This is a genomic window from Desulfobotulus sp., assembly GCF_034006065.1.
Classification (GTDB): Bacteria; Desulfobacterota; Desulfobacteria; order Desulfobacterales; family ASO4-4; genus Desulfobotulus.
In genome coordinates this window covers 1-109639 of record NZ_JAVETM010000006.1, presented here as the reverse complement: position 1 = coordinate 109639, position 109639 = coordinate 1, and the positions used below count along the sequence as shown (strand labels likewise).

Sequence of the window (109639 nt, the reverse complement as noted above, 5' to 3'; positions counted from 1 at the left end):
CATGGATGTGCAGATGCCCCATGTGGATGGTCTGGAAGCCACCCGGAGAATCCGAAACGGAGAGGTGGCGGGTGTGAACCCCAACATCCCCGTGATTGCCATGACAGCCAATGCCATGCGCGATGATCAGAAGCTCTGTTTTCGTGCGGGCATGAACGCCTATCTGAGTAAGCCCCTTTCAGGCCAGGACCTTGCGGAAACCCTGGCAGCCTGGTTGCCCATGGCGGATTTTCAGGCGGGCGCGGCGGCGGACTCCCCATGACCCGCATAACGCAGGCAAAGCATGGTGATATCATCGGAAGGTTCGGCTCCGGCCACATGCAGGGCCACGTCCCCTTCAATGGCCCTGAGCAGGGCTTTGGGGGAATGCTCCGTAAGGGTTGAGAGGGTGCGAAGGAGTCTTTCGTCGGAATAGAGGGTCTGATTGGCATCCATGGCTTCAGTGACCCCATCCGTATAGAGAAACAAGGTGTCTCCGGGGTCAAGCTGGGTCTGAAGGGCCACATAGGGCATATCTTCCATGGCACCCACCAGGGGGCCGCTGCGGCCGGTCATGAAAAGGGGAGGTTTTCCCGCAGCAAGAAGAACGGGGGGGTTATGGCCGCCATTGGCATAGACAAGAGCGCCGGTCGCAAGATCGAGAACCCCGATGAAGAGGGTGACAAACATGGAGTTGGGGTTGCTGGAAGCCAGATCGTTGTTCATGGAAGCCATGATGCTGGCCGGGTTTTTTTCCCGTACCGCCGCTGCCCGGAAGAGGGTTCGGGTGATGGCCATGAACAAGGAGGCGGGAACACCCTTACCCGACACATCGCCCACGGCAAAACAGAAGCGGTTTTCATCCATAAAAAAGAAATCGTACAGATCACCGCCCACCTCCCTTGCGGGCTCCAGGCTGGCATAGAGGTCAAACTCCCCATGATGGGGAAAGGGCGGAAAGGTTTTGGGCAGAAGCCCAAGCTGAATTTCCCTTGCCACATTGAGCTCGCCCTCCATGCGCTCATTGATGGCCGTGGTTTCAATCAGAGAGCGGATGTTTTCCCGCAAAGAGCCTTCCATGAAGATGAGAGCCCTGGCCAGTCGGCCCACCTCGTCTTTGTGCTTGAGGGGCAGGTGGCGGATGCTGTGGCTGGCTTCGGTACTGGATGTGAAATCAGCTTCCGGAAGGGCCTGGGCATAGGAAGCGAGGGTATTGAGGGGGCGGGTCATTCGGACGGAAAGCCAGAGACCCAGAGCAAGGCTGATGAGAAAAAGGGTGGCGATGATGAGGCTTAGGCGCTGCACGAGGTCTCTGGCCGGCGCATGGATTTCGTCCACATAGGCGATGGCGGCCACATACCACCCCAGGGTTTTGAAGTAGGTGGAGAAAATTTCCGATTCCCGCAGCTCTCCCCTGGGGTCTGAGAGGACCAGGCGCATGGGTTCCCGTGTTTTGGATGCAGCAAGGATCTGAAGTTCCCCAAGGAGGGGGTTTCCGGAGTCAGGGTGGGGTGCTGAGAGCCTGAAACCGCCATGATCCGGTCCAATGAGCAGGGTGCCCTGGGTATCAAAAATCACCATGTATCCGGACCGGGCAATGCGGATGCTGTCGAAATTGGCTTTGAGATTTTTGAGCAGTTCTTGTTTTTTGCGCTCGCTTTCCTGCTCCAGGGCCTCAATGTTGGCCGTGGCTCCGATGATCCAGTCCATGGCCGGATAATGCACAAACCAGCCGAACTTTTTGGTGGGATGCCCATCCGGGCTGAGGGTCCAGAAAAAGGTGGTGCTGGCTCTGCCCAGGCGCGTGGCCTCTTCCCGCACCGCATCGGCAAGGGGGATGCCCTTGATATCCTGAAGGATGTTGAGGTTTTTTCCCCGGATCCCGGAGTCCGGATGGGCCAGAAGGGTGCCTTTGGAATCAAGGATGAGAAATTCTGAGCCGTCCATGGAGGCCAAGCCGTTAATCCATCGAAGGGCTTCTTCTTTTTTCGGGTGGGGGAGATTCCCAGGGACAGAAGAGGTGGAGAAAATTTCGTCGAGGCCTTTGGTGGCGATGTGAACCATGCCTTCCAGCATGCGGCGATGGGCCATCACGGCGTCCACGCGGCTGTAAAGCAGGTTGGCATACCCGCTTCGGATGTTCAGTTCCGCAAGCTCCAGCACGTTACGCACACTGCGCTGTTCTGCACCTGACATGGCCATGACCACGTCCCTGTGGGTGAAATACAGCACAAAGGCCGCAACAAGGGCCAGCATGAGGCTGATGAGAAGACAGATTCTGCTTTTTAAGGAAGTAAGCACAAAGATACTCCATCAGCTGATGCGAAAGCCCATGTGCAGCACATTTTTGTTTTCTTCCCTGCGGTAATGGACCGCATCGGTGAATGTGCGGATAAAGTGGACGCCAAGACCCCCGATTTCCCTTTCCTCAATGCCAAGGGTGGTATCCGGATCAGGAAGGGAGAGGACGTTAAAAGCCTCCCCTGTATCGGAGAGTTCAAGAATGAAAAAATCCTGCTCCAGGCCGCAGGCAACTTCGGCAAAACCCGATTCCGAAGGGTAGGCATAGGAGCAGATATTGACAAAGGCTTCTTCCAGAGCCAGGGTGAGTTTTGCACATTTTCCCGGGTCAAGGCCAGCGGCCTCGGCCTCTGTTTCTGCGAAGTTGAGGAGGTCGGCCAGATGATCAAGGGTGGCGTTGACCCGGAGTCTGTTCATAATGGGTATCCTCACGCAAGACCCGAAAGGGCCTCATCCACGGAGTCATACATGCTGAATATGGCCCCAAAGCCAGAAATATCGAAAACTTCCCGCACCGTACCGACCACATGGGCCATGACCATTCTTCCGGACTTGGCTTTCAGACTTTTGGCCGTCGCGAGAATGACCCGGAGTCCTGCGCTGCTGATGTATTCAAGATTCTGAAAATCAAGGATAAAAACCGATTCTTTTTCAAGAAGGCCTTTCATGGCATTTTCATAGGCAGGCGCTGTGACAGCATCAATTCTTCCTTTGACAGATACAACGATCGCGGCGTTTTCTTTGCGGGTTGTGATTTCCATGGGGGAGATCCTCTGTTTTTATGAAGTTCTGAAGGATTTTTATGCGCAAGGATTATGGCATGGCCTCTGAAGGCTTGCCAGCTTTTTTTATGACCGGGGGTGGATTCTGGGCGCTTGAAGCCCCTCAGCAGCCTTTTTCCGCCCCCTTTGAGAACTTATTCCTGGGTTACGGTGATGGCCGTATCCGCCGTTGCTGCATAAAAGACGATGATATGGGCGGGTGTGTCTCCGATGCTTTCGCCCCAGTGCCAGGTGTTGACCACTTCCACAATGGCTTCTCCTGCGGAAAGATCCAGCACCTTGCCTTCTTTTGTGTGTACCCGGAGCTGGCCTGAGAGCAAAACCCCCGCATTGATGACGGGATGGTGATGAACGGGGAGCTTCTGACCTGCGGGGATGGTGATACTGAGGATGCGGATTTCAGGGGGCCCCACAGGATAGGCGGGAAGGGTTTCGCCGTCCCAGCTTTTTCCGGTTCTGGCCAGTTCCTTCACCACAAGCCCCGTTTCTCCGGCGCTTGTGCTGCTGCTGAGGGTAAAGAGGAGAAGACCTGTGAGAATAAGGGAAAAGAAACGGATTTTCATGGATGCTGTGTCCTTTGTGAAAAAATAAAAAACGCCGCGAAACGCTTTCCATCCATCAGGAGGCGGACGGCGTATGGAAAACGCAGATGCTAAGGAGGCTCATGAAAGAGCGGATACTTGAATCAAGGGAAGTCCAGGCCTTTTACACAGAAGAACGCTGCTGGATTGAGGAACTTTCCAACAGCAGTGAAGATCCGGGTCTTTCCATTGCCAGGGTAAGGGTAAAAACAGGTGTCACCACCCAGTGGCACAGGCTGAAAAATACAACAGAACGCTACCTCATCCTCTTCGGAAGGGGCCGGATGGAGGTGGGAAGCTTACCGCCCCAGGAGGTTTTACCAGGGGATGTGGTATGGATCCCGGCGGATTGTCCCCAGCGCATCACCTGTCTGGGCGGGGAGGATCTGGTTTTTCTTGTGTTCTGCACGCCTCGTTTTCTTCCTGAAGCCTATGAAAATCTGGAAGAATGATTTTTCTTCCATGCCTACTTCACGACAAAATCAAAATAGGTGTCCGGAAAGGGTTCGTTTTTCAGGGTGAAATGCCACCATTCCTTGTCATAATAGCGGAATCCGTGTTTTTCCATGAGGGTTTTCAGAAGCAGGCGATAGGCTCTCTGCTGTTCTGAAAGGGCAGGATTTTCGGGATGGGAAAGTTCATGGAAGCAGTCAAAGCCCGTTCCCATGTCAAGGCCGTTGTCCCTGAACCTCTCTTCTATCGGAAGAAAGCAGGCTTTCTGCTCCGTTTTTCCCAGAATAAAGGAAGGTTGAGGTTTGGGGGGCAGGGCCACAAGGGTGAGATCCACGGTGCTGCCCCGGCTGTGCCCTGAACGGCTGGCGATGTAGCCATCCCGGAAAAGGTGGCGTTTGTCCACGGTGGGGTAGAATTCCGTTCGGGTTTTGGTGTCGTTGAGGTCTTCGGCCCAGCGCACAAAATGATTCACTGCCCGTTGGGGGCGGTAGCAGTCATAGATTTTAAGCCCGAATCCAAAGGGCCTGAGATCGGCTTCAACGCCGGAAAGGGCCTCGGCCGCTTTGCGGGTGAGGTAGCATTTGGCCGCTTCATAGCCCTCCACCTTTGCGCCCACAAAATTGTGTTCCGTGACATAGCGGATGTCCATGAGTACATCGGGGATCACTTCCCGGATCTCCACAAAGGACTCCGGAATGTCCGAGGCAAGGGCTGTGGCGGCAGAGAGCAGCAGGAGAAAGGGGACAAGGCGCTTCATGGGAGATCTCCTTAGCGTTAGGGGGAGGGGGTTTTCAGTTTTCCCTGGAAAAGTCCAGCCGCACATAGGTCACGCCATTGGATGACCAGCGCCTGCCTTCCGTCACCGTGATTTTGGTGTTGTTGGTGGTGAAAACGTAGTTGGCGGTTCCGGAGACGGCCACGCCGTATTCTTTGGTATCCACGGCATCAAGCCGCGTGTTTGCAAGAAAATTGTAGGGAAAGCACCGGGACTCTCCCGCGTTCACCCATTCCTGGATGCGCTCGATCATTATAAAACTGATATCCACCTTGACCCTGGCATTGGAGCGGTTCTCGATACAGCGGGCCTGGGCCGAGGTCAGCATGAAAGGAAGAACGAGAAGAAAAAGAAGCATTTTTTTCATGATTTCCTCCTGAAAGGATAGGGATGAAACATCATTCATGGGTCTTTTTTTGAAGGAACTTCCCCGCAAGGTTATAGAACCTCTCGCAGTCTTCCGGAACCAGATCTTCAAGATTTAAAAAGGCATGGATCATTTCCCCGAATTCTTCGTGCATGGCAGAAATCCCCGCCTGTTTCAGCCTTTCTGCATAGGCCTTTCCCTCATCCTTTAAAGGGCAGAATCCTGCGGTGACCACAAGGGTTTCCGGAAAAGGGTGCGTCACTTCCATAAAAAGGGGAGAAGCGGTTTTCCGGTTTTCACGACCTTGAAAATAGTGGTCAAAATACCAGAGGATTTTTTCCTTTTCCAGAAGATAGCCCTTTGCGAGGCTCTCCACCGAGGGCTGGGAGAGGGTGTAATCCAGGCTGGGGTAGATGAGCACCTGTTTTTCGATGGAAAACCCCGCACCATGATCTGCTCTGTGGCTGAGGCTGGCCGCAAGGGCTCCGCCGCCGCTATCTCCTGCGATGGCAAGTCTTTTTTCATGCAGCATCCCAAGTTTTTCCAGAAGATTCAAAGCGCCCTCCGCCGCCTGGGTCACATCGGCAAGTCCTGAGGGATAAGGGCATTCCGGAGCCCTGCGGTATTCCACGGAAAGGGTGATGCGGGAAGAGGCCTTTGCCAGCCTGCGGGCAATGCCGTCATAAACGGCAATGCTTCCTGCCATATGTCCCCCGCCGTGGATAAAAAGAAGAACGGGAAGGGATTGTTCCGGATCGGGGTGATAGATGCGTACGGGCACATCCCACTGGGGGCCCGGAATGAGGGCATCCATCACCCTGGCCATGGGAAGGGGTTGGGTGACAAAGCTTCGGGTGAGGGTGGCAAGGCCTTCCCTTGCATTGGCAAAGGTGGGCTGGCTGCCGTTTTGCCGGAAGGCTTCTCCGGCCTTGCGGATCTGTTCCAGAAAGGGTGTGAGTGCGGGGGATGGACTTTGCATGGTGATTGTTCCTGTTGCATGGGGAAGTTCAGGTCGTGGCTGCATGGATAAGGCTCCGGCCTGAAGGACTGACAGGAGAAAGAAGCCTCCCATTGTGCTCCACAGCACAAGGCGCATGGCTTTCATGGTTTCTTCTGCCTCCTATACGATTCCGGAAATGGATGCGGACATGGATTCCGTAAGGATCATGGAGACCTTGGTAATGGCCTGATTCACCTCCCTGCCGATAAGTTCCAGTCTGGCGAGATCCCGGATGCGCGGGGCAAAGCGACGCAGCTCTTCTTCGGTGAAAAGATCTTCAAAAAGGTTGCAGGCATGCACAAGCCCCACAAGCACGGCGTCCCTTGGGTCGGGAATGGCGTCGCTTTCAATGAGATCCCGCAGGCGCGAGCGGACTTCCCGCACTTCTCTGCCATCCATCATGGGATAACGACGTATGGTGAAAACCCACAGAATTTTATGGTTTTCCACCTTGAGAATATTTTTTTCCACAAGGGTTTCAAGAACCCTTTGTTCCATCTGCGGTATGTCCCAGGCGATTTCTTTGAGCCAGTAGGCCGTCGGATGAAGGGTTGGAGATGGGTGAAGGCGATCCAGAATTTCATCCATGAGAGGGTTGGCCGTGGGGTTTGTGTGGATGACCCTGAGGGTTGCAGGATCCGTGTCAATGTGGCCGGAAAGCGCCAGTTCCAGAAGAAAGGCGCCAGCGAGGGCGAGCTTCAGGGTCTGGGGAGGCAGAGGCTTGAAGGCCCCTTTCTGGTCATCCAGGGCTAAAAGGAGAATTTCTTCGGCAAAGGTCAGCATGCTTTATTCCTTCCATCAGAGGTATTGGGTGCGTTCAGTAAAATATGCCGACCACAGCACCTGTCATCAGTGTGGTCAGCACCCCGGCAAGGATGGAGCGGGGGGCAAGGGTGACGATTTCATCCACTCTTTCCGGCGCAATGCTGGAAAGTCCGCCGATGAGAATGCCAAGGCTTCCGATATTGGCAAAGCCGCAGAGGGCATAGGTCATGATGAGGCGACTCCGGAGAGAAAGGCTTTCTTCGGAAAGGGCTGCCATGTCGAGGTAGGCGAGTAGTTCATTGAGGATGACCTTCACCCCCATGAGGCTGCCCGCCACATGGGATTCCTGCCAGGGGATGCCCGCAAGCCAGACCAGAGGTCGCATGATTTGCCCGAGAAGTCCCTGGAGGGTGAGCGCTTCGCCCGCCATGGGGGGGAAAAGTCCCAGGGCCTGATTCACCATACTGACCAGAGCAACCAGCACCACCAGAAGGGCTACGATCTGGATATACATCTGAAGGCCGAAGGTGGTGCCCTTGACCACGGCATCCATGGAACTTCTGCTTTCAACGGGAGGGGTGATTTTCCCGAGGGTGGGCGGCGCGGATTCCGGGATCATGATGCCTGCAATGAGGATGGAAGCAGGGGCACTGATGAGGGAGGCCGCCAGAATATGGCCCAGAGCGCCGGGAACCACCTGGCCGAGGATGCCTGCGTACAGTACCAGTACGGTGCCTGCGATGGTGGCCATGCCGCAGGTCATGAGGGTGAAGAGTTCACTGCGGGTCATGGCCTTCACATAGGGCCTGACAAAAAGAGGGGATTCCACCATGCCGGCAAAAATGTTGGCAGCACAGCCAACTCCCAAGGCACCGCCAATGCCCATGGTCCGCTGGAGCACTGCGGAGAACCCCCGGACCAGCACGGGAATGATTTTCCAGTGATAGAAAAGGGTGCTGAGGGCTCCGGTGACGACGATCACGGGAAGCGCCCGGAAGGCAAAGATGTAGGCAGCGCCAGACCCGGCTTCTTCAAAGGGAAGTGTGCCGCCGCCGAGATACCCGAACACAAAGGTGGTGCCTGCCCTTGTCCCTGCTTCCAGAGCTTCCACGGCTTTGTTCAGAAAAAGGAAGAAGTCTGCAAAGGCCGGTATCCTGAAAAGAATAAGGGCCAGAAGAATCTGGAGTCCAAGCCCGGAAAGGATCAGGCGGGGGCGTACGGCCCTCCGGTTTTCGGAAAGAAGCCAGGCGATGAGCATGAAGGCCAGAAGGCCCATGAGACTTTGCAGGGTAAGAAGCATGTATCCCCCATGGAGAAAAAGGACGGCTCCCGGTTTTTCAGGTGCCGTTATGGTTCATGCAGCCTTTAAAGCAAAAACGAGGCCGCCATTCCGGCGGACTGGAAAAGGGGGACTGCGGACGCGTTTTTTTGTCCCAGCGCCTGGGCTTTTCAGATGGCATGATTCACATGAAAAGGATGTAGCTGAAATCAGGCCTCTCTGCCAGTTTTCTTTTATTTAAAGGGGAAAAATTTCTTTTTGCCTTGTCTCAGAGGTATTCCCGCACGACCATGCCAAGCCTGGATAAAAGTGTTTTTTGGGGGGAGATCAGAAAACCTGCATGAAATCCTGGATCCGTCCAGGCAATCCCATGGGAATGCGGTACACGCGGAAAGCCATGGAATCCGGTTTGCCCGCAGCCTTTCGGGAAACGGTAATCAGGCGCGCCTTGTGCGTGAGGGGCAGTGATGGGGTGGGGAAAAGGCAAGGGAGGCGTTCTCATGTCTTTTCCCCATGTTTTTTAAGAAACTTCCTATTTTTTGTCTCCGGATGTGTAGAGAAAGGAAGAGACCGCGATGTGGACAGAGCTTTCCGGAACGGGGCGGATGCACTCCACAGGCAGGGCACCCACAGGCTGGTTATCGGCAAGAACCTGTACACAGAATTTTTCCTCTTTCGGGCAGACAACGGCCATGCGGAAGGTGTTTTTGGGCGCACCGCCTGCCCGGAAAAGCTCGTAGCGTTGCAGACTGCATCCGGATTGCGGGAGCATTCCGCCTGCCTTCATCCAGTAGGTGGGAGGCATGGAATGGTTCACCCATACCTTTTCAGGAAATTCCCAGGCGAGAACGGAAGAAGTAGAGAAAAGCATCAGAAGAAAAATGGTTTTTGAAAAACGAAGCGGCATGGACATGGGGACCTCTTTCTTGGATCTGGTTGATAGATAGGGCTCTACCGCCATCTCTGGGGCAAAAAGCCCTGGAAAAGGATTTAGCCACTCAGGGTTTTCGTATTTCTGGCGGTGATTTTTCTGACACCGTTTGAGTGGAAAACATTGAGGGGCGCATAAGCGATGACACCAAGCATCAGGGCCAGCACCCCAAGCCAGGAGTTACCCATGATCTGGTAAGGGGTCCGCATGTCAGGAATATGCAGGCGAACCTGACGGTACGTGGCCTCATCCATGGGAGTCCGGGTGCCGTCTTCAATTTTGCCTGTGGCAGAAATGTGGGCACCCATGCCCGTATTGGTGGCACGGATCATGGGCCTTCGCTGTTCCACAGCCCGGAACAGGGCCAGCCCCAGATGAAGTTCCGCAGCTTTTTCATGGATAAACCAGCCGTCATTGGCGACAGTGACAAAGGCATCCGCGCCCAGAGCAGCGCCCGAACGGGTTATGTCCGGAAAGCCGCTTTCAAAGCAGATGAGGGGTTGGATGCGTAAGCCCTGATCCAGATAGAGGAGATCGGGCCCTGGACCACGGTGGTATTCGTAGGGCCTTCCCAGATATTTTTTTAAAAAAAGCCAGCGTTCGCCCAAGGGGGTGGCTTCCCCAAAGGGAACCAGCCGTGTCTTGCGGTAGATTTTTTTTATCTGCCCGTTTTCCAGCAGGGCCATGCTGTTGTACATGGCGCTGACTTCCCGAAGGGGGATTCCTGCACCGGCCATCGTCCCGTCCGGGAGGATGAGGGGATCTTGTTTTTTGAAGCGATACTGATATTCCGTGCAGGCAAAGAGAAGGGGAGCTTCCGTAAGGGCCTCTGTCCGGGCCAGCGCCTCTGTGTCCAGGTTGTCGCAGGCCGGGGTGCCGGGGGCTTCCGGCCAGAGAATGAGATCCGGCCGGGGTGCATGATGGACGGATTCTTCCGTAAGCTGTCTTAGAACAGCATGATTGCTTTGCAGCGGATTTTTGTTCAAAGGATCTGTTTTGGAAGGGATATTGGGCTGGATGGTTCGGACGCTGATGTGGGATTCCTCAGAAATGGCCTCCAGGTTTTTCATTTCCTTCAGGCAGAGACTGCCGTAGCCCAGCCCAAGGAAGAGAAGGAGAATGAAAAGGCCGGAATGCCGGATTTTTTCCTGAATAGGGCAGGGGGATAAAATTTCTGCCAGAAGGGCATTGGAAAGAAGCATGAAAAGGAGTACGAAATGCATTCCACCGATGTCTGCAATCTGTATGGCCTGGGTCCAGGAATAAAGGCTGATGGCAGGACTGCCGGGGCAGAGGCCTGGCCAGAGGGCAATGAAGAGGGTGAAAATACCTGCGGTGAAAAAAGGGCCTCTCGTTTTTCCATATCTGTGGGTAATGCCGCAGACAAGACCCGCAAGCCCGTAGGGAAGGCCCTGATACAGAACAAAGAGCAGGGTGGCCATGAGGGAGGCGGGCACGGACCAGCCTATCAGCTCCCGACAGCCGTTCATTATCCAGAAGGTGGACATGAGCCAGAAGAGGCTTCCTCCTGCCCATGCCAGGGTAAAGGCCGCAGCAGGCTGGCATCCCCGAAGGGCCAGAAAAAAAGGGACAAGGGCAGCCAGGGGCAGCCAGAAGAAAGGTCCGGACGGCAGGCATAGACCCAGAAGGCCCGTTGCCAGCAGCAGGCCCGCAAGGCGGATCGCCGAAGAAAGGATAGAATAAAAAGATACGGTTTTGCCTTCAGGGTGTATGTTCATGCTTCCTGCGTTCTGTGAGAATGGGAGCGTAAGGGGGCATCCTGTTTGACCCAAGGGGCTGTGGGCATTTTTTTATTGATTGCATACCTTGTGCCACGATGTCTTTAGCCTGTAAAGCTCCGGTTTCGGGTATGATCGACCACAGAATACCCGTTTTGTTTTTTCTGACGATTGTCGTTGATGGTGAGCTGCGGTGAGGTTCGGATGATGCGGTATTTTACCATGGTAAGGAGATATTCAGGATGAAGCCCCTTTGTGGAAGCGGGGAAGATGGCAGGACGGCAATGGGAGAGCCCGGATGGTCGCTCTCCTTTTTTCTTGGACTGATCCATGTATCTCTTATTTTTGATGGCATTATTTTTCTGCCCAACATGATCGGCAAGGCCACCGGCACACCTGCGGATCAGGTGGCCTTTGTCACCTTCGCCACGCTGCTGGTGGCGGCCTTTGGTACCTTTCTTCAGGCATTTCGGCCGGGTAGGTTGGGGTGCGGTCATGTCCTCTTCATGGGTTCCTATTCCGCCTTTCTCGCCTGCACCCTCATGGCGGTGGACATGGGAGGCCTGCCGCTTCTTGCCACCATGACCCTTCTGTCTGCGCCTGTGGTGTTTCTGTATTCCTATTTTCTGCGTTTTCTGCGCCATATCGTCACACCGGCCGTAGGTGGGGTGCTGATCATTCTCGTGGCCTTAAGCCTCATGCCCATTGCCATTGAACTCTGGCAGGGGGGCGATTCTTCCCAGGCCCATTTCGGTTCATTCGGGAACTACCTTGTGGGGCTGGTGACCATGGGGGTTCTTGTGATTTTTATGCTTTTCGGCAGTCACAGGCTTCGTCTCTGGACACCGCTTCTGGGTATTGCCGCAGGCTGTCTTGCGGCCTCCTTTCTGGGGATTTTCACCTTAGAGCATGTTCGCCATGCGCCCTGGTTCGGACTGCCTGAGGCCCGGTGGCCGGGTCTGGCACTGGATTTTCAGATGGCCTGGCTGCCCCTCTTAGGCGCATTTTTCATTGCCGCCCTGGTCAGTGCCATGGAAGGAACGGGCAATATCATGCTCTTGCAGCAGATTTCCGTAAAAGGCTTCAGAAAAGTGGATTATACCCGTATTCAGAACGGACTTTATGCGGACGGGCTGGCCAAGGGGCTCTCCGGCCTTGCCGGAGGGACACCTGTGGCGACCTTCTGCGACAATATTCCACTTCTTAAAATGACCCGTGTCACTTCGGAACGGGTGGGCCTCATGGGGGCTTTGATTCTCCTGGTGCTGGCCTTCATGCCCAAGGTCTCCGGCTTTCTTCTCGATGCCCCCTCCGCCGTGATCGGTGGCATGCTTGTGCCCATCTGCGCCATGCTGTTTTATGCAGGCTTCGGGCTCGTGATGCGCTCGGGCCTTTCCTTTCAGATGGGTCTCATTCTGGGGATTTCCCTCTGTGCAGGACTGATGGCGGAGACACGGAATTTCTTTCCCTCCATCATGCCCGTGGATTTTTCGCCCATTCTGCAGAACGGGGTGGCCATGGGTGGGTTCGTTGCCATTTTTTTCAGTACCCTGCTCTATCTTTTTCCGAGACCGGGCATGGCCCTGCACCTTAACCCCACATCCGATGCCATGCAGACACTTTTAGAAAGGCTTGAGAAGCTGAAAGCCGGTTTCCGGATGGGGGATGAGGCCTTTTTGCGTCTGCGGCTCTGCTGTGAAGAAACCTTTTCCCACCTCATCGAATATGCCGAATCATCGGACAAGAAATGCCTTTTTTCTGTCCGGCTCTGGGAGGAAGGGGTTTTTGTGGAGGTGATTATCGGCGAAACCGTGGATGAGATTGATCAGGGGATGCGGCCCTTTACGGGCATTAATGCCACGGAAGCGGAGCTGGATCGGGTGGGTCTTCTGATTCTTTCCAGAATGGCAAAGGACGTGCAGCATATCCATATCTCCGGATATACCTATATTTCCTTTGTGATTGAGCTTTCCTGAAAGGTTTTTGCAGAATTTTTTACACAGACTTCATGTTTTTTGATTGTGCCTGCCCGTTTTTTTCCATTGTGAATCTATTTGTGCAGCAATGGATAATTTTATGGGCAGAGGCCAATTTTGTTGGCGGTTGGCAGGACTGTTTTTGATGTTTTTTCCGGTCAAGAGGGGTTTTGCTCTGGCATTGCTGTTGCATTACCCCTGCCAGTGTTGTTGGACGAGGGAGCACAGGTCATTAGGGGGTGCACCTTTGGTATGATCAATGATTCTTTTCAGTTAAAGGCGATACCTGTGAATATTCTCGTGCTTCTTCTGGCTGGACTGGTATTTCTGGGCGCAGGCTACCTGTTTTACGGCAGGATGATTGCCCGTATTTTTGATGAGAATGATGCAAATCCTACTCCGGCAGTTACCCTGGAGGATGGACGGGATTATGTTCCGACCCGGACCGGAATTGCCTTCTCCCACCATTTTGCTTCCATTGCCGGTGCCGGGCCCATTGTCGGCCCAACGGTGGCCATGCTGTTTGGCATCATTCCGGTCTGGCTCTGGCTTCTTCTGGGAACGGTCTTTTTTGGTGCTGTCCATGATTACACCTGCCTTTTCACGAGCCTCCGTGAAAAGGGCCGTTCCATGGCGGAAGTTTCCCGCTCGACTTTGGGAAAGGCCGGGTTTTTTCTTTTCATTGCCTTTACAACGGTGATGATCCTTCTTGTGACCTCCGCGTTTCTGGGTCTCAGTGCAACGGCACTGACCTCTCTCGTTCCTGTGGCTGAGATGAAGATCAGCGGCTCCGGTTTTCTTCAGACCCTCGTGGGTGCCGATGGCATCGAAAGGGCTAAAATCGGCGGCATTGCATCCACATCCGTGATTATTCTCACTCTGTCTGCCCCTCTCATCGGCTGGATGCTTTATCGCAGAAACATGCGTTCTGCCATTGTCACCCCTGTTGCGGTTACCATCGTGACCCTGTCGGTCATCTTCGGCATCTTTTTTCCCGTATCCGTTGGCATGCATACCTGGATGATCATTCTCACGGTGTATGTGGTGATCGCCTGCGGTGCCCCGGTCTGGACCCTTCTGCAGCCCCGCGATTTTATGAACTCCTTTATTCTCTATGCCGGTATTGTGCTGCTGCTGGGGGCGATTGTGGTGGCCGGTCTTAAAGGGGCAACTACCCAGGCACCGGCCTTTAATGTGGCCCAGGGCAACCTGAAGCTCGGGATGATCTGGCCCTTTCTTTTTATTACCGTTGCCTGTGGCGCCATCTCAGGCTTTCATTCCCTGGTGGCCGGTGGCACCGTTTCCAAGCAGATCCGTTTTGAATCGGATGCCCGGAAGATCGGGTACGGAGGCATGGTGGTGGAGGGCGTGTTTGCGCTGGTTGTTCTTTTAACCCTTGCCGCAGGGCTTTCCTTTGATTCCTACCTGCAGATTGTCTGGCCGGAGTCGGGAGCCTCCAACCCCATCCTTGCCTTTGCCCTGAGCATGGGAGCCCTTCTTCATAAGGCCTTTGGACTGCCCGTGGCTTTTGGAGCCATTTTCGGAATTCTCATGGTCGAAGGTTTTGTGGTGACCACGCTGGATACGGCCGTCCGGCTCAACCGCTATCTTTTTGAAGAGCTGTGGTCGGTTCTGTTCAAAAAGGTTCCTGCCATTCTTAAGTCTTATATTTTCAATGCCGCATTATCCGCAGGCCTGATGCTCTGGCTGAGCTGGACCAATGCCTTCACATTCATCTGGCCTGTATTCGGAGCCGCAAACCAGCTCCTTGCCGCCCTCGGGCTGATTGCGGTCTCCGTATGGCTGGTCAGACGGAATAAACCCGCGCTCTTCACCCTCATCCCAGCCATCCTGATGCTGGCGACCACGCTCTGGGCCCTTTGGGTGATGCTCTTTGACAAGTATATTCCAGCGGGAAAAATGCCCCTCATTGTCACGGATATCCTGCTGATGGTACTTGCCCTGGCTGTGGTTGCCGTTGCGCTGAAGGAGATGCGCAGGATGTTCCGTTCTTCCCATCCGTAAAATTTTTGATTTTCTGGAAAAACAACAAGGGGGAGTGTATCCATGAAAAGAGTGTCACAGGCAGTATCCTTTCTTATCACCGTAGCGGTTCTGGCGACGGGCTGTGTGGGAAACAGGGAAGCCGCCGGTACAAAGGCATTGCAGGATACGGCAAAGGCAGGCCGGGGAGAAATTCTCAGCAGCAAGGCCGGTGTACCGCACAAAGCCGTCATTGCCCACAGGGGAGCTTCGTACTACGCCCCGGAATCTACGGAGCAGGCTTATATTCTTGCCCGGCAGATGGGGGCCGAATATCTGGAGATTGATCTCCAGAGAACCAAAGACGGCGTTCTGATTGCTTCCCATTGCAATGATCTTTCCCAGAAATCCAATATTCTGGATGTCTTTCCCGACAGAGCCAAAAACCGGATGAGCGACTTTACCCTTGAAGAAGTGAAGCGTCTTGACGCAGGTTCCTGGTTCAATGGGAAGTTTCCTGACAGAGCCAGAAGCGCCTTTGTGAACGCAAGAATCTCCACTCTGGAGGAGGTCCTTAACATCGCAGAGGGAAAGCTTGCCAATGGCCAGCCGGACCCCAATGACAATGGGAACAGGCCCGGACTTTACATCGAAACAAAGGTCGCCACCTTTTTTCCCGGCATCGAAAAGGATCTTTACGAACTTCTCAAAAAAAGAGGCTGGCTGGCCACCTCTGTGAAAAAGGCCCCCGCCGGATTTGATCCTGCTAAAAATGTTGGCATCCAGTTCACCAGGGGCAGAACCATTCTTCAGACCTTTGAGCCGGAAAGCCTGCCGCTTCTCAATAAATACATGCCGGAAACCCCCAAGTGCTTTCTGCTCTGGCTGTACACAGAACAGGAAGCCCTGGACTGGGGCAGCGAAAAGGTGGATCAGTCTGTTCCTGGCGCAGATCTTTCCAAAACCTATGGCCCCTTGCGAAAAGATGAGCCCCTGGCCCAGGCGGAAGGGGAAAGCTATGCGCAGTTCAGTGCAAAATGGGAAATGCTTTCCGAAGAAAATTACAGGATGTGGCTGCAATGGGCAAAGGATAACGGTGCTTTGGCCGTTGGGCCCGGAACCCGGCTTAGCGGATACAATGATCCGGAAAAGGGGGATCAGAGTTACATGGACCTCATCGATCCCTGGTTCAACAACCTCGCCCATGAGATGGGCCTGCTGGTTCATGCCTATACCCTTGATGAAACCGTGGATATGGACAGAGCAAATGCAAACGGGGTGGATGGTATTTTTACCAACAGGCCTGATGTACTCATTCAGTTTTATGGGAAAACCCTCCATGCAGGGCTGGAAGAGATTTTCAGTACCTATGGCTGGTAACGAGGGAGAAAACTGTCTGGCAGCGTGAACCAGCGGTGCAGAGGGTCTATGCCTGAATCTGCATCGGTCAAAACGATTCTTTTTGAAAAGGGAGCGGCTTTGGTCGCAGGAGACCCATATGGTACCTATCCGTAAAGCTGTTATCTGGGCCGCTCTGATCCTCTTATCCGCTGTTCTGGCGGTGGTCTTGCAGTGGGTTTCGCTTCCGGCGGCCACCCTGCTCGGGCCCATGCTGGTCGGTATGATTTTTGCCCTGCGCGGTGTGAATCTGACGGTTCCCCGCTGGGCCTTTACCGGGGGGCAATCTGTGGTGGGCTGCATGGTGGCCCTTACCATGACACCGTCCATTCTGGCTGCACTGATCCGCAACTGGCCCGCCATTTTTTTTGCCATTGCCCTGGTCATTCTCTTTGGAGCCCTGGTGGGGCACGGGCTGATGCGTTTTGGCTCCCTGCCGGGAAACACGGCGGCCTGGGGAACCTCACCGGGCGGAGCCGTTGCCATGATGGCTATGGCCGAATCCTTTGGTGCGGACATCCGCATGGTGGCCTTCATGCAGTATCTGCGGGTCTTTGTGGTGGTTCTTACCGCATCGGCCCTGTCCCACCTGCTGCTGGGAGGGCATGCTGGAGATCTTCCGGCTCCCACCTGGTCACCGGGCCTGGATGTGCCCCTCATTCCTCTGGTCCAGACCCTTGGCCTGGTGGCAGCAGGCATTGTGATTGGTCGCATGGGCCGCATTCCCGCAGGCGCTCTTCTTCTGCCCATGGTGGTGGGGGCTGTACTCAATTCCCTTGGATGGATGCACATTGCCCTGCCGCCCTGGCTGCTCTGGGCGGCGTACGCAAGCCTTGGCTGGTACATCGGCCTGCGGTTCACCCCCGAAACCCTTCGCTACACCGTGCGCGTTCTGCCTCAGCTCCTTCTGTCTGTCCTCGTCCTTATGGCGCTTTGTGGTCTTGCGGCCTGGATGCTCACCGTCTGGGCAGATGTTGACCCCCTCACGGCCTATCTTGCCACCAGCCCCGGAGGTCTCGATTCTATTGCCATCATCGCCGCAGACTCCGGCTGTGATCTTGCCTTTGTGCTTTCTCTCCAGACCCTTCGCCTCTTTTCCGTTGTTCTGACGGGACCGCTGGTGGCCCGGCTGATCTGCCGCATCAACGGACGCAGCGCCTGCGGCATGGCTTCCGGGATGTAGGGTCGGATGAAATCCGGCCGGTTCGTAGTCGCTATACCCAGACCTTCTTATGGTTGCAATGCCATGATGAGGGCCTGCTGACTGCTCCGGACGGACAGCCCGGCGCTGATCTCCCAACGGTGAAGGAAGTGAGATCAGGGCTGGCGGAACTGAAGCAGGCCTTCGCCCGCAGTCGTAAAGAAGTTTTGTCACCCGCATGCTGCCCGGTACTCCGCGTCGTCCAGCCGCCGCCCCCTTTTCAGGTATAAGGCTTTCCCTGCTCCCTCATCCCCATTGCCCGTTCCATCTCCGTGCCCACATAGGCCGCCAGTTCCTGGGCGAAGTCCGAATGCAGACGTAAAAGCCCCATATCCAGCGGAGTGGCAAGGCGGCTCAGCCTCAGCATGTCCCCGTCTTCCGCTCCATGGGGCCATATTCCTGCAAAGAAGAACCCGGAAGCCTCGGCCTGTTCACAGAGAAAGGCCGTGGCGGTCTGGGCCAAGGGCAGATCCATGTGAACCACTTCCGCTCCGGCGATATCCATGAGATCCCGTGTGGCCCGGAGAATTTCCGGCCATTGTCGCTCATCGGCACGCGATATCCGCACAACACCCTTTTGAAGCCCTCGGTCAAAGGACACCGAATAGGCCCCTTCCTGCGGGGGGGCATGCAGGCTCCCTTCACGCCCATCCGGGCTGGAAATCAGAGTCCGTCCCAGATTCCGGCAGATGCGTTCTGTCATCTCCTGATGGCGCTTTGGCACATGAATACACGCCGGAGGAGGGGGCTTAAGATAGAAAAAACAGTGCAGATAGGATTCGCGGTGTTGGGGGCCATCTTCCAGTCCCATGGCCTTGAAGTGGCGGGGCGGACAGGCGGCAAGCTCCAGACCGCAGGGCGCTGCGCCCATGGCAATGACATCCCGCTGACTGTGGGAATGGCTGGTCACGGGATTGAGGGAGAGCCCGAAAAGGCCCAGCTCCCCGGCATCCTTTCTGAGACGGGTGATAAAGGGTTTCATGAGTCCCCGGCCCCGGTAGGCCGGATCAATGACCAGCATGGCCATCTCCGCCATGGGCACGGGCTCCGGCCTGAAAAGTCCTGCATGACCGGCGATCTTTCCGTCTTCGGTGGCGGCCACATAGCTGAAAAGAAGGCCCCGTCCCACCAGATCCAGAAGTCCTTCGGGTTTGTAAAAGGCTTCGTTCTTGTAGGAATATCCATAGGTCAGCCAGAACAGACGGGCCACCTGCATGGCATCTTCAGGCTGAAGCGGACGGATTTCGAAGGTTTCGTCCGCAGGCAGGGGATGGGCAGTCGGTTCTTGCGCAGGATCTTTCGCATTCTGATGAAGGCCGGGAAGGGAGCCGGACTCTACTTCTTTTTCCTTGTCGTCCTGGGGAAGCCCTTTGACGAGGCACATGGCCTTGCCTTTTCTGCCCCGGTTGATCCACAGGACTTCGTCCACCGCATGGTGGATGAGCCTGAGGCCGAGGCCGGGGATTTCCCGTTGCCGTTCCAGGGTCTGGAGGGAGGCGGGGTCAAAGGGAAGGCCTTGGTCGCTGAACTCCAGCCGAAGCTCCCCTTCCAGCAGCTCAGCGCTGATAAGCATGTCCCCCGGTGTGCCATCGGGATAGGCATGAATGCAGATGTTCAGAAAGGCCTCTTCCGCGGCCAGCTCCAGCATCCGGACATCCTTTTCCGGGAAGCCCGCAATGCGGGCCATCTCGCGCACATGGCCCTGAACAAGGGAAAGAAAGCTTTTTGTCGCAGGAACCCGCAGTTGTGTGTGACTGATCTTATGCATAAGGACTCCCAAGATGTTTTTGAAGGTCGGCGGACTGTTCCGGATGGACAGCCCGGCGCTGGTCTCCCAGGGGATTTTGGTGACGAGGTTATTCTGGTGCGTTCTGCACATGGCCCATGCCCGTGATCCGTTCCAGTATCACCCCATCGGGCCGGGCGAGGTGGGGCAGCTCTTCCCCCGGCTTCAGGGAGGTAATGACGGTTTTCCCGATGACCCATCTTCCCGTCTTGCCGGAAACACGGGTACGCAGTCCCCAGAGGCTGTGGAGAGCCACAGGCTTCCCGGATACAGGATCCTGCCCCAGATAGAGCATCACATGACCGGGCATGAAGAGCAGCGTTCCGAGGGGCCGGGCTTCTTCGATGATGCGTGTTTCCTTTTCTTTGGCGGAAAGATCGTCAAGGGCAATCCACTGACTTGCCTTGGCCTGTTGGCTGGAGTTTCTGGGAAGGGGCAGACCGAAGGCTGCATAGATATCCTGGGTCAGGGCCGAGCAGTCCCGGTTTTCATAGAGACCACCCCATCCGTAGTTCTTTCCGATAAGTCCCTCTGCGATGCGTTGAAAATTTTCATGTGTGGCGGGGATGGGCCAGGAATGGGCGAGGGTTTTGAGAACCCGTCCTTTCCCAAGAACGGCCCGGCCATCGGCTCCCCTCAGAGGAAGACCGACCAAAAAGTATTCCTTCCCGTCGTCTTCTTTGGCTGGATGGCGGGGCAGTATCATCCCCACGCGCCCCTGCAGGGCAAAGGCTCCGTCTTCGGTGAAAACGGGAACGTCATCCTCCATAAAGGTGATTTTTTCAGGAGAGCGGAAGGCCTCCATGAAGTTTTCATCCACCCAGGCGATTTCCTGAGACCGCACCCACCCGGAAAGCCAGGGGGCTTTGACAAAATACCAGTCTTGATCCACGGAGGCGTGACGAACAAGAAGAGGGGTCCCTGGGGGGATCAGGGAATCCTGCTGATAATCAAAGGGAAAACCTTCTCCGGGATCTGCGGGATTGTAAAAGAGGGGGCTTACCGTGGGCAGCATTCTGAGGGATGTTGCGGTCACGCTGATGGCGGGTTTTTCCATGGAAGGCCATTTTTCCGGAGCCATACGGCCTTTCATGGCCTCAAACCATCCGTCTGGCCGGGGAAGCAGGTTTTCACCGTAAAGCTCTTTGCCTTCAAAACGCTGGATTTTAGCAAAAGGATTTTCTTTTTCCGGGAGGAGGGGGTTCTCCCAGGGAGAAAAATAACGGGCTTCATAGGTGGCAGCAAGACCGGGCTGGGCATCTTTGGGAAGAAAGAAATCTTCCGGGGAAAGGTGGGCAATATAGGGGGCCACATGCTGGGGAAGGGTGTCAAGGTCTGCGATCCCTCCGGGAGCCGGGAGCTTTTGGCTACAGGCGGTGAGAAACAGAAAGGAAAATAGCAGCAAAGAAGAAGATCTGGATATGGGCATGGGGTTTTCAGGCTTTCTGACAGCGTCAAAGGTTTAAAAGGAGGGATAACTTACCTTGATCCGGTGATGCATCAGTGCTGGATGACGGGAGGTGTCGTAGGGAAAATGCTGTCCACAGGCCTCTTTCCAGTAGGTTTCATCCGTTGTTGCATGGGGCGAGGCGCATGCCCAGGGTCTGCATCCCAGCTCTTTCAGTGAAAAACATGTGGCTACGGAGAGAGTGCCCAGGCGTATTTCGGTTTGTTCAGGCTGATTCTGGTTGAAGAGGTTGTGCGTAAGAATGAGGTCGCAGTGGATCAGATCCGGGCATCCCCTGAGAAAGGGGGGCCAGAAAGCCTGACTTCCGGATGGCAGGGCGATGGCGGTGAGACCAAGAATGCTCAGGATGCAGAGGCTTTTTTTCATGGAGAGGCTTCTTTCCTGTAAGTTTTCTGGCAAGGCTTTTCAAATGAAAGAAGCCTGCATGTCAGTGAGGCCGGATGGGGCCGGATTCTTTCAGGCTGAACTGGGCCATCTCATAGATCTTTGCGCAGACTTTGTATTCTGCGTCAGAGGTTCCCGGTACCAGGTTGAACTGGATGCGCTCCCTTTCGGCTTTAAAGCCTCCCTCACTAAAATTTTGCAGGCAGACCATTTCATCCAGCCAGGGATTTCCTGAACAGGAGAACCGGGCCCTTGCCATCCCGCTTTCAAAGCTGACATTAAAGCTTTTCCAGATACCGAGAAAATTTTTCTGGATGTCACTGACCCTGCAGGTGATAACGCGGCCCCTGATATCTCCGGACCAGTCTCTGGAAAAGGCGGTTGTGGTGAAAACCAGACCTGAGACGAGAAGGCAGGCAAGGGCCGGAATGCAGGTTGTTTGTTTTTTCATGGCAGCACCTTTTGTATTTAATCCGTTGATTTTTTGTCTGATCCCCCCTGATCCAGCCTGCCAGGCGGAGACAGGGAAGAAATCAGATCCTTAAATGTCCTTCTGATGAGATTTTAGCAATATGTGGGCCATATCTGCCTGCTGTTTTCAGAAGGGCATTGCAAAGCCTGGGAAGATTGTACGCGTATATCCTTTCAGGGGATCTGATCGCCATAAAGGGTGCTGCTTTTTTTCTCAGAGCTGCCAGATTGGGTGGCACCTGGCCGTTCTGTTGCCAGTATGGAGGGTCCGTGAGGGATGCCCTTCTCACACATACTGCTCCGCCACCACCTCCGCCACGGAAGCATCGAAAAGCTCCCTTCGCCTCACCCGGTCAAAGGCCGCCATGAGATCCGGGATGCGTACCCGGCCCTTTCTTTCCCCTGCGTAATCCTCCACAATTTTTCCCTTGTGCATCATGACAATGCGGTCGGGAAGTTCCACGGACTGCTGCATGGAGTGGGTGACCATGAGGGCCGTGAGCTTTTCGCTGCGGATGATCCGCCGGGTGAGGTCTGCCACCTGGGCCGCACTTTTTGGGTCAAGGGCCGCCGTGTGTTCGTCGAGAAGCAGAAGCTTCGGCCTGAGCCAGGTGGCCATGAGCAGGGTCAGGGCCTGGCGCTGACCGCCGGACAGGGTGCCGATGGGATTATCCAAGCGGTTTTCAAGGCCCATTTTCAAAGAGGCCACCCGTTCGGCCATTTCTTCTCTCACCTGCCGGGAAAGGGCGGTGGAAAGGGGGCGCTTCAGCCCCCTTCGCATGGCAATGACAAGGTTTTCCGCAAGGGTCATTTCCGCAGCTGTTCCTGCAAAGGGATTCTGGAAGACCCGGCCCATGAGGGCAGCCCGTTTGTGCTCGGGCCAGCGGGTGATGTCCTGCCCGTCCAGGAGAATTTTTCCCTGATCGGCCAGAAAAGTGCCCGCCACCGCATTGAGAAGGGTGCTTTTTCCGGAACCGTTGGTGCCGATGATGGCGGTGAAGCTTTCTTCTTCAATGTGCAGGGATACCCCCTGAAGGGCCTGAACTGCGTTGGGGGTGCCGGGAAAAAAGGTCTGGGAGAGATTCTGGATGTCAAGCACGCTTTTTTCCTCCCCGGAAGAAGGTGAGTATTTTTTCTGCGCCATGGGGGGCGATGAGGGCCAGAAAAACAAAAAGGGCGGTGACAAGTTTGAGATCATTGGGATTCATGCCCCAGCGCAGGGCAATGGCGATGAGGAGCCGGAAGAGGATGGTTCCCAGAATGACGCCGGTGATGGCCACGCCAAGGCCGCCCCGCCGCACAAGGGCCTCGCCGATGATGATGCTGGCAAGGCCCCAGACCATCATGCCGATGCCCATCTGCACATCGCCAAAGCCCTGATACTGGGCCAGCAGGCTGCCGGAGAGGGCCACAAGGGCGTTGGAAAGGGCGAGGCTTAAGATGACCATGGTATGGGGATTCACGCCCTGGGCTTTCACCATCTGGGGGTTATGGCCTGCGGCCCGGAGGGCTGTTCCGAAATGGGTGAGCAGAAAGCGCCAGAGCAGAAAGCCCACCCCCGCACAAAGGCCAAGGCTTGTGAGAAAAACAGCGATATCCTTTAAAGGAATCTGCCAGCCCCACAGAAGAATCCGGGAAGCATCCGTGAGGGCGAAAAGCCCCTTTTCCACGGGATCGGAAAGGGTGCTGACATCAAGAAGGGGAATGTTGCTGCGGCCCATGACCCGGAGATTGACGGAATAGAGGGCCGTCATCACAAGGATGCCGGAAAGGATCTGGGGAATTTTAAAGCGGGTGTGCAGCAGCCCCGTCACGGTTCCGGCCAGTGCTCCGCCCGCAAGGGAGGCAAGGAGGGCCGTGAGGGGCGCATGGCCCTGCATGAGCATGACAGCGGAAATGGCGGCGCCCAGGGTGATGGAGCCATCCACCGTGATGTCCGTGAAGCGGATCATGCGGAAGCTGATCAGGGTGCCGAGGGAAAGGAGGGCCAGAATCAGCCCCATGGTGAACGCGCCGATGACAAGATTCATAGGAAGTCCTCAGAATTTTCAAGTGCATGGAACCAGCAGGCACCCCGGATAAAGGTGCTTTCTCCAAGACCGGTGAGGGGACGGGCATCTTCCATGAGGTGCAGCACCGCCATGGGGGGCGGGCCGTGGAAAAAGCGGCCTGCGGATTCATGGAGTCCGATCACGCCATTTTGCAGGGGCTGATGGGGAAAGACAAGGGCATGGGCGTGGAGCGCCATGTCCGGGTGCGAGGGCAGGGGAAGGAGAAGGGCCTTTGAAGAAAAAGGAGAGGCGCTTTTTGCCACCACCCCGGTGACAAGGGCCTGATGGCCCGTATGGCAGCGTTCTCCACAGAAAGAAAGCCAGTTCCGGATTTCCGGAAAGGCCATGGACTCGGGAAGATCTCCACGCCCCGGGGAGCGGATGAGGCTGCACCCCACAAGCCCTTCGATTTCGGCCAGCAGCACAAAGCCTGCGGGTTTTCCGGAGGTTTTTTCCAGAAGGAGGCGGAGAATCCGGGAGAGGGGAAAAAGGGCGTTTTCCCTTTCCGGCGCAAAGCGCAGAAGATGGCCCATTTCCCCCCGGCAGATCAGGGCCTGAAGCACATGGAGCTCCGGGATATAGTTCCCTTTCCGGATGAGAAAATCCGGCGGACTTTCCCCGTCCGGCGGCTGACAGGCCACGAGTCCCCCAAGTGCCGCAAATTCTCCGGAACCTTCCAGAGCCTCTTCGGCGGAGGTGGCAGGGCTTCCGATGCCAAAGGCCATGACCTCCTCATCCAGGGTGATTTTTCTGAGGTCTTCCTTTACGGCCTTTTTCCAGGGTTTCCAGTCTGCGGGGATGGCAAGGTGCAGGGAGGCCCTTTCCTTCAGCACAAAATGGGTGATCCCCGAAGGCGCTTCTGCTGCCTTTCTGTCTGGGGCTACGGGGGGCTCCTGGGCTGTGTCCAGAGGAAAATCCTCGGGCAGACTGTCTTGCATCCAGTCCGTAAATCCCGATGTTTCAAGGATCTGCCGCACAAAGGTATTGGGGGCCACAATCTGCCAGAATCCCCGGACAGCGTGCAGGGCCTTTGCCACCTGAAGCAGGGCGCGGATGCCTGCGGAACTGAGAAAGGCCAGCCCGGAAGCATCGAGAAGTATGCGGTGCTCCCCTTTGCGGATTTCCTCCAGAAGGGTGGTGCTGAAATACTCCGACCAGGCGGCATCCAGCCTGCCTGCCGCCCGGACGAGGAGATAGGGCGCTTTTTTTTCAAAGGTCAGCTTCATGGCGGATCCTTATCTGTTCTGTCGCATGCGCGGAAACCGGAAAAAGGGTTCCTGTTTTTCCTGCGCCGGGAATCTCCCGGTATTCTGGAATGCGGCACGAGGCGTTCTCTGGCCCTGATGCCGGGTATTGAAGATCAGAGGATAGACGGTTATACCATACAAACGGGATTTCCAAGGGATAAAAGCAGGGCTGGCACGGACTGGGCAGGACTTCCGACCCATGGCATGCTTTCTGGGTCATGTCTTTCTGAAGATGTCGGGGGAAGGAAAACTGCCAGAAATGTGGGCGGCAGGAAAGTAGGCTTTTTGCCATGGGGATATGGGTGCGGGGGACAGGGTTCGTCGCCGTCCGGTTTTTGTGCCCCTTTTAACGCGCATGGGTTTATGGGCATGGATTGTGCATTCGTTCAAGGTGTGGTGATAAAAATAAGGTGCAGGAATTTTAACAAAAACGACGGGAGGGTATGATGAAAGGCAAAAAGTATTTTCGCGGTATTCTTGTTTTTATGGTCGGGTTTGTCTCTGCTTTTATTTTTCAGTTCATCTATCCGCCTCCAAAGGATGCTTTGGCGGATCAGTCCTGCATCCGCCAGGGCCTGAAAGCCTGGGGATATAATGGGAATATCCCTCAAGCGGTATTTTCCATCGCCTATGATGTTCCTTCCTGCTATGCGGCCAATGGCTACAGCGTCGAAAAGGTATTCATGCACGGCAACCGGGTTGCGGTGACGTACAAGAGTTCCCGTCCTGCTCCCATCGGGTCCGGGGCATTTTCGGGCAGCGGGCCTTCGTCTATGGGCGACACATTCCGGCCCATTCCCTGAAAGGCGTATGGGGCAGGAGCCTGCTTTTGGCTTTAAGGCGGATGGCGGTCGTGTGGGGCGGTACTGTTTTGTGCCGGGCCAGGGAACCCGGACGCAGCCAGGCACCGCCTGGATCTTCTTGAAGAAAGGAAAGGGCCGTGGTGCAAAAATGGATTGGGAAAATAAGGAACTTCAGGAAAAATCTCACTCTTTTTACGGGCGTTGTGGTTTTGTGCTGTGCAGCAGGAAGTGTACAGGCAGAATCCCGCTTTCAGCCTGTGGCGGGGAGCAATGGGGCGATTCTGCGGGATAACAGCACGGGCCTTGAGTGGCAGCGCTGCCCCCATGGTCAGACCTGGACGGACTCCGTATGCAGCGGTGCGGCATGGCGCGGTTCCTGGTACGATGCCAGCACCCTGACAGCACCGGGCGGTTTTCGGGTTCCGACCATAGAGGAGCTGAGAAGCCTTGCGCCCTATGATCTTAAGGTCTTTCCCAGTGAGGGTTGGTTTTGGTCCGCCTCTTCCATTTCCAGCGACAGCGGTTTTGCCTGGAACTTTTTTTTCATCAACGGCCTTGCCGGTCAGGGCAGCAAGAAGCGCATCGGCCACGCCCGGCTTGTGCGTGTCGGGCAGTGAGCTGGCTTTGACCCAGGATGCCTCGGTGGAAAGACCGGGCGGAAATTTCCGATGGGATGCTGGCGAAATGCTTACTTTCGGAGGTCCCTTGCCAGGTCCGGGGTGTCATGGCTTGGGGGCTGGAGCCAGCCCTGTTCTTTCAGCGATTTTTTCCGCAAGAATTCTGAAGTCCCTCCGTGCGTCACTCACCGCATGGGCATGGCTGCCAATGGCCCCATCGGCGGAGGTGAGGTTGAAAATGGGCTTGCGGCGTTCCTGGGCCATGGGCACCAGGCTGCGGTAATGCCGGATGGTGGCAAGACAGAAAGGATCGTCTTCCTGCCGCAGATTCTGAACCGGGGCTTCATTCAGAACGGCTTCCCGATAAACGGCGGGAATGCGCTGCACCCACTTGTCATAGGCCTTCACCGGGCGTTCCAGAAGAAGCCCATGCTGCTGACAGAGATAGCCGATGGGCTGCATCTTGCCGGAAGGCAGCCTGAAATCCGGGTAGTGCTTTTTTTCGGGGCTCTCCTCCCAGTTGCCGAGACGTTTTTGCCACAGGTTTTTCCAGCTTCTTAAGGTGGGGCCGAGGTTGCTTAACCCCTGGAGGGAAAAAAGGTCGGCCCCCAGGGGAATGGCAACGTAGTCCGTTGCCAGGAGGACAGAACGGTTGATGGCACCAAGGTTGGGGCCGATGTCAGCAAGAAGGATCTCCGCCTGCACCTGATGCCTGGCCATCTGCATGACTTGCCAGAAGGCGCTGAGGATACGCAGGGGCCGGTAGAGGTTTTTGTCCCCCATGCTGTCCGGCCACTCTTTGGAGAGCGCCTCCTCAAAGCCGGAAAGCCGGATATCTCCCGGCAGGAGATGGAGATTTTCCGCCATGGGCTGAAGCAGGGGAGGAGCAATATCCGCCACACCGGCAAGGGGGCTGACGCACTGGTAGATGGTGCTGCCTGCATCCTCCGTATTCCAGAGCGCCTCAATGCGGTCTTCATCAAGAAAGGCTGCGGTCAGGTTGGCCTGGGGGTCCAGATCCAGAACCACCACCCGTCTGCCGAGACGGGCAAACATCCAGGCCAGATGGTAAATGAGGGAGGTTTTTCCAACCCCTCCCTTGTTGTTGAAAAAGGTCAGTACGGGTGCCGTCATGCTTTTCTCCTCAATGTGCACATCACCGCACTCGGGCTGGTTTCAAATTCCAGGGGCGGATTTCCGTTTTTTTCCATCTCCCTCCGTGCAATGGCAATTCCCCTTCCAAAGGCCTGAATGAAACCGAAGGTCTTCAGCACATCCCCGATATTGGGGTTGCGGTAATCCGTGATTCCGGGCCTGCTTCTCCGATCTCCCCCTCACTCCAGCTCTGCATGGGGATATAGGGTCGTTTTTTTTCGTATGGCTTCACTGATGGAAAGCCCGTAGCGCTCAGCCAGATCCGGGTTGAGGATCAGTGCTTCCATGCGGGCGTTTCTGAAGGGAATGGCGGCGGGATTCCCGCCGTTCAGAATCCGAACGGCCATTGACAGTTACCCTCCGAATTCAATTTTCCAAATGCCAGCAGCAATATTTGTCAACTGTTTTTGTCTGGCTTCTATTTTGGTCTCATCCCAGGTTTCATAGTGTTCTGAAACTGCCCTGGTAATCTGAAAGGTACTTTGCTGAAAAACCTGTCGCTTCGTGGAATAGTCTGCATTGCCCAGATCCCGGTTTCGGCTGGTTTCAAGGGGAGTCATGTTTCCAATTCTGTAGATCAGGCGATCCTGTTTGGATTCCTCGATGTATGACCAGTCTTCGGAAGGGTGCTCAGGAAGGATATGCTCCAGGTTGTATGTGGCACTTTCAAAATCGAAATCCTGCCCAGAGCGCTGCTTTTCTATTTCGAAGAGGATATAACGTACCACTTTTTTGTTTCGACTGTTTGTTGTGCGCAGTTCCTTCTCAGCAAAAGCGGCCTTGAACCGGGTGTCATCGGGATACACGTCCCGGAGTGCGGAAATCACTTCAGATGGCCGGGTGTAGCTACCCGAAGAGACCCTCCAGGCAATGTCGTTGTACAATCGCTCCTGCTCATGGGTCTGAAGGTTGCATATCACATTATAACGAAAGGAAACGATCGCCACAGCCTTCATAATGCGGGTGAAGTCTGCTCTGTCCGTCTCATGAAAACGGGTATGACATGACAACAGCATGGCCAGCGGCTGGCGTACGTTGAACAGAATCAACTGCGCAAGTGCCACTTTTTCGTCGCTCTTCCAGGAAGGATCCTGGGGGTCACGAAGTGCGGCATAGACGGCTGCTGAATGATCCAGATCCCGCAATAGTTCAAAAGCCGAATCCCGCGTAGCGATCCGTGTTCGAATTGTTTTGAATAAATCGGATTTGCGCACAAGCCTGTTGCGGCTGTTCCAGAATATCCGCAGGAACTCTGGAAAACTCTCGCTCCCCAAAAGGCCAACGATGCGTTCCCATCGTTCCTCCAGGGCCTTCAGCTCTGTTTCATGGGTATCCTGGGAACTGATAACGGAAAAAAGATAATTTTTTAACAAATCGGTTGCTGAAAGTCTTACCCCCCTGGCATTGAGGGTCTCAAATACCTTGAACGCATTTAACTCGTCAGTGACCGTGATGACGGTAAAGAATAGCCTGTCAACAAGGGATTCAATGAAAGCCGCAAGTTCTTTACCACTATTTACTGTCATACCTGCGCGTGATCTGACCTTGTCTTTAAACCAGTTGAAGGCCTTGCGTAACTGATGTTCAGAGGCATTAAGGCCCCGCTGGGGGATCTTTTCAAGAGGAACCAGATAGGTTTGATAGAAACGGTTATTGTGACGGTTCAACTCCAGTTTGGAGCGGGGCACCAGGCTGACGGGATCAAGGTAGCCGATGTAGCTGTTTTGCAGCTGCTCCTTGCGCCTGGCATTGTTTTCTGCATCCAGGTTGCTGCGGATAAGATCTTGCATATGTCCCAGGCAGGTAAGAATCATGACGCTGAGTGTGGTCAGTCGCTGTTGACCGTCAATAATGTCAAACCGCTTATTATCGGAGGATTGAAGAACAAGGTAGCCCATATAGTGAGCGGGTTCTCCATCGCTCTCAAAAAGCCCGAGGATGTCCTGCCAGAGGTCGTCCCACTCATCCTCGGCCCAGGAGTAATCCCTCTGAAAGGGTGGAACGCGGTAACTCAGGCCATTTCCAAGCAACTGGCGGAAAGTAGCGTTTGTGGTATTGAAATTCATTGTTGCCATTTTCAATCCTCCGTCGATTCCAGGCCGATGATTTTCTTCAAAACCGCGTCGGGTTTTGGGGAGTTACCGACACCATACAACCCGTGTCACCGATTCCCGGTGAAAGAGGCCGCTGTGCTGCGGATGGATACAGAGCCGCTCTTTTCCGTATGGCTTCACTGATGGAAAGCCCGTAGCGCTCAGCCAGATCCGGGTTGAGGATCAGGGCTTCCATGCTGGCGTTTCTGAAGGGAATGGCGGCGGGCTTCTCGCCGTTCAGAATCCGCACGGCCATTTCCGAAGCTTCAAGGGCCGCATCATGGTAGTCCCGCGCCAGGGCAAGGGTGCCGCCTTCCTTCATCTGGGCGCTGTCAAAGACATAGACGGGAAGGTTTTTCTCATCGGCCCTGCGGGCGATGAGGGCAAAGCCGGGCCGGGTGAAGTTATCCACAATCTGGGCCACGGCTCCGATGTTCTGGCGGGTCATCTCCTCCGCTGCCTGGGGGATGTCGGAGGGGCTTGTGACAGGCAGGGAGACAAGTTCAATCCCCTCATCCCCGAGGGCTTCCGCAAACCAGGATCTGTAGAGTTCGCTGTTGATTTCCGCAGGGGTGAAGAGGGTGCCCACACGCCTTGCTCCGGGCAGGGTTTCTTTGATGAGGGCCGCCATGCCCCGGAAGGGGGATCGGGTGGTGATGCCCGTCACATGGGGGTGATGATCCGTTTCGCTTTTCCCCGCTCCGGCCCTGACCGCATCCCCAACGCCGGTGAAGACCACGGGGCTGGTGTCGGCCACCTGCCTCAGGGCTGCCTGAAGGGTGGGGGTGGAAACCACCATCACCAGATCCGGCTGATCCGCCTGAATGGAGAGCATGATGCTGGAAAGGGTGGCCATGTCGCCCTGGGCGTTGAAGATCCGCATCTCGTAGTCCCGGCCCGGTTCCAGCCCCGCCTTGCGAAGGCCTTCCAGATAGCCCTCTCTGGAGCGTTCGGCAAATTCCGTTTCACTGTAGAGTACCATGCGGATGCGGAAAGGTTCTTTTCGTCTCACGGCTTTCTGCTCCGGGACTTTCTCCTGTTTCTGAAGGATCTTCTGAAGTCTTTCTGTCATCCGCCACTTTGGGTAAAGGCTTAGAACCTCTTGGTTGATATCGAGAAGCTGGGGCACCACGTTCTCTATGCGGAAGGAAGCGAGAGATTCACCTTCCAGCACGGCAATGGCCATGTCTGCCGTAAGGTTTCCCACGGTCCCGTAATCGGCCCCCAGCCCGAAGAGGGCTCCCTTGGCCGCATCCAGAGGATCGTTGGTGAACACGGGAATACCCGCCTGGGTGGCCAGTTTCACCATCAGGCCGATGGAGGCCGTGGCCACCACGTCTCCTCCGATCCACAGAGCTTCCGCTCCTTTTGAGATGAGAGACTGGGTAGCTTCATAGACTTCCGAGGTGTTGGCGGCAATGGCTTCCATGAGCTGGATGTCCAGATCCTTCACGGTCTTTCTTGCTTCGATGAGGCAGGATTCGGAAGATTGTTCCGCCGGGTTCCAGACCACTCCGATGCGTCTGAGGCCGGGATGCATCTCACGGGCGATGGTGATGGCTTCCCGCACCGGCTGAAAGGTGCCGATGCCCGCAAGGTAGGGCGGATGCTGATCCGGCTCTGGCCCGGTAATGCCCACCCCTGTGGTGTAGGGGTTGGTGACCGCACCGAAAATGTGGGGTTTTCGGGTGGCGGCATTGGCACTGGCAAAGGTCTGGAGGGCCAGGGTGCTGGAGGTGATGACCACGTCAAAGGGGCTGCTCGCGATGTCCCTTGCAATGGCATTGGCCGTGGGCATATCCCCCTGGGGGTTGTAGATTTTAAGGTTTTTCCGGTCCGGGGCCAGCATTCCCTTTTCTTCCAGCCGATCCACAATGCCTTTCACATGGGCATCAATGAGAAAGGTGGAGGTGATCTGGAAGATGGCGATGTCGGGATAGGGCTTTTTCGTGTCCTGGGTGGCGGGTCTGCGCTGGCCGATGTCTGAAGCCAGAAGAAGGAGAGAGGTGAGGAAGAGGAGCAGGGTGATGAGCCATAGGGGTTTGAGGGTCTCTTTCATCGGTATCCTGTCAGGCGGCTTAGTGGGGCCGGTCTTTTAAAAGAAGGTTTCAGGAGCGTCCGGTTTCGGATTTTTATCCGCTGGCCTGCATCCGTGAAAGGCATTCGAAAAACCCACCTTGGTCTGGTTTGCATGGCCTTCTCTACTCCAGCCTGGTTTCAGGTCGGGCCTTTGCGGGGCAGTCTGTCGTGAGCTGCATGGTGCCCCTTACCATGAATCCGGTCATCTTGACCACATGGATCCGCAGCAGGTCAGGGCTTTTGCTTGACATTGTTACGCACGAGGAATAGTTTGGAGATATTGATTTGCGTGCGTACTATTTTCTTCTTTCCCGCAACCCCAACCTAAAGGAGTGGACCATGACTATGACAAGCAAAGACAAGGGGGTGCCTTTTCCACTCTCCGCTCTCGACGGATATCCCCTGGCTGCAACCCGTTTTGAGGCGGAAGGTCCCGTAAAGGGTCATATGGTGGTGGCCGGAGCCACGGGCGTTCCCCAGGATTTTTACCGTCGTTTTGCCTGCCATGCCAGCAGGCAGGGATTCACCGTTCTCACCCTGGATTATCGGGGCATTGGGAAGTCGAGACCCGCAAACCTGAAAGGTTTTGAGGCCGGATGCCTGGACTGGGGTCGTCTGGACCTTGCCGCAGCGGTGGGTGCCATGGCCGCAGCGGATCAGCCTCTTTTTCTGGTGGGGCACTCTTACGGAGGCCATGCTCTGGGGCTTCTGCCCAACCATGAGTTGCTGACCGCCTGCTGCACCCTGGGCGCGGGTGCGGGATGGCATGGCTGGATGCCCTTTGCAGAAAGCCTGCGTGTCCGATTTCTGTGGAACGTGGTGCTGCCCCCTCTGACCCGCTGGAAGGGGTATTGCCCCTTTGCCATGCTGGGCATGGGGGAGGATCTGCCCCTTGGGGTGTATGAGCAGTGGCGGCATTGGTGCCGTTTTCCCCACTATTTTTTCGATGACCCGGAGATGCCCCACATGAAAGCCCTTTACGCAGAGGTGCGCACACCCCTTCTGGGCATCTCCGCTCTGGATGATCTGTGGGCGCTGCCTGTTTCGCGGGATGCCTTCATGCAGGGCTACAGCGGAGCCCGTCTGACCCGAATGGATCTCGACCCCAAGGTGGAAGCATGGGGTTCCATAGGACATATGGGCTACTTCCGGGACAGGGCCTGGCCACTCTGGGATCGTATCCTTGCCTGGTTTGGGAATGAAGGACAGATGGCAGAAAAAACCAGAATCCATAACCAAAACCCGGCCCTCCCCCTTGGTTGACAGAGAACGAAGAGGTGCGGGAGACGCCAGATCTCAGGAGAATTTCTGGAGTTTTTTTCTCAAGCCTTCCCGGCTGATGCCCAGCATCTGGGCGGCGAGGCTCTTGTTGCCGCCAGCAGCGCTGAGGGCCTTTTCCACAAGTTTTTTTTCGTTGGCTTCCAGGCTGAATTTCGACTCTGATTCAGGCAGAAATGTCGTTTCCCTGACCTCCTGGGTTTTGTTTGCCACCGCATCCCCTTCCAGCATCTGGTCTCGGCGGGGCTTCTGGATATGGGGGGAAAGGTCTTCCACCCGGATTTGCTGGGCGTAGGACAGGGCCACCACCCGCTCCACCTCGTTTTCAAGCTCCCGCACATTGCCGGGCCAGGGATAGGCCATAAGGCAGTCCATGGCTTCCCGGCTGACCCTGAGAAGGGGGCGGTTCATCTGACGGCAGTGAAGATCGAGAAAACGCTGAAGCAGCAGGGGGATGTCTTCGGACCGCTCCCGCAGGGGGGGAAGGGCAAGGGAGATGACGTTAAGGCGGAAGAAAAGATCCTCCCGGAAACGTCCGGCCTTTGTTTCAGCCTTCAGGTCCCGGTGCGTGGCGGCCACCACCCGCAGATCCACCGGAATGACGGCAGAGCCGCCCACCCGTGTGACCTCCCGTTCTTCCAGCACCCGCAGGATTTTGGCCTGGATGTTCAAGGGCATGTCCCCGATCTCATCGAGAAAGAGGGTGCCCCCGCCTGCCTGCTCCACAAGGCCCTTTCGCATGGCAACCCCTGTGGCGATGCCCTTTTCAATGCCGAAAAGCTCACTTTCAAAAAGGCTTTCCGGAATGGCTGAGCAGTTGATGGCGATAAAGGGGCCTGCCTTGCGGATGGAGTTGTAGTGCAGGGCTTTGGCGATGAGCTCCTTTCCCGTTCCCGTTTCGCCTGTGATGAGTACGTTCACGGACGTGTCTGCGATGCGTTCCGTCTGATCCAGAAGATGGCGCATGCACTGACTCTGACCCACAATGCGTTTAGGCGAAAAGCGCTCCATGAGTCCTTTTTTCAGGCCTTCGTTTTCCTTGAGAAGCTGCCTGCGGGAGATTTCCAGGGCTTTGCTGGTTTCTTTGAGGTTTTTCAGCATCTCTTCCATCTGAAATTCCCGCGTCTCGATTTTGACCAGCATCATACCAAAGGATTCCGCAAGCCCTGCGATGGGCTCAGGATAGATTGTACTGCGGGTGAGTTCAAACAGGGCTTCTGCCCGGTCATAACGGTTCCAGGCCAGATCATGGCAGATCTGTTCCATGAGTTTCAGAAGTTTTTCCACTTCAGGGGAAAAGGGGGCTGGCTTGCTCATAGGTGCCGTTTCCATGGGAAAGGGTAAGGGAAAAACAGCTGTTTTCAGTCCGTACGCAGGGCCTGGATGGGGTTCAGGGCCGCAGCCTGACGTGCGGGATAGTAGCCGAAAAAGATGCCAATGGCTACGGAGACCCCGACGCCGAGAATCAGGGCGCCATGGATCAGCTCAAACTGCCATCCTGAAAACCGGGCAATGCCCCAGGAGGTGGCCACACCGATGAGGCTTCCCACAAGTCCACCCACGAGGGAAAGGAGAACGGATTCGATGAGAAACTGCCACTGAATGTCCTTTTTTCTGGCCCCTAAAGCCCTGCGGATACCGATTTCGCGCTTTCTTTCCGTCACCGAGACCAGCATGACATTCATGACGCCCACACCGCCCACAATGAGGGAGATGCTGCCGATGGCTCCGAGAAGCAGGGTGAACATGCGGAACTGACGCTCCATGTGGGCGATAATTTCTTCAGGACTCATGATGCGCAGCTCTGTTTTTCCCGGAAGACCGGAAAAATAGCTGCGGATTTCTGCCGTACCCTGGGCTGTGCTGAAACCCGGAGTCAGGCGGGCCATGAAGGTGTGAATGCCACTCTGGGAAGGCATGCGCAGCAGGGCAGGAAGGGGCAGGAGGAGGCCTTCCTGGATCTCATAGGGCCGCATGCCACCCATGGGCGCGGATGCAAGGGTGCCCACCACAGTGACTCTGCGGTTTTCATAATAGAGCTCACTTCCGGGCTGGGTGGCGATTCCCTGGGCCTTGAGTTTCTGGGCGAGGTTGCTGCTGAGGCAGGCATGGGGAGTGAGGCCGTCGAGGTCGGAGATGAAGCGGCCCTCGATCATGGCAAGCTTGTTCATGTCCAGAAAGGAGGCGGTGACCCCGAGAAGGGGCACAGCCATGCGTTTGCCGTCCTTTCTCAGCTCTCCATAGGAAGAGGCATAGGGGGCCACGGTATCGATGGAAGGGAGGCTTTCCGGTATGGCGAGGATATCCTGAAGCTGAAAGCCCGATGATTCCCTGTCGCCCCGCCCCTGCTCCCTCTGGATGGAGAGGATGTCCGTTCCCATTTCCATGAACTGGCGCATGCTTTCCCGCTGGGCCAGGGAACCGATGGAAACGAGGGCGATGACCGAGGCAATGCCGATGACTATTCCAAGAAGGGCCAGGATGGAACGTTGGCGGGAGGCGGCAAGGGATCGTGCGGCTTCCCGGAGATTGGCTTTGAGGATCATGGGGCTTTCTCCGTTCCGGCAACGGCACCATCCTGCATGCGGATTGTGCCGGGGCACTGGCCTGCGATGCGGGGATCGTGGGTGATGATAAGGGTGGTGATCTGCCTTGTGCTGTTCAGTTCCAGGAAAAGATCCATGATTTCCTGGCCCACGCGGGTGTCGAGGGCGCCTGTGGGTTCATCGGCAAGGAGAATGGAGGGAGCGCCCACCAGGGCGCGGGCAATGGCCACCCGCTGCTGCTGTCCGCCGGAAAGCTCCATGGGTCTGTGCCCGGCCCTGTCGCCCATGCCCACCTTTTCCAGCATTTCCATGGCCATGGGCCTTTGCTCTTTTTCCGGAATGCCCCGGTACACCAGGGGAAGGCAGACATTTTCAAGGGCCGTGAGTTTTCCCAGGAGATTGAACTGCTGAAAGACAAAGCCGATTTTCTGGTTGCGTATGGTGGAAAGCTCTTTGTCCGAAAGCCTGGCCGTTTCCCGTCCTTCCAGAAGATAGCGGCCCGAATCCGGCTGATCGAGAAAGCCGATGATGTTCATGAGGGTGGATTTTCCGCTGCCCGAAGTGCCCATGATGGCAAGCATCTCCCCGGCCCTGACCTCAAAGCTCACCCCCTTGAGCACATGCACCTGCACAGGTCCCAGATGAAAGGATTTTCTGATGTTTTCCAGCTTGAGAAGGCTCATGGCGTCCATTCCCCGAGGCGTTCTCCGGGTTCAAGGCCTGAGAGGATTTCAACGGAGCCAAAGGTGGTGATGCCCGTTGTCACTTCTCTTTCCTCTGTCTGCCCTTCTGCCGTGACAACCCGCACCCAGGTACGATTCCCCATGGGCCGCACCAGATGAAGGGGAACCAGCAGGGCTTTGGGATTGTCGTACACAAGGATTTCAAGGTCTGCGCTCATGCCCACCCGGATGGCGGAACCGGCCCTGGGCTCAAGTTCGGGAATGGTGACCTGCACGTCAAAGCCCGGTGCATCCCGGCCGCTGCCTGCGGTGGCCTGGGCTGAAATGTGGGTCAGGAGGCCTTCCAGCACAATGCCGGGAAAGGCATCGCCCCTGGCCCTTACCTTCTGGTTCAGGGAGAGTCTTCCGATATCCACCTCATCCACACGGGAGAGTACCCGGAGGCCTTTGAGATCCCCGAGGGCAAGGAGGGAGGCCCCTGCCTGCACCCTGGCCCCCTGATCGAGGGAGGCTTTTTTGCTGTCTTCCGTGACAGGCTGGATCACCACACCGGATACGGGTGCGCGGACTTCGGCTTTCTGGATCAGGCGCTCCACTTCGAGAAGCCGGGTCCTGGCGTTGTCCAGCTCCATTCGGGCAATGCTGAGGTTTTCAGTATTGGCTTTTTTGAGGGTGGAGGCCATTTCTTCCCGGCTGGAAATGAGATCCATGCGGCTGGTTTCCACCTGCTGCCTTGCCCGGTCCAGCTCCTGGGCGGGGATGATTCCCCTTTCAAAGAGGAGGGAGGCTTCCTCCAGCTGGCGGACATGGGTCTCAAGGTTGTTTTCCGCCCGCTGCAGACTGCGTCTGGCTCTGGCCATTTCCACGCTGTCTTCCCAGGATGCCAGTTCCTGATAACTTTGCTGGGCCTTGATGTGGCTGCTCCTTGCTTCCCGGAGCTTCACCTCCATCTCCGCTGTGTCCAGAAGAAGGAGCAGCTCACCTTCCCTGACCACCTGACCGAAGAAAAAATGGCGCTCCAGGATTTTGGCGTCAAAGGGCGCTGTGAGCATGATCTCCTCGAGGGGCTGGAGACGGCCGGAAAGGGAGATGTTCGAGGAAACGGGGCTGCCTGTTACGGTATGAAAGCGCCTTTCCCCTTCTGCGGAGCCTGGGGTGGAATGGGGTATGGAAGGGGTGCGCAGGCCCCTGAAACCCTGAAAATGAAAATACCCAAGCCCCACAAAAAAGAGGATGATGCCCAGGGTGGCAAAGCCCCTGACCACCTGAACTTTTTTCAGAAGCTCTGTCAGACGGAGATTGGTGGTTTCAAGCTCCTCGTAGGCCCTGGCCAGTCTGCGGGTGTTTTCCTTTTCCTGCTCCTGGAGTGCCCTCAGCTCCGTGATATCGGAAAAGACCACCACCACACCCTGGGCTTCCCGGTCGTTTTCCCGCTGCAACCAGGAAGAGGAAAGGCTTAAGGTCATTTCACGGCCATCGGGACGGATAAAGGAAACGGTTTCCCTTTGCCCCACCTTTTTACGGGTCACCGCATCCAGCACCATCTGGTTGAAGGCGTCGTTGTCCGTTTCTGCGGCAAGGAAGACTTCTGCAAAGGTGTTTTCCCGCACCAAAGCCCCGTCCAGGCCGAGGATGGCCGAAGCCGCAGGGTTGAAGAGGGTGATCCGGCCTTCAAAACTGAGGGCCATGACCCCGTCACGCATGTTGTGGAGAACGCTTTCGTGGAAATCCTTTTGAAGATCATGCTCGGAAGTCATGGGAATCCTTAAGGGGTCAGCGGTTCAGCATCCAGGTGTTGTTGCCGAGATATTCAGTCTCAAGATCGGCCCGCTCGGTGATAAAGGCGATGTTCCAGGTATCCAGGGTGGTGGCGAGCATGGCATCCAGACGGGTGAGGGTATTCTGGTAGGTCATGATGGCCCGGATTTCGGCCAGCCTGTCATCCCGGAGCTTGTCTTGTTCGCGGATGAAGTCCGCGTTGGAAATTCTTCCCAGCTTGAACTGGAGTTCACTCACGAGGAAGTTTTCTTCGGAAAACTGGCGCGTCTTGGTTGCAAGCTCCACCCGTTTGAGGCTGGAAGCCACCTGACGCACCGCATTGCGGATGTTGTTTTCCAGAGACTCCCGTGCTGTGAGAAGCTGCATCTGTGCCTTGCGAAGCTGAATACGCGCGGAAAGAAGGGGCATCTCACGGTTGTACTTGGCATCTCCGTAGAGGGGCAGGGGGATTTTTAAACTCAGTCCCACCCACCAGTCTTCCTGGCGGTAGGAGGGGGCGGGGCGCAGGTGATGCCACCCGTCTTTGTATGCGCCCTCCAGATCCAGGTTCCAGAGCCTCTGATTTTCGGCGTCTGAAACGCTGATTTTGGATAATTCCAGGGAAGTGAGGGCGCTGAGGTAGGCGTTGTCCCGATCCAGAGCCAGGGCCAGGCATTCCTCAAAAACGGGCTGTATGGGTTTGTAGGTGATTTTTTCCGTGGGAATGAGGGTGGTGTCGCCGCTGATCTCTAAACGTTGCAGAAGGGCCAGGTGGGCATCGTCCATCTGGGCCCTTGCCTCTTCAAAGGCCAGTTCCTGGCGGGCGAGATTGGCTTCGGACTGTAGTATTTCGTTGGCCGCACGCCTTCCCGTTTCAATCATGATGCGGGTGACTTCCAGCTGTTCCCTTGCCTTGGCCAGGGCGTCTTCCTGAACCTCCATATCCTGGTAAAGGGATAAAAGCGTCCGGTAATCCTGGATGACGCCGGATACGGTGGAAATCAGGGTGTCCCTTAAGGAGCGGATATTGTTTTCCTCCTGCATGGCCGCCCGTCGGATGGGGGCAAGATTGTAGGCAAGGCCCCCGTCTTTTAAAAGGGGCTGGCGAAAGCCGATGGACCACTGGGAAAGTCCGCTCTGCTGCTCTCCGGAAGCGCCGGTCTCATGGAGGTAGCGGCTTTCAAAGCCGTTTTCCCAGGCAAAAATAATCTCACCGCCTGTGGGAATTTTCTGGGTGAGGCTGCTGAGAAGGGAGAATCCGGCCATGTCGGTCTGGGGCCTGAGGGTTTCGGGGCCATCGGATGCATAATCGGTGGTTGATCCCTGGGTTCTGGCCGTGGCTGTGGGGCTGATGTCAATGTGAGGGGAAAAACGGCCGAGGTTCTGGGCCAGTTGAAATTTTTCAAGGATTCTTGAAAGATAGGCACTTTCAATGGTTCTGTTCTGCCTTAAGGCCAGGTGAATGGCTTCGGTGAGGCTGAGCTCCAGGGTGGGAGGAAATTCGGGCTCTGGCGCAAAGGAGGCATCCTGGGACAGAAGGGGGAGCGGCAGGCTTGCGATGCAAAGGGCGAGGAGACCCGCCATCCAGGGAAGGTGTTGCTTCATGTCTTTTCCTGTTTCAGTCGCAGCCACCTGGGGCGACACGCCGTGGGTAAGTCTTTATACTTATAAAAAGTATGAACGTGGTGGCAATATGCCTGAAGTGTTTTTTGCCGTAAAGGTGAAAATGCAGGAAGCGTTGTGGCTTCAGAAAGAAGAATTTCAATAATGAGGAAGACAATCGGAGACTTTTTGGATATATACGGCAAGCAATCCTCGGCATACGGACGCCATGGCTCCATCTCTATATCTTTGGTGTGGAAATTTTAAAGATTTTCTGAGGGAGAAATTTCTGAATGCGCCTTCCCTTTATTAAAATGCATGTCTGCGGCAATCATTTTATCTTTGTGGATGAGCTGGGCCGGGATCCCATGCCGGACGTCCTGATGGCGGATCTGGCAAGAAAACTTACGGATCCTTACCAAGGCGTGGGCGGAGACGGGCTGATACGCCTGGGAGGAAAGCATCCAACGGATTCTTCCGGCATTTCCTTTCGTCTTCTGGAGCCCGACGGATCGGAGTCCTTAAGCTGTGGCAATGGTCTGCTCTGCGCCGGACGTTACCTTGCGGATCGCTATGGGGTGAAGGCCACGGCCTTCAGAACCCAGATTCCCACGGGAAAACCCGTGATGGTGGTTTCCGGTGAAACGGGGGGAAGACGCTGGATCCGCGTACCCGCACCGGAACCCATGCCGGAATTTCTTTTCCGGCCGGATCTCTATCCGGAATTTTCCAGTCCCATGGGACCTTTGTCCCTGCACCTGGATGCGCGTCGGAAAAAGGGGTTTACCGCGCAGGCGGAGGAGACCTTTTCCCTGAGGGCCTACCCCGTGTTCACAGGAGAACCCCATCTTGTGGTGCGCACATCGGACATAGAGCCCAGGGAAGGGGCCCTTTCTCTATTCCCGGAAATGGAGGGAGGGGAGGAATCCCGGCAGGATGGGGGCGAAGGCCTGCTCCGTCGCCTGGGCGGGCAGATTCCCTCTCAGTATCCGGGGCTTTTTCCTGAGGGCATCAACCTTATGGTGGCCAGAGCCAGTCAGAACGGTGAAGTGATCTTTTTCAGATCCTTTGAGCGGGGCAATCTGCGCGAAACCCTTTCCTGCGGTACGGGCGCTTTGGCCTGTGCGGCTGTGCTGGGAAAGGGGGATGCCATCCGTGTTGTGCCGGAAATGGCCCGGAGACGCATGAATGCATCGGGCTACACGGTGATCCCCGGAAAACGGGAATGGTACCTCTATGGCGATCCGGAAATCCTCTGGGAGGGGGTCTGGACGGGCTTTCGTCTGGAAGAAGGAGCGGGCATTGATTCTTTCAGCGCATAACCCGTTTGCCAACGGAAAAATACGGATTTTTACGGCCTGTGCCCTCATTCTTCTGATCAGCCTTGGCTTTACAACGGCCCTGATTCTGCTCACCCTGGAAAATCGCTACACGGAATCCCTTCTGGGCCGTTATGCGGTGCAGGCCGGGGAGCTGGAGCGGCGCATTGAACAATCTTTGCGTTTTGGGAAATCCCTTCCCCACTTTTACGGCATGGCGGATCTTCTGACCGAGGCCATGGTTGCCATGCCGGAAAAAGAGAGAAACCGCATGGATATACTGCTGGCGGACGGAGAAATTCGCTACAGCACCCAAAGGGATCTGGTGGGAACCTTTCCTGAAAAGCGGGTGCTGGCTTTTATCCAGAAGGATGCGTCCAAAACCCTGCGTCACGGGGACAGCCATGTGATTTTCCGCACCCTTGAGGACGTTGACGGCCTGGGTGTGGGTTTTGTGCTTTTCACCATTGATCATGGGCCGGTTCGGGAAGCCTGGAAACGCATGCTGGTGAAAAGCCTTCTCTCCGGAAGTCTTTTTTTTAGCGCAGGCCTGGGATTGCTCCTCCTTGGTCTGCCGGCCAGGCGTTTTTCCCTGCACCGCCTGCTTCTTGTGGTGATCTGCCTCTGTCAGGCAGGTTTTATTGCGGAACGGGTGCGGGCCTACGAGGCGGATCTTTCCCACCTTTACGGAGAACGGGTTTTTGTACTCAACGGGCTTTTGCAGAAGGAGGTGGAGCACCTGCTGCGCCTTGGTCTCTCCCTGGAGCGCCTTTATAAGGTGGATGTGCTGCTGGCCCGCAGCCTGGCCCGGCTTCCTGAGGTGGCTGAGATCCGTATCACAGATGCCTCCTCTCGCGTGCTGCACAGCTCTTCGGGCGTTTTTTCCCGTGAAAATGCGCCGCGACCCTGGCCGAAGGAAGACAGGGACGTGTTTTCCATCCCCCTTTCTGTGGAAGGCGAGATCAGGGGGTATATCCGCTCCCAGCTTTCCCGGGCCCACATCCGCAGGCAGGCCCATGCCCTGTACTGGGATGCGGGCACGGTGGCGCTGGTTTCCCTTTTTCTGGGCTCCGAGCTTCTGGCCTTTCTCTCGCGAAGCCGGAAGAGAGGTGACGCAGAAATTCCGGCGACCACCTGGAATCCCGGCGTTTCGCGGATGCGGGTGATGGCCTTTTTCTTTTTTTTCGGAACGGACATCGCCATTTCCTTTCTGCCCCTGCACATGGCGGTTCTTTATCAGCCCATTGCCGGACTTCCCAAAGAAACCGTACTGGGTCTGCCCATTACCATTCAGATGATGTGTACGGCCCTGGCCTTTCTGGGGGCTGGCAAGTGGAGTGATCGGGCGGGTTGGCAGTGGCCTTTTCTCACAGGTCTTGGTCTTGCGGCCTGTGGTTTCTTTATGGCCGCCTGGGCCCAGGCTCCCCTTTTCTACCTTCTGGGCATGGGAGTTGTGGGCTATGGCTATGGCCTTGCCTACATGGCGGGCCAGAACTTTGTGGTGGCGGTGAGCTCCAGGGAGAACAGGGGAATCGGACTTTCGGAATTTTATGCAGGCTGCATTGCCGGAAGCATCTGCGGCAGCGCAGTGGGCGCTCTGCTGGCGGACCGGACAGGCTATCCTCCGGTGTTTTTTCTGGGAGGTCTTGCCCTGATTCTGAGTCTTTCGGCATCCTTTTTTTACCTGAAAGGCTTTTTTGGTTTAGCTTCCCGGAATGATCAGGCCCCTGCGGAGAAAAGTCTGATCTTTTTTTTCAAGGATCGCCGTATTCTCGCGGTGATTTTTTGCAGCAGCCTGCCCGCAGCCATCGCCCTTGTGGGCTTTATGAATTATTTCAGCCCCATTTACCTGAATGCCATGGGAGTCAGTCAGTCAACCATCGGTCGTTTTTTCATGCTGTATGGGGTGTGCATGATTTACCTGGCACCCTGGATCACCCGACGCCTGGGTAGCCGTCTGCCGAGACTGCCCATTGCCCTTGCCGGTCTTCTGGGCAGTGCTGCCTTTGGCATTTTTTACCTGTGGGAGGGCCTGATGGCCGTGGGGCTGGGAATTCTGCTTCTGGGATTTGCCGCCTGCTTCAATGCCGCCCGGAATGCATACGCCATCAACCTGCCGGTGAGCCGGGAGGTGGGGGAAGGGCGGGCCATGGGGCTTATCTTTTTTGTGGCGCGTTTGGGCCAGGTGGCGGGGCCTCTCATTTTCAGCATTCTTCTGGCCGCAGGCGAGGTGAAAGAAGCGATTCTGATTGTGGGTCTCAGCTACCTTTTCCTCACCCTGCTTTTTGGTGCGCTGAGCATTCCCGCTCGTCCCATGCGTGGAGAAAGAGCATGAAAAATATCTGCTTGCAGGAATTTGAAAACTTGGATTTACGGGCCAAGGCCTTTTCCACGCAGGAGATTCTCCGTTGGTCTGACCTTGCCAGGGAAACCCTGCAGGAAGAGCTGACCGCTTTTTTTCCAAAGATTTTTCTTTCAGAAAAGGATTGGCGTTATGTGGTGCGCCATTATTTTTTTGATCCTCTGCCCCGGACCCGGTATGCACTTTTTGTCCGCAGCCGGGATGGCGAACTTGTGGGTACTTCTTCCTTTGACATCGGGCCTGCGGTTTATGCGGGGGTGGAAAAAAAAGCCGCCTATGTACACATCCGGGCCCTGCTTCCGGAAGTGCAGATCCGGGGATTGGGACAGGCCATGGCACGCTGGATCCTGTCCTTTGAGCCGGATATTCTTTTCACCACCTGTATGCAGCCTGCATCTCTTTATTCCTGGGTGAGACTTGTGACAGGCGGATACTCCGCATACTATGATATCTGGCCTCGCCTGGCAGAGGATGAGGAAGTGATTCTGCTGCCGCCTGAGGTGCTGGGAGAGGCCTTTTCCCTTTTCACCCAGATTTACGCAGACCATGTGAAAGGGGACGCGCACAGGGTGGAAGCGGTGGTACGGAATCTCACCGTGCGTTTTGTCCGCAGGGCTGTGGGTATGGAGTACGGGGAGGATCCCTGGTCCTTTCCACGGCGGGACCCCATGGCCCAGGGGCTGGATCTTAAGGAATCCGACGGGGTTCTGGTGGTGGTGCGGCGGAAACAGGGCGAAGCATTCAGGATCTCGAGGATGTAAAAGGAGGAAAAAGATGCGTACCGGGTGGTGGCGAATGGGCAGAATGCGGTTGGGGCTGCTGGTACTGGGGATGCTCATGGGGCTTTCCCCGGCCATTGCGGTTGAGGCCCTGGCGGCTTCGGGGGGAAGGGAGGAGGGCGGGCCCTGGCGGCTGGCCTATGTGGAAGGCGGACCCTATGGGGAATACAGTGATTCCATGCGGGCGCTTTTCCATGCCCTGTTTCAGATGGGCTGGCTTCCGGAAAGTCCGGCCGCAGAGCTGAAAACAAGCCGGGAGCTCTGGACCTGGGCCGCTGCCCTGGAAGCACCGCGCCTGTCCTTTCCTGAAGAGAACTATTATACCTGCGACTGGGAGAATGCCCGGCGTCCCCTTGTGCAGGCCCGTCTCTACCAGGATCTTAAGGCAAAAAAAGCGGATCTTGTGCTGGCCATGGGAACCTGGGCTGGTCAGGATCTCAGCAAGGAGGATCCGGGGGTTCCTGTTCTTGTGATGGCGGTGAGTGACGCCGTGGGTGCAGGACTCTTTCGGGATGGACGTCCCGGTGATCCTTCATGGCTCCATGCCCGCATGGATCCCCGGCGCTATGAAAGACAGGTGCGGATTTTCCATGATACGGTGGGATTTGAGCGCTTGGGCCTGGTTTTCAAGGATACGGTGGCGGGCAGAAGCTATGCGGCTCTGGATACGGTGCGGGCCGTGGGGGAGGAGCGCGGTTTTCAGGTGCTTACCTGCGCCATTCCCGACGGCAGGGAGCAGACCGACGAAGAGGCGCTGCTTCTGGATTGCTACGCAAGGCTTGGCCGGGAGGTGGATGCCTTGTACGTGACCGCCCAGAAGTCCCTGAACGCAAAAACCCTTCCCCTTCTTGTGGAAGCAGCCCTGAAGGATCAGATTCCCACCTTTTCCCAGTCCGGCAGTGATGAGGTGCGCATGGGGCTTTTGATGAGCATCTCCCAGGTGGGTTTTTTTTATGTGGGGGATTTCAGCGCAAAAATTCTTGTGCGCATTCTTTCCGGAGAAAGGCCTGGAACCCTACCCATGATTTTTGAGGATCCTCCGAAGATTGCCATCAATCTCAGCACAGCCATGGAGATCGGCTATGATGCGCCCGTGGACATCCTGGTGGCTGCGGATGAGATCTTTCAGCATATTCCGCGATAGGGAGAATCCCTCATTCCCCTTCCCGCAGGCAGCCTGAAATCAGGAGGCGATGCAATTCCAGGGCTGTACTGGGATCCTGAATTTCCAGCTTTCTGAAGGCGGAAGGCGTGAGAAAGGCCAGCTCTGCGGGGCTTTCTGCCACATAGGCCTGGGAGGCGAGCCAGGGACCATAGGCTGCGGGTTCGGCAAAAAAGGTTCCAGGGCCTAAGGTGCGGAGGGCGATGTGCTTGCCGCCTTCTCCTGCCCGGTATTCCCGTACGAAACCTTCCTGCACAAAGACTGCGGCTTCAACCTTCTGGCCGGAGCGCAGGATCATTGCCCTGGCTTCAATGCTTTTGATTTCAAGGAAAGGATGGAGTTTCTTGAGCAGGGATTCCACCTTTTCCTGATGCGCAAGATTTTTTAAGAGACCATCGGACACCGCATCAAAAAGGGCGTCCTTGCTCATGCGTTCCTGGAGCAGGGTCTGGCTCGCCTCCTTTTGTGCTTCCTTCAGCACCCTTTCCTCACTCCATTCCAGCGCTGTGTTCGCATCTTCAAAGGTGAAAATTGCTGCGTTCAGTGTCTCGCTTCCGGCCTGGCGGAGAAGGGTTTCAAAGCGGGGCGGCGCTGCGGCGAGGACAAGGGTGAGGTTGCGGCCGGAAAGTTTCTGGGCCAGGCGGAGAAAGTTGTTGACCGCAGACACATCAAAGCCTGCAACCTTGCTGAAATCCATGACAATGCAACGGGGCTGCTGACCTTCGATTTTTTCAAGGAGGGTGGAGGCGAGCGTGCTGATGGATCCGAAAAAAAGATAGCCGGTAAGTTCAAAAACCTGAATTTTATGGCCGTTTTCGAGAAGCATGCGCTGATGGGGCAAAGGACGCTGACGGGCGCTGCGGATGGATGCGGCTGTGGCGGCCCTGGCCAGGGTGGGGATGCGGCTGAAGCGTAAGACAAAAAGGACGATGGTGGAAAAAAGCCCGAAAAGCACGCCCTGGAGGTAGCCAAAAAGGCCGATGATGCCGAAAACCGCCAGTACAATGGCATAATCAGGGCCTGGCATGCGGCTGCGGGTGTCGAGGATGAAATCCGAGAGAAAGGAGAGGCCAAGCAGGAGCAGAAAACCGCCGAGAAGGGCTTTGGGGAAAAAGGAGAGAATCTGCCCTCCGAAAAAGAGGGTGCAGCCCAGCAGAAGCGCAGCGCTGAGGCCCACAAGGCGGGTCTGGGCGCCGGTCTTGAATCCCAGCAGGGAAAGGCTGATGGAGGTGTAGCCCGCAGGCGCGCCTGTGAAGGCGGCGAGGATATTACCCCCGCCATTGACCATGAGTTCCCGGTTGAGATTCAGATCCTGCTGAGAGGCCAGTTCAATGCCGCTGGTGTTGAGCAGAAGGCCGATGAGGGCGATGAAGGGAATGAGGATCAGGGTGGGGGTCTGTTCAAGGATTACCGTCCACTCGACCCTGAAAAAATCCGAAAGGCTGAAGACCGGCCAGATCCGGGCTGAGGAGAAAGGGGTAAAGAAAAATCCCATGTTTCTCGCTTCTTCCATGGAGATACCCAGGAGAGCCAGGGCGGCGTGGCAGAGGAGGAAGGCCGCCATCAGCGAACCGGGGAGTATGAGAAAATGGGACCAGCGGCGCAGGCAGAAAAAAAGAACAAGGGCGTAGATGAGGCCGGGAACCCAGAGCATGAGCATGGATTTGTGGAAAAGAAGGCCAGGGTTTTCCGTGGAAAGGGAAAGCCCGGTCATCACTTCCAGGCTGCCTGCGGTGAGCAGCCAGCCTGTACCCGCAAGAAAACCAGCCACCACGGGATAGGGCATGAAGCGCAGAAGTTCTGCAAAACGCAGACGTGCGGCCAGAATGAAAAACAGGCCCGTCACCAGTGTGGAAAGCATGAGAGCTGCCACCAGGGTGATGAAAACCGTATCCGGATCTGCGGTTACCAGGGCTGCGGCCATGCCTGCGGCTGCTCCTGCAAAGATGGCGGTGGAGGCATCCTGGGGAAAGCTGATGCTGGATCGGAAGCCTCCGAACAGGGCTGTGAGGAAAAGCAGCACCACGGCACCCGCGAGTGTCAGCCCCATGGCCCGTTGGGCGTGTATCTGCAGGGGGCCTGCAAAGATCATGGCAGCAAAGGAGACCTGAACCACCAGGGTGATGAGGCCTGTGATCACGCCCATGCTGAGGCCGGAAAGGCCCTGGCCGGAGGGCAGGTCCGAAAGGATTTCCCGAAGAAGGGAGAAGGAAGGGCGCATAGGGCGATCCATGGTTCGGGTTGCAGGAATTTTTCAGTGAGGTGTGGAGAATTCTTACACAACAACCGAGGATTTTGTCAATTGCCTTCCCGGAAGAGGCTGGACGGGTCTTTACAAAATCCATGGCAAAAACGCTGGATTCTGCTATCTTGCACCCTGTGCTGAAAGATCGGGCATTAGAGCGGAAGGTGATAAAAAACAGGGTTTTTTCCGGGGCATTTTCGAAAAAAGGTTCTGAAGAAAGCAGCGAAGGCGTGCGCGCATGGGCATCCGAAAGCGGATTTTACTTCTTGTGTTGTTTCTCCTGATCCCCGCCGGGGCCGTGGGCTTTCTGGTCTGGACGGGTATGACCCACAGGATCAGCCAAGGCTTGGGCCGGGACCTTGCTGTGCGTCATATCCTCTGGCAGAAGGAGCGGATCAGCGGCGCCATCGGCCGGGAGCTGGCCCTTTGCCGGAAGCTTGCGGATTCGGCCTTTCTCAGGCGCTGGGCTCTGGCGCAGAGGGACGAAGGACTCCGGGAAGAAGCCTTTGGGGAGTTGCGGAGTTTTGCCAGGCTTTTTGAGTGGGGAAGTTGGTTTGTGGCCTTTGATGACAGTCTGGACTACTACTACGACACCCACGAGGGGGAACGGAGGGGCCGGGAGTGGGTGAAAACCCTGGATCCCGGAAAACCGGAGGATATCTGGTTTTTCACAGCCATGAACCTGCCCCAGCCCTACAGTTTTAATGTGGATGTCAACCATGCTTTGGGGGTGAAGAAGCTGTGGATCAATACCCTGATCCTGGATGGGGACAAAAGGATGGGAATCACGGGAACGGGTCTCGACATTTCCGCCTTTATCTCGGAATTTGTGGATTCCAGGGAACACGGGGTGAGTGCGGTTGTCATGGATCGCCGGGGTGTTGTCATTGCCCATGAAAATCCTGCTTTGATCAATATGAATATCCACTCCCAGCAGGAGGAGAACCTCATCACGGTCTTTTCCCTGCTGGAAGGGGAGGAGGATGAAAAAAAGCTCCGGGAAGCCATATCCGTCATTCTGGGACGGGGGAGCGTTTCCTCCCTTGTGCTGGAGTTTTCCATGAAAGACGGCCCAAGGATAGCGGCCATCGGTTACCTGCCGGAGCTGGACTGGATTATCCTTTCCATGGTGGATCTCGCCAGCCTTTCGGGTATGGAGAGGTTGGCCCGGATGCTTGTGGCTCCAGCTCTTCTCTTTCTGCTGTTTACCATTCTGCTTCTCATGATGATCGACCGTTCTGTGGTGACGCCCATACGGAAACTGGCCGCAGCCGCCTCCCGTATGGCCGAGGGCGACTACCACGTGCGGCTTGCGATCCGGAGAAAAGATGAGATCGGGCATCTGACCGGGGCCTTCAATGGCATGGCCCGGACCGTGGAGGAACACACCCGGACCCTGGAGGCGCGGGTCCTGGAGCGCACCCGCAGCCTGGAAGAGGCCAATGAAAAGATTTTACAGGGCCTGGCCTATGGTCAGACCCTGCAGCGGGCTTTTCTGCCGGATGAGGATTCCCTGCGGGCCGAATTGGCGGAGAGTTTTCTGATCCTGCGGCCCAGGGATGGGGTGGGAGGCGATTTTGCCTTTGTCCGCCGTTATGGTGGCAGGCTTGTCCTGGGCCTTGGCGACTGCACGGGCCATGGGGTGGCGGGGGCGCTGATGAGCATGAGCGCCCATGCCATCCTGGATGGCCTGGTGAATGAGATGGGACCGGAGCATCCCGGCCTGCTTCTTGGGGAATTTAATCGCCGCATGCAAAGGGCCCTGCATGGTCAGCAGAATCAGGGACGCATGGACAATGGGCTGGAAATGGCCCTCTGCTGCCTGGATCCGGAAGAAAAAGGCATGCGTTTTGCCGGAGCCCGTCTGTCCTTGTATGGGGTGAAAGAAGGGGTCTGCACCCAGATCCGGGGATCCCGGCAGAGCCTGGGATATCGCCGCAGCGACCCCTTTTTCTCCTTTGAAGAGCACAGCCTGAGGCTGGATGGAACGATGACTTTTTATATGAGTAGTGACGGATTTCTGGATCAGGTGGGGGGCGAAAAAGGCTTAAGTTTCGGGAACCGTCGTTTTGTGGCCACCCTGGGAGCCTTAAGTTCCCTTCCCATGGAAATGCAGAAAAAAGGGCTTGAGCAGGCCCTTGAAGCCTATCAGGGGGCGGGGGATCAGCGGGATGATATCACGGTTATGGGGTTCAGGCCGGTGGTCTCTGGGGGAAATCAGAAAGGGATCGTCCTGGATCCTGGCATTGAAAATTTTCCAAGTTCCGTGAAGGAGTAGGCCATGTCGCATGCGCAGATTGATCTTTATGAGCTTCAGCAGACTCTGTCCCGTGAGGAGATCATGCTGTGTTTCAATGGCTCCCTGAGCCAGACCATCATTGAAGAGCTGGGGCTTGCCATTCGCAAACACCTGGAAAATGAACGTGTGGAGAAAAGCCGGGTTTTTGATGTGTTTTCCATCTACATTGAACAGGTGCAGAACATCCGCCATTATGCGGCCCGCAGAGCGGGAAGTGAGACGGAAAGCCAGCGTCTGGCCAATGCCATTGTGGTGGTGCGCCAGAGCGGGGATCGCTACATCATCAGCTCGGGCAATGCGGTGGCCCATGGGGATACGGGCAGCCTCCTTGCTCACATTGATCATCTCCGGACTCTGGATGCCTCAGCCCTGCGCAGGCTGTACAAGGAAACCCTCAGGAAGCCAAGGGACAAGGACCCTCAGGCAGGCGCGGGACTTGGGTTGATCAGTATGGCGCGTCTGGCGAAGGAGCCTTTATCCTATGCCCTGCGTCCTGTGGACAGCGTGTATGCCTTTTTTACCCTCTCCGCTACGATCTGAAGACCCTGGGAGTATATTATGGAAGCCATCCGTATTGACGCCACTGTCTCCACACCGGCGGTGCTCTTTGAGCCTGAACAGAATCTTCTGCGGATTACGGGAGAATCCTATCCGGAAAATGTGCTGCTTTTCTATGAGCCCATCCTTGCGGCCATCAGTGCCCATCTCAGTGAGCCGGATGCGGGGCTTGTCATCGAATTTCATGTCCGTTACCTCAACACCAGCAGTGTCAAGGCGGTGATGGATATTCTGGACCTTGCCGAAGAAGCCTATCAGAGCGGGAGGAAAACTGCGGTGATCTGGCGCTATGACCCGGAGGATGACCGATCCCTGGACATTGCCGAGGAGTTCAGCGAGGATCTCTCCCTTCCCTTTACCACCGAAGCTGTGGATGGCGGAGGATATCCATGATGGGACATCAGAAGCGCCTGCAGGAAATCGGGGATAAACTTGCCGAGCATCCTTCACCCGGAAGTGATCTTCTGGCCGGAAGTGATCTTCTGGAAGATCTGCGTTTTCTCTACCAGAAGTATGAAAAACTGACCCGACAGTTCCGGAAAGTGGCGCACATCAGCGACATGCTCCATGCCAGGCTGGAAGCAACCAACACGGAGCTGCGGGAAAGTGAATCCCGTTTCCGTTCTCTGGCCCACAACGCCGCAGCCGGAATTTATGTTTTGCAGGGAAGACGTTTTGTGCTGGTGAATCCTGCCATGAGCCATATCCTCGGGTATTCGGAAGAAGAGCTTCTTCGTGAGGACTTCATCCATTTCATCCACCCGGATTACCGCAAGATGGCCCTGGAAAATGCCCTGGCCCGTCAGAGCGGAGAGCCCGCCCCTCCCCGGTATGAGCTGATGATACGGACCAAGGCCGGTGAAGCCCGGTGGGTGGAGTTGACCGCAGGGCAGGCGGTGTACGGAGGCAGGCCTTCCAGCACAGGAACCCTTTTTGACATTACGGAGCGCAAGCTTCTGGAAGAGCGCATGACCCACATGGCCCTGCATGATACCCTCACAGGCCTTCCCAACCGCATTCTCTTTGAAGACCGTGTGGAGATGGCCATGGCCGCCGCCAGCCGACGCCGCGGTCGGCTTTGCCTTATGTTCCTGGATCTGGATCACTTCAAACCCATTAACGACACCCTGGGCCATGGGGTGGGCGACCGTCTTCTCCAGGAAGTGGCGGCTCGTCTGTGGACCCTGCTCCGGGATTCGGATACGGCAGCGCGCATCGGCGGGGATGAGTTTGTCATCCTTCTTCCGGAAATTGAGAAGCCCGAAGATGCCTCCAGGGTGGGGGAAAAAATCCGGGAAGGGCTGCGCCTTCCCTTTGAGATTGAGGGGCACAGACTATTGATCACAGCCAGCATCGGCATTGCCATCTACCCGGATCATGGTACCAACCTTACGGAATTATCCAAGAAGGCGGATAAAACCATGTACCATGCCAAGGAAAGCGGCAGGGATTGCGTACGGGTCTGCGGGCAGGGTTTTGTATGCTGAAGGATGAGAAAAATGATCACGGCCCCCAGGCCCTGCGGGCCCGGAGAATCTGCCTTTCTCCGGAGAGGGTGGTGGAAGATGGCCTGCTGCTGGTGCGGGAAGGTCGGATCCTGGATGTGGGGTCTTACAGGCTTTTACGCAGAAGCTACGACGGTGAGGTACAGGACCTGGGGGAGGTGACCCTGACCCCTGGGGTGTGCAATGCCCATACCCATATGGAACTCTGTCACTGCAAGGGAAAAACCCGGCTGAAAGAAGGTTTTGTGCCCTGGCTGCGGAGCCTCCTTGAAAACAATCTCCAGGATTGCGATCCGGAAATCCTGGAAAGTGCGGCAAAGGGGCTTCGGGCTTCGGGCACAGGCCATGTGGTGGACATTGGCAGCCGGAACCCATGGCCTGTATCCCAGGCTTTGGAGAAAGCAGGTCTTCATTACACCCTCTGCGGTGAGGCCTTTGGCTTCACCCTGCCCGGAGACCCTCATCCGCCCCTGCCAAAGCCTTTTTTGTCCCTCGATCCCAGGCAATGGCGTCATGTGGCGGCTGCGGGTCATGCCCTGTATTCCACATCTCCGGAACATCTGCGCAAGGCCCGGTCCTGGTCCCTTGGAAAGGGCCATTTTTTTTCCATGCACCTTGCGGAATTTCCCGAAGAAGAAGAAATGCTGCGTACGGGTGCAGGCCCTCTTTATGATCTGATGCGCGGACCTGTCCTTCCCCAGAAGTGGCGGGCTCCAGGGGTGGGGCCTGTGTCCATGGCCTGGCAGGAGGGACTTCTGGGGCCTGGAACCCTGGCTGTACACTGTGTGCATGTGGATGCTAAGGATCTGCGCCTTTTAAAGGAAAGTGGAAGTCTTGTCTGTCTCTGCCCCCGCAGCAATGCGGGGATCGGGGTGGGATGCCCGGATATCACCGCTTTTCTCGATGCGGGGATTGCCTGCTGCCTGGGTACGGACAGCCTGGCATCCAATGAGGATCTGGATGTCTGGGAAGAGGTGCGTTTTATTCTGAAAAAAAAGCCCCTGGGGCTCAGGCAGGCCCTGGCGCTCACTTCGGGCAATGTGGCATCCTTGCCCGGTATGGGCCATCTGGGAAGTCTGATGCCGGGCAAGGCGGCTTTCTGGAGCGTTTTACCCGCAGACCTTGAAGCCCTGCTCGGATAAGGCCCCCATCCCCTGGAGTCGGGAAAGAGCCTGGGGAAAGGTTTAAAAAAAGGCTGGGCATGGAAAGATGGTAAATAAGGAGTATTTATGACCTGCAATCAGACGGAAAATCGAAAAACCTGCGCCTGCACCTATCCCGGTTGCCCCAGGCAGGGAAACTGCTGCGCCTGTATCCGTTATCACAGGGCCAAACGCCAGTTGCCGGCCTGTGCTTTTCCTGCGGATGCGGAAAAAACCTATGATCGCTCCTTTGAACATTTTGCAAGGCTGGTGGCCGAGAGTAGGGCCTGATGGCTGTTGCGGAGGAAAAACCCGGCCATCCGATGTCATTTTCCTGATCTTGCGGCCTTTTCTGGGGAATGCCAGGGTTTTCTGGAGGAGGGAGGGGTTTGTGACTGCAACCATGACCGCTGGGGGAGGGCCTGCCTTCCCAGCGGTTTTTTTACGGAATCTGGCGGCTCAGGACCAGGTGGGGGAGGAGGGCTTTGGAAGGGTCTTTTCTTTGAGGGCCAGGATCCGTTGGGCGGAGCGGATGAAGTGGGGGCGTTTTTCCGGATTCTGGGCCATGTCCGTGAGGGCTTTGAAGGCCTCTTCAATGGCAGGGCCTTCGTGGCAGATGAGACCGAGGTCCACTTGCGCTTCCACAAGACGGGCCATGGCAAGGTCCATGGGAAGGCGGATGGCCTTCATATCCAGGTCATCGGTCATGACAAGCCCCTCATACCCCATTTCCTTTCTGAGCAGATCCCGGCATATGCGCGTGGAGAGACTGGCGGGCCATGCGGGGTCCAGTTTTTCATAGAGAATATGGGAAACCATGACTCCCGCCACTTGGGCCTGGATGGCGGCCTGAAAGGGAAGGAAGTCCGTCTGGGCAAGCAGGGATTTTTCCGCATCCAGGTAGGGAAGCACGTGGTGGGAATCCAGCACGGTGCGGCCAATGCCGGGAAAATGTTTGGCCACCGCAGCAATGCCGTTTTCCTGATAGGCCCGGATCACGGCAAGGCCCATGGCGCTGACCCTGGCGGCGTCTCCCTGAAAGGCCCGATGTCGGATGATGCTGGCGGGATGATGGGACGCGACATCGAGAACAGGGGCGAGGTTCATGGTGATGCCAAGGGATTTCAGTTCTTCGGCCATGGCCTGGGCGTGCAGGGCAGCTTCCCTGGGGCCCGTGAAGTCGGCAATACCGGGAAATTCCCTGAAAGCAGGCATCCGCAGCCGGGCCACGGGGCCGCCTTCCTGATCTATGGCGATGATGAGGGGGGGCAGGCCTTCGGCCTGGGCTGCGGCCTTAAGATCTCCGATGAGTTGGGTGAGCTGCTCTTTTGTGCGGACATTGGTGGTGAAAAGAACCATGCCCGCAGGTCGGATGCGGGCCAGGGTGCTGCGGACTGCGGCGTGACATTCGGGGCCTTCAAACCCCAGCATGAGGCGTTGGCCCGCAAGGGCCTCGGCATTCCAGGTTTCCGGAGAAAAGGGCTGCATGGGATTTTTTTTCCTTGGGAGAGAAGGAGGCGGTTTCGGGATCAGGCTGTCACCGGTGCAATGGGAGCCCAGGTGAGGCCATCCCAACGTTTTCCGAATCGGCTTATCATGACAAAGGCCAGCCAGAGTTGTTCCAGGGTGGTCAGGGAGCGCAGGTCCGGGTTTTTTTCCCGGTCCAGGGGTTTTCCGGCAAAGGCGTGAAAGCGAAAGGTCATATCCTGGAACCGCACCCCCGGAACCTGGGCAAGGTCCATGAGCTGATTTTGTCGCGGTAGCCAGATGCGTGGTTCAATGCGGATGATTCCGTTTTCCCGGAGAATGGCAAAGCCTTTGCGGAAAGCCTGGGGCCCTGTGGCGTCCATCCAGAACTGGGGCCGGTCTTCTCCTCTGGCGAGAAGGTAGACATCCCCCCGCGCCGGAACCCACTGATTCTGGATTTCCCGGGCTTTGCGGCACATATGGCGGTAGGCTGGAGACTGGTCCATCACCCTACTTTCCCACAGCCCTGTTGCTGCGCTGATATTGCTGTACGGCCCGGTTATGCTCCGAAAGCTCTGTGGAAAAATGATGGGTACCGTCATTTCTGGAAACAAAAAAGAGAAAGGATGAGCTGGCAGGCCAGAGGGCGGCTTCCAGGGAGGCCTTTCCGGGAGAGGCGATGGGACCTGGCGGCAGACCGTGAATGCGGTAGGTATTGTAGGGGGTCCAGGTGCGCAGGTGGGTTCGGGTGATTCTGCCGTCAAAATTCTGGATACCGTAGATCACGGTGGGGTCCGTTTCGAGGCGCATGCCCCTGGCCAGGCGGTTGTGAAACACGGATGCAATGAGGGGCCTTTCGTCCGGATGCCCGGTTTCCTTCTCAATGAGGGAAGCCAGGGTGACCACCTGATGGATGGAAAGGCCCATGTCCTGGGCCCGTTGGTTTTTTTCTGCGTCCATCACCTGGTGAAAGTGCTGCACCATGGTGCGGATCATGGTGTGGGCGGTGTCCTTCCGGGTGAAGAAATAGGTGTCCGGAAAGAGGTAGCCTTCCAGGTTATCCGCCGGAATGCCAAGGCTTCTGGTGAATTCAGCATCCATGGCCGCATGGACGAAGGCCTCTTTGGCAACAAGGCCGGTTTCCGCCACACGTCGGGCAATTTCTGTGATCCTCAGGCCTTCGGGCAGGGTAAGTCGATAGCGTTTCACCCGGCCCTCCACCATCATGCGGAGCAGGTCCTGGGGGCTGAGGGCGGAAGACATGGTGTATTCGCCGGAATGAATGCGGGTGTCGTTTTTCTGAATCCGGGCGAGAATGCGGAAGAAAAGGGCATTTTCAATGAGGCCTTGTGTTTCCATGCGCTCGGCCACGGTGCGGAAGCCTTCGCCCCGCTCCACGATGAAAGAGACTTCCGGGCCCTGGGGATCTCTCGGATTGGCGGCATAGTGGCGGAGTCCATCCCTCAGGACAAGGCCTGTGGCCGCAAGGAGGAAAAGACAGAGAAAAAAAGAGGCGAAAAGGGAAGGTTTCATCAAAGGAGTCTCCATGGCTGTCATCCGAGGGCTATGTATAGCCCGATTGGAGGGAGGTGTCAAAAGAGGAAATGGACAGGGCTTGCCATTGGCGGGAAGATCCCTATCTTGAAAATCCACTGTCAGCGCAAAGAGGCTGACGGAAAAGGAGGAAAGATGACAGAGAAAAACAAAGGGGGCAGGGAGGGGGAAAACCCCAGGGCTTCGGAGCCTGAATCCTCTGCGTGGAAAAAGGATGCGGTTTATGCGGGATTTGAGCAGGGCCCCATCCGCCCTCCCAGCGAGGCGGCAAGCCTTCTCATCCGCGTGACCCGCAACTGCCCCTGGAACCGCTGCCGCTTCTGCCCCGTGTATAAGGGAGAACGTTTTTCCTTAAGACCCCTTGAGCATGTGCTGGCGGACATTGATGCGGTGCATGGGCATATCCAGCGCCTTCAGGCGGATGCCGCAGGCGGGCCGCTTACGCGGGAAATGGTGATGCGGGCGGGAGAGAGGCTTTCCGAACCGGATCTTGATGCCCTGCACGCGGCCCTGAACTGGATGGCCCATGGCATGGAATCCGTTTTTCTTCAGGATGCCAACAGTCTCATCATGAAACCCGAAGAGCTGCTCCGGGTTCTTGATCATCTCAAAAAACGCTTTCCCTGGATTCAGCGGATCACTTCCTATGCCAGATCCCAGACCCTCAAAGGCATTTCCGACATCAACCTTAAGAAAATGGCGAACGCGGGACTGAATCGTATCCATGTGGGCATGGAGTCGGGCTGTGATGCCGTACTGGAGAGGGTGAAAAAGGGAGTGACCCGGGATGTGCATATCCTTGCCGGTCAGAAGGTGAAGGCTGCGGGGATCTCTCTTTCCGAATACGTGATGCCCGGTCTTGGGGGAAGGGATCTGTCCGAGGCCCATGCCCTGGACACGGCGGATGCCCTGAATCAGATCAATCCGGACTTCATCCGCTTAAGAACCCTGGCCCTGCCCCGGCATACGGAGCTTTACGAAGACTGGCAGGCAGGCCTTTTCACACCCTGTACCGGGGAAGAGGTGGCGCGGGAGATTTTAGGCTTCATTCTGGCCCTTGAAGGCATTACCAGCACCGTGACCAGCGACCACATCCTCAATCTTTTTGAGACCGTGTCCGGCAGGCTTCCCGAAGCCAAACCCCAGATGGTTGCGGAAATTCAGTCCTTTCTCGATCTTCCGGAGAAAGAGCGCATGTTCTACCAGGTGGGGCGGCGCATGGGGCTTTACCGGGGGATGGGAGATTTTCAGGACCCTTCCCGCCGCAGACGGGTGGAGGAGGCCTGTATGCGTTATGAGGTGCGGCCGGACAATCTGGAGCAGGTGATGGATGATCTCATGCGGCGTTTCATCTGATGGATACTTCCCTTGGCGCATATGTGCATGTGCCTTTCTGCCGGAGCCGCTGCGCTTACTGTGACTTTTACTCCACCCTGGAAAGGGGGCGCATGGGGGATTATGTGGAGGCCCTTCAGAGGGAGATCCGCATGAGTCCATGGCAGGGGCGCTCCCTCGACACCCTTTATTTCGGAGGGGGAACCCCTTCCCTTCTGGCTCCGGAGGATCTGGGCCGTATTCTCCAGGCCCTGGACCAGCGCTACGGTCTTAAGCGGGATGCGGAGATCACCCTGGAAGCCAATCCCGGAACCGTGGACAGACAAAGTCTCAAGGCCCTCCGGAGGCTTGGGGTGAACCGTTTAAGTCTTGGGGTGCAGAGCTTTGATGCGCGGAGCCTCATCCTTCTGGGAAGGGGACACACGGCGGAAGAAGCGATCCGGGCCTGGGAGGCGGGGCGGGCGGCGGGGTTCACCAACATGGGCCTTGATCTCATCTATGGACTTCCCGGTCAGGACAGAAAGAGCTGGATCAGGGATCTGGAAAGGGCCTTTCACCTGGCACCGGAGCATCTCTCCCTTTACATGCTCAGCATTGAGGAAGGCACCCCCATGGGAAGGGCCCTTGCATCCGGCCGTATGGATGCTCCCGATGAGGGCTGCGTGGCAGACCTTCTGCGTTTCACCCTGGCGTTCACGGAAAAAGCGGGCTACCCCTGGTATGAGGTATCCAATTTTGCAAGGCAGCCGGATTGTCAGTCCCGGCACAACCGCAGATACTGGGAAGGCAGGCCCTGGCTGGGGCTGGGACCCGGAGCCCACGGCTACCTTCCTCCCGTACGCTGGGCCAATGCCTGTGACCTGGATGCCTATCTGGATGGGACAAAAAAGGGCTTTGTGCCAAGGGAAATGGAAGAAACCCTTGATCGGGAAGCCATGGGTACCGAGGCCCTTTACCTTGGATTCAGAACCCGCAGGGGAGTGGAGGTGGCGGCCTTTGACCGGCTGACGGGCCGCTCCTTTGTGGAGACCTGCGGAGATCTTGTTTCACGCTACGGGCATCAGGGTTTTCTTTGCCTGGAAGGGGGATACTGTCGCCTGACAGAAGAGGGCATGGTTTTTCTCGATGCCATCACCGCAGATTTTGTGGCGGCTTTCTGACAAAAGGGACGGGATTTTTTTTATGGGATTGCAGAAGGGGCCGCCCGATGGGCTGGCCCCTTTTTCGTGCATGGGTGCAGGTTTTCTGATCAGGTGGAAAGGGTGGTGATGAGCACACCAATATAAAAGCGAGCCAGGGAGACGTGGGTGGCGAGGTTGGCCCTGTGATTGGCGAAGATGCCGCTCAGATCGCTGTTAAGGATGACGATGGGATCAATGTCATTGGCGTATTTGCAGGACTGGATGGCCCGGCGCAGGGTTTCGAGGCCGCCACGGCTCTGGAGCATGGGATAGAAGTCATGCTCTATGGCTTCCAGAACGGTGCCCATGGCGCTGGTAACCCCTTTGGAATAATAGAAATAATCGTCTGCCTTGAAAAAGCTCACGGGGCTGCCGTTGCTTTCATGGGTTTTGATCAGGTTGTCGTTGCAGCTTCCAAGAAGGTTCTTGTAGGCGATGAGCAGGGGAATGAGGTTGTCGGAACGGTTGTAGAAGTTGGCTCTGCCCTCCACAAGTTTTTCCTGGTAAAGGGATAATTCCTTGAGACCCGCCTTGTATTTGGATTCTGCGGATGGAAACCAGAACTTGGTGGGTCGAATCATAAACCAGTTCATGGCGTTTTCCAGGTTGGGGTCAAAGGAGGCCGTGCTGCCTGTGCGGGAAATATCTTCGGCAAGCTTGACCGCTGTGCGGCGGGTGACCTCCAGGGTTCCGAGCTGGAAGTTGTTCACGTTGTCCGTGGGACGGATGAGATCATTGGGACGCCATCCCCAGAAACGATCGTACAGTTCATAGCGCATGGGTTTCTGGGCGGCTTCCACAAAGGTCCAGCCCACCACATTGGGATGGCCTCCAGAGCCGGAAATGCCTGCATGGGGGGTACTCGGAGAGGTCTGGGTTTTGGCGGCAGTGGCAGGGATGGGCATGGACGCGTCCGTTTCCCGGACCGGGGCAACGGCCACATGGCCTTCATCACCGGGCCGCACAAGACGGTTGTTGCCTTCGAGATCCATGGCGGGTGCCGTATACGGAGCCTGGGCCTGATCCGGGTTGAGGGTTTTGGGGCCGGAACTCATGAGGCCCACAAGGGTGATGAGAAGCCACAGGCCAAAGAGAGTGAAAAAAATCACCGCACCGATGTGCCGGGGGCTGAGGCTTTTGGTGTCTGAAGATGCGGATGATGGCGTTTTGGTTTCCTGATCTTTGTGCATGAACCTGTCCTTCATGGGTATTGGGTTTTCTGGGCGGGCCTTTTTCCTGTAATCAGACTTCCCGGATATCGCGCTTGCGGAGCTTGCGTGTGTCCCCGACCCGGATGGTAAGCTGTGTGCCGTCGAAATATTCCATGAGCGGTATCACATATTTGCGGGCAATGCCACCACAGACATCCTTAAATTGTGTGGGGTTCATATCGTCGTTCTGAAGCAGAAAATCAATGACCTTTTTCTGAAGCTCTTCCAGAACAGGCCGGGGAAAGAAAAGATCCTCTTTAACCCGGACCATTTCCTTTTCCCGTATGAGAATCTGCATGACATCGGGAGCGGCCTGGGCCTGGGCCTGATCCAGGTTCCGGATGATTTCCCGGAAATAGGGCGGTGTGATACCGGCCTCCTGATAGATCCGGAGGATCTGACTGCGCAGGGCTTCCTGATCCACCTGAAGCGCCACCTTGTGGCTGCTGAGCCGGACCAGATCCCCTTGCTGAACCATTTCTCCGTCTTTGACAAGCTGGTTGAGTACCTGGTTTAAGAGCCTGCCCTGGATGTAGGCGGGAAACTTGCTTTTCAGCTCTTCCTTGGAGATCCCTTCTTTCAGGGGGTGCATTCTGTGATATTCGGAGAGATAATCTGTGGCAAAGCTGCAGAGCTGGGCGAAGACCTCGCCGTGAATATAGGCTTTGGCCTCCTTGTCGGTCACAAGGATGATTCTGGCGGAAAGAAGTTTCTGCAGAACCGTTGTGAGCTGTTTTTCTGAAAGATTGGTGACCAGCCTGAGGTCTGACATGGTGGCACCCGAAGGTCCGGCCTGGAGCAGGTGGAAGGCTGCGGCCTCCTCGCCGCCCGCCTCACTGAGATGACTGAGGCCGGAGATGATTTTTTCCTGAAAGCGCTTGTGCTTCTGGGGCACGGGGTTGAGGATGGCCCCTCCACCGATGGTGCGCACAGGGGAATAGGAGCGCACCACATAGCGGTCATCCCGGACGCAGACCATGGGGGTGTCGAAACGGAACTGCACAGGCCCCTTTTCGCCCGGAGCCATGCTGTCCCTGTCCAGGAGAATGGCCAGAGCCGTGATTTCGCTGGTGCCCGCATGAAAGCGCACCCGTGTGCGGTTTTTAAGCGGTTTTTCATTGCTGGAAAGGTACTGAAAGTCCGTATCCACCATGAAGGTGTTTTTTAAGGCGTCCGGCGGGGCAATGACATCGCCTCTCTGCACTTCCGAAAGATCGAGCCCCTGAAAGTTCATGGCCGTTCTCTGGCCGCACACGGCGGTCTGAACGCTTTGATTGTGAACCTGAAGCCCGCGCACCCGGGACTGGGTGAGGGCGGGGTAGACCATCACCGTATCGCCCGTGCTCACGGAACCGGAGATGAGGGTGCCTGTGATGACCGTGCCAAAGCCTTTCATGGTGAAAACCCGATCCACGGGCAGGCGGAAGACCGTCGTGTTCCGGATGTCCGGAACCAGGGAAGCCAGCTGTGAGATGGCGGCGATGAGCTCTTCCATGCCCTCCCCTGTATGGGAGGAGACCGGGATGATGGGCGCTTCGGACAGAAAGCTTTCTGAAAGAAAATCCCGCACATCTTCGGTGACCATGTCCAGCCAGTCTTCGTCCACCATGTCCCTTTTGGTCAGCACCACCAGGCCATGGCGGATGCCCAGGAGAGAGCAGATTTCAAGATGCTCACGGGTTTGCGGCATGATTCCCTCATCCGCAGCAATGACCATGGCCACGATGTCGATACCTGAAGCCCCTGCCACCATGTTCTTGACAAACTTTTCATGACCCGGAACATCCACAACCCCAAGACGCCTGCCATCGGGAAGATCCAGGGCGGCAAAGCCCAGCTCAATGGTGATGCCGCGTTTTTTTTCTTCCTTGAGCCGGTCCGTATCCGTTCCTGTGAGGGCGCGGACAAGGCTGGTTTTTCCATGGTCAATGTGACCGGCCGTACCCAGAATAATTTCTTTCAAGACTCTTCTCACTCCCAGGGAAGCGTTGCTGTGGTCGGGGATGAGGGCTTACCCCCATCTGCTGTCGGGCAGGAGGGCGGGCTCCTGCCATGGAATCCCGTTAGAATTAGAGCATAAGGCCTTCGGGGTCAACATTTCCTTTCAGCATTCTTTTATTTTTTCCTGAAAACAGAAAAAAAGGCTTGCCCTTTTTATGGCGTCCTGGTAGAGAGTCTTTCGATTTTTGTGGTGGGTATAGCTCAGTTGGCAGAGCACAAGGTTGTGGTCCTTGGGGTCGAGGGTTCGAGCCCCTCTACTCACCCCATAAACTTTCTTCTGCGCCCGTAGCTCAGCTGGATAGAGCGTCGGACTTCGAATCCGCAGGCCGGGGGTTCGAATCCCTCCGGGCGCGCCATTGGGAACCAAGGGTTTACAGCTTAAGGCTGTAAGCCTTTTTTGTTTTGGATGAGGGGCGGAATCGTTCAGGCAATCGTAAAACGGCCCTGATCAAGGGGTTTGAGACGCATCCTATCCTCCTGTATGCCCCTGCTGTTCCGTCTTTTCAAAAGATCTACCATCCCGCCCCCCGCCTTTTGTGAGTCTGTACCTGTTTCCCACGGCCCTTTCCATTTGCCTCGACAGCATGCGATGAAATCTGCTACGGGAGACAGATTCGCTTGCAAAACATTCGCAGACTCGTCTTTATGCAGGGAAAGGACATGATGGAAGATCTTGCAGCGGGCCTGAGGGTTTCCATGCCCGCTTATTTTCTGAAGGGAGTGGCCCTGGGGGCTGTACTGGTCTTTGTGTCATGGGAAGTGGCATACCAGGCGTTCTGGTTTTTCGTGCTGGCGGTTTTTCTTTTCAGTCTGCCCGTTGTGGTCAGTGGCTTTTATCTCGGAACCGTGCGTCAGATCCGGAGCCTTGTCTTTTTCAGGCCCGGAGGCTGGCTGCACCGGATTTTTTCCCGCAGGTTTTTCAGGCTGGTTTTCTGGGCCCTCTGGGCCATCCCTTCGTCATTTTTTCTTCTGATCCAGTTCCGGTTCTGCACGTTTCTGGAATGGCTGGTTCTCTTTTCAGCCTTGCCGATCTTGGGCATGGTTTTTCTTTTCGTGCGGAGAATTCTCCGCCCGGAGCTGAAGCCCTGGCTTGTGACGGCAACGGCCCTTGTCTGGGCCCGGAGGACAGCGCCCTTTCTTCTTCTCATTCTCTACGGTCTGCTCCTTTACGCCTTTGGAGGAGAGCCGGGCCTGGCTTCCCTGGAGGAAGCCATAGAGGTGCAGAGAAAAACCCTTCCCGCCATGGGGGACAGTGTGCTTTTCCATGAGCTGACCCAGTTTTTTGCGGCCTATGAAGGGGCAAGACTCTACCTTGCGGGGCGTATGGGGGGTGGGGATGTGGGGTTTACCCTTTTTCTTCTGCTTCTGGGAGGAGGGGTCTTTTTTTTCAATGTCTGCGCCATGCTTTCCTGTTTTCTCATTCCGGGTCGGGAGTTCCGCAGGGTATGGGGAAGCCTCTCCGACGCTGATATCCCCCCACAGGCAACCCCTGTTCAGGTGGCGGTGTTCAGTGCCATGGGGGTTTTTGTTGTTTTCTTCTGTTACCTTCCCGCCATGGTGGGGCTTGAATGGATCTTGCGTCAGCATCCGGAGCTGGGCCGGACCCGGCAGGAGGCAGAGGCGATCTTTGTGCTTCGGGTGGAGGAAATTGACGCCCGTTATTTCCGGGAGGGTACCCTGGATGCGCTGCGCGAAGCCCGCCTGGAGGCCCTGCACCGGGTGGAGCTTTCCCTTGTGCATCTGGAAGGGCAGGTGGATCGTGCCTTTGACCGGATGGAGGTCAATGTGGAGCGGTATCTGGACTGGTATTACAGCCTGCCTGCGGAGTACGGTCGTATGGGCAGGCTTCTCATCGGAAAGCTTGAAACCTACATGATCCGGAAGCTGGAGGCCCATCTCATGCATGGGGATCCTTTCCGCGATGTGGATGCGGCCCTTCAGCGTATGCTGGAGGCGCATGGAGAGGCCTTGCAGATATACAAGGCGGCGGTGGAAAGGATTCTTGCGGAAAATCTTGTGGAAAAACAGGAAAATGCGATCCCCCATGAGGTGGCCCTGCGGGCATCCCTTCAGGAAGTGCTGGATCTTTCCATTCATGCGGACGCCATATCCTTTGGAAAACGCGTGACCGCCGGAGGGGCGGCCGCTGGTGTGGTAACGGGGCTGGTTGTGAAAAAAACCGTGGGCAAGGTGGCTGCGCAGAACACGTTCAAGCTGGCCGCCAAATCCCTTGGCAAGGTGCTGGCTTCCAAGGGAGCGGGAGCTGCCTCGGGTGCGGCCGCAGGTGCTGCTGCGGGAGCCTTTGTGGGAGGGCCTGCGGGTGCGGTGCTGGGCGGCATCGCAGGGGGCATTGCGGCGGGGGTGACGGTGGATAAGATGCTTCTCATGCTGGAAGAGGCCGTCAGCCGGGAGGATTTTCGAAGGGAAATTCTCACGGTCATCCACACTGCGCGGGAAGAACTTCTGTCTGAGATCCGGGGGCAGCATGCCGGGCCAAGGTGAAGAGCCTTTGTGCGGATGGGATTTTCGGTAATGGGGGGATGTTTTCGGAAAACATGATAAAGTGCCTTTTTTGGTGGCTTTGGGGTTTTTCCCAAAGGTCCCAAGGCTTGTGGGATGGAAGGCAGGGCCATGAAACGTTCCTGCTGTGTTTTGAAGGGGGGAATCTGATGAGCGGCGTGATGAAGGCAGGAAATCTTACAATCTCCCTTCTTTTTGGGCTGCGCGCCGGAGTCCGGAAGGGTGCCGGTGGAACGGTTTTGTGGAAAGGTCTGCGATGCTGCTGACCCTCATTGCCGTTTTCATCGCCCTTGTGGAAGGATTGGCCATCCTGATGGCCATCCATGCGGTGATGCATGTGCGGAGCTCCCAGGGCGCTGTGGCCTGGGTGATCGCGCTCATCACCTTTCCCTGGCTGACTCTGCCCCTGTACTGGGTGTTTGGCAGGAACAGGTTCAAGGGCTATGTGGAGGCCTTAAGCCAGGGATACCAGGAAAAAATGCAGGAGGTCCGTGATCAGAATGCGGCGCTGGAAGCGTTCCGGGCCTTTGCTCCGGAAGACCGGGATGACGCCTTGCGGGTTTTTGAGAGTCTTGCCGGAACCCCCTTTACCCTGGGGAATACGCCTCAGCTCCTCATCAATGGCAAGGTAACCTTCGAAGCCATTTTCAAGGCCATTTCCGAAGCAAGGGACTATGTACTCCTGGAGTTTTTCATTGTGCGGGATGACAGCCTCGGAAGGCGTCTGCAAAGGCTGCTCATGGAAAAGGCCCGGTCCGGCGTACGGGTGTATTTTCTCTATGATGAGATCGGGTGCAGGGGGCTTAAAAAAGGATACGGCGCCCGACTGATGGATGCGGGTGTACTTTTCTGTCCTTTTTTTACCCGGCGAGGGCTTTTCAACCGTTTCCAGCTGAATTTTCGAAATCACCGCAAAATTGTGGTGGTGGATGGTGAAAAAGCCTTTGTGGGCGGCCATAATGTGGGCAGGGAATATCTGGGAAAAAGCCGGAAATTCGGATGCTGGCGGGATACCCACATGGCAGTGGAAGGCCCTGCGGTGCTGGCTGTGCAGCGGGTGTTTGAAGGCGATTGGTACTGGGCCACACGAACGCCCCTTGCACTGAACTGGGAGCTTCGGCCCCAGGGAGAAAGGAAGGGTGCGGCTGTGCTGGTTCTTCCCACAGATCCCGCCTGTAATCCGGAGGCCTGTTCCCTTTTTTTTGTGAACGCCATTTTATCTGCGAAAAAACGGGTCTGGATCGCAAGTCCCTATTTCATTCCCAACGATGCTGTGATGCAGGCCCTGCAGATGGCCGCTCTCCGGGGCGTGGACGTGCGGATTCTTCTGCCCCTGCGCTCGGATGTGCGCCTGGTTCACTTGGCCGGTTATGTGTACCTGCCAAGGCTTGCCATGGAGGGCATCCGCATCTTCCGGTATCTGCCGGGTTTTCTGCACCAGAAGGTGATTCTGGTGGATGACCGCTTTGCTGCGGTGGGTACGGCCAATGCGGACAATCGTTCCTTTCATCTGAATTTTGAAATCACCCTTGTGACTGCGGATGCGGCCTTTGCGGCCAGGGTTCTTCACATGCTGGAAAGGGATTTTGCGGTATCCAGGGAGGTGGATGGGCGTGCTTTGCCAAAGCCCGAATGGTTTTTCCGGGTGGTCGTTCGTTTTGCAGGGCTTTTTTCTCCCGTACTCTGAGGTTCACTCATCTGCGGGGGGATTTTTTTCTTTGGTTTGCCGCATGCGGAGAAGGAAGATCAGGGCAAAGGTGAGGCTGAAAAGAATGATGAAATTGGCGGCAAAGAAAAAAAGGATAAAATGGCCGGGCTCTTCCAGGTGATAGGCCATGCGCAGCACATGAATGCCGAAAAGGGCGAAGGCCAGGCAGATGAGAATGAGGAGGCCATGGAAAATCCGGCCACCGGAAAGTGCGGGAAAGGGCATGGGATTGTTTTCTTCCTTTTGTATTCATACGTTCATGAAAACCCTGGCAGAGGCATACCAGAAATGGGATGCGCCTGTCATCAGTCTGATGGCGGCAACGGGTGCAAGCCCCTTCGGGGTGCTGGTGGCCACGCTTTTGTCCTTGAGAACCAAAGATGAGGTCACGGAAGCTGCGGCCCGCAGGCTGCTGGCAAGGGCCGACACCCCGGAGGCCATGCGGGCCCTGGGGGAGGAGACCATCCGGGAGCTGATTTTTCCTGTGGGGTTTTATCCCACCAAGGCCCGTCGTCTTGTGGAAATCTGCGGGATTCTCATGGAAAAGCATGGGAGCCGGGTGCCGGACTCCATGGAGGCCCTGCTGGAGCTGCCCGGTGTGGGGCGGAAGACCGCCAATCTTGTGCTGGTGGAGGGGTATGGAATCCCCGCCATCTGTGTGGATACCCATGTGCATCGCATTTCAAACCGCCTGGGCTATGTGCGCACTCAGACGCCGGAACAGACAGAAATGGCCCTGCGCGAACGCCTGCCCCTGGAATACTGGGCCTCCTATAACGAAATGCTTGTGGCCTTTGGGCAGGTGCTCTGCCGTCCCCTTTCTCCCTGGTGCAGCCGTTGCCCTGTGGCGCATATGTGCCCCCGTATCGGTGTGGAGAGATCCCGCTGAGGCATGGGGAATGCCTCTTTCTGTTTATCCGCCGATGCGGGCCATGGCCGTATCCACCTGCCCTGTGCCGCCGGGCTCAAAGACATGCTCTGCGCCTTTGTGACGCAGGCTTTTGTGGAAAAGCGCCTTAAGGGTGTTTTCGTCTTCATGCTGGCGCAGGGCGGTTCGGATGTCCGTGGAGGCGTCCGAGAGCAGGCAGGGCCGCAGCCTGCCATTGGCCGTGAGGCGCAGGCGGTTACAGGTTTTGCAGAAATGGCGGCTGAGGGCGGGAATAAAGCCGATTTCTCCTTTTGCACCTGGAAAGGTGAAACGCTGGGCCGGTCCGTCCGTGAAACCGCTGGCAAGGGGGGTGAGTGGTCCCAGTGGCATCAGGTGTTTCTGAATCTCAGGCACAAGCAGGGGAGATCCTGTTTTTTTCTGGGCATGGCCGATGGGCATTTCCTCGATAAAGCGGACGCTGATGGGCCATTTCTGGGCAAGAAGGGCCAGGGGCAGCAGATCCGCCTCATTCACCCCCCTCAGGGCCACGGCGTTGAGCTTGAGGGTAAAGGCTTCCGTATCCAGGGCGGCTGTCAGGGCCCGCCAAACAACGTGAAAGGCATCTTTGCCTGTAATTTTCCGGAATTTTTCAGGATCCAGGGTGTCCAGGCTGAGGTTGATCTGATGCACACCCGCTTCCCGGAGAAAGGGCAGGGCGTCTTCCAGGAGCATACCGTTGGTGGTGAGGGCGAGACGTTCAAGACCGGGCAACTGTCCCAGAGTTCTGAGAAAGGGAAGAAGGCCCTTTCGGACCAGGGGCTCTCCACCGGTAATGCGGATTTTCCGGATGCCCAGGTCAAGGCCGATGCGGGCGATGGTGAGGATTTCCTCAAACCTCAGAATATCCTCATGACTCAGCCTGGGGTTGGGCTTGGAAGGAGTGCAGTAGCAGCAGGAAAAGTTGCAGCGGTCTGTCACGGAAATGCGCAGATACGTGACAGGTCTTGCACATCCGTCCACAAGAAGATCGCTCACAGGGGCTCCCGCATAAAGGCGCCGGACTTACCGCCTTCCTTTTCCATCAGCCGGATTTCGTTTATTTCCATGGTTTTATCCATGGCCTTGACCATGTCATACAAGGTAAGGGCCGCCACGGTCACGGCTGTGAGAGCCTCCATTTCGACCCCGGTTTTGCCCGTGGTTCTCACTTCTGCGCGGATGCCGATGCTGCTGCCTTCGGTGTCCGGAGTGAAGTCCACCCGTACGGAGGTCAGCATCAGAGGATGGCAGAGGGGGATGAGTTCCGCAGTGCGCTTGGCAGCCATGATCCCTGCAATGCGGGCGGTTTCCAGGGCGTTTCCTTTTTTTCCCTGCCCTTCAAGGATCTGGTGCAGAACCCCAGGCTGCATGTGGATGCGACCCGTGGCAAGGGCCCTGCGCAGGGTATCCTCCTTGTCCGATACATCCACCATGCGCACCCGGCCTTCCTTGTCCAGATGGGTCAGCTCATGCATTCTGGGGCTCCTTATTTTCTGCAATGCCGGATGGGGCGGGGCTTGCCGAAAGTCCGTTTTATCAACCCCTGAAAAATTTAAAAGGGGTATTCGGTCTTCCGGGTGGCCTCTTTCTTAATGGCTTCCAGGGTGGAGGTCAGGGTGCTCACCACATGCTCCCGGATGTCGCCGGCCACAACGATGAACATCACGTCATCGCCGACCTGAAGATCCTTTTCCTCCTGGATCCAGACCCGCACATCCACGATGCCGGGCATGGTCTTTGCCCTTTCAAGGATCTGGGCAAGGCGTTCGTGATCCACCAAAACCCGCAGTCCCTTTACCCGCTTGCCGTCCCTGCTGCTTTCCCGGACCACACCGTTATGGCAGAGAATCATGCCAGCCTTTGCAAAATCCGGGTGGTTTTTGACGTCCTGGATGAGATCTTGGAGTGTGGGTGTCATTCGTTCAGGCCCTATCCGGCTCCCCTCCGGGGAGGGGAACCGAGAGATGAAGGTTATCAGGGTAAGGTCAGGCTTTTTTGAAAGAGCGTGCAAAAAGATCCGCAATGGCGGCCCGGCCTTCTTCGGTGAGGTTCCGGGTGCCCGTGGCCGCAAAGGTGGCGTGGGTGATGCGGGGGGTGTCTTGCTCCCATTTGGTCTGTTTCCAGGTGAACCACCCCATGGCTTTCTGGTCAAAGACGGAAAGGGGGCGGTTGAAGAACTTGGCCAGCTCCACTCCCCAGCCTGTGCCCCCTTTGACCGTGCCGTCTTCCATGATCCAGCCCACGGCAAAGACCTGATGCCCGTGGTTGATGGTATGGAAAAGCAGCTGCATGACCTTGCGGATGGTATCCACCCTGGAATAGCTCCGGCCCATGCGTTTGGAAACAATCTCCATGCTCACATCGCCCTTGGCCAGGGTGTCTGCGTCAAGGATCTGCATGGCGTGGTGACGCTCAATGGTGCGGCCGGACCAGGAAAAATGCACTTCCTGTATGCCGTACTCTGCGGCCATTCGACCGAATTCACTCTCCGTACCCTGATGACCGCTGGTGTAAAGGATATTCTGAGACTGTGTCTGCATGGAACCTCCATGAAGTGAGAGGGGGGGGAGGCGTCCCCTGTCCAGGGGACGATGGTTTCAGGGGTGAAGTGTACGGGCAGGGCCAAAAAAATCAAGAATCAATTGGGCAAAGATGAAAATAAAAAGGAGAAGGACCGGAAAAGGTCGTGGGCAGGAATGCTTTTGGACCCAAAGGGTCTGACCTTTCAGGCAACCCATCGGATCGCAAGAAGAAAGTGGCTTGACAACTCTTTGTGTGACGCTTAGTAAGTCCTTTTACACAGCAGCCCTCGGGCTCTGATTTTCGGGATGCGTGACGTACGGAAAACAAGGCTTTCTGATTGACTTCCACCCGGATGCGGGAGCGTTGCCCCAAGGGGCAAAGGCCGGAGGAAGGCGTGAGCGTGAATCAGAAAGGACGGGTTTGGGGCGCGCACGATCCATACGTGAATCCAGAAAGGTAAAAACGCGGAGGAGGCAAAATGGCAAGGCATGCATTGAAAATTGTTGTACTGGCCCTGATGGCGCTGGCCTGGACTTCCATGGCCATGGCGGAATGCCGCACCTGGCAGCAGATTCAGGCCGCTGGTTTTTTCACGGTGGGCACAAGCCCCGATTACCCCCCCTTTGAAAGCATTGACGACAAGGGAAACATCGTGGGTTTTGATATCGACCTGATCCGCGCCATGGCTGCGGAAATGGGGCTTGAGGTGAGATTCCAGGGCATGGGTTTTGATTCCATCCTCATTGCCGTGCGCAGCGGACAGGTTCATCTGGGGATGTCGAGTTTTTCTGTTACGGAAGAGCGCAAGCAGAGCGTGGATTTCACCCGTCCTTACTACAAGAGCGGCCAGGTGGTGATCGTCAATCCGGATTCGGGCATCCGGACGGTGGCAGACCTCAAGGGCAAGGTGGTTTCTGCCCAGATTGGCTCCACCAGCGCGGATGCGGCCCAGGCCATTGAAGGGGCTACGGCCCGCATTGTGGATGACGCCAGCACGGCGGTGATGATGCTGCGGAACAAGGCGGCCCAGGGGGCTGTGCTGGATGTGGCCATTGCGGAAAATTACGTGGAAAAATTCGGCTTTGCCCAGCTGGACGAGCCCCTCAATTACGAGGAAGTGGCGGCTGTGGTGCGCAAGGGATGCCCGGAATTCCTGGATGCCCTGAATGCGGCCCTGGAAAAGGTGGAAGCGAGCGGAAAGCTGGAAGAACTGCGTAAGAAGTGGGGCGTGTAAGCCGGACACAAGGCTTTTTGTCCCTGAAGGGTGCGAAGGCAAGAAGTTTTTTTTCGATACGGGGAATAGGGGTAAGAAGAGGGTATGGAGCTGGATTTTGCGCTGCTCTGGCAGCATCGTATGTTTCTGGTCAAAGGGGCGGTTGTAACCATTCAGCTCACCTTTGGGGCCGTTCTGCTGGGATTTCTGCTGGGCTGCATCGCCGGGATAGGCCGGGTTTCCCATAATCGGATTTTCCGGAGTATCAGCGGCGTTTATGTCTATGTGCTGCGTGGAACCCCCATGCTTTTGCAGATTTTTTTCGTGTATTTCGGGGTGCCCCAGCTTTACATGGCGCTCACCGGAAACAGCATGACGCCGGATCCTCTGGCCGCTGGGGTGATCGCCCTGGGCTTTAACTCCGGGGCCTATGTGGCGGAAATCGTGCGTTCGGGCATTGAGGGCGTTGCCAGGGGGCAGATGGAAGCGGCGCGGTCTCTGGGCATGACCCACAGCCAGGCCATGCGGTATATTATTTTGCCCCAGGCTTTCCGGAAAATCATTCCGCCCCTTGGCAATGAGGTGATCATCCTGCTTAAGGATTCTTCCCTGGTTTCCGTTATCGGGGCTGGGGAGCTCATGTATTCGGCCAGGGTGATGGGAGCGCGTTACTACGATTATGTGCAGTTTCTCGTGGGGGCGGCTCTTATTTATCTTTTTCTCACCTTCATCATTTCCCAGCTCCTTGCACGATTGGAAAGAAAACTGAAAGTCGCCTGAGCATTGGGGGCGAAAGAGCGGATATGTAAGGATGTGTTTAAAAAAACCGAGGGCCGCGTCCGGCCTCCAGAGGGCGCGGCCCCGGTTTGGGCGGATTTTTCTTATGAACGGATCATATTTCCATCCCGACTTCTCTGACGGAAAGGACGGGGCCGCTGTGGGGCGGCTTCGTAGGTTAAACTTATGGAACTTCTGAGCTATGAAACATCGGCATGGTCCCTTCTGCCTCCGGTCATTGCCATCGTACTGGCCGTACTGACCCGCAGGGTGCTGATTTCCCTCGGGCTTGGGATTGGGGTGGGAGCTTTTATGCTCTGCGGCTTTTCTCCCATCGCCACCCTGACCTACCTGGGAAGCACCATCCTTTCTCTGGTATGGGAAGACGATGCGCTGAATACCTGGAATGTGTTCATTATCCTTTTTCTCATTCTTCTGGGTATCATGACCCGTGCCATTGCCCTTTCCGGCGGCAGCCGCGCCTTTGGAGAGTGGGCCATGGCACGGGTGGGATCCAGAAGGGGAGCCCGTATTCTCACCGCGGCCCTTGGGGTTTTTATTTTCATTGACGATTATTTCAACAGCCTTGCCGTGGGTTCCATATCGAGGCCTGTGACAGACCGCCATGGTGTGTCCAGGGCCAAGCTCGCCTACCTGCTGGATTCCACCGCAGCGCCCATCTGTGTCATTTCTCCGGTGTCCAGCTGGGGAGCCTATATCATCGCCCTCATCGGCGGGGTATTCACAGCCCATGCCTTTGTGGTTCCCCATACCCCCCTTGGCGCTTTCATAGCCATGATCCCCATGAATTATTATGCCATTTTCTCCATCATGCTGGTTTTTTTCATTGCCTGGACAGGCCGTGATTTCGGAGCGATGCGGGTGCATGAGGAAAGGGCCGCAGAGGGGCAGCTCTATGACCCGAAACGACCTCCCATTGCAGGAAACATAGAGTCTGTGGACGATGGGGGCAAAGGGTCTGTGCAGGACCTCATTCAGCCCATCCTTGTGCTCATCATTGCTACCACAGCGGCCATGATCTGGACAGGCGCCCAGGCCCTGGAGGATGCGCCTTTTTCCCTGCTTGGCGCCTTTGAAAATACGGATGTGGCAAAATCCCTCCTGTATGGCGGTCTGGCCGGTCTGGCCCTTACCTTTGGCCGCATGTGCATGGCGGGTCATCCGGCGCGGGTCTATGGGGAAGCCGTTTTAAGCGGTACCCGGGCCATGCTGCCTGCCATCTGGATTCTGCTCTTTGCCTGGACCATCATTGTGATCATCAAGGCCGTGCAGACGGGAACTTACCTTGCAGGTCTTATGGATGGTGCCATTCCCGTGGCCCTGATTCCCGTTCTTGTGTTTCTGATCTCAGGGGCCATGGCCTTTGCCACGGGAACCAGCTGGGGTACCTTTGGCATCATGCTTCCCATTGCCGGAGATATTGCGGCAAGGGTTGCACCCGAACTGCTTTTACCCATCCTTGCGGCCGTGCTTGCAGGTGCGGTTCTGGGGGATCATTGCTCTCCCATTTCCGATACCACCATACTGAGTTCCACAGGCGCGTCCTGCCATCATATGGACCATGTGATGACCCAGCTGCCCTATGCCCTGCTCACCGCTGGCGTTGCGGCCCTGGGATATCTTGTCATGGGCTTCACCGGCAGTGTGGGGGCGGGACTGCTTGCGGGCATTCTGATTCTCGGGGTTGGCGCGGTTTTCTGGGTGCGCAGGGTTCCTGCGGAAGAAAGCGGCCTTCCAAGCCCGGATCACCTCTGAAAAACAGGGAAAAAGGTCTTTTTTTTAAAAGAATCTGACCCTCTCTTGCGGCCCCTGCCAGCACGTCCCTGTGCTGACAGGGGCTTTTTTTTTGCACTGGGGCGGAGGGGAATGGAGAAGGAAGGGCTTGAAAGAAGGCTTATGTTTTTATTCCGGTAATGCGCTGGTCGAAGGAGGGCGTGGAGCGGAGGACAGAAGGAGCCATTTCCATCACCCGCAGGAGATAGGAGGAAGGCAGGGCATAGGTGATGGTGGTGGGCATGGCATAGGTATCCCTGCCCTGGTCCAGGCTTCCCACATCCTGGAGGCTGGAGAAGAGAATTCCCAGAAGGCTTCCGTTTCTGGGATCAAAAACCGGTGACCCGCTGGCACCACCATGGGTCATGATATTGACGGAAAAGGCCTGGGGTCTGGGACCCGGAAAGGGTAGAAGGGCGCTGACAATGCCCCTTTGCAGGGTAGGACCGAGCTGAAGACCGCCGGGGCTTTCCAGAGCCCTTCTTCCCGATGGAAAGCCTGCGGTGGCCACCTCCATCCCCTCTTGCAGTTCGGTTTGGGGGTTTAAGGATAAAAAGGGTACGGAAGACACATCCATCTGCACAAGTCCGACGTCCGGAGCAGAAGATCTGCCGGGAAAATTCATGAGAAAGGATCCCAAACCGATGACAGCCAGGACATCCACCCGCATGGCGAGGATCTCTTCATCCTTGCGCACAAAAAAAAGTCCCTGGACCGGCCAGTCCTTTTCCGGAGCATCCTCTGGGCGGAAAACTTCTCGGAAGGCTTCAATGACATGGGCATTGGTCATGGCAAGGCCATCTTCGCGGACAAAAAAACCCGTTCCCAGCACAGGGGGGAGCCCACCTTTGTGGCTGGGGTGGGTGTATTTGGGAACCAAGGCAAAGATGGCAGGCCGGATTTTGGGATAGACTTCCTGCAAAGACATGAAAACTCCGACAATGAATACCCGTAAAACCCCTCTTGCCCTTCGGTGGAGGTACTTCCATGGGGAGGCTTTTTTTTAAGAGCCGGGAGTTAACCCACTTTTTTGCGGGAAACTGAGGAAAGAAAAGCACATCAGCCGGTGAGAGAGGACGCGGATGCGGAACGTGTGCGGTCCGCACGGATGCGTGGGGAGGATGATGCCTTTCCCTGCCGGATCTCCGGGGGGAGGGGGATGTTGGCAAAAAAGATTTTTAAGATGGTGTGGGCATCCACGGGGTTCTGAAAGCCGCTTTCCTCCTCTGCGCTGAGCAGGGCATTGCAGATGCCGTCCAGGGCGGTTGCCAGCACCATGGGTTCGCCCATGGGGGGCAGCAGCTCCTTTTCCATGGCTGAAGCAAAGAGGGTGGCGAGGTCTTCCCGGAGTTTTTGCTGCTTTTCTTTGAGAATGGTGGATATCTGCGCCCGGACAATGGCATTGATGCCCATGGTTTCTGAAAAGAAAAGGCGGAAAATGCCGATGTTTTCCCTGTACAATTCCACTTTTCTGACCACCCACCGGCATATCTTGCTGAGATCATCGCAGTCATACCGCATGACCTTGTCCAGCTGACGGCAGATGCCGCCGGTTTTTTCAAGGATCATGGCTTTGTAAAGGGCTTCTTTGTTGGGAAAGAAGTTGTATAGGGATCCTACGGAAAATTCCGAATCCTTGGCGATCTCGCTCATGGAAACCTTATGAAAACCCTTTTCCGCAAACAGGGTCAGCGCCGTGTTCAGGATGGATTCGCGACGTTGCATGAATTCCCGTTCTTTTCGGGAAATGGAAGGAGAATGGGCGGGCATAGGGGGTCTCCGCTGATGATTTTTGGGTACCTTGTTTCTGCCTATACAACACGTATTTTTCCTGTTTGTCAATTCCATGTTTTGAACATTGTTTTTTTGAATGGAAGGGGGCTGGCCCCGAAAATCGAGGACCGTACCCAGGCTGGCCTTGTGCGCGGGCCTGAAATCCGTTAAGAAAATTCTGCCAGCGGATGCGCCGAACCCCAGGCGGAAGAACCCTGATGGAAATGGACCCCGGAATGGGGATGGCTTCCTTCTGCCGGAATGCCAGGGGGCAAATGGGGAGGAGATCGGAGTGTCAGGTCGGCCTATGGTTTTTCAGGTTCGTGCGAACCTCAGAAAAAGGGAGAGGCCCATGCACAGGATAGACCGCTATCTGTTTTCCCAGATGCTTTTTCCCTTTACACTGAACATCGTGTTTTTCACCTTCTTGTTTCTCATCACCCAGGTGCTGGAAATAGCGGATCTTGTGGTGAATTACCGCATTGGGCTGGGGTCTGTGGGCTGGCTCATGGCCTGCGCAGCCCCTTTTTTTCTGCAGTTCACCATTCCCATGGCTGTGATGGTCACCGTGCTTGTGACCTTCCTGCGCCTGTCCGGAGACAGGGAAATTCTTGCCCTGAAAGCGGGGGGGTACAGCATCTGGCGTCTTTTACCGCCTGTGGCGGCCTTTTGTCTCCTTGCGGCCTTTCTGACCGCCCTCATGACCCTGTACGGCCTGCCCTGGGGGAAACTGGAGTCCAGGCGGGTGATTACGGAACTGGCGCTCCAGCATGGGGACATGGCGCTGAAACCCATGGTTTTCAACGATATGTTTTCCGGTGTCACCCTGTATGTGGGGGAAATGGATCGCAACAGCGGTAAGCTCAAGGATATTTTTGTTGAAGATTTCAGGGAGGGGGGCATGGGAACGGTTCTGGCTCCCGAGGGCCGTCTCCACATGGACGCCGCCGCAGGGCTTGCAAGGCTTCAGCTTTCTCAAGGCATGATTTTACGGGGCAGTGGTGCGGAAAATACGGAAGTGCATGCCATCTCCTTTGAAAACTATGAACTGACCCTGGATCTTTCCAGAGAAAAGGGCCTTGCCCTGGCGCGGAAGAGCAAGGACAAGGAAGAGATGGGGTTCAACGAACTTCGGGCCTACATCCGCACCCTTCCGGAAAACTCCAAATCGTATAATGCGGCGGTAATGAAGTTTCACGAAAAATTCTCTCTGCCTGCGGCCTGTCTGGCCCTGGGACTTCTGGCCTTTCCCCTGGGCGTGAACACCCTGGAAAGGCGGCGGGCTTCGGGCATCGGCAATGGGCTTTTGTATTTTCTCATGTATTACATGCTCCTCACCATGGGCTGGTCTTTTGGGGAGAGCGGGGTCTATCCCCCAGGGCTTGCCATGTGGACGCCCAATGGGGTGACGACGGTGGCGGGATTCTGGCTTCTTAGCCGGGTTGCGGCGGAAAAACCCCTGATGCCCCGGACCCTGTGGGCGGGCCGACAGAGGGGATGGAAAAGATGAGCCGTCTGGATCGCTACATTGCCGGTGAGATTTTCCGTTTTTTTGCCATGATCCTCTTGCTTGTGGCCGTGGTCTTTCTCGTGGTGGACTACCTGAGCAATGCAGATAAATTTTTTGCCGTGGGCCTTCCCATGAAAAGGGCCTTGGTCTATGTGCTTTTCCGGCTGCCGAGGGAACTCGTTCAGCTTCTGCCCCTTTGCCTTCTTCTGAGCATTCTCACAGCCCTTGGAATGGTGAACCGCTCCAATGAGCTCACAGCCCTCAAAGGCGGCGGCATCGGACCTGGGGTGCTGCTGCGGCCTGTGATGCTGGTTGCGGCCTGTGTTTGTCTTCTCGGACTCTTTGTGGTGGAAATGATCGCGCCCTCTGCCGCTGCGCGGGTGAACACGATCCGCTACGAAGAGTTGTATCCCAGTGCGGTGAGTGCAAACCGCAGGGAAAATATCCGAATTCGCCAGGATACCTTCTTTATCCACATCCGGGAGGTGGATGTGGAAAATGAGCGCATGGAAGGCGTGCATCTTCTCGAGACAGGAAGGGATACCTTTCTCCCCAGGCGCCGCATTCTGGCCCAAAGCGGGATTTTTGTGCCTGAAGGCTGGATGCTGGAAGCGGTGGTGATCCAGGATCTGGATGAGAAAACCGGAGCCTTCACCAGCCGCTTTCATCCCCAGTGGATGCTGAAGGTGGGGTTGCAGGCCTCGGATTTTGAGCGAACCCGCAGGGGAGCCGAGGAAATGGGAATCCGCGCTTTGTGGCGCTATATCGGAAAGATTCAGGGGGAAGGCTATGACACCAGCCGTTACCGGGTGGATCTTTTCGGTAAAACGGCCTTTCCCTTTGCCGCCTTTGTGCTTTCCATGCTGGCGGTGAGTATTGCCCTGCGGCCTTCCATGAAAAAAAACATGGCGGTGGGCATGGGCTATGGGATGGGCGTCGCCTTTTTATACTGGATATGCTACAGCTTCAGCCTGTCTTTGGGATACGGCGGTATCCTGCCTCCGGTTTTTGCCGCCTGGATGCCCAACCTTTTCTTTGGCGCCCTCGGAGTTTACGGCCTTCTCGGGGTGGAGTGAGGGCAAAGCAGGTGCAGGAAAGGCGGGATTCTTACCCATTGCATCCTAAGGACGTGGGAGCAGGATGACAAAAAACAGATTTTCCATGGCGCTGGCATGGGCGGGACTGGCCCTGTATGCAGAAATGCTTCGTTTCCTGTTTCTCCTTTTTCTGCCGCTGGTCCTGGTGATGTCCCTTTTCCGGGCTTTACCCCATCGTTTCCGGGCGCGTTTCTGGCCTGATGTGGGGCCTTTGACCCAGAAAGACACAAGACCCTGCATCTGGATACACGCCCTTTCTCTTGGTGAAATGCTTTCTGCCCTGCCCCTTGTGGAAGCCTTGCGTGAAAAAAGGCCGGACATCCGCCTGGTCTGCACAGCCGCCACCCGAAGCGGCATGGAGGCTGCGCAGAAACACCTCAAAAACCGGGTGGCGGCGATCCATTATTTTCCCCTGGACCATCCCCTGGCCGTACACAGGATGCTGGACGCCCTGGCTCCGGATCTCTTTGTTCTCGTGGAAACGGACCTGTGGCCGTATTTCATGCACGCCCTCAGCAGAAGAAAGATTCCCGCCCTCTGGGTTAATGCGAGAATTTCCGATAAAAGTCTGAAAGGCTATGCGAGGCTTTCCCTCCTCATGGGACCGGCCATGACCCGTTTTGAAGCCATCGTTCCCCAGAGTCCTGAGGATGGGCTTCGCCTGCAGCGCCTGGGGGTTGGGAGGGAGCGTCTTCTGCCCTGGGGCAACCTGAAGCATGACCGCGCCATGCCCGATCCCCTGAACCCGGATCTGGAGGATGTGCGTGCCTGGATTTTGCGGCGCAGGCCTGCTTTCATCTGGATCTGCGGAAGTCTGCACCCCGGAGAAGAACCCTTTGTGGCGAAAGTGCTTTCCCATCCCTGCATGGAAGGGCGGAATCTATTGACCCTTGTGGTTCCGCGGCATCCGGAAAAAAGCCCTGAATTTGAAACGCGGTTCAGGAGTTTGGGCCTTGAACCTTGGATTTTTTCCCGGAATCCGCCCAGTGAGGCTTCCCTTGTCATTCTGGATCGCATGGGAATCCTGAACGATCTGTATGCTTTGGGCCATGGCGCCCTGGTGGGAGGAAGTTTTGTTCCCCTGCGGGGGCACAATCCTCTGGAACCCGCCATGGCGGAGGTTCCCGTACTGATGGGCCCCCACCGGGAAGATTTTGAGGAAAGTTGGCAGGGGCTGTGCGCCGCAGGCGGAGGATTTGGCGTGAAGGATGCGGATGAAATGCGAGAAAGGCTTCTGTTCTGGATGGATCATCCCCTGGAAGGCCGGGAGGCAGGCAGAGCAGGCAGGCGTTTTGTGCTGGAAGGCCGGGGGGTTGTTTCCGTTATTGTGGACTGGATCGGGAAAAGACTGGAGAGGGCATGCTGAAAAGGCGGTTTGCGGCGAGGCTTCGGCGATCCGGGGTGGACAGGGATGCAAAAGATCGTTTTTTATCTTTCCTGGAAAGTCTGTATGCCCGGGGGGTTGATTACAGGAATCGGCGGCTGGATGGGGAAGGGGCGTGCATGCGTCTGCCTCTGCCCGTCATCTCCGTGGGTAACCTTGTGGTGGGTGGAACCGGTAAAACCCCCATGGTGCGTTTCCTTGCCCGTTTCCTGGAGGAAAAGGGCCTGCGTGCGGCCATCCTGAGCCGGGGGTATGGGGGCAGGCTGGAGAAAGAGGGGGGCCGGGTTTCCGATGGCGAGGAGATTTTTCTTTGTGCTGCGGAAGCAGGAGATGAGCCCGTTTTGTTGGCAAAAACCTGTCGCGCTGCGGTTTACGTGGGAGCAAACCGCTATGCAAGCGGACTGCGGGCCATGGAAGAAGGGGCCGAGGTGCTGATTCTGGACGATGGGTTTCAGCACAGAAAACTTTACCGGGATCTTGATCTTGTGCTGCTCGATGCAAGGGCGCCCCTGGGCAATGGCCGCCTCCTTCCCAGGGGAAGTTTACGGGAAAGACCCCAGGCCCTGAGACGCGCCCATGCCCTGGTGCTGACCCACTGTGGGGAGAAGGGAGGGATGGATCCCCGCGTTTTGACGGAGTTCAGGGAAGGATCTGGCCTGCCGGTTTTTCCGACTTCACACCGCCAGGTGGCCTGGCCGGGGAAAGGGGCGCTGGCAGAGGAGGTGACAGGGGAGCGGGTTCTGGCCTTCGCGGGGATTGCCGATGGCCGAGGGTTTGCCCAGAGCCTTGAAGCCTCCGGCTGGATTGTCCTCCATACGGAGATTTTTGACGATCACCACGCCTACACATCCCGCGATATCCGGCAACTGGTGGCCAAGGCCCGGACCCTGGGAGCCCAGGCTCTGGTCACCACAGCCAAGGATGCGGTGAAGCTTCCCAATCCGGAATGCTGGCCCCTTCCCCTGCGGGTACGGGATGTGGAGCTGGTTTTTGGAGATAGGGAGGCGTTTCACTCCTGGCTGGAAAGTCGTCTGTCCCCCTTTTTTTCCTGACCAGGGGCCGAAGAAAAGGCCTGCTCCCATCGTTTTTTATCCGAGGAAGAAATCATGATACCCCATCCCCTTCGAATTCTGTGCATCGGAGACGGGCGTCCCGGCCATGAGAAGCAGACCCTGGCCATGGCCGAAGCCTTTGGCCGTCTGACTCTGGTGGAAACCCGGTGGTTCCGCCCTCCTGAGGGTAGGGTCTTTGCCGTTTTTTCACGGGTGCAGGCCCTGGGAGCGGATTGCTTTCCTTTTTTCACCTCGCGGATCCTGAAAAGCTGGGGCTGGGGGGAAAAAGGCTTCATTCCGGATCTGGTGATGGCCGCAGGCAGCCATACCCATGGGGCTTTGCTTGTTTTCGGAAAACACTACGGGGCCAGGACCCTGGTGTGCATGACGCCCGATGCCTGGGTGCGGAGCCGGGTGGATCTCACCCTTTCCCCCACCCATGATGGCAGAAAGCCCGATGCGCGCACCCTTCTCACCCTGGGGCCTCCGTGCAGGTTGGTTTCCGGTGAGGGGCGTAAGGAAAATTATGGGCTGGTTCTTGTGGGCGGCCTGGATCCTTCCAGCCATGTCTGGGATGAGAAAGCTCTGGAAGATGCCCTTTGCGCCCTTTTCAACGCGAACCCCCGGATGCGTTGGGAAGTGAGTTCTTCACCAAGAACGCCGGAAAGTACGGAGGTGATGCTGGAAAGAATCTGTAAGGCAAGACCTGAAATTCTTTTTATCCCGTTTTCCCGCACGCCCAGGGGCTGGGTGGAAAACGCCTATGCCAGAAGCAGTGAGGCCTGGATTACGGGAGACAGCATGTCCATGATTTACGAGGCCCTGGCTGCGGGATGCCGGGTGGGGGTGCTGCCGGTTCGCTGGAAAAGGGAAGACAATAAATTTCAACGGAGTCTTGACCTGCTTCATGGGAAGGGATGGATCGCCTATCCGGGAGAAAGACCGGAAAAAGGGGCGGCGGTGTTGGATGAGGCCGGACGGGCGGCTGAGGAGGCCGTGAAACGATGGTGGAAAAAAGACTGACAGTCATCCAGATGCTTCCGGATCTTGAAACCGGAGGTGTCGAGCAGGGCACCCTGGAGTTGGGCAATTTTCTTGCGGCAAGGGGGCATGGTTCCCTGGTGGTTTCAAGGGGAGGCCGTATGGTGGAAGACCTTGAGGCCGGAGGCAGTATTCATGTGACCCTGCCCTTTATCGGAGAAAAATCACCGCGTCCGCTTTTTCATCTGGGAAAGCTGAGAAGGCTTGTGGGGGCAGCGGATGTTCTGCATCTGCGTTCCAGGGTGCCTGCCTGGGCGGGATACCTTGCCTGGAAAAGCCTGCCTTTATCCAGGCGGCCCCTCCTTGTGACCACCTTTCATGGAGTTTACTCCGTCAATGCCTACAGCGCCATCATGACCCGGGGTGAGCGGGTGATTGCGGTTTCTGAGAGCATCGAGGCCCATATTCTGAACAATTATCCCATGGATCCTTCCCGTTTGGTCTGCATCTCGAGGGGGGCTGACAGTCGGCGATTTGATCCGGATAGGGTGGGGTCGGATGTGAGGGAAAGGCTTCGGAGGGATTGGGGATGTGATGAGAAAACGGCCCTCATCCTCATGCCTGGCCGTTTTTCCCGTCTCAAAGCCCAGGATCTCCTGCTCCATGCCCTCAAAGGGCTTGGGGATCTTTGCTGGAAACTTGTTCTGGTGGGAGATCCTGCGGAAAATCCCGAATATGCAAAGGAGCTGAAAAGCCTTGCGCGCCCTCTGGGAGACCGGGTGATCTTTGCGGGCTACAGAAAGGATATGCCTGAGTTGCTTGCGGCCTCTGACCTGCTTGTTTCGCCTTCCCGCAAGCCCGAATCCTTTGGCCGCATCCTGGCGGAAGCCGGTATGATGGGAAAACCTGTTCTGGCCTCAGCCCATGGGGGCAGCCTGGAGATTGTGGAAGCCGGTGTGACCGGGCTTTTTTTTGCACCGGAAGATGGGGAGGATCTGGGGACGAAGCTCCGTATCCTCCTTGAAAATCCGGAACAAAGGAAAAGAATGGGTGAGGCGGGGCGTATGCGGGTAAAGACCCGGTTTACAACCGAAGTCATGTGTGAAAAAACTTTGGCCCTTTACGAAGAGGCTCTGGCGCAAAAAAGAGGATGAAGGCGGAGAGAGCCTTTGGAGGGGATGCTTGTGGCCCGGCCATGACCGGGCCACAAGCGGTGCTAAAAGTTTAAGACCAGGGCCGCGCCGAATTCGGAGGCTTCTTCCATATAGAAGTTTTTTGCATAAAAGCATTTCAGACCCACATGGGAGTTGACAGGAATCTGAAGCCCTCCCAGAGCTCTCAGCAGCCCCCTGTCCCTCACAAAATCACTTTTTTCAGAAGAGGTTGTGGTCGGAAAGCGATCTCTGCTTCTTCCTGTCTTTTTATCGTGGATATCGTGATAGGCCACGCCCGCATCCAGACCTGCAAAGGGAATCACCGGGAAAAGTCCGAAAAAGTGCAGGGGCCTTTCCCGGCCTCCGATTTCCGAAAGCTGAAAGACAAGGCTGAGATAGCCATCCATGGTGACGGAGTCTTCCGTGGCTTCCCCCCTTCCGTAGGCGGCCCCAAAGCCCAGTCTCAGGAATCGGAAATTCTTGTACCAGGCCAGGGAAAGCTTGTGGATGTTGTGGAGATCCTTGAATTCAGAACCGGCCATGGAAAAGGCGTAGCCCAGTTCAAAGGCGCTTTTTTTGGTAAAGACCGAAGCCATATCCTGGAGCCTTTGCATATCCTGGTCGCTGAAAAGATAGGCCTTCTCCTGGGCCTTGAGGCCTGGTTTCAGGGGGATGGATCCGCTTTTGCTCTCTCCTGCATAGCGCACGGTGTAAGAAAGGTTACCTTCACAACGCTCAATGGTTTTTTCCTGGCCCAGCGCCCAGGGAACGCCTGCAATTTCAAGGGAGGCGTCGGGTTGGTTGGATGTGACGGTAAGGGTGGGAAAGGGCTCTGGATGCAGGTGTACCCGTTTGTCTTCGCCGGCATTCAGGAGAATGCTGCCCCGTGTTTCACAGTATCCAGCGGCGGTGAGAACATAGGTGTGCATGCCTTCGGGCAGAAAAATTTTCTCTCCGGGATTGGCGGATTTGCCGTTAAGGATGAGGGCAGCATCGCGGATGGGGGTCTGGATGGAGAGGGACTGCTCGAATATTTCTGCGCTGAGATCCTTTAGCTCCTTTTCCTGGGCGATGAGTCTTTTCTGGACATCCTTCTCCTTGAGATCCTGGCTGAAGACGGTGGCGAGATTCTTGGCGGTTTCGATATCTCCGATCCAGGCATTCAGGGTCTGTTTTTTCTCCCGTTCCGATCCGGGCAGATTCTGGGGTCTATAGTGTCGGGTTTTTTCCAGGAGGCCGTCGGCATACTGCACAAGATCCCTGCGGCAGACCTCAAGGCAGGCCCCTTCAGCGGTTTCTCTCTGTTGGATCACCCGTGCATTGACCAGGGTCATGTTGACCTGCTGTCTGGATTCAAAGCTGGCTTCCGCATGAATCTCTGAGGAGGAGAACCATCCGGAAAGAAAGGAGATGCCTTTATCCTTTTCCTGTTTACTCTGTCGGATGTGGGCATCGCTGTGCACATGGACAAAAATCTGGGAAGCGAGGGCTTCCCGTGCTTCTTCCATGGTGGGCGCACAGGCTTCCCAGCAGTCCCGGGAAGTGGCGAGGGCCTGGGAAGGTTGGAAAGGGACAAGGAAAAGGGCGGACAGGAGAAGGAGAAAAAAAGAGCGACGGAACATGAAGTCTCCCCACGGGTGAAGGGTTTTTCGGATGCGGGGCCCAGACCTGCCTTATTTAAGGTGCGGTCATGGGGGGGTGCGCCGGATATCCGTTCGGTTTTCCCAAAGGCTTTTTCTTCCCCATGGGACCGGGACCTGCCCGCAGGAAGGGAGTTCAGGATTTCCCATCCGGCAGGCCGAGCATGAATGCATATGGATTCAAGATATGGCAAAACCCCTTTTTTCTGTCAACATCTGTTTTTGACAGATCTCATGCCGTTCTGCCAGACCTACCCAAATCTACCCATAGGTAGCTTTGGCGCTGACTTCCTGCTTCCCTGAGGCTGGTTTCACCCCTGCCTTGCGGCAAAGGCCAGAGCCTTCCTCTCCACAGGCTTTAAGATCCGGCGGAACTCGCCGTACTGTGAACTGCAAGGTTTTTCAGATTGAGGGCTGTTTGCTCCACTGATCCAAAGCCCAGTTGTAGGCAAAACGGGCCGTACCCGCAGCGCGGGCAAAGTAGTTTTCCTGGACATTGTTGGGATCAAGGGCAATCTTATGGGCAATGCGCATGGCTTACTCCACAGCCTTTTTCAGGTTTTCGAGAAGCTTTTTGTTCTTCCGGGATCTGCTGCCATAGAGCCTTGCGGAAAAAACGGTGATGATTTCCAGAACGTCCCGGGCAAGATCTTCTTCAAAGCTTGTATCTTCTCCCTGATTAAGGATGACCACTTCCACCTCTCTGGCTTCGCAGATGGCAAAAATCAGTTCCGCGCCAAAGCGAAGCAGGCGGTCTTTGTGGGTGAGAAGTTGCTCCGGATGCAAAACCCGGATGTGAAATAAAGATCGGTTGAGCCTAGCGTATTTTGCCACCCATGACAAGTTGGTGGAGTGGCGGGGTTTTTGACCGCAGTCAAAGCGGGCAAGGGAAAAAAGGAGACGTATGGGGATTCAAAAATGGAAACTGGATCTTTCCCGGCATTGCCTGATCACGGAAATGCGCAGGCAACAGGAGCGGGCTGTGAGCCTTGCTCTGAAAGGACGGGAGGACGGGGAGGTTCTGGAAAGGGCGGAGATCCTGAAAAGGATACTGGAAACAGTGGATCTCAAGTCCCTGCGCGGGCTTTATGCGGAGCTGCAGGGAAATCATGAACAAGAAGTGGTGCTGCTTATGGAGGAAGAGAAGGTTTTTTTATGTTTTTCCGGCAGGGTTTTGCCCCTGCTATAGGAGCGGGTCAGAAAGGAAGGGAAGAGGTTTCGGTATTTTTTTGATGATGTATTCTGGAGGAGAAGACGGCTTTTCTAAGGCCGTCTTCTCCCAAGGTACTTATTTCACTTCCCACTGACCCTTGGCGTTTTTCACGGCCTGAATCTGACCTTCCACGGCGATGACGCCGCTGACTTCCACCAGTGCGGTGTTATCAATGGTTTCAATGAGGGTGAAGGTGAGACCGGAGTTGTCGGCTTTCAGGCCTTCGGGCAGGAGGATCTGATTTTTGGTGTAGTTCTGAACAGCGCTTTCCGGTGTGGTTTTTTCTGCCGTACAGGCGGTCAGCATGAGTGCGGATGCGATCAAAGCAACATAAAAAACGTTTTTCATGAGAACTCTCCGTTACCAAAATGTTTTTTTAAGATGTTTTTAAGCCCGACATGGGGTCAGAATGTTCTTATCTACACTGCCTTTTCCGCCTGAGTCAAGCAGAAGGGGGGAGAATGTTCCTGCTTGTACGGGCCTCTCTCCTGCCAGAGGAGGGCGGGTCATAAATGATCTTTTCTCCTTTCTTCAGGATGTTGTCTGTGCATGGCAAGATCCTGACTTTCGGATTTCCGTGAGCCATGCCAGCATTTTTTCATAGTCATAGGCTTTGGCCAGTTGACGCAGGGTCTGGGCAGCCGTTTTATCCTCTTTTTCCATGAGGTCCGTCAAAGCGGCAATGCGGGCGATATCTCCGTTGTGGATGGCTTCGTCCAGAGCATCAAGGGTTTCCAGGCAGAGATTGGGCAGGGAAGCGGGGGGGAAGGGGTCGGGCAGGGGGACTGTTTTTGATGGAAGCCTGTCTGTTTCAATATATTCCAGGCCAAGCCCTTTTTTCAGGATTTCAAAAAGTTCAGATGTCTGAAAAGGTTTTCTCAGATAGGCATCCACTCCCGTAGCCATGACCTCTGCCCGCTCATCCTCAAAGGCTGTGGCCGTTACAGCGATGAAGAAAGCGGAGTGCCCGGAAGGGATGGCTTTTATCCGGCGGGTCGCCTCATACCCATCCATCAGAGGCATACGCATGTCCATCAGTACGGCATGGGGGTGCCAGCTGGCAAAAATTTTCATTGCTTCCAGCCCGTTTTCAGCCTGCATGACTTCAAAGCCTGCGGGTTCGAGAAGGGCGGCGAGCAGGTAACGGTTATCCGCCATATCATCTACCACAAGAATCCGTACGGGTTTCACATGCGGGGCAAGGATTAATAGGGCAGACATCTCTTTTCGGATAGATGCCGGGGCGTCCTCTGTGGTCTGAAGGGGAACCTCAAACCGGAAGCAGGAGCCATACCCGACTTTGCTTGTGAAAGTGATGCTCCCTCCCATCAGTTCGGCAAATTTTCTGCTGATGGTAAGCCCAAGACCTGTTCCCCCGGCTTTGGCTCCTGAATTTGTCTGATGGAAGGCCTCAAAGAGCTTTGCGCCCTCTTCTTCGGGAATGCCGATGCCTGTATCCTCAATTTCAAAAACGAGCTGGACCCATTCCTGCCCCAGAACATCTTTTTTTTCATCCGTGCGCACCCGCAAGACAACACCGCCCGTTGTCGTAAATTTGATAGCGTTCCCCAGAAGATTGATCAGAATCTGACGCAGTTTTTCCTGATCCGTGTTCACATGGGATGGGATATCCTCATCCCTTTCAAGGAGAAAGCGGAGTCCCTTTGTTCTGGCGCGGTTGAGAAAGAGGATATCCAGGTCATCAAGGAGCTCATGCAGGGAAAAATTTTTATTGTCAAAGCGGATATGACCGGCCTCGATCTTGGACATATCCAGGATGTCGTTGATGAGGCGCAGCAGGTGCTCTCCGCTGCGGATAATGATCTGCACATGTTCAGCCTGCTTGGTCGAAAGGGCGGGGTCTTTCTCCAGAACCTGAGCAAAGCCCAGAATGGCATTCATGGGGGTACGGATTTCATGGCTCATATTGGCCAGAAAAAGACTTTTTGCCTTATTGGCCGCCTCCGCCCTGGTCCGGGCCGTTTCCAGTTCAAGGTTGGTTTTCTGGAGAAGGGCTTCGGCTTCCTTGCGTGCGGTGATATCCGTGTGGGAACCCGCCATCCTGTAAGGCACGCCGGAAGAGTCCTGGATGGATACGCCGCGCGCAAGAATCCAGCGCCACGAGCCGTTTTTATGCTGCATGCGGAACTCCGTCTGGTGGTTCTGGATTTCCCCACTGAGATACCTGTCCACATATGAAAAGGTTTTTTCCCTGTCTTCGGGATGCACCAGATTCTGGAAGGTCTGAAAGCTGTTTTCAAGTTCCCCGTCATCATATCCGAGCTGTTCTTTCCATTTGGGAGAAAGATAGAGGGTATTCTGACGAAGATCCCAGTCCCAGATGCCGTCATTGGAGCCTTTCACCGCAAGCTCAAACTGTTCTCTGCTCTGCTCCAGAGCTTCGATGGATGTGGTTGTCTTCTGAAGGGTTTCCAGGGTTTTGTTAAAGGCGGATGCAAGGTTTTGCAATTCAAGGGGCCCCTGGAGCGGGATGCGCAGGCTGAGATCCCTGTGGCCTACGATATTGTGCACCGTGGTGGTGAGGTGATTGATACCGCTTACAGCCATGCGCGTTGCCGTCATGACGGCAATGACCAGGGCGAGGATGCCTGCGAGGTTTGTGGTGAGAAGATAGGCCCCCAGCCTGCGTACGGGAACCATGACTTCGCTGCGATCCTGGCCCACAATGAGCTCCACTTTGGGGAGCGGGGAGAGTTGTCGCCTCATGAAGACCCAGTCTGGGGCCTTGTCGGGTTTTTTGTCGCCAAAACGTTTCTGATACCCTGCATTGGCAAGGAGAATATGCCCCCGGTCATCCAGAAAGGCCATGTCCATGTCCGTTCTGTCCAGGCCTTTAAGCTTCGGAATGTCGTCAAGGGGGAGGGTCAGGAGGATGGCGCCTTCGTGAAACCCCTGCACCACAATGGGAACCGCCACAAAGAGTCCTGCGGAGGAGAGGGTCATGACGGTTCGTTTTTCCGTAAGTTCCAGAAGAATGGGCTGGGGCAGGGGGTCCTGAAGGGGGGGGTGGTTTGTGATGATTTCACGACCCATAAAATCTGCAAGGGCGATGCGTTCCGATGGAATTCCGGAAAGATTCAGAGACTGAAAAAAGAGGGGGAGGTGGCGTTCCCGCTCCATGGTATGCATGAGGCTGTTGACGATGAGATCGTTGGACGCCAAAGTCTGGACCTGTTTCTGGATGTTTTCAATTCTGTCCATCACAAGGCGTTGTTGTCCGTCTGCGACCTGGTCCAGGCGCTTATGCACGGAAGCCAGGATGATGGACTGAGCCATCCAGAGGGCAAAGAGGCTGACAAGGAGCATGGCCCCCAGTGTGGGAGGAACCACACGCCAGAGGATGTAAGAGGTGAAACGGGGTGGATGCTGAGGGTTGGACAGAGACATGGGCCCTCCAGACGGGGTGGCGGATTTTCTTAGTCTTTGGGTCTTATAAAACAGGGGCGGATGACTCCTTTTTCTGAAAAACAGGCAATATGGAAATCTTCTTTGCCCAAAGCATCATGCCTTTCTCGTGTGAAGGGCGGTCGGTAGTTGCGGATTACGCCACCGTGATGATCCAGGTTTTCCAGGGCATCCCGCACAGCGGAGCGTTCCAGTGCGCCCACCTTTGCAACGGCCTTTGCCAGCAGATGGACAAGATCATAGGCGTGGGCTGTGCCCGCAGGGACGGGGATATCTTCAGGGGTCTTGATCTCTGGGAATTTCTGGCGATACAGATCAAAAAGATGATGAGCCCGGTCCGGGAATGGGGGTGCGATAAAGGAAAAGGTCTGAAGAAAAAAAAGCTCGACATCCATCAGGGTGGTTCCGGCTTTACTTGGAAATTCCCCCTTGGTGATGCCCCAGTGGGAAATCAGGGGAAGGCGTTGCCTGGGGTGGAAACTTTGCAGGGCTTTAATGGCGGTAAGTCCTTCGTTGCTCTGGCTGACGAGAAGGATTACATCCGCGCGGGCATTGGCCAGTTTTTCCATATGGGGCCGCAGGTCCGGTACCCCCCAATAAAACCACTGGATTTCTGCGGGGGTGAGGCCATAAGACCTCAGAGCGGCCATGATGGATTTTTCGTTGGATCTTCCCCATTCGGTCTGCTCGAGGAGTAGTCCCGGACGTCTGTAGCCTGCTTCAAACAGTTTTTTGATAAGAAAGGCCCCCGCATCCTCATCCCGAACGGACACACGGAAAACATAATTCGGCGAATAACCATTTTCCACAAGTCGGGTGCCTGCGGCCCAGGGAAGGAGGAAGGGAATCCCGTGGCGGTGTATGATCGGGAGCTGTTCCATGACCACAGGGGTATAGGTCCCGCCGATGACAGCCAGCAGATCGGGCATGGCGGCAAAGGCCTCCATATTTGCCACTCCCCGGGCGGGGTTGCCCCTGTGATCGCGTATTTCAAGCACAGCAGGGCGGCCGAGGAAACCGCCCCTGGCGTTGATTTCGGAAACAGCGAGTGCGGCTCCCCTGTAAATGGCTTCACCGGCCTGGGCTGCTGCTGTGGAGATATCCGCATCAATTCCTATGATGACAGGATTTTCCTGGAGAAGGCTGGCCGAGGCCGTTGCACAGAAAAGGGTGAAGGCGATCACCCATAGGCGTATGCGAGGATTCATGGGGGTATCCTTACATTCGGTGGTTTTTCGTATGATCCTGTGGTGAATGGTCCCGTAAAAAGTCCGGATCCTGGTATTGTCCACAGGATATCCGCCCCCCCAGGCTGGCGGGGGCTCCATCCATGTCTGGGACCCTTTGTTTTTTTTAAAGTCCGGGTCAGGGGAGTGCAAAGGGCAGGCACATATGGACATCCGTCCCCTGTCCCTGGGTGCTGTCCATGAAGATGTCACCGTCCATCCGGTGCACGAGCCGTCGGACAAGGGAAAGTCCCAGTCCCGTTCCGTCATGGCTGCGGGTGGAAGAGCCATCCACCTGGGTGAAAGGGTCCCAGATATGTCTGAGGCGTTCCAGGGGAATTCCTACCCCCGTATCGGAGATGGTGAAAAGAAGACGTACTTTTTCAGGATCCTTTGTTCTTATGGGCCCTATTTCCAGAAGAACTCTCCCTGAAGTGGTGAATTTTAAGGCATTGCCCATGAGATGGAAGAGGATTTGCCGAAGGCGTGCGGCATCGCCCAGAAGAATTCGGGGCGTTGCCGGATCCATGGAGAAATCCAGGGCAAGGTCTTTTTCCATCGCAGTGAGGGCAAAGAGTGTGATGACGGATTCACAGACGCTTTTCAGTTCAAAGGCATCCTGATGGATTTGTATTTTTCCGGATTCAAGGCTGGCAAAATCGATGAGATCGGAGAGCAGGCGGGTTAAACGTTCGGCTGCCGCAATGCCCATATGGAGGATTTTGGCATCTTCGGTGTCGAGATGGGTGTTCTGTAAAAGATACATCACACCCAGAATGCCATTCAGGGGTGTTCTCAGCTCATGGCTCATATTGGAAAGGAACTCTGACTTGACAAGGTCGGCGGCTTCCGCGGCTTCTTTAGCCTGAATGAGCATTTTTTCTGCGTGTTTCTGTGTTGTGATATCCCGGCTGAGAGCGAGGATGGAAATGATTTTTCCCTGTGTATTGTGTTCGGGCACCAGTCTCAGGTTATGGATTGCAGGGCCGTCTTTTCCGTGGAAGGCATATTCGGTTTCAAGACTTTTACCCGTCCGGACAACGGTTTCAATGGCCTTTTCCCAGGATATGTCTGCGGGATCGCAGAACTTAAGATTCCTGTGGGAGAGATCCACACACGAACGGGGATGGATTCCGAGGGCCTCCGAGGCTTTTTCGGAGAGAAAGAGAAGATCTCCCCTGGGATCAAAGCGCAGCACAAGGTCCGGTAATTCCTGGATCAAAACCTCATGCCTTTTTTCGCTTTCGTCCACAAGGCGCTTAAGGCGAAGGTGGGTTTCGACGCGGGCGTAAACCTCTTCGGACTCAAAGGGTTTGGTTACATAATCCACACCGCCCGCGGAGAATGCCCTGATTTTATCTTCAGCTTCGGTGAGAGCGCTGATGAAAAGGACGGGGATTTTTTTTAGGAGGCCGTTTTCTTTTAAACGCCTGCACACTTCAAACCCGTCCATTTCGGGCATGCGGATATCGAGCAGGATGAGATCCGGAGGATTCTGGGCAGCCGCCTTCAGCGCCATGCTGCCTTTTGTAAAAGCCACAACCCGGTATCCCCTGGCCTGGAGGATTTCCTGGAGCAGGGTGAGGTTGGCGGGGGTATCATCCACGATCATCAGCGTTGTCGGTTTATGGGAAGCATCCATGCGTAAGCTCCTTGTGGGACGGGGTCTTGAAAAAAAGATAGGGAATGGAGATGCCCGTGACCAGCGGGTTTTTCCTTGGACTTTCTGAAAAAGAATGGAGGTGGGAAATTTCAAGAATCCCGGATCCTGTTCCATATTTTCCTGTAGAGTACGTTCTGTGCGATTTTTTTGCAAGGCAAGTGTACGCAGAACACATCGCGGTATGGTGTTTTGGATGGGGGCGTACACAACTCATGGGCTTTGCGAATTTTCTTGCAGAGTGCATGAAGTCTTTATATATTTTGCTAAATCACGTTCTCCTTAAAGCTTTTTTGAAAGAGGCAAGCTGATGTTTTGACAGAGCATTGGTTGAGGTTTTTTTGAACCGAGTTTTATACAAAAAAGTTCATTTCAAAAAACAGTGTTTTGATATAAAAACTTTTTTTGGAGGCTCCATGAAACTCAGACTGAAGCTCGCGATCATGGTATTACTTCCCCTTGCCGTATGCATTGTTCAGGCTTCCATTCAGTCCATGCAGGCCGTTGAGACTCTTCGGATTGCCGAGATTATGAAAAAAAACATGGATGCTTTCCATGCGGCTTCTCTGCTGATCCATGAGATACAGAAAGAAAGAGGGCTTTCTTCATTGCTGGTAAGCGGCAGTGCGGTGGGGCATATGCTGGATCGGCAGCGGGTAATTACTGATGAAAAAAAAGAAAATTTCCTTCTTTATATTGGTAAAAGCGCCCTGGGGGATACGATCAAGGAGGGGGCCCTCGCTGGTGTCAGGGGGCTACAGGCAATTCGTATGCAAGTCCGGGAGGGCGCAGACGGCGTACAGATAAGGAACCAGTATACAGATGTTATTAAAGTACTCATCGGTGTTGAAACCGCTGTGGCCAATGCGCCGACGGCGCGGGGCGTCGGTAAAACGATGACGTCCATGGCCATTGTGGAGGCCTCAAAGGAGGCAACGGGTCTCCTCCGGGCTTTTCTTTCGCCCCTGCTGGCCCAGAAAAGAGCTCCTTCGGAAGATGAAAAAGTTTTTCTTTTTTCTCTGAAAGGTCATGCTGATACCTCCTTGTCATCACCAGCCCTTGTCCTAACATCTCAAAGCCGTGAAGATCTTAACCGCAGCAGGCAAAAAAAAGAATGGGAGGCAGTGGACAGGGTTTTCTGGATGATTGTGCAACATTCTGGCGAGGGTGAATATGAAATATCTGGTATGGATTTTTTTAACCTGATTACCGTAAAAGTAGATGATCTTGGTGCAGTTTTGCAACGTGAGCTGAATACAGCTTTGGTTAAGAGCCAACATGTGTATGCATCTTCCAGATTTCAACTCCAACTTATTGTGGGGTCAACAGCCGTCATTTTTGTTACACTCCTCGTGGCTTTGTTTTTCATGTCAAGAAGTATCCGGATGCCTATCTATGAAGCCATACGTTTTAATGAGAAAATAGCAGACGGCAATTTTTCAGAAGATGTCCCCAGCTATTTGCTGCAGAGAAAAGATGAGATCGGTGACCTGGCAGTATCCATGCAAAAAACTGTCCTCAGCTTGAGGCAGGCCCTTGCTGGTGTGGAGAGCTGGATTCAGAGCCTTGTCAAATCTTCCGTTTTTCTCAGGGAGACCGCTTTGAAAATGTCAGATGGTGCGGCCAAAACTTCAGAAATGAGCATTACTGTTTCTGAATCCTCCCATGGGGTAAGCTTGAAGACATTGGCAGTTGCAGAAAAAATAAAAAAAACAAGTGAAGGCCTGACGAAAGTTGCCGCATCCATTGATGTAATGTCCAAAGATATGGGGGAAACAGCCTCAGGTGCGGATACGGCGAAAAATATGACAGCCAGAGCCAAAGATCAGGCGGAAGGCATGTTCCGGGTGATGAAGGAATTAGAAACGGCCATTCTGGATATCGGAAAAATTACAGGGACTATCAATGATATATCGGATCAGACCAATCTCTTGGCCCTGAATGCTACGATAGAGGCCGCCAGAGCCGGGGATTCTGGAAAAGGTTTTGCTGTAGTGGCATCAGAAGTTAAAGGGCTTGCAGGTGAAACGGCCAGAGCCACTGAGGATATCCGCCACCGTATTGGCAAAGTTCAAGGGTCCGCATCCCTTGCGATGCAGGATATCTCTCGCATTGAAGAGATGATTCGGGAAATCAATAAAACGGTTTTTGAAATATCGAATACTCTATCCCTTGAGGCCTCTATTCTGATGGAAATTTCTCGCGATATGGGCGAAATTTTTATGGATGTGAAAGACGTGAGCGGCCTTGCTCTGGAAAGTTCTGGTTTGGCGGAAATGCAATCAGAAGCTATTTCTGGCGTTAATACCGCTGCGGGAGAAATTTCTATTTCGAGTTCTGATGTGAGTCAGAGTGCGGTTAAACTTGAGAAGCTGGCTTTTCGGCTGAAGGAGGTAGTTTCTGGTTTTAAAATTTGAAGATTTTTATACAGAATCCGGAAACAGAATGATGGGCCTATGATACACAAAAAAGCTTTTTGCCAGGGCTGCGCTTCAATGGGCTTGGTCTCATGATTTTCTAACATGGGAAGCGTAGGGTTGGATCTGAGGACGCTAACGCTGAAGGATTTGTTTTTTTGTCTTATAAGGAGGTCCACCATGTCCGTGCATAAACGTCATGTCATTTTTCTGTGCAATGGCAACACCATCCGCAGCCAGATGGCGGAAGGACTGATGAATCATATGGCGGGAGACCGTTTCACAGCCTTAAGCGCAGGCGTGGATCCCGGAGAAAGGGTTCACCCCATGGCCATCGCTGTGATGGAGGAAGCAGGCATTGACATGAGCGGTCACAAACCCAAAAGCATCAAGGATTATCTGGGTAAGGAAGCCATTCTTCATATGATTACCGTGTGTGACAAGGCTCAGCAATCCTGTCCCCGTATCTGGCCGGGACTTCCTGAGGGTAACCGTCACCACTGGATGTTGGACAATCCCGCTTCTGTGGAAGGTTCGGAGGAGGAAAGGCTTGCGGCGTTCAGGAAAGTGCGGGATGATCTCAGGGAGAGAATCAGCCGTTGGCTGGAAACCCTTGGGTGAGTTTTTCAGAAAATCTCATTGCAGCGAAAGGGGCATCCTGTCCACGGAAGTTGGGGACAGGATGTTTTTTTTGCCGTGAGAAAGGAAGATAGAGTGGTTCTGCGTGGAAGGGGAGGGAGAGTCCTGCGGACAGTGGGGGCTGTGGTGCTGGGGCTTGGTGGCCTGGGGCTGTGGCTTGTGTGGGACAGTGCGCTTTTCTGGACCTGGAAGCAGGAGGCCGGGCCCCTTCCCTTTTTTATGGCCCTTGCCGTACTGCCTCTGGTGGGTTTTCCCACAACGCCTTTTTATATCCTGGCAGGCGCGACCTTCGGGGTGACCACAGGGATCGGGGGATCCGCCCTGAGCCTTGGGGTGAATCTTGTGTGCTGCCATTGGATTGCAAGAAGCGGGCTGAGGCCTTTTCTGGAAAGGCTTTTACGTCGAACCCCCTATACCCTGCCTCAGATCCGCACTCGCAGGGCTTTGGGGTTTACCCTTGCGGTGAAACTTCTTCCAGGGGTTCCGGCTTTTATCAAGAACTATCTGATCGCCTTAAGCGGTGTTTCTTTTTTTATCTACTTTGGTGTGGGGTTTTCCATCAGCATGGCCTATGCTGCGGCGTTTGTCGTCCTTGGGGAGTCCATCCTTGAAAAGGACTGGACCATGCTTGGGCTCATGGCGGGGCTGCTGGGGATTCTGATTGTGGTCTTCTGGCTTTTACGCAGACGTTTGCAGTGAGCCGCCTGTCTTTTTGATCTGCCTGCCTCTTCTGGCCTGACTGCGGAGGGAGAGAGTGAGACTAACGGATCAGCTGGTTCATTTCAAAAATGGGCAGGCAGATGGCCAGCACGATCAGCCCCACGCTCACTCCCATGACAAGGATGACCAGGGGTTCCAGCATGGAGGTAAGGGCTGCGACCGTATTCTGGCTTTCATTCTGGTAGATATCCGCGACCTTTTCCAGCATGGCTTCCAGACTTCCGCTGCGCTCACCGATCTGTATCATCTGGAGGGCCATGTCCGGAAACCCTCTGCCTGCGGCAAGGGAGGCTGCGATGCCATCCCCTCGCTCCACGGCCTTTGCGGCCTGGGCGATGGTCTTGGCCAGCACCTTGTTGCCCACAACGTTTTCCACAATGCCCAATGCTGTGAGAATGGGCACCCCATTGGCAAGAAGGGAAGCCAGGGTTCGACAGCAACGGGTGACAGCCAGTTTGGTGGCAAGGGTTCCTGCGATGGGAATGCGAAGAAGAAAGGCATCCACCTGGATTCCCAGGCGTTGGGAGTGGCGGGCTTTCCGGAAAAGAAAGGGTAGTGCGATAAGGGCGGGGAGGAGTATCCACCAGTAGGCCTTGAGGAAATGGCTGGTGCTGAGAAGAATGCGGGTGGGCAGGGGGAGCTCCTGCTGCATATCAGAAAAGATGGCCACCAGGCCTGGAACAATGAAGGTCATGAGGGCAAAAAGCACAAGACCGCCGAAAATGGCCATGAGAATGGGATAGGCCAGGGCGGATCGTATCCGGGATTTCAGGGTTTCCTGGTTTTCGAGAAGATCGGCGAGCCTTTCCAGTACAAGCTCCAGAGTGCCTGAGCTTTCCCCGGACCGGACCATGTTGATATAGATGGGCGAGAAGGTCGGGCCTTCTGCGGCGAGGGCGTCTCCAAAACCGGACCCTCCCTCCACCGTGTCCTTGATTCTTGAAAGGGTTCTTTTGATGGGAGTGGAACGGGTCTGACTGATAACGGACCCGAGAGCGCCCACCAGAGGAAAACCGGCTCCCGTGAGGGTGGCGAGCTGCCTTGTGATGAGGCTTACATCCTTGGGCCGCAGTCGACCCGTGGAGAGAAAACCCCATACGGGTTTTCGGCTGTGATCCTGGCTGCGGACTTCCCGCATTTCCGCAGGAAAGAGCTGACGTTCCCGCAGGCGGCTTCTGGCCATCTGCATGTTGTCTGCGTCAATGACGCCTTTGCAGCGTCTGCCCTTGGGATTGAAGGCGATATATTCAAAAACCGGCATGGCGTCTCATATGGGATAGGGGGGAAACTTCCGATGATGAACACCTATACAAAACATCTGCCAGGGGGCTTGTCAAGCTTGGGGGGCCTGCTTTTTTTCTTTCATCCTTTGCTTTAAGGGGGGCTTTGGCATATAAGATGGGAGACAAAACGGCCAGGGTCGGGGATTGGGCGCTCTGGGGAGGGGTAGGATGGGGCGTTCTGCGGAGTGGACATTTGGTTTTTGAAATAAAGCCTGCGCGGGGAGAAGCGCCTGGTTTGGCCTTTCTCTCTGAAAAGTCTTGATTGTCTCATCTGAAATATTCAAATCTTCGTCCTGGGACGAATGGGTGGATTCTTCTTTTCTCACAGAGGAGAGCGTGGTTTGAAATTCAAGGATCTGAGTGTGCGCTGGAAAATTCTTGCCATTGTGGCCTCAGGCCCTTTGGTGGTGGCCCTGATTCTTGCCGTCATGCGTGTCGGCGATATCCGGAAGGGTGCTGAGGAAAGCATACTGGAAAAAAGCCGGGCCATTGTGCTCATGGCGGAAGCGGCTCGCAACGAGATGGCCAAAAAGCTCGAAATGAATGTACTCCGACCCTACGAGGAGCTGGATCGCAGCCAGATCATGGAGGCGGTTCCCGTTATCACGGCTCTCAATATGGCGGCCATCAATGCAAGGGAGGCCGGATATCGCTTCCGGGCTCCTAAGATGAGCCCGAGAAATCCGGTGAATACCCCTGACGCTGTGGAAGAGGCCGTTCTGCGGGAGCTGGCCTCGGGCAGTATCCGTGAAAAGGTGATCTTTGAAAAGGATCAGGTGCGGTATTTTAAAGCCATTACTCTGACGCCGGAATGCATGCTCTGCCATGGGGACCCCAAGGGCAGCCGGGACCCCGTGGGGGGGATCCGGGAAGGATGGCGGGTGGGCGAAGTGCATGGGGCCTTTGAAATCATTTCTTCGCTGGAAGGGGTACACCGCGCTGTGGCCAGGGCGAGGCTTTCGGTGATCCTCTGGGCTATGGGGATTCTTTTTGTGGTGATTGGCCTTGGATGGTGGCAGATCCGGCGGAATGTGCTGCGTCCCCTTGGCCTTGCGGCCTCCATGACCCAGGCCGTGGCCTCCGGTGATCTGACCCGGCAGGTTTCCCATGCGTCCGGCGATGAATTCGGCCGCATGGTGACAGCCATGAACGGTATGTCTGCGGAGTTGCGGGGGATGATGACCCAGATTGGCAGGGCCGGTCTTGAGTTGACGGGAACCATAAAAAATCTCGGACGCATTGCAAAGGTCCTCAATGAAAATGCGGAAGGCAATGCCGAGAGAGCCAATTCCGTGGCCGCGGCCAGTGAGGAGATGAGCAGCAACATGCATTCTGTGGCTGCGGCGGTGGAGGAAACCGCCACCAATGTTGCCATGGTGGCTTCCGCAGCGGAGCAGATGACGGAAACCATTAATGAGATAGCCAGGAATTCCGAACAGGCGCGGGCCATTACCCAGGATGCCGTGGCCCAGGCGGAAGAGGCTACCCATCAGATGGCAGCCCTGGGAAAGGCAGCGCGGGAAGTGGGCCAGGTGACGGAAACCATCAACAATATTTCCGACCAGACCAATCTTTTGGCCTTGAACGCTACCATTGAAGCGGCTCGGGCCGGAGAAGCGGGCAAGGGTTTTGCCGTGGTGGCCAACGAAATCAAGGAGCTGGCCCGTCAGACAGGGGCTGCGACGGAGGAAATCCGGGATAAAATCGACGGAATCCAGCAATCCACTTCCGTCACGGTGGAGCGTATCGAAAGAATTCTTTCCGTGATACAGGATGTCAATGCCATTGTGGTGGCCATTGCAACGGCTGTGGAAGAACAGAGCAACACCACAAAGGAGATTGCCAACAATGTGCTTCAGGCTTCCCAGGGGATTCAGGAGATGAACCATAATGTCTCCGAGGCTTCCGTGGCTGCATCTGAAATTGCAAAGGACATTGCCGAAGTGTACAGATCCACCGGCGATGTGGTGGCCAGCAGCCGGAGTCTCAATGAACAGGCGGCCTCCATGGGAGAACAGATGGCGCAGGTAGAGATTCAGGTGCAGCGTTTCCGCATTTAGGCTTGGAAGCTGTGCCTTGCCGGGCCTTGATTTTCCGTCTGGGGCCGCAAGGGAAAGGGTGGGGTGAATGACCAATCCGTTTGTGGGAAAATCGCTGGTGGCCATGCCCAGACTGGACGATCCCTGGTTTTCACGGTCTGTGGTCTGCATGGCCATCCATGATGCGGGGGGCAGCTTCGGGCTTGTGGTGAATAACCGGGTGCATGGCCTGTCCGAGGCGGACGTTCTCCTTTCCATTGGTCTTCCCGCCCAGCACAAGGGAGCGGCATCCCCGGTTTTTTGTGGAGGGCCGGTGCGTGAAGACGGACTTTTCATCCTTCATGGCCCCCCCTTTGACTGGAAGAGCTGTCTGCCCATCACCCCTTATGTGGGACTTAGTTTTTCACGGGATATTGTGGAAGCCATTGCTAAGGATAAGGGACCCCAGCATTATAAGATGATGCTGGGATGCGCCGGATGGAGCCCTGGGCAGCTGGAGGACGAAATTTGTGAAAATACCTGGTTGGTGCATGCGGTGCCTGCGGATCTGCTGCTTTCCTGTCCTGCGGAACGCTGCTGGGATGAGGTTCTTTTGAAAATGGGTATCCGGCCGGAGTTTCTGGCTCTGGATGGCGGCACTGCGTGATGGTGCAGTGTTCTTGAAGGACTTGCGAGAGGTTGGGTGTCGGACCTTCTGAAGGTTTTCAGAATTTGCAAGAGGGATTGGGGCGTATCGGGATATGGAAAATTATCGTGAATGGAAAGAAGGCCTGGTGGCTCTGGCGGAGAATCTCTTAACGCTTGGAGCCCACTACGGGGAAAACGGAGATCCGCAGGGGAGCCTTTCCCAGACCCTGACGCTCTGGCCAAAGGAAATCCGGGAAATTCTGAGGCAGTTCCGGGAAGAAACGCTGCGGGTTGCGGTGGTGGGAACCATCAAATCCGGAAAAAGTACCCTGATCAATGCATGGATGGGCGGTGATCTTTTAAAAAGGGGGGCGGGGGTTGTTACCTCCATCGTAACCCGTGTGCGCAGGGGAGAGCGCCTTTCGGCGCGGGTGCGTTTTAAGGGATGGGATGAAATCAATGCGGATATTGAAGGATCTCTGACGCTTTTCCCGGCTTCCGGATGGCGGCGGGTGGACGCGCGTTTTGATATACGCAGAGACCGGGACAGGGAAGACCTTGCGGAAGCCCTGAAAACCCTGGGCACAGATCAGCTTATCACGGAAGACGCCAGAAATATCCACAGCGTGTATCTCCATTCCTATCTGGAAGGTTATGAGTCCGTCAAATCCTTTATCACCAGCGATGCGCCCGAGGCGGTGTTTGAAGGAGAAGCCTTTGCACAATACCAGCTTTTTGTGGCGGATGAGGTGCGGGCGGCCTATGTCCGGGATATTCTCATCACCATTGATGCGGCCCGCATGCCCGACGGTATCGAACTGGCGGATTGTCAGGGCAGTGATGCACCCAACCCCCTGCACATTGCCCAGGTGCAGGATTATCTCTTTCAGACCCATCTTATCATTTATGTGATCAGCAGCCGCACGGGGCTGCGACAGGCGGATCTTCGTTTTCTGAACATGATCCGTAAAATGGGGATTCTCGATCCCGTGCTTTTTGTCCTGAATACGGATTTCAGCGAACACGGAGACGATGGGGATGTGCAGCGGGTGGCCCGCAAGGTGGAAGCGGAGTTGGGACTTTTGTACCCCGGAGCCCGGGTGCATGTGTTTTCCGCTCTGTATCGCCTCCTGCAGGCCCTGGACGCCCAGGGTGGGCTGCCGGAAAAAGAGCGCCTGCGGATGGTCCAGTGGGAGGCGGATCCTTCCATGACTGCGGAAAGCCGGAGGCTTTTTGAAGACTTTGATAAGGTACTCCATGCCCGTATGACCCGGGATCGGGCGAGACTTCTCCTTGTGAACCAGGTGGCGCGTCTGCGCCAGATTGCTGCATCCATGGCCAATCGCTGTCGCATGGACAGGGATCTTCTCGGCGGAGACCAGGAACAGGCACGCCATATTCTGGAGGAGGTTCGCTCCCGCCATCTGCGCGTGGCCCAGGTGCAGGGCCTGATTCGCAATACTCTGGATGGTTCCTCCTCGACCCTGGAAAAACACCTGAAAACTCGCACAGACCGTTTTTTTGATGCCAGTGCAGGGGAAATTGTGCCGGGCATTTTTTCTTTTATCCGGGAGTACCGCCCGGACATGGACGCTTATGCGGACATCTTTGGAAAATCCGGTTTTTCCCTGGCCCTTTATCACGCCTTTCAGGATTTCCGTCAGGCCCTGGATACTTATATGACGGATCGGGTAAACCCGGAGATTGTCCGTTTCATTCGTCAGCTTGAGGGGGAGATGCAGGCCCATTATGCGGAGGTGGCCAGGCCCTATGCGGGCATGGTGGATGAGGTACTCAGGGAATACTGTGCAGGACTCAATGGGATGGGTGTTTCTTTGGATATGCCGGGCCTCGAGTCCGATACCATCCGGGTGGAGCCGAGAACCCAGGCCGAGCGCATGGGACTGTACCTGCCTCCCGCCCATGCGGTGACCCGGTACAATGCCAAAATCCGCACGGAAGGTCACATGCGTTTTGGATTTTATCATGTGAAACGCTGGTTTTCAGGTTTTTTTTCCAAGGAAAAAAAGGAAGGCAGAGAGGAGATGGCAGGCAGGGACGGGATGAAGGCTCTGGCCGCAAGTCTGAAGAAAATCTGCCGGGAAACGGAAAAACAGCTTCTGCACCACATGGTGGATTACCGGGAAAACATCAAGTTTCAGTATATCCTGAAACTGTCTTCCGCCATGGCTCTGGCCGTACAGGCGGAGCTGGATGCCCGCTTCAGCACCTGTATAACGGAAATGGATCTTCTGGATCAGACCGCAGCCCGCAGGGGGGCCAGCCAGGCTGAAAGGCTGGGTGTGTTGGTTGATATTCTTGAAAATATTGAGGTTCTGGACGGAAAACTTCTGAAGATCCAAAAAGAAATCAAGGGGATGGCCGCGTGAGCCGGTTCAGGCCTGTATGTGGAAGAGGCTGCCTGTAATCCTGGGGGCTCTGGTGTAGGGGCTGGAGGCATGGGAGTCTGCTGCATCGGAGGGTTCCCTGCGGGCTTCCATCTGCATGAGGGCAATTTCCTGGAGGGCTTCACTTCGGACCAGAGTGGCTTTTGCGGCCACCCTGCGATCCTGGGGAGAAGGATCCGCAGGCGCGAGGGCTGCGCGACGCACCTGTTCCATTTTTTGGGCAGTGGCCTCGGGATCTCCGGGAACGGGGGACACATCAATGGAAACTTCGCCACCAATGGCGTACATACGGCCATCGGGTCCTTTCTGATAGGAATACCGGATGCCGCCATTAACATGTCCGCCTCCGGAAGCCACATGGGCCTGTTCATGGGCGCGTACTTCCTGATCGCGGCTTTTCAGCTCGGAAACCATGCGCAGCTGGGCAGGGGTCAGGCGTACCGCACCCGAGGAAGAAGCGGTTTTTTCCTCTTCCCTGGACGCAGATTCGGGCTGGGGAGAAACCGGTGCGGCGGGCTGGGTTTTTCCCGGCGAGGTTTCTCCTTTCTGGATTTTCGGCCCCGTATAAGCGCTCGGCTCTATATGGATGCTGGTGCGTATGTCCATGGCCGTCTCCGGGATAGGGAATTCAGGCAGGTGTTTTTTTGCATTGCCTGCAAAAATACTTGACAAATCATAAGGCTTTTTCAGCTTTTTGTAAATCTTTGCCGCTTTTTTGTCTGAAAATGGAAAGAGTGACGCTGGCAGGGATGGATATTTTTGCATGCATCCCACAGAGGGGCAGAGAATGGGCATTTTGGGGCTTTCTGGGGTTTCGCCGGAATGTAAAATTTGACCCCCGGTGTGGGGGGTGGTATAAAGCGCGGTTTCTTGAGTGAAGGGGGAAAAGCATGGAACGCAGGGCTGTGGTGGAAAGAAAAACAGGGGAAACGGAGATCCGTATATCCTGGAATCTGGATGGACAGGGGAAAACCCGGATTGCAACGGGCATTCCCTTTTTTGATCATATGCTTACGCTTTTTGCCGTACATGGCTGTTTTGATCTGGAGGTGGATTGCAGGGGGGATATCGAAATCGATTGGCACCACAGTGTGGAGGATGTGGGGATTGTTCTGGGCGATACCCTTGCCGGGATCCTGGGCGACCGCAAAGGGCTTGTGCGCTACGGAGATTTTGTCCTGCCCATGGACGAAACCTTGTGCAGATTGGCTCTGGATCTTTCCAACCGTCCTTTTCTCGTCTGTCTTCTGCCGGATCCCATCCGCTCCTGCGGACCCTTTGACCCTTACCTGGCCAAGGAATTTTTCCGGGCCTTTGCTGTGCGGTCGGGGATGACGCTACACATTGATGTCCCCTATGGGGAAAACAGCCACCACATTGTGGAAGCCATGTTCAAAGCCCTGGGGAGGGCACTGGACAAGGCCGTACGACTGGATTCCAGGGTGACCGGGGTGCCTTCCACCAAGGGACTTCTCTAAAAAACCCAGAACGCGGACCCTGCATTGAGGGAGGCGGACTTTCAGAAAGGCCATGAGATGATACTGATTCCTGCAGTGGATATAAAAAACGGGCGCTGTGTGCGCCTTTTTCAGGGACAGATGGATGCGGAAACGGTTTTTTCCCATGACCCCGTGGGGCAAGCCCGTCAGTGGGAGGTGGAAGGTGCCTTGAGAATTCACCTGGTGGATCTTGATGGCGCGGTGGAGCAGAAACCGAGAAACCTTGGGCTCATAGAAAAGATTGTGGCTGCTGTTTCTGTACCCGTTCAGGTGGGAGGCGGGATCCGTTCCATGGAAACCATCGCCCACTACCTTGGCATTGGTGTGGACCGGGTGATTCTGGGCACTGCGGCCCTCCGGGATCCGGATCTTGTCCGATCCGCCTGTGCATCCTGGCCCGGTCGGATTGTGGTGGGCATTGATGCACGGGATGGCAAGGTGGCTGTGGATGGGTGGACGGAAACCACGGAAACCACGGCTGTGGACCTGGCCCGTCGCTTTGAAGGAGCAGGCGTTGCCGCCATTATCTTTACGGATATCAGCAGGGATGGTACCCATGGAGGCGTCAACCTTGAGGCGACCCGTGCCCTGGCCGAGGCGGTCTCCATTCCGGTCATTGCATCCGGAGGCGTATCCACCCTGGAAGATCTTGCGGCTCTGGCACCCCTTGCCCCCCTCGGTGTGGTGGGGGTGATCAGTGGTCGGGCTCTTTACGAAGGTACCCTGACCATTGCGGATGCCAATGCCCTGTTTGCCGAAAAAAGCAGAGCCTGAACCGGAAATATAAAAAGCTGCCAGGCAGCCCTGTCTGGCCTGTCTGGATCTTTACTTTTTTATCTCGCAGGCCGGAGGGTTTAGGGGAAAAGGCCTTGCCTTTCCCTGTTTTTCTTGCGGTTTTCCTTGACAGGAAAGCAAAACAGGTTAACTTCTGCAGGTTACCCTTTTTTTAAAAGGGGAGCAATCTTGCGTTCGCTCGGTACCGTGAGGCTTTTGACGCAACATACGGAAGAGGGCGCCTTGGGGACAAGGATTACGGATGAAACCATTGAGACGCTTCGGAATGTCGCTGACATTGCCCAGGTGGTTTCCGAACGCGTGACCTTGAAACGTGCGGGCCGACGTCTTACGGGGCTTTGCCCCTTCCATGTGGAAAAAACCCCTTCCTTTTCTGTGGATCCTGAAAAACAGATGTACCATTGCTTCGGTTGTGGGGCGGGGGGGGATATCTTCTCCTTTGTCATGCAAAGTGAAGGACTTTCCTTTCCTGAGGCAGTGAAAAGTCTGGCAGACCGTTTTGGTGTTCCCCTTGCGGAAAGTCAGGAGGGCGATGACCGTGAAGCCGGAGAACGGCAGGCCATTCTGGAGGCCAACCGTGTGGCTCTGGGGGTTTTTCGCCATGGCCTCCTGAAAAGCCCTTTGGGCGGAGTTGCCAGGGAATACTTGGAAAAACGGGGAATATCCGAAGATTCCGTGGCCCGTTTCGGCCTGGGTTTTATCCCGGATGGCTGGACCCGTCTCCTGGATTACATGACAAAAAAAGGTTTTGATCCGAGGCTTCTTGAAAAGTCGGGTCTTGTGGTGCGCAGTGAGAAGGGACGCTGCTATGACAGGTTCCGCAATCGCATCGTTTTTCCCATTCAGGATATTCCGGGGCGGGTTATCGGGTTTGGCGGCAGGGTTCTGGGCGCTGAAAATCCAAAATACCTGAATTCTCCGGAAACACTCCTTTATCATAAGGCCCGGTCCCTTTACGGACTGCACCAGGGCCGTCAGGAAATCCGGAAAAGTCGGGTTGCTTACATTGTGGAAGGCTATTTTGATGTCATTGCCCTGCATCAGCATGGCATCGGGGAAGCGGTGGCCAGCCTGGGAACGGCCCTCACCCGGGAGCAGATTCAGTTGCTTCGGGGGTATGCGGATCGCCTGGTTCTGGTTTTTGACGGAGATGTGGCGGGTTTACGTGCGGCAGAACGGGCGGCTCCTCTGCTTTTGCCCTTTGCCATGGATTGCCGGGTGCTTCTGCTCCCAGCGGGGGAGGATCCTGACTCTTTTGTGCGGCGTCTCGGAAAGGATGCTTTTCTCGGAGAAGCCTTAAAGGCAAGGCCGCTTTTTTCTTTTCTGATGCATGCTTCCCTGCAGCGATGGGGAAGGGATCCTGCGGGCCGTATCAAGGCTCTGGAGTCCCTTTTGCCTCTGCTTTCGGGTATGACGGATACGGTGGTGCGGGATGTATACCTGCGGGAGATGGCCGATGGTCTGGATATGGAGGAAAAGGGCATACGGGAGCGACTGAGCAAGCGGATTCCCGATTCTCCAGGGATGGCAAGACAGATTCAGAAATCCGAAGACCCCAGAGGCAACCTGCGTATGGAGGAAGCCCTTGTTTCCCTGCTTCTGTCCGTTCCCCAGTGTCGTGAAGAAGTGGCCGGCTTAAAGCCGGAAGGTTTTTTTTCCGATCCGATATTGAAGCGTATCGTCCTTTCTCTGCTTTACGGAGAAAGGCAGGATTCTTTGGTGAATGATCCTGAAATTCTGGGAGACCCGGAGGTGCAGCGCCGTTTAAGCGGGTTTGCCTTTGGAGAATCCTCCTGGAATGTGGACAATGCAGAGTTTTTGATTTCGCAGTTTCGGCGCCTGCAGCAGCAGGCCCAGGGCAGTTCCGGTCTGATGGACCGCATCAAGGCTGCAGAAGCGGGCAAGGATCAGGCCCGGCTGATGGCCTTGCTTGAACAGAAACAACAGCAAGCCCGGGAAGCGGCTAAGATCGGGCTGTCCCGTGTGGTGACCCCTAGGAGGCATATCCAATGACGCAACCGTCCACTGGCGATAAAAAAACGCGTGCTGCACAGAAAAAAGAGTTCAAGGCTCTCCTTGAGCTGGGCAAGGTGCGCGGATACCTTACCTATGATGAAGTCTATGAGGTATTGTCGGATACGGTGACAACGGATCAGATGGATGCCGTGTTTGTGACGCTGGGAGAGATGGGCGTCAGAATGGTAAAGGCATCGGATCTGCCGGAGAAAAAGAACTCCAAGAGGGAGGAGGAGGCTGCGGACGCGGAAGATCTTCTGGACCGACCGGACGAAGAGGAAGAAGAGGAAGAGGACGCGGAAGAAGAGGCGGAAGAAGAATCGGAAGACAAGGGCGCTCCCAAAGTCTTGAGCGCGGAAGAATCTGAGGTAGATTTCGGGTCCGTGACGGATCCTGTGAAGATGTACCTCCGAGAGATGGGGATGGTCACCCTGCTCAGCCGGGAAGGGGAAATCGAGATTGCCAAGAAGATCGAGCTTGGCGAGCAGGAAATTCTTAAAGCCATGCTGGAAATGACGGTGGCTGTTGATACCCTGATTGATCTTGCGGATAATATTCAGGCCGGCAGTCTGAGACCCAAGCATGTCCTGAGAGATATTGATGAGGGCGATACCCTCATGGATGAAAACCGACAGATCGGTCAGTTTCTGGAAGTGATCCAGGAAATCAAGGTGCTGCACGCGGAAAATGCGGAGATTCGGGAGCTGATTTTTGATCCTGATATGGATTATGAGGAAAAAAGAAAGCACCGCAGGATCATTGCCAAACGCAATGAGAAAATTTTTGAATTCATCAAGGACTGGCGCCTTGAAAGCAGTGTGACAGATCGCATTGAAAAGAAAATACGCTATCATATCATGTGGTTTGAAACCATGAGCAAGCTCATGGTGCAGAGTGCCGAAGCGTTTGATACGACGATTACAGATTTCAGGGTCCGCTTACAGGATGAAGAGGGATTTGTGGCCTGGGCCCGGGAGAGAACGGATTATTCTCGGGAGAAGCTGAAAACCGTTTTCTATGATTTGCGGAGTATCCAAGAGCAGATAGAAGCCCGGGAATACGATCTGAAGGCTAATGTTCGTGCGTTGAAAAAAGTCATTGCCAATGTGGATGAGGGTAGGGAATGCGCCAAAAAGGCCAAGAGTGAACTGGTGCGGGCGAACCTGCGCCTTGTTGTGAGCATTGCCAAAAAATATACCAACAGGGGCCTGCAGTTTCTGGATCTTATTCAGGAAGGAAATATCGGCCTCATGAAGGCGGTGGATAAATTTGAATACCGCAGGGGATACAAGTTCAGCACCTATGCTACCTGGTGGATCCGGCAGGCCATTACCCGGGCCATTGCGGATCAGGCCCGTACCATACGCATTCCTGTTCATATGATTGAAACCATCAATAAACTGATCCGTACCTCACGCTACCTGGTGCAGGAGCTGGGACGCGAGCCCAGTCCGGAGGAAATTGCGGAAAAGATGGAAATTCCCTTGGACAAGGTGCGCAGAGTTTTGAAAATTGCACGTGAGCCCATTTCTCTTGAAACTCCCATTGGAGAAGAAGAAGACAGTCATTTGGGTGATTTTATTGAAGATAAAAAGTTCATGCTGCCCTCGGATGCGGCCATCAACCTCAATCTTTCAGAACAGACCCGAAAGGTGTTGGCCACCCTGACGCCCAGAGAAGAGAAGGTATTGCGTATGCGTTTTGGTATTGGAGAAAAGGCGGATCATACCCTGGAAGAGGTAGGCAAGGATTTCGCCGTGACCCGCGAGCGTATCCGGCAGATCGAAGCCAAAGCATTGCGCAAACTGCGTCATCCGACCCGGAGTAAAAAGCTTAAAAGCTTCATTGAATATTGATGGAAAAGGCGTTTTTCGAAAGATGTGCCAAGGCTCTTCTTGACAAAAAAATGCCAAGGCGCTAGTTAATAAAGGTTGTTTTGGGGCCTATAGCTCAGCTTGGTAGAGCCACCGGCTCATAACCGGTCGGTCCCTGGTTCAAATCCAGGTGGGCCCACCATAAGTATAAAAAACGCTGCCGAAAGGCAGCTTTTTTTTTGCCGTTTTTCAGCATTGGCGCTCTTTTCAGCAAAATGGGGGTGGTAGTCGTGACAAGTAAAAACAGGTTGAATATTGCGTGATGTGGTTTTTTTAAGTAACCTGTGAGTGATCAAAAAAATTTCCGGTTACTCGTTACTTGTTCCTGTTTTTTTCGGTTACTTATTCCGGTGTTTTCGGGGGAAAAGGGCATGGTTTCAGGAAAGCTGAACAGTCTGGCCTGTGAGAAGGCGGCGGCAAAGGAGAAGCGGTATTTTCTTCAGGACGGGGACGGCCTGGCATTGCAGGTAGAACCCAGTGGGCGGAAGATCTGGAAGCTGAGGTACTATTTTGAAGGGCGGCAATCCATGATCACAGTGGGGCCTTATCCAGAAATTTCCCTGAAAGATGCCAGGGTGAGCGCCTCACAGCTCAGGCTGATGATTGCACGCGGGGAGAACCCTGTGGCAGGGAAAAAGGCCCGCAAGGAAGGGGGGGATACCGCGAGCATGTTTCAGACCCTTGCCATGGATTGGTACAACAGCGTCCATGCTACCCAGGTGGTGGAGGCCCATGCTGTCCGGAATCTCTCCAGACTGAAAAAGATGGTGTTCCCCTACATTGGCACGAAAAGGCCAGATGAGATAACGCCTCCCATGGTGCTGGAGCTGCTGAAGCGGATCTGTGACACAGGATACGTGGAAACGGCGCATCGGGTGAAATCGGTGATCAGTCTCATCTTTCGATATGGCATTTCCCTCGGGAGGGCCGAGAGAGACCCCACAAGGGATCTGGCTGGAATGCTGCCTTCGTACAGAACGGAACACTTTCCTGCCATCCTGGATACCCGTGATCTGGGTGGGCTTCTCAGGTCTCTTGATGGATACAACGGCAGTATTGTCGTTCGGTCTGCTGCCCGTCTGCTTCCCCTGGTATTCAGCAGGCCGGGGGAACTGTTGGGTATGAAGTGGGCGGACATAGATCCTGCGGCGGCATTGTGGACATGGAAAACATCCAAAACACAGACGCAGATGATGACTCCGCTATCCCGTCAAGCCATGCAGATTCTGGCGGAAGTGCATCCTCTTACCTCGGATGGAGAGAATGTGTTTCCTGCATTGAGAGGGAAGGGGAGGACGCTTTCCAACACATCCATCAAGGCTGCGCTGGATTCCATGGGGTATGGCGGAAGGATGACGGCTCATGGCTGGAGAGCAGTGGCCAGAACGCATCTGGTTGAAACGCTTGGGTATCCGGAAAGTGTTGTGGAAATGCAGCTTGGGCATAATGTGAGGGATGCCCTGGGCCGGGCTTACAACCGAACGACATTTCTGGATCAGCGCAAGGAAATGATGCAGCGGTGGGCAGATTGGCTGGATGAGTTGAGGAAGTTGCCCGCAGCGGTCGGACCGGAAGTCGCCGCTGCGGGAAAAGACGCCTGGAGTCAGTGGAGGGGCTGATCATCCCTGTTTTTTCTGGGGCGCCCGACAGGATTTCTCGGCTGGCAGGGGATAGATGGGCGGTTGATGCGCGCTTTCTGCTCCGCAGCCTCTATCTCTTCCAGGGGCCATCGGATGGACATCGGTCCCCAGCGTACCGGGGCAGGTAGATCCCCACGGCGAACCATGGCGGAGACGGTTCCGGGTGATATGCAGAGCCTTGCTGCCACCTGTCTTTTGTTCAGATACATTTTTTTCTCCTTTTCTGCGGAGCAGATGGTATCTGCTTTTGCGTCAGCGTTTTCGGTTTTCAAACTTCACTCCTTTCATCTGCCCTGAGGTAACACCCTCTGCACAGCATCCTGAGGCCCGGATCTACGGGTTGTCTGCCGCAGCAGGCACATTTTCTCCGGCCCTGGCTGCGGACCGCCGTCCGGAGTCTGCCCCTGTCGTTTGTTTCTTTGATCTTCAGCAGTTCCGCGCGTGAAAAGATCCGTCTTCCTCCGGCACCCTTG

At 55.7% G+C, this 109639-nt stretch carries 97 protein-coding genes, 3 tRNA genes and 1 pseudogene; 50 read left to right on the top strand and 51 right to left on the bottom strand.

What is annotated here, in order from left to right; translation table 11 throughout:
- Positions 1-262, top strand: a 262-nt coding sequence (locus RBR60_RS04530) for a response regulator (protein WP_320354690.1), incomplete at its 5' end; no start/stop codon positions are given.
- Here RBR60_RS04530 and RBR60_RS04525 read toward each other — a convergent pair.
- From RBR60_RS04525 to RBR60_RS04510, 4 genes are all read right to left on the bottom strand, one after another.
- Positions 232-2280 (bottom strand): SpoIIE family protein phosphatase, encoded by a 2049-nt coding sequence (locus RBR60_RS04525; protein WP_320354689.1) that lies wholly within the window; start codon positions 2278-2280, stop codon positions 232-234. The genes RBR60_RS04530 and RBR60_RS04525 overlap by 31 nt on opposite strands.
- A gap of 12 nt (positions 2281-2292) precedes the next feature.
- Entirely contained in the window at positions 2293-2697 is a 405-nt protein-coding gene (locus tag RBR60_RS04520; RefSeq protein WP_320354688.1) for an ATP-binding protein, read from the bottom strand.
- Between the two features lie 11 nt (positions 2698-2708).
- Positions 2709-3041: an STAS domain-containing protein gene (locus tag RBR60_RS04515; RefSeq protein WP_320354687.1), complete on the bottom strand. Its 333-nt coding sequence runs from the start codon at positions 3039-3041 to the stop codon at positions 2709-2711.
- Positions 3042-3196: 155 nt separating this feature from the next.
- Positions 3197-3625 carry a cupin domain-containing protein gene (locus RBR60_RS04510; RefSeq protein WP_320354686.1) on the bottom strand — a complete coding sequence of 143 codons (429 nt, stop codon included), beginning with the start codon at positions 3623-3625 and terminating at the stop codon, positions 3197-3199.
- 101 nt (positions 3626-3726) lie between these two features.
- Between RBR60_RS04510 and RBR60_RS04505 the strand changes: the two genes are divergently transcribed.
- Entirely contained in the window at positions 3727-4095 is a 369-nt protein-coding gene (locus RBR60_RS04505; RefSeq protein ID WP_320354685.1) for a cupin domain-containing protein, read from the top strand.
- A gap of 14 nt (positions 4096-4109) precedes the next feature.
- Here RBR60_RS04505 and RBR60_RS04500 read toward each other — a convergent pair whose 3' ends face one another.
- The 7 genes from RBR60_RS04500 to lnt form a co-directional block, all read right to left on the bottom strand.
- Positions 4110-4853: a M15 family metallopeptidase gene (locus RBR60_RS04500; protein ID WP_320354684.1), complete on the bottom strand. Its 744-nt coding sequence runs from the start codon at positions 4851-4853 to the stop codon at positions 4110-4112.
- A gap of 34 nt (positions 4854-4887) precedes the next feature.
- Positions 4888-5238, bottom strand: a complete 351-nt coding sequence (locus RBR60_RS04495) for a hypothetical protein (RefSeq protein ID WP_320354683.1) — start codon at positions 5236-5238, stop codon at positions 4888-4890.
- A gap of 31 nt (positions 5239-5269) precedes the next feature.
- Positions 5270-6217 (bottom strand): alpha/beta hydrolase, encoded by a 948-nt coding sequence (locus RBR60_RS04490; RefSeq protein ID WP_320354682.1) that lies wholly within the window; start codon positions 6215-6217, stop codon positions 5270-5272.
- 141 nt (positions 6218-6358) lie between these two features.
- Complete coding sequence (locus RBR60_RS04485; protein WP_320354681.1) at positions 6359-7021, bottom strand: GOLPH3/VPS74 family protein; 663 nt, start codon at positions 7019-7021, stop codon at positions 6359-6361.
- A gap of 34 nt (positions 7022-7055) precedes the next feature.
- A complete protein-coding gene (locus tag RBR60_RS04480) occupies positions 7056-8303 on the bottom strand; it encodes a NupC/NupG family nucleoside CNT transporter (protein ID WP_320354680.1) in 1248 nt (415 codons plus the stop codon).
- Between the two features lie 511 nt (positions 8304-8814).
- Entirely contained in the window at positions 8815-9195 is a 381-nt protein-coding gene (locus RBR60_RS04475; protein ID WP_320354679.1) for a hypothetical protein, read from the bottom strand.
- Between the two features lie 77 nt (positions 9196-9272).
- Positions 9273-10952 (bottom strand): apolipoprotein N-acyltransferase, encoded by a 1680-nt coding sequence (gene lnt, locus RBR60_RS04470; protein WP_320354678.1) that lies wholly within the window; start codon positions 10950-10952, stop codon positions 9273-9275.
- Positions 10953-11194: 242 nt separating this feature from the next.
- On the opposite strand from lnt, the gene RBR60_RS04465 reads away from it, so the two are divergent.
- The 4 genes from RBR60_RS04465 (at position 11195) to RBR60_RS04450 (ending at position 17492) form a co-directional block, all read left to right on the top strand.
- Positions 11195-12928, top strand: coding sequence for a uracil-xanthine permease family protein (locus RBR60_RS04465; protein ID WP_320354677.1), 1734 nt, complete (start codon positions 11195-11197; stop codon positions 12926-12928).
- Positions 12929-13216: 288 nt separating this feature from the next.
- Positions 13217-14953 (top strand): carbon starvation protein A, encoded by a 1737-nt coding sequence (locus tag RBR60_RS04460; protein ID WP_320354676.1) that lies wholly within the window; start codon positions 13217-13219, stop codon positions 14951-14953.
- Between the two features lie 42 nt (positions 14954-14995).
- Entirely contained in the window at positions 14996-16291 is a 1296-nt protein-coding gene (locus RBR60_RS04455) for a glycerophosphodiester phosphodiesterase family protein (protein ID WP_320354675.1), read from the top strand.
- 118 nt (positions 16292-16409) lie between these two features.
- Positions 16410-17492, top strand: coding sequence for an AbrB family transcriptional regulator (locus tag RBR60_RS04450; RefSeq protein ID WP_320354674.1), 1083 nt, complete (start codon positions 16410-16412; stop codon positions 17490-17492).
- A gap of 238 nt (positions 17493-17730) precedes the next feature.
- Here RBR60_RS04450 and RBR60_RS04445 read toward each other — a convergent pair whose 3' ends face one another.
- The 7 genes from RBR60_RS04445 to RBR60_RS04415 form a co-directional block, all read right to left on the bottom strand.
- Positions 17731-19278, bottom strand: coding sequence for a GNAT family N-acetyltransferase (locus RBR60_RS04445; RefSeq protein WP_320354673.1), 1548 nt, complete (start codon positions 19276-19278; stop codon positions 17731-17733).
- Positions 19279-19366: 88 nt separating this feature from the next.
- Positions 19367-20725: an SH3 domain-containing protein gene (locus RBR60_RS04440; protein WP_320354672.1), complete on the bottom strand. Its 1359-nt coding sequence runs from the start codon at positions 20723-20725 to the stop codon at positions 19367-19369.
- Positions 20726-20758: 33 nt separating this feature from the next.
- Positions 20759-21130 carry a hypothetical protein gene (locus RBR60_RS04435; protein WP_320354671.1) on the bottom strand — a complete coding sequence of 124 codons (372 nt, stop codon included), beginning with the start codon at positions 21128-21130 and terminating at the stop codon, positions 20759-20761.
- A gap of 61 nt (positions 21131-21191) precedes the next feature.
- Positions 21192-21599 (bottom strand): hypothetical protein, encoded by a 408-nt coding sequence (locus RBR60_RS04430; protein WP_320354670.1) that lies wholly within the window; start codon positions 21597-21599, stop codon positions 21192-21194.
- Between the two features lie 306 nt (positions 21600-21905).
- Positions 21906-22718: an ABC transporter ATP-binding protein gene (locus tag RBR60_RS04425; RefSeq protein WP_320354669.1), complete on the bottom strand. Its 813-nt coding sequence runs from the start codon at positions 22716-22718 to the stop codon at positions 21906-21908.
- Positions 22711-23649, bottom strand: a complete 939-nt coding sequence (locus tag RBR60_RS04420) for an ABC transporter permease subunit (RefSeq protein WP_320354668.1) — start codon at positions 23647-23649, stop codon at positions 22711-22713. The genes RBR60_RS04425 and RBR60_RS04420 overlap by 8 nt, the downstream gene beginning before the upstream one ends.
- Positions 23646-24896 carry an STAS domain-containing protein gene (locus RBR60_RS04415; RefSeq protein WP_320354667.1) on the bottom strand — a complete coding sequence of 417 codons (1251 nt, stop codon included), beginning with the start codon at positions 24894-24896 and terminating at the stop codon, positions 23646-23648. The genes RBR60_RS04420 and RBR60_RS04415 overlap by 4 nt, the downstream gene beginning before the upstream one ends.
- A gap of 467 nt (positions 24897-25363) precedes the next feature.
- Here RBR60_RS04415 and RBR60_RS04410 point away from each other — a divergent pair, with 467 nt between their 5' ends.
- Together RBR60_RS04410 and RBR60_RS04405 are read left to right on the top strand one after the other, a co-directional pair.
- Positions 25364-25720, top strand: a complete 357-nt coding sequence (locus tag RBR60_RS04410; RefSeq protein ID WP_320354666.1) for a hypothetical protein — start codon at positions 25364-25366, stop codon at positions 25718-25720.
- A 140-nt stretch (positions 25721-25860) separates the two neighbouring features.
- On the top strand, positions 25861-26337 hold the full coding sequence (locus RBR60_RS04405) for a DUF1566 domain-containing protein (protein WP_320354665.1): 477 nt from the start codon (positions 25861-25863) through the stop codon (positions 26335-26337).
- A gap of 105 nt (positions 26338-26442) precedes the next feature.
- Here RBR60_RS04405 and RBR60_RS04400 read toward each other — a convergent pair whose 3' ends face one another.
- From RBR60_RS04400 to RBR60_RS04385, 5 genes are read right to left on the bottom strand one after another with little or no spacing between them, the layout of a single operon-like run.
- A complete protein-coding gene (locus RBR60_RS04400) occupies positions 26443-27471 on the bottom strand; it encodes a ParA family protein (RefSeq protein WP_320354664.1) in 1029 nt (342 codons plus the stop codon).
- Entirely contained in the window at positions 27468-27644 is a 177-nt protein-coding gene (locus RBR60_RS16790) for an ATP-binding protein (RefSeq protein WP_413815448.1), read from the bottom strand. The genes RBR60_RS04400 and RBR60_RS16790 overlap by 4 nt, the downstream gene beginning before the upstream one ends.
- 27 nt (positions 27645-27671) lie before the next feature.
- A complete protein-coding gene (locus tag RBR60_RS04395) occupies positions 27672-27839 on the bottom strand; it encodes a hypothetical protein (protein ID WP_320354663.1) in 168 nt (55 codons plus the stop codon).
- 6 nt (positions 27840-27845) lie between these two features.
- Positions 27846-29567 (bottom strand): DUF262 domain-containing HNH endonuclease family protein, encoded by a 1722-nt coding sequence (locus RBR60_RS04390; RefSeq protein ID WP_320354662.1) that lies wholly within the window; start codon positions 29565-29567, stop codon positions 27846-27848.
- Positions 29568-29604: 37 nt separating this feature from the next.
- A complete protein-coding gene (locus RBR60_RS04385; protein ID WP_320354661.1) occupies positions 29605-31644 on the bottom strand; it encodes an ABC transporter substrate-binding protein in 2040 nt (679 codons plus the stop codon).
- A 359-nt stretch (positions 31645-32003) separates the two neighbouring features.
- On the opposite strand from RBR60_RS04385, the gene RBR60_RS04380 reads away from it, so the two are divergent.
- Complete coding sequence (locus RBR60_RS04380) at positions 32004-32927, top strand: alpha/beta fold hydrolase (protein ID WP_320354660.1); 924 nt, start codon at positions 32004-32006, stop codon at positions 32925-32927.
- 33 nt (positions 32928-32960) lie between these two features.
- Here RBR60_RS04380 and RBR60_RS04375 read toward each other — a convergent pair whose 3' ends face one another.
- From RBR60_RS04375 to RBR60_RS04355, 5 genes are read right to left on the bottom strand one after another with little or no spacing between them, the layout of a single operon-like run.
- Positions 32961-34259, bottom strand: a complete 1299-nt coding sequence (locus RBR60_RS04375; RefSeq protein WP_320354659.1) for a sigma-54 dependent transcriptional regulator — start codon at positions 34257-34259, stop codon at positions 32961-32963.
- 44 nt (positions 34260-34303) lie between these two features.
- The gene (locus tag RBR60_RS04370) at positions 34304-35488 is read right to left on the bottom strand and encodes an ABC transporter permease (protein WP_320354658.1); all 1185 of its coding nucleotides are present in this window, start codon (positions 35486-35488) and stop codon (positions 34304-34306) included.
- Positions 35485-36171, bottom strand: coding sequence for an ABC transporter ATP-binding protein (locus RBR60_RS04365; RefSeq protein WP_320354657.1), 687 nt, complete (start codon positions 36169-36171; stop codon positions 35485-35487). Before RBR60_RS04365 ends, RBR60_RS04370 begins: the two co-directional genes overlap by 4 nt.
- Positions 36168-37928 carry a PAS domain S-box protein gene (locus RBR60_RS04360; RefSeq protein ID WP_320354656.1) on the bottom strand — a complete coding sequence of 587 codons (1761 nt, stop codon included), beginning with the start codon at positions 37926-37928 and terminating at the stop codon, positions 36168-36170. Before RBR60_RS04360 ends, RBR60_RS04365 begins: the two co-directional genes overlap by 4 nt.
- A 16-nt stretch (positions 37929-37944) precedes the next feature.
- Complete coding sequence (locus tag RBR60_RS04355; RefSeq protein ID WP_320354655.1) at positions 37945-39534, bottom strand: TolC family protein; 1590 nt, start codon at positions 39532-39534, stop codon at positions 37945-37947.
- Between RBR60_RS04355 and RBR60_RS04350 the strand changes: the two genes are divergently transcribed.
- From RBR60_RS04350 to RBR60_RS04330, 5 genes are all read left to right on the top strand, one after another.
- Positions 39533-39697 carry a hypothetical protein gene (locus RBR60_RS04350; RefSeq protein WP_320354654.1) on the top strand — a complete coding sequence of 55 codons (165 nt, stop codon included), beginning with the start codon at positions 39533-39535 and terminating at the stop codon, positions 39695-39697. The genes RBR60_RS04355 and RBR60_RS04350 overlap by 2 nt on opposite strands.
- 127 nt (positions 39698-39824) lie before the next feature.
- A complete protein-coding gene (locus tag RBR60_RS04345; protein ID WP_320354653.1) occupies positions 39825-40853 on the top strand; it encodes a hypothetical protein in 1029 nt (342 codons plus the stop codon).
- Positions 40834-43185, top strand: coding sequence for an MFS transporter (locus tag RBR60_RS04340; protein WP_320354652.1), 2352 nt, complete (start codon positions 40834-40836; stop codon positions 43183-43185). Before RBR60_RS04345 ends, RBR60_RS04340 begins: the two co-directional genes overlap by 20 nt.
- Positions 43182-43973, top strand: a complete 792-nt coding sequence (locus tag RBR60_RS04335; protein ID WP_320354651.1) for a GNAT family N-acetyltransferase — start codon at positions 43182-43184, stop codon at positions 43971-43973. Before RBR60_RS04340 ends, RBR60_RS04335 begins: the two co-directional genes overlap by 4 nt.
- 13 nt (positions 43974-43986) lie before the next feature.
- On the top strand, positions 43987-45135 hold the full coding sequence (locus tag RBR60_RS04330) for an ABC transporter substrate-binding protein (protein ID WP_320354650.1): 1149 nt from the start codon (positions 43987-43989) through the stop codon (positions 45133-45135).
- A gap of 10 nt (positions 45136-45145) precedes the next feature.
- Here RBR60_RS04330 and RBR60_RS04325 read toward each other — a convergent pair whose 3' ends face one another.
- On the bottom strand, positions 45146-47374 hold the full coding sequence (locus RBR60_RS04325) for a SulP family inorganic anion transporter (protein ID WP_320354649.1): 2229 nt from the start codon (positions 47372-47374) through the stop codon (positions 45146-45148).
- Positions 47375-47636: 262 nt separating this feature from the next.
- On the opposite strand from RBR60_RS04325, the gene RBR60_RS04320 reads away from it, so the two are divergent.
- The 6 genes from RBR60_RS04320 to RBR60_RS04295 all read left to right on the top strand — a co-directional run bounded on the left by RBR60_RS04320 (position 47637) and on the right by RBR60_RS04295 (position 53193).
- Positions 47637-49676 (top strand): SpoIIE family protein phosphatase, encoded by a 2040-nt coding sequence (locus RBR60_RS04320; RefSeq protein ID WP_320354648.1) that lies wholly within the window; start codon positions 47637-47639, stop codon positions 49674-49676.
- A 3-nt stretch (positions 49677-49679) separates the two neighbouring features.
- On the top strand, positions 49680-50237 hold the full coding sequence (locus RBR60_RS04315; protein WP_320354647.1) for a SiaB family protein kinase: 558 nt from the start codon (positions 49680-49682) through the stop codon (positions 50235-50237).
- Between the two features lie 18 nt (positions 50238-50255).
- On the top strand, positions 50256-50648 hold the full coding sequence (locus tag RBR60_RS04310; protein ID WP_320354646.1) for a DUF1987 domain-containing protein: 393 nt from the start codon (positions 50256-50258) through the stop codon (positions 50646-50648).
- Complete coding sequence (locus RBR60_RS04305; RefSeq protein ID WP_320354645.1) at positions 50645-51742, top strand: sensor domain-containing diguanylate cyclase; 1098 nt, start codon at positions 50645-50647, stop codon at positions 51740-51742. Before RBR60_RS04310 ends, RBR60_RS04305 begins: the two co-directional genes overlap by 4 nt.
- Complete coding sequence (locus tag RBR60_RS04300; protein ID WP_320354644.1) at positions 51736-52902, top strand: amidohydrolase family protein; 1167 nt, start codon at positions 51736-51738, stop codon at positions 52900-52902. Before RBR60_RS04305 ends, RBR60_RS04300 begins: the two co-directional genes overlap by 7 nt.
- Before the next feature lie 87 nt (positions 52903-52989).
- Positions 52990-53193 (top strand): DUF6485 family protein, encoded by a 204-nt coding sequence (locus RBR60_RS04295; protein WP_320354643.1) that lies wholly within the window; start codon positions 52990-52992, stop codon positions 53191-53193.
- A gap of 168 nt (positions 53194-53361) precedes the next feature.
- Here the strand turns inward: RBR60_RS04295 and RBR60_RS04290 are convergent, their stop codons facing one another.
- Genes RBR60_RS04290 through mltG form a run of 3 tightly spaced genes read right to left on the bottom strand, consistent with a single transcriptional unit; the run spans position 53362 to position 55902 of the window.
- Positions 53362-54390 (bottom strand): glycoside hydrolase family 3 N-terminal domain-containing protein, encoded by a 1029-nt coding sequence (locus RBR60_RS04290; RefSeq protein WP_320354642.1) that lies wholly within the window; start codon positions 54388-54390, stop codon positions 53362-53364.
- Between the two features lie 41 nt (positions 54391-54431).
- Complete coding sequence (locus tag RBR60_RS04285; RefSeq protein WP_320354641.1) at positions 54432-54875, bottom strand: hypothetical protein; 444 nt, start codon at positions 54873-54875, stop codon at positions 54432-54434.
- Between the two features lie 4 nt (positions 54876-54879).
- The gene (gene mltG / locus RBR60_RS04280) at positions 54880-55902 is read right to left on the bottom strand and encodes an endolytic transglycosylase MltG (RefSeq protein WP_320354640.1); all 1023 of its coding nucleotides are present in this window, start codon (positions 55900-55902) and stop codon (positions 54880-54882) included.
- A 156-nt stretch (positions 55903-56058) separates the two neighbouring features.
- Between mltG and RBR60_RS04275 the strand changes: the two genes are divergently transcribed.
- Positions 56059-57279 (top strand): radical SAM protein, encoded by a 1221-nt coding sequence (locus tag RBR60_RS04275; protein WP_320354639.1) that lies wholly within the window; start codon positions 56059-56061, stop codon positions 57277-57279.
- On the top strand, positions 57279-58418 hold the full coding sequence (gene hemW, locus RBR60_RS04270) for a radical SAM family heme chaperone HemW (protein ID WP_320354638.1): 1140 nt from the start codon (positions 57279-57281) through the stop codon (positions 58416-58418). Before RBR60_RS04275 ends, hemW begins: the two co-directional genes overlap by 1 nt.
- Positions 58419-58507: 89 nt before the next feature.
- Here the strand turns inward: hemW and RBR60_RS04265 are convergent, their stop codons facing one another.
- Together RBR60_RS04265 and selB are read right to left on the bottom strand one after the other, a co-directional pair.
- Complete coding sequence (locus RBR60_RS04265; protein WP_320354637.1) at positions 58508-59629, bottom strand: DUF2333 family protein; 1122 nt, start codon at positions 59627-59629, stop codon at positions 58508-58510.
- A gap of 52 nt (positions 59630-59681) precedes the next feature.
- Positions 59682-61613 carry a selenocysteine-specific translation elongation factor gene (selB, locus tag RBR60_RS04260; protein WP_320354636.1) on the bottom strand — a complete coding sequence of 644 codons (1932 nt, stop codon included), beginning with the start codon at positions 61611-61613 and terminating at the stop codon, positions 59682-59684.
- Between the two features lie 228 nt (positions 61614-61841).
- Here selB and RBR60_RS04255 point away from each other — a divergent pair.
- The 4 genes from RBR60_RS04255 to cls all read left to right on the top strand — a co-directional run bounded on the left by RBR60_RS04255 (position 61842) and on the right by cls (position 65858).
- A tRNA-His gene (locus RBR60_RS04255) sits at positions 61842-61917 on the top strand.
- A gap of 13 nt (positions 61918-61930) precedes the next feature.
- A tRNA-Arg gene (locus RBR60_RS04250) sits at positions 61931-62007 on the top strand.
- A 304-nt stretch (positions 62008-62311) separates the two neighbouring features.
- The gene (locus tag RBR60_RS04245) at positions 62312-64153 is read left to right on the top strand and encodes a hypothetical protein (protein WP_320354635.1); all 1842 of its coding nucleotides are present in this window, start codon (positions 62312-62314) and stop codon (positions 64151-64153) included.
- Between the two features lie 259 nt (positions 64154-64412).
- The gene (cls, locus tag RBR60_RS04240) at positions 64413-65858 is read left to right on the top strand and encodes a cardiolipin synthase (protein ID WP_320354634.1); all 1446 of its coding nucleotides are present in this window, start codon (positions 64413-64415) and stop codon (positions 65856-65858) included.
- 3 nt (positions 65859-65861) lie between these two features.
- On the opposite strand, the gene RBR60_RS04235 is transcribed toward cls, so the two are convergent.
- Positions 65862-66104, bottom strand: coding sequence for a hypothetical protein (locus RBR60_RS04235; protein ID WP_320354633.1), 243 nt, complete (start codon positions 66102-66104; stop codon positions 65862-65864).
- Here RBR60_RS04235 and RBR60_RS04230 point away from each other — a divergent pair.
- Positions 66103-66768, top strand: a complete 666-nt coding sequence (locus RBR60_RS04230; protein WP_320354632.1) for an endonuclease III — start codon at positions 66103-66105, stop codon at positions 66766-66768. The genes RBR60_RS04235 and RBR60_RS04230 overlap by 2 nt on opposite strands.
- Before the next feature lie 24 nt (positions 66769-66792).
- Here RBR60_RS04230 and moaA read toward each other — a convergent pair whose 3' ends face one another.
- The 4 genes from moaA to RBR60_RS04210 form a co-directional block, all read right to left on the bottom strand.
- The gene (gene moaA / locus RBR60_RS04225; RefSeq protein WP_320354631.1) at positions 66793-67782 is read right to left on the bottom strand and encodes a GTP 3',8-cyclase MoaA; all 990 of its coding nucleotides are present in this window, start codon (positions 67780-67782) and stop codon (positions 66793-66795) included.
- The gene (gene moaC / locus RBR60_RS04220) at positions 67779-68261 is read right to left on the bottom strand and encodes a cyclic pyranopterin monophosphate synthase MoaC (RefSeq protein WP_320354630.1); all 483 of its coding nucleotides are present in this window, start codon (positions 68259-68261) and stop codon (positions 67779-67781) included. Before moaC ends, moaA begins: the two co-directional genes overlap by 4 nt.
- 77 nt (positions 68262-68338) lie before the next feature.
- On the bottom strand, positions 68339-68704 hold the full coding sequence (locus RBR60_RS04215) for a molybdenum cofactor biosynthesis protein MoaE (RefSeq protein ID WP_320354629.1): 366 nt from the start codon (positions 68702-68704) through the stop codon (positions 68339-68341).
- Positions 68705-68771: 67 nt separating this feature from the next.
- On the bottom strand, positions 68772-69326 hold the full coding sequence (locus RBR60_RS04210) for a hypothetical protein (protein WP_320354628.1): 555 nt from the start codon (positions 69324-69326) through the stop codon (positions 68772-68774).
- A gap of 461 nt (positions 69327-69787) precedes the next feature.
- Between RBR60_RS04210 and RBR60_RS04205 the strand changes: the two genes are divergently transcribed.
- The 3 genes from RBR60_RS04205 (at position 69788) to RBR60_RS04195 (ending at position 73075) form a co-directional block, all read left to right on the top strand.
- Positions 69788-70543: a basic amino acid ABC transporter substrate-binding protein gene (locus RBR60_RS04205; RefSeq protein ID WP_320354627.1), complete on the top strand. Its 756-nt coding sequence runs from the start codon at positions 69788-69790 to the stop codon at positions 70541-70543.
- Positions 70544-70627: 84 nt separating this feature from the next.
- A complete protein-coding gene (locus tag RBR60_RS04200; protein WP_320354626.1) occupies positions 70628-71302 on the top strand; it encodes an amino acid ABC transporter permease in 675 nt (224 codons plus the stop codon).
- A 183-nt stretch (positions 71303-71485) separates the two neighbouring features.
- A complete protein-coding gene (locus tag RBR60_RS04195) occupies positions 71486-73075 on the top strand; it encodes a Na+/H+ antiporter NhaC family protein (RefSeq protein ID WP_320354625.1) in 1590 nt (529 codons plus the stop codon).
- A gap of 139 nt (positions 73076-73214) precedes the next feature.
- Here RBR60_RS04195 and RBR60_RS04190 read toward each other — a convergent pair whose 3' ends face one another.
- Positions 73215-74021 carry a serine protease gene (locus RBR60_RS04190; RefSeq protein WP_320354624.1) on the bottom strand — a complete coding sequence of 269 codons (807 nt, stop codon included), beginning with the start codon at positions 74019-74021 and terminating at the stop codon, positions 73215-73217.
- Between the two features lie 131 nt (positions 74022-74152).
- Positions 74153-74818 carry a TetR/AcrR family transcriptional regulator gene (locus tag RBR60_RS04185; RefSeq protein ID WP_320354623.1) on the bottom strand — a complete coding sequence of 222 codons (666 nt, stop codon included), beginning with the start codon at positions 74816-74818 and terminating at the stop codon, positions 74153-74155.
- Positions 74819-75218: 400 nt separating this feature from the next.
- On the opposite strand from RBR60_RS04185, the gene lptF reads away from it, so the two are divergent.
- The 6 genes from lptF (at position 75219) to RBR60_RS04155 (ending at position 82044) form a co-directional block, all read left to right on the top strand.
- The gene (gene lptF, locus RBR60_RS04180; RefSeq protein WP_320354622.1) at positions 75219-76376 is read left to right on the top strand and encodes an LPS export ABC transporter permease LptF; all 1158 of its coding nucleotides are present in this window, start codon (positions 75219-75221) and stop codon (positions 76374-76376) included.
- Positions 76373-77452 (top strand): LPS export ABC transporter permease LptG, encoded by a 1080-nt coding sequence (gene lptG / locus RBR60_RS04175; protein WP_320354621.1) that lies wholly within the window; start codon positions 76373-76375, stop codon positions 77450-77452. The genes lptF and lptG overlap by 4 nt, the downstream gene beginning before the upstream one ends.
- Before the next feature lie 64 nt (positions 77453-77516).
- Positions 77517-78839 (top strand): 3-deoxy-D-manno-octulosonic acid transferase, encoded by a 1323-nt coding sequence (locus RBR60_RS04170; protein WP_320354620.1) that lies wholly within the window; start codon positions 77517-77519, stop codon positions 78837-78839.
- Complete coding sequence (gene lpxK / locus RBR60_RS04165) at positions 78833-79909, top strand: tetraacyldisaccharide 4'-kinase (protein ID WP_320354619.1); 1077 nt, start codon at positions 78833-78835, stop codon at positions 79907-79909. The genes RBR60_RS04170 and lpxK overlap by 7 nt, the downstream gene beginning before the upstream one ends.
- 54 nt (positions 79910-79963) lie before the next feature.
- Positions 79964-80932: an ELM1/GtrOC1 family putative glycosyltransferase gene (locus RBR60_RS04160; RefSeq protein ID WP_320354618.1), complete on the top strand. Its 969-nt coding sequence runs from the start codon at positions 79964-79966 to the stop codon at positions 80930-80932.
- The gene (locus RBR60_RS04155) at positions 80914-82044 is read left to right on the top strand and encodes a glycosyltransferase family 4 protein (protein WP_320354617.1); all 1131 of its coding nucleotides are present in this window, start codon (positions 80914-80916) and stop codon (positions 82042-82044) included. Before RBR60_RS04160 ends, RBR60_RS04155 begins: the two co-directional genes overlap by 19 nt.
- A gap of 62 nt (positions 82045-82106) precedes the next feature.
- Here the strand turns inward: RBR60_RS04155 and RBR60_RS04150 are convergent, their stop codons facing one another.
- The 3 genes and pseudogenes from RBR60_RS04150 to RBR60_RS04140 form a co-directional block, all read right to left on the bottom strand.
- Positions 82107-83666 (bottom strand): hypothetical protein, encoded by a 1560-nt coding sequence (locus tag RBR60_RS04150; protein WP_320354616.1) that lies wholly within the window; start codon positions 83664-83666, stop codon positions 82107-82109.
- 420 nt (positions 83667-84086) lie between these two features.
- Positions 84087-84218 carry a helix-turn-helix domain-containing protein gene (locus tag RBR60_RS04145; RefSeq protein WP_320354615.1) on the bottom strand — a complete coding sequence of 44 codons (132 nt, stop codon included), beginning with the start codon at positions 84216-84218 and terminating at the stop codon, positions 84087-84089.
- A gap of 3 nt (positions 84219-84221) precedes the next feature.
- Positions 84222-84455, bottom strand: a pseudogene (locus RBR60_RS04140) (IS607 family transposase); the annotation flags it as partial.
- 133 nt (positions 84456-84588) lie between these two features.
- Between RBR60_RS04140 and RBR60_RS04135 the strand changes: the two are divergent.
- Positions 84589-84873: a hypothetical protein gene (locus RBR60_RS04135; protein ID WP_320354614.1), complete on the top strand. Its 285-nt coding sequence runs from the start codon at positions 84589-84591 to the stop codon at positions 84871-84873.
- Between the two features lie 99 nt (positions 84874-84972).
- On the opposite strand, the gene RBR60_RS04130 is transcribed toward RBR60_RS04135, so the two are convergent.
- The 4 genes from RBR60_RS04130 to RBR60_RS04115 form a co-directional block, all read right to left on the bottom strand.
- Positions 84973-85245: a hypothetical protein gene (locus tag RBR60_RS04130; RefSeq protein WP_320354613.1), complete on the bottom strand. Its 273-nt coding sequence runs from the start codon at positions 85243-85245 to the stop codon at positions 84973-84975.
- A 183-nt stretch (positions 85246-85428) separates the two neighbouring features.
- Positions 85429-88305, bottom strand: coding sequence for an ATP-binding protein (locus tag RBR60_RS04125; RefSeq protein WP_320354612.1), 2877 nt, complete (start codon positions 88303-88305; stop codon positions 85429-85431).
- Positions 88306-88334: 29 nt separating this feature from the next.
- Positions 88335-89531 carry an ABC transporter substrate-binding protein gene (locus tag RBR60_RS04120; RefSeq protein ID WP_320354611.1) on the bottom strand — a complete coding sequence of 399 codons (1197 nt, stop codon included), beginning with the start codon at positions 89529-89531 and terminating at the stop codon, positions 88335-88337.
- Positions 89532-89688: 157 nt separating this feature from the next.
- Positions 89689-91191, bottom strand: a complete 1503-nt coding sequence (locus RBR60_RS04115) for a response regulator (protein WP_320354610.1) — start codon at positions 91189-91191, stop codon at positions 89689-89691.
- 50 nt (positions 91192-91241) lie between these two features.
- On the opposite strand from RBR60_RS04115, the gene RBR60_RS04110 reads away from it, so the two are divergent.
- The 4 genes from RBR60_RS04110 to RBR60_RS04095 all read left to right on the top strand — a co-directional run bounded on the left by RBR60_RS04110 (position 91242) and on the right by RBR60_RS04095 (position 94964).
- Positions 91242-91520, top strand: coding sequence for a hypothetical protein (locus RBR60_RS04110; RefSeq protein ID WP_320354609.1), 279 nt, complete (start codon positions 91242-91244; stop codon positions 91518-91520).
- A 105-nt stretch (positions 91521-91625) separates the two neighbouring features.
- Positions 91626-93626, top strand: a complete 2001-nt coding sequence (locus RBR60_RS04105; RefSeq protein WP_320354608.1) for a methyl-accepting chemotaxis protein — start codon at positions 91626-91628, stop codon at positions 93624-93626.
- Between the two features lie 180 nt (positions 93627-93806).
- Entirely contained in the window at positions 93807-94247 is a 441-nt protein-coding gene (locus tag RBR60_RS04100) for an arsenate reductase ArsC (protein ID WP_320354607.1), read from the top strand.
- A 93-nt stretch (positions 94248-94340) separates the two neighbouring features.
- Complete coding sequence (locus tag RBR60_RS04095; RefSeq protein ID WP_320354606.1) at positions 94341-94964, top strand: hypothetical protein; 624 nt, start codon at positions 94341-94343, stop codon at positions 94962-94964.
- 61 nt (positions 94965-95025) lie between these two features.
- On the opposite strand, the gene gspF is transcribed toward RBR60_RS04095, so the two are convergent.
- Positions 95026-96246, bottom strand: a complete 1221-nt coding sequence (gspF, locus tag RBR60_RS04090) for a type II secretion system inner membrane protein GspF (protein WP_320354605.1) — start codon at positions 96244-96246, stop codon at positions 95026-95028.
- 363 nt (positions 96247-96609) lie between these two features.
- Between gspF and RBR60_RS04085 the strand changes: the two genes are divergently transcribed.
- The 3 genes from RBR60_RS04085 (at position 96610) to RBR60_RS04075 (ending at position 101324) form a co-directional block, all read left to right on the top strand.
- Complete coding sequence (locus tag RBR60_RS04085) at positions 96610-98328, top strand: methyl-accepting chemotaxis protein (RefSeq protein ID WP_320354604.1); 1719 nt, start codon at positions 96610-96612, stop codon at positions 98326-98328.
- A 67-nt stretch (positions 98329-98395) separates the two neighbouring features.
- The gene (locus tag RBR60_RS04080; RefSeq protein WP_320354603.1) at positions 98396-98953 is read left to right on the top strand and encodes a YqgE/AlgH family protein; all 558 of its coding nucleotides are present in this window, start codon (positions 98396-98398) and stop codon (positions 98951-98953) included.
- 94 nt (positions 98954-99047) lie between these two features.
- The gene (locus RBR60_RS04075; RefSeq protein WP_320354602.1) at positions 99048-101324 is read left to right on the top strand and encodes a dynamin family protein; all 2277 of its coding nucleotides are present in this window, start codon (positions 99048-99050) and stop codon (positions 101322-101324) included.
- Between the two features lie 6 nt (positions 101325-101330).
- Here RBR60_RS04075 and RBR60_RS04070 read toward each other — a convergent pair whose 3' ends face one another.
- Entirely contained in the window at positions 101331-101948 is a 618-nt protein-coding gene (locus RBR60_RS04070; RefSeq protein WP_320354601.1) for a putative metalloprotease CJM1_0395 family protein, read from the bottom strand.
- A gap of 284 nt (positions 101949-102232) precedes the next feature.
- Here RBR60_RS04070 and hisB point away from each other — a divergent pair, with 284 nt between their 5' ends.
- The 6 genes from hisB (at position 102233) to RBR60_RS04040 (ending at position 109145) form a co-directional block, all read left to right on the top strand.
- A complete protein-coding gene (hisB, locus tag RBR60_RS04065) occupies positions 102233-102820 on the top strand; it encodes an imidazoleglycerol-phosphate dehydratase HisB (RefSeq protein WP_320354600.1) in 588 nt (195 codons plus the stop codon).
- Positions 102821-102877: 57 nt separating this feature from the next.
- Positions 102878-103615, top strand: a complete 738-nt coding sequence (gene hisA / locus RBR60_RS04060; protein WP_320354599.1) for a 1-(5-phosphoribosyl)-5-[(5-phosphoribosylamino)methylideneamino]imidazole-4-carboxamide isomerase — start codon at positions 102878-102880, stop codon at positions 103613-103615.
- A gap of 189 nt (positions 103616-103804) precedes the next feature.
- Positions 103805-105649: a DNA primase gene (gene dnaG / locus RBR60_RS04055; protein ID WP_320354598.1), complete on the top strand. Its 1845-nt coding sequence runs from the start codon at positions 103805-103807 to the stop codon at positions 105647-105649.
- The gene (gene rpoD, locus RBR60_RS04050; protein WP_320354597.1) at positions 105646-107508 is read left to right on the top strand and encodes an RNA polymerase sigma factor RpoD; all 1863 of its coding nucleotides are present in this window, start codon (positions 105646-105648) and stop codon (positions 107506-107508) included. The genes dnaG and rpoD overlap by 4 nt, the downstream gene beginning before the upstream one ends.
- A gap of 83 nt (positions 107509-107591) precedes the next feature.
- A tRNA-Ile gene (locus RBR60_RS04045) sits at positions 107592-107668 on the top strand.
- A 229-nt stretch (positions 107669-107897) separates the two neighbouring features.
- Positions 107898-109145 (top strand): tyrosine-type recombinase/integrase, encoded by a 1248-nt coding sequence (locus RBR60_RS04040; RefSeq protein ID WP_320354596.1) that lies wholly within the window; start codon positions 107898-107900, stop codon positions 109143-109145.
- Positions 109146-109434: 289 nt separating this feature from the next.
- Here the strand turns inward: RBR60_RS04040 and RBR60_RS04035 are convergent.
- Positions 109435-109639, bottom strand: a 205-nt coding sequence (locus tag RBR60_RS04035; protein WP_320354595.1) for a hypothetical protein, incomplete at its 5' end; no start/stop codon positions are given.

Excerpts from the sequence above, each read along its gene's own strand:
- RBR60_RS04520 (WP_320354688.1), bottom strand. The coding sequence starts at position 2,697 with ATGAACAGACTCCGGGTCAACGCCACCCTTGATCATCTGGCCGACCTC.
- RBR60_RS04245 (WP_320354635.1), top strand. The coding sequence starts at position 62,312 with ATGATGGAAGATCTTGCAGCGGGCCTGAGGGTTTCCATGCCCGCTTAT.
- lptG (WP_320354621.1), top strand. The coding sequence starts at position 76,373 with ATGAGCCGTCTGGATCGCTACATTGCCGGTGAGATTTTCCGTTTTTTT.
- RBR60_RS04330 (WP_320354650.1), top strand. The coding sequence starts at position 43,987 with ATGCGTACCGGGTGGTGGCGAATGGGCAGAATGCGGTTGGGGCTGCTG.
- RBR60_RS04200 (WP_320354626.1), top strand. The coding sequence starts at position 70,628 with ATGGAGCTGGATTTTGCGCTGCTCTGGCAGCATCGTATGTTTCTGGTC.
- RBR60_RS04415 (WP_320354667.1), bottom strand. The coding sequence starts at position 24,896 with ATGAAGCTGACCTTTGAAAAAAAAGCGCCCTATCTCCTCGTCCGGGCG.
- RBR60_RS04455 (WP_320354675.1), top strand. The coding sequence starts at position 14,996 with ATGAAAAGAGTGTCACAGGCAGTATCCTTTCTTATCACCGTAGCGGTT.
- RBR60_RS04285 (WP_320354641.1), bottom strand. The coding sequence starts at position 54,875 with ATGGACCAGTCTCCAGCCTACCGCCATATGTGCCGCAAAGCCCGGGAA.
- RBR60_RS04480 (WP_320354680.1), bottom strand. The coding sequence starts at position 8,303 with ATGCTTCTTACCCTGCAAAGTCTCATGGGCCTTCTGGCCTTCATGCTC.
- RBR60_RS04410 (WP_320354666.1), top strand. The coding sequence starts at position 25,364 with ATGAAAGGCAAAAAGTATTTTCGCGGTATTCTTGTTTTTATGGTCGGG.
- RBR60_RS04440 (WP_320354672.1), bottom strand. The coding sequence starts at position 20,725 with ATGCCCATATCCAGATCTTCTTCTTTGCTGCTATTTTCCTTTCTGTTT.
- RBR60_RS04420 (WP_320354668.1), bottom strand. The coding sequence starts at position 23,649 with ATGAATCTTGTCATCGGCGCGTTCACCATGGGGCTGATTCTGGCCCTC.
- RBR60_RS04335 (WP_320354651.1), top strand. The coding sequence starts at position 43,182 with ATGAAAAATATCTGCTTGCAGGAATTTGAAAACTTGGATTTACGGGCC.
- RBR60_RS04160 (WP_320354618.1), top strand. The coding sequence starts at position 79,964 with ATGATACCCCATCCCCTTCGAATTCTGTGCATCGGAGACGGGCGTCCC.
- RBR60_RS04080 (WP_320354603.1), top strand. The coding sequence starts at position 98,396 with ATGACCAATCCGTTTGTGGGAAAATCGCTGGTGGCCATGCCCAGACTG.
- RBR60_RS04205 (WP_320354627.1), top strand. The coding sequence starts at position 69,788 with ATGGCAAGGCATGCATTGAAAATTGTTGTACTGGCCCTGATGGCGCTG.
- rpoD (WP_320354597.1), top strand. The coding sequence starts at position 105,646 with ATGACGCAACCGTCCACTGGCGATAAAAAAACGCGTGCTGCACAGAAA.
- RBR60_RS04325 (WP_320354649.1), bottom strand. The coding sequence starts at position 47,374 with ATGCGCCCTTCCTTCTCCCTTCTTCGGGAAATCCTTTCGGACCTGCCC.
- lpxK (WP_320354619.1), top strand. The coding sequence starts at position 78,833 with ATGCTGAAAAGGCGGTTTGCGGCGAGGCTTCGGCGATCCGGGGTGGAC.
- RBR60_RS04370 (WP_320354658.1), bottom strand. The coding sequence starts at position 35,488 with ATGATCCTCAAAGCCAATCTCCGGGAAGCCGCACGATCCCTTGCCGCC.
- RBR60_RS04210 (WP_320354628.1), bottom strand. The coding sequence starts at position 69,326 with ATGCAGACACAGTCTCAGAATATCCTTTACACCAGCGGTCATCAGGGT.
- RBR60_RS04075 (WP_320354602.1), top strand. The coding sequence starts at position 99,048 with ATGGAAAATTATCGTGAATGGAAAGAAGGCCTGGTGGCTCTGGCGGAG.
- RBR60_RS04435 (WP_320354671.1), bottom strand. The coding sequence starts at position 21,130 with ATGAAAAAAAGCCTCTGCATCCTGAGCATTCTTGGTCTCACCGCCATC.
- RBR60_RS04430 (WP_320354670.1), bottom strand. The coding sequence starts at position 21,599 with ATGAAAAAACAAACAACCTGCATTCCGGCCCTTGCCTGCCTTCTCGTC.
- RBR60_RS04385 (WP_320354661.1), bottom strand. The coding sequence starts at position 31,644 with ATGAAAGAGACCCTCAAACCCCTATGGCTCATCACCCTGCTCCTCTTC.
- RBR60_RS04445 (WP_320354673.1), bottom strand. The coding sequence starts at position 19,278 with ATGCATAAGATCAGTCACACACAACTGCGGGTTCCTGCGACAAAAAGC.
- RBR60_RS04345 (WP_320354653.1), top strand. The coding sequence starts at position 39,825 with ATGCGCCTTCCCTTTATTAAAATGCATGTCTGCGGCAATCATTTTATC.
- RBR60_RS04485 (WP_320354681.1), bottom strand. The coding sequence starts at position 7,021 with ATGCTGACCTTTGCCGAAGAAATTCTCCTTTTAGCCCTGGATGACCAG.
- RBR60_RS04450 (WP_320354674.1), top strand. The coding sequence starts at position 16,410 with ATGGTACCTATCCGTAAAGCTGTTATCTGGGCCGCTCTGATCCTCTTA.
- RBR60_RS04230 (WP_320354632.1), top strand. The coding sequence starts at position 66,103 with ATGGGATTGTTTTCTTCCTTTTGTATTCATACGTTCATGAAAACCCTG.
- RBR60_RS04110 (WP_320354609.1), top strand. The coding sequence starts at position 91,242 with ATGCCCGTGACCAGCGGGTTTTTCCTTGGACTTTCTGAAAAAGAATGG.
- RBR60_RS04100 (WP_320354607.1), top strand. The coding sequence starts at position 93,807 with ATGTCCGTGCATAAACGTCATGTCATTTTTCTGTGCAATGGCAACACC.
- RBR60_RS04515 (WP_320354687.1), bottom strand. The coding sequence starts at position 3,041 with ATGGAAATCACAACCCGCAAAGAAAACGCCGCGATCGTTGTATCTGTC.
- gspF (WP_320354605.1), bottom strand. The coding sequence starts at position 96,246 with ATGCCGGTTTTTGAATATATCGCCTTCAATCCCAAGGGCAGACGCTGC.
- RBR60_RS04130 (WP_320354613.1), bottom strand. The coding sequence starts at position 85,245 with ATGAAAAACGTTTTTTATGTTGCTTTGATCGCATCCGCACTCATGCTG.
- RBR60_RS04115 (WP_320354610.1), bottom strand. The coding sequence starts at position 91,191 with ATGGATGCTTCCCATAAACCGACAACGCTGATGATCGTGGATGATACC.
- RBR60_RS04355 (WP_320354655.1), bottom strand. The coding sequence starts at position 39,534 with ATGAAGCAACACCTTCCCTGGATGGCGGGTCTCCTCGCCCTTTGCATC.
- RBR60_RS04120 (WP_320354611.1), bottom strand. The coding sequence starts at position 89,531 with ATGAATCCTCGCATACGCCTATGGGTGATCGCCTTCACCCTTTTCTGT.
- RBR60_RS04295 (WP_320354643.1), top strand. The coding sequence starts at position 52,990 with ATGACCTGCAATCAGACGGAAAATCGAAAAACCTGCGCCTGCACCTAT.
- RBR60_RS04490 (WP_320354682.1), bottom strand. The coding sequence starts at position 6,217 with ATGCAAAGTCCATCCCCCGCACTCACACCCTTTCTGGAACAGATCCGC.
- hemW (WP_320354638.1), top strand. The coding sequence starts at position 57,279 with ATGGATACTTCCCTTGGCGCATATGTGCATGTGCCTTTCTGCCGGAGC.
- RBR60_RS04380 (WP_320354660.1), top strand. The coding sequence starts at position 32,004 with ATGACTATGACAAGCAAAGACAAGGGGGTGCCTTTTCCACTCTCCGCT.
- RBR60_RS04105 (WP_320354608.1), top strand. The coding sequence starts at position 91,626 with ATGAAACTCAGACTGAAGCTCGCGATCATGGTATTACTTCCCCTTGCC.
- hisA (WP_320354599.1), top strand. The coding sequence starts at position 102,878 with ATGATACTGATTCCTGCAGTGGATATAAAAAACGGGCGCTGTGTGCGC.
- RBR60_RS04185 (WP_320354623.1), bottom strand. The coding sequence starts at position 74,818 with ATGCAACGTCGCGAATCCATCCTGAACACGGCGCTGACCCTGTTTGCG.
- RBR60_RS04170 (WP_320354620.1), top strand. The coding sequence starts at position 77,517 with ATGACAAAAAACAGATTTTCCATGGCGCTGGCATGGGCGGGACTGGCC.
- RBR60_RS04290 (WP_320354642.1), bottom strand. The coding sequence starts at position 54,390 with ATGCAGCCCTTTTCTCCGGAAACCTGGAATGCCGAGGCCCTTGCGGGC.
- RBR60_RS04350 (WP_320354654.1), top strand. The coding sequence starts at position 39,533 with ATGTCTTTTCCTGTTTCAGTCGCAGCCACCTGGGGCGACACGCCGTGG.
- RBR60_RS04125 (WP_320354612.1), bottom strand. The coding sequence starts at position 88,305 with ATGTCTCTGTCCAACCCTCAGCATCCACCCCGTTTCACCTCTTACATC.
- RBR60_RS04465 (WP_320354677.1), top strand. The coding sequence starts at position 11,195 with ATGAAGCCCCTTTGTGGAAGCGGGGAAGATGGCAGGACGGCAATGGGA.
- RBR60_RS04375 (WP_320354659.1), bottom strand. The coding sequence starts at position 34,259 with ATGAGCAAGCCAGCCCCCTTTTCCCCTGAAGTGGAAAAACTTCTGAAA.
- RBR60_RS04155 (WP_320354617.1), top strand. The coding sequence starts at position 80,914 with ATGGTGGAAAAAAGACTGACAGTCATCCAGATGCTTCCGGATCTTGAA.
- RBR60_RS04510 (WP_320354686.1), bottom strand. The coding sequence starts at position 3,625 with ATGAAAATCCGTTTCTTTTCCCTTATTCTCACAGGTCTTCTCCTCTTT.
- RBR60_RS04195 (WP_320354625.1), top strand. The coding sequence starts at position 71,486 with ATGGAACTTCTGAGCTATGAAACATCGGCATGGTCCCTTCTGCCTCCG.
- RBR60_RS04400 (WP_320354664.1), bottom strand. The coding sequence starts at position 27,471 with ATGACGGCACCCGTACTGACCTTTTTCAACAACAAGGGAGGGGTTGGA.
- RBR60_RS04360 (WP_320354656.1), bottom strand. The coding sequence starts at position 37,928 with ATGACTTCCGAGCATGATCTTCAAAAGGATTTCCACGAAAGCGTTCTC.
- RBR60_RS04365 (WP_320354657.1), bottom strand. The coding sequence starts at position 36,171 with ATGAGCCTTCTCAAGCTGGAAAACATCAGAAAATCCTTTCATCTGGGA.
- lptF (WP_320354622.1), top strand. The coding sequence starts at position 75,219 with ATGCACAGGATAGACCGCTATCTGTTTTCCCAGATGCTTTTTCCCTTT.
- lnt (WP_320354678.1), bottom strand. The coding sequence starts at position 10,952 with ATGAACATACACCCTGAAGGCAAAACCGTATCTTTTTATTCTATCCTT.
- RBR60_RS04390 (WP_320354662.1), bottom strand. The coding sequence starts at position 29,567 with ATGGCAACAATGAATTTCAATACCACAAACGCTACTTTCCGCCAGTTG.
- RBR60_RS04070 (WP_320354601.1), bottom strand. The coding sequence starts at position 101,948 with ATGGACATACGCACCAGCATCCATATAGAGCCGAGCGCTTATACGGGG.
- hisB (WP_320354600.1), top strand. The coding sequence starts at position 102,233 with ATGGAACGCAGGGCTGTGGTGGAAAGAAAAACAGGGGAAACGGAGATC.
- RBR60_RS04265 (WP_320354637.1), bottom strand. The coding sequence starts at position 59,629 with ATGCACAAAGATCAGGAAACCAAAACGCCATCATCCGCATCTTCAGAC.
- RBR60_RS04150 (WP_320354616.1), bottom strand. The coding sequence starts at position 83,666 with ATGTTCCGTCGCTCTTTTTTTCTCCTTCTCCTGTCCGCCCTTTTCCTT.
- moaC (WP_320354630.1), bottom strand. The coding sequence starts at position 68,261 with ATGCATGAGCTGACCCATCTGGACAAGGAAGGCCGGGTGCGCATGGTG.
- RBR60_RS04300 (WP_320354644.1), top strand. The coding sequence starts at position 51,736 with ATGCTGAAGGATGAGAAAAATGATCACGGCCCCCAGGCCCTGCGGGCC.
- RBR60_RS04505 (WP_320354685.1), top strand. The coding sequence starts at position 3,727 with ATGAAAGAGCGGATACTTGAATCAAGGGAAGTCCAGGCCTTTTACACA.
- RBR60_RS04145 (WP_320354615.1), bottom strand. The coding sequence starts at position 84,218 with ATGCGCATTGCCCATAAGATTGCCCTTGATCCCAACAATGTCCAGGAA.
- RBR60_RS04235 (WP_320354633.1), bottom strand. The coding sequence starts at position 66,104 with ATGCCCTTTCCCGCACTTTCCGGTGGCCGGATTTTCCATGGCCTCCTC.
- mltG (WP_320354640.1), bottom strand. The coding sequence starts at position 55,902 with ATGAAACCTTCCCTTTTCGCCTCTTTTTTTCTCTGTCTTTTCCTCCTT.
- RBR60_RS04310 (WP_320354646.1), top strand. The coding sequence starts at position 50,256 with ATGGAAGCCATCCGTATTGACGCCACTGTCTCCACACCGGCGGTGCTC.
- RBR60_RS04275 (WP_320354639.1), top strand. The coding sequence starts at position 56,059 with ATGACAGAGAAAAACAAAGGGGGCAGGGAGGGGGAAAACCCCAGGGCT.
- RBR60_RS04040 (WP_320354596.1), top strand. The coding sequence starts at position 107,898 with ATGGTTTCAGGAAAGCTGAACAGTCTGGCCTGTGAGAAGGCGGCGGCA.
- RBR60_RS04320 (WP_320354648.1), top strand. The coding sequence starts at position 47,637 with ATGGGCATCCGAAAGCGGATTTTACTTCTTGTGTTGTTTCTCCTGATC.
- RBR60_RS04475 (WP_320354679.1), bottom strand. The coding sequence starts at position 9,195 with ATGTCCATGCCGCTTCGTTTTTCAAAAACCATTTTTCTTCTGATGCTT.
- RBR60_RS04215 (WP_320354629.1), bottom strand. The coding sequence starts at position 68,704 with ATGACACCCACACTCCAAGATCTCATCCAGGACGTCAAAAACCACCCG.
- RBR60_RS04315 (WP_320354647.1), top strand. The coding sequence starts at position 49,680 with ATGTCGCATGCGCAGATTGATCTTTATGAGCTTCAGCAGACTCTGTCC.
- RBR60_RS04190 (WP_320354624.1), bottom strand. The coding sequence starts at position 74,021 with ATGTCTTTGCAGGAAGTCTATCCCAAAATCCGGCCTGCCATCTTTGCC.
- RBR60_RS04500 (WP_320354684.1), bottom strand. The coding sequence starts at position 4,853 with ATGAAGCGCCTTGTCCCCTTTCTCCTGCTGCTCTCTGCCGCCACAGCC.
- RBR60_RS04495 (WP_320354683.1), bottom strand. The coding sequence starts at position 5,238 with ATGAAAAAAATGCTTCTTTTTCTTCTCGTTCTTCCTTTCATGCTGACC.
- RBR60_RS04395 (WP_320354663.1), bottom strand. The coding sequence starts at position 27,839 with ATGGCCGTTCGGATTCTGAACGGCGGGAATCCCGCCGCCATTCCCTTC.
- RBR60_RS04305 (WP_320354645.1), top strand. The coding sequence starts at position 50,645 with ATGATGGGACATCAGAAGCGCCTGCAGGAAATCGGGGATAAACTTGCC.
- RBR60_RS04135 (WP_320354614.1), top strand. The coding sequence starts at position 84,589 with ATGGGGATTCAAAAATGGAAACTGGATCTTTCCCGGCATTGCCTGATC.